This window comes from Dehalobacter sp. DCA (genome assembly GCF_000305775.1).
Taxonomy (GTDB): Bacteria; Bacillota; Desulfitobacteriia; order Desulfitobacteriales; family Syntrophobotulaceae; genus Dehalobacter; species Dehalobacter alkaniphilus.
Genome location: NC_018866.1, coordinates 2,411,028 through 2,526,370, shown reverse-complemented (window position 1 = coordinate 2,526,370; position 115,343 = coordinate 2,411,028). Strand labels below are relative to the sequence as shown.

The window sequence follows — 115,343 nt, the reverse complement described above, 5'->3', positions numbered from 1 at the left end:
CGCAGCGGATATCGATCTGTCAAAATACTTCGATACGATGAATCATGAACTGCTGATGAATATAATACGCAAAGAAGTAAAAGATAAGCGGATTATAGACCTCATCAAGAAGTTTCTGAAAAGCGGAGTCATGGAGAATGGAGTGAAAAGCAAGACGGAGGAAGGCAGCCCACAGGGAGGCCCGTTATCTCCGTTACTTTCGAATATCTACCTCAATGAATTCGACAAGGAAATGGAAAGACGGGGGCACAAGCATTTGCGATACGCGGATGACATTGCTGTCTACACCAAGAGCCGCAGAGCAGCAGAACGTGTATTAGAAAGCTGTAAGCAGTACCTTGAGAAGAAACTAAAGCTGAAAGTGAACTCGGAAAAGAGTAAAGCGGGATCACCGCTGAAGCTTAAGTTCCTTGGCTTTGCCTTGTACAGGACGGGCAAAGGTACGGGAATACGGGTGCATGAAAAGTCAATGAAGAAATTCAAGGAAAAGCTCAAAGGCATCACAAAACGGAATCGCGGAAGGGCCATTCAACAGATTCTGAAGGAACTGAAGCTATATACAACGGGGTGGCTTAATTATTACGCTATTGCCGGTATGAAGAGCAGAATTCAGGAACTGAACAGGTGGCTGAAACGACGGATACGGATGTATATCTGGAAGCAGTGGAAGAAACCAAAAACCCGAATCGGGAACTTGATAGCACTCGGCATGTCGGTTTACTGGGCACACAAGAATGGGTACACTGGCAAAGGCTACTGGAGAGTAGCCGGGAGCGGGATACTTAATCATACGTTGACTGACAAATACCTCGAATCCCTCGGCTATGATGACATAGCCAAGAAATACGAGGTACTGCACTTAAACTATTGAACCGCCGTACGCGGAACCGCACATACGGTGGTGTGAGAGGCCGGGGGCGAGACGCCCCCTCCTACTCGATGTGCGCCCGGCATGGGCAACAACTCGGCGGTGAGAGTCCGCTGCACGCTTGGTAGTAGGAAGTGCTAGCCGAACGGCAAGGGTGTCCATCGTGAGGTGGAATCTAAAGGAAGCCGTAAGCAAAGTCCTGAACCGACGAACAGAAACCGCATATAAGGCTGAATCAGGGTGGACGAGTTTGCTTAATAAAACAAAGTCCAATACTACCCGAACCCTGTACAGTAAATGCGGCGGTTACATGGGATGAAGGTTGTTGTTCTTACCCGGGGAGATCTCATACCACGCTCCCGACAAGAGGGACGCATTCGACGACCCACAGGAGCAAACCGCGCAGTGATGTGTAGCTGAGGCATGAGAAGTCAGCAGAAGCTATAGTACCGCGGAAACGCGGGAAGGGCTGAACAGTAGTAGTCTTTTGAAGAAGGAAGAAGGTGGACGATGTGAAGAAGGCAGAATACGAGGGAAACCTTGGCTGCCGCCCGGAAGATAGGGTGGAACCCGAAGACAACGGCGGAGCGCGGAGCATCGTTGAACGAGAAACCAAGGAAAAAGACGGTGCAGTCGACCTAATGAAAAGACTTCTGGACAGAGAAAACCTGAACAGGGCTTTCAAAAGGGTTAAGTCAAACGGTGGAGCAGCAGGAGTCGACGGAATGACCGTGGATGAAATGCTGCCCTGGCTCAGGAAACACAGAGAGGAGTTGCTACAGAGTTTAGGAAACGGGATGTACAGGCCTCAACCGGTTAGGAGAGTAGAGATACCCAAACCGGATGGAGGAGTACGAAAACTTGGTGTGCCAACGGTCATTGATCGGATGGTGCAACAGGCATTGGTGCAGATATTGCAACCAATCTTTGAACCGCTGTTTTCGGAGGCAAGCTACGGCTATCGACCGGGGCGCAGCGCACAGCAAGCCATGAAGGAAGCGAAAGAGTACTACGAACAGGGATATACCCGCGCAGCGGATATCGATCTGTCAAAATACTTCGATACGATGAATCATGAACTGCTGATGAATATAATACGCAAAGAAGTAAAAGATAAGCGGATTATAGACCTCATCAAGAAGTTTCTGAAAAGCGGAGTCATGGAGAATGGAGTGAAAAGCAAGACGGAGGAAGGCAGCCCACAGGGAGGCCCGTTATCTCCGTTACTTTCGAATATCTACCTCAATGAATTCGACAAGGAAATGGAAAGACGGGGGCACAAGCATTTGCGATACGCGGATGACATTGCTGTCTACACCAAGAGCCGCAGAGCAGCAGAACGTGTATTAGAAAGCTGTAAGCAGTACCTTGAGAAGAAACTAAAGCTGAAAGTGAACTCGGAAAAGAGTAAAGCGGGATCACCGCTGAAGCTTAAGTTCCTTGGCTTTGCCTTGTACAGGACGGGCAAAGGTACGGGAATACGGGTGCATGAAAAGTCAATGAAGAAATTCAAGGAAAAGCTCAAAGGCATCACAAAACGGAATCGCGGAAGGGCCATTCAACAGATTCTGAAGGAACTGAAGCTATATACAACGGGGTGGCTTAATTATTACGCTATTGCCGGTATGAAGAGCAGAATTCAGGAACTGAACAGGTGGCTGAAACGACGGATACGGATGTATATCTGGAAGCAGTGGAAGAAACCAAAAACCCGAATCGGGAACTTGATAGCACTCGGCATGTCGGTTTACTGGGCACACAAGAATGGGTACACTGGCAAAGGCTACTGGAGAGTAGCCGGGAGCGGGATACTTAATCATACGTTGACTGACAAATACCTCGAATCCCTCGGCTATGATGACATAGCCAAGAAATACGAGGTACTGCACTTAAACTATTGAACCGCCGTACGCGGAACCGCACATACGGTGGTGTGAGAGGCCGGGGGCGAGACGCCCCCTCCTACTCGATTATTAAATATCTTATTAGGTTTGTTTTTTTATACATTGGATTTGAAAAGTGATTATCCTCTGGAGTACTTTTACCAGTAATTTCAGAAGGAAATATTACTTGATTCAATCTATAATTTTTCTTGGAGTATTTTTGTCTTAATATTTTTAAATTGGAGGAAGAGAATGAAATTTCGAAAAAATTGGTTGAAATTTTTGCTGTCTATGGCACTGATCATCACAATCACAATTGCCGCAATACCTTTACAAGCTTATGCTGTTCAGGCAGTAGAAAGTAAAAGACTTGCTGGGGATAACAGGACGTTAACTGCGATTGAGATCTCGAAAGAAGGATGGCCTTCAGGTTCAAATGCCGTTATCCTGGTTCGTGATAACAATTTTCCGGACGCTTTAGCCGGCGCTGTACTGGCGGCAGCTTATGATGCTCCGATTCTTTTAACGAACAGCAAAGCCTTAACTCCCGATACAGCAACTGAACTGGAACGTCTCCAAGCGCAAACGGTCTTTATCCTTGGCGGTACCGGTGCTGTATCCACCGCCATTGAAGAAGGTCTGTCCGCTGATTATACGGTTCATCGTATCGCAGGCGATAATCGTTATGAGACTTCGGCGAACATCGCCAAGTATCTGCAAGAGAATCAAAAACTCCGCACAAATAAGGCTGTCATCGCATATGCCCAGAATTTCCCTGATGCTTTGGCGGTATCTTCCTGGGCAGCGCAAAACGGAGTACCCATTTTACTGACAGAAACAAATACGTTGCCTGATGCGACAGCTGATGTGTTAACAGATCTGCAAATATCCGATACGATTATTACCGGCGGGACCAGCGTCATCAGTGCGCAAGTGGAATCCGGACTTCCGAATCCAACCCGTTATGGCGGAAATAATCGATATGAAACAGCGATCAACTTGATCACAGGCCTTGGCCAAGCTACGGATACAATCTTTGTTGCTACAGGGACCAACTTTCCCGATGCCTTAGCAGGTTCCGCATTAGCAGCCAAGCAGGGGAAAGCTATTCTGCTTGTTGGCAACGGCATTGACCCTTCCGTACAAACCTTTTTAACAGGTAAAGTAGGGCAAATCAATAAAATCTATTCTGTCGGTGGTACCAGTGTTGTGAAACCGCTTGCGTTAAACCAGATATATTCTTGTATTATTCTGGAGCAGCCCGGGGAAGCATTTGCCAACGCTATGGATGCTATCAAAGTGATGGATCAGGATACAGCCGACCGGTATTTCAGCTATGATAATTTCAATGATTATGATGAGCCTGCCGATATAACGATCACAGATGAAGATATTGCCTTGCTTTTCGCAAAACTTGATTACAACATCGTATCTTCAGAAATTAACGGTGATACGGCGACCGTTACGGCAGAAATTAGCAATACCGATTTCGCGGCCGTCCTGGATGCTTATATCGATGCCGTTGTCCGATTTGGGGTTGAACAGGCGTTGCTGCCTGAAGCGGAACAATTGAGTGATGAAGAAGCAGAAAAAGTGATAATGCAACTATTATTTGACGCCATTGCAAATGAGGACCAGACAACAACGACCACAATTGAAGTGAATCTAGTGAAGAATAATAATAGCTGGACGATTAGCATGAATGATCAATTAGCGGATGCGATCATGGGCGGATTTATCAGTGCTTTTGAACGAATTTAATTGTCTTCTTATAAAAGCGGGCTGATCTCTCCGGTATAAAAAAGGTTCAGTCTATGCAGCGCCCGCGTACAGGCAATATATAAAAGGTTCTTATCATCAGCGCTGTGATAATGCTCCTGATCGGCCTCGCAGATCAGTACGGCGTCAAATTCCAGGCCTTTGGCTAGATAGACCGGGATCAGGAATACGCCGCTTAAATCAAATTGAACATCACCTTTTAGCAGCTGAATATCGCTTTGGTCCTTGAGCTGCTCATATAAGGCAAGGGCGTCGTATTCCGTTTTACAGATTAACCCGATTGATTGGTAACCCTTTTCCCGGCAGGTTTTAATTTCCGCAAGCAGGAGAGCAGTCAGAGCCGCCCGGTTCGGCGCCACAAACACGGCAGGCGCATCTCCCGATCTCCCAAAACTATGGAGCTTAACGCTTTGGTCAAGAAACCTGGCGCTGTACGCCAAGATCTCCCTGGTGGAGCGGAAGCTTTTGTCCAAAGTCACCAGCGTGGATTTAGGTCTAGCGAATATCTTGCCAATCTGTTCATAGCGTGCGGAATCTTCCTGCTTCCCTATGGTCTGATGAATATCGCCCAGGATCGTATAATGCGCTTTGGGAAACAGACCGTGGAGTATTTCAAAATGCAGGGGATCATAATCCTGGGCTTCATCGACCACAACTTGCTTGATATCACGGTAAGCGGTATATCCTTTGATATGGAGATGGAGAAAAGTAAGGGCCAGGGCGTCATCATAAAGTAAACCATCCTTTTGCAGGTTTTCCCTGGTGTAGTCCAAAATCTCTTCTATACAATCAGGCAGCTCCAGACCTTCGGCTAAATGATAAAAATAGCTTTTATCGCTGAACGGCTTCCGGTAAAGCTCCGGACAATCCAGCTCGGTAAAGCTTCGTATCTTCTTCAGCAAGGCGGCGCTTTCCAGAATGGATAACCGCCGGGTACCTTCTTCCACTTCGAATTCATGCTCGGGCTTGGCCTGAATGAACTTTTTTAACTTTTCCAGACGGCTCGGACGCAGCTCACGGACGATTTGCAGAATCGACGCTTCCAATTGCTTTAAACGCACACTCAGCAGGAATTCCTGACCGCCTCTCAGGATCTTAGTTTTCAGCAATTGCCGGTTGGCAACAATCTTTCCGTCATAATAAATATCAGCAAACGGCAGCCAGCGATAAGGCAAATCCTTAATGAAACGTCTCAAAATTTCAGCAAACAGGCCGGAACCTTTGAAGGCCATGCTGCTTTTGGCGATACTTCCGCCGTTTTGGCCGGGGGAGAGCAGGCTTTCCCAATATTGATTCCTGCTTTGGATAGAATCAGTCTGCAAAACCTTGCCGAATATTTCTTCAAAGACGAGCGATTGGACATTCTTTTCGCCCAGCTCAGGCAAGACATTGGCGATGTATTGTTCAAACAGGGTGTTGGGAGAAATAATCACAATCTCATTGGAAGCCAGCTTGGCCGCCAGCCCCTGGTACATCAGATAAGCCGCGCGGTGCAGCGCCACCGAAGTTTTGCCGCTTCCCGCAGCTCCCTGGACCATCAGTAAATCCATTTCCAGATCGCGGATCACCAGATCCTGGTCTTTCTGGATGGTTTCGACGATGGTTTTCATTTTAGGGGAAGCATTCCGGGAAAGCAGTTCGCGCAGGAATTCGTCAATGATTTGAATATCCGCATCGAAGAAATATTGCAGTTTGCCATCTTTGATCTCGTATTGGCGTTTTAAATGCACCTCTCCCGTTATTTTACCGCCCGGTGACTCATAGAACGCTTTCCCCGGACCAAAGCGGTAAAAAACACTGGCGATGGGAGATCTCCAGTCATAGACAACCATATCCCGGGTCAGGCCGTCCTGCAGCGAAGACCGCCCGATATAGACGGGCTCTAACAGCTCCTCACCCTCGAACTGAAAATCGATCCGAGCAAAGTAGGGGGAATAGAGCAATCTTTTTAAAGCCAGGATCTTAGCGGCATCCCGTTCATAATCCGACACCCGTTCCGACACCGGATTGGCGTACTGGCTCAACTCGACAAGCTCATGAAAATTATCCATATTCCAAAGGCCGGAGATGGAGCGGGAAGTATCTTCCCACATATCTAACTTCGCGGCAATAATGGCCTCTTTATTTTCTTCGCTCTTTTGCAGGGCGCAGTCTAATTGTTCCCGGGCAATAGCCAGCACCTGCTCCAGGCGTCTGATTTCAAAATCTTGATCAAGGCGGTCCCGTTCCAAAAGTTTATCCCCCTAAGTTTGGCTTAAGTATGATAAGTTCTATCTTACACAAAATATAGGATAATTATAAGAATGTTATTAGAGAAATATTTTTGGTATAATTAATGTAGGGAAAAAGAATGTTCAGTTTTATTTCTGGTCTTCTGTCTATACTCATCATGGTCTGCGAGCACCCCCGTGATTGACGATCCTGATAACGCCGGCGACAGCGTGAAATAAGAGAAATTGCAGGCCATATTGGACGCGGTCGCAGTGAGGAAAAATCCGTTTGGAGATGAAGAAGGGAACTATGATTATGTTAAAGGACCAAAAGAAATGTAAAATTAAGATCGTAAAGAACGGACCGTATCTTGTTTCTGGAAATGTGCCATTGTCGGAAAAAATAATCGTTCCAAATGGAAAGAAATATGAGCTGAAAGAAGGCCGCAAGCTTCCTCAGGCCGAGACGTATGCGTTATGCCGCTGCGGAAACTCAAAGAACCCGCCTTTTTGTGACGGTTCCCATGCAAAAATAGGTTTTGTCGGCACTGAAACAGCATCCAGAGCAAGGTATGAAGACAGGGCCGAATGGATGGAGGGCCCCGGCATCGATCTGATGGATGATAACCGGTGTGCCTATGCCCGATTCTGTCACCGAGACAAGGGAAGTGTGTGGGAACTTACAGAGCGGTCTTACAATGAGGAAAATATCAGGGAAGCAATTCGGGCTGCGAGCGATTGTCCAACCGGGAGACTGACAGCGGTAGAGAAAACGGGGGAGAGGACCGAACCTGAATACGATCCTTCCATTGCAATCGTTCAGGATTCTGAATTGGGTGTAAGCGCCGGGATTTTTGTCACGGGGAATATTCCGCTTGAATCAGCCGATGGTACTGAATATGAGCTTAGAAACCGCTATGCCCTTTGCCGCTGCGGAGAGTCAAGCCGGATACCCTTTTGTGATGCAAGTCATGTTCAGATAAAATACTCAGATCGAAACATTGTGAAATAGCCAAAAAATTGATAACTTATAGGAAAGCGTCACATGATTGGAGGGAGGAAGCATGCGTCATCTTCTTGATTTTGTCTATATTTATCTTTGTGTCGTCCTGGTCATATTCATAGGTTTGACCTTACTGCGGCTCTATTCTTTTATGGACCCTCTGCAGCTTATGGCAAAAGGGGACTATGCACAGGCAATTGAAAAAATGAAAAAGACGATGAACACCTCAGCTTACAAGCGTAACCCTAAATTAAAAAACCCCATGGTATATAATATTGCCAACTGTCATAACCGCGCTGGGGATTTGCACCGTTCCCTCGCCGTATTGGATGAAATCAAACTGGAAGACATCAAGGACAACAAACTTCTGTATTGTTATCACTGCCTTTATGCAATCAATTTGCTGCTGTTAGAACAAGAATTGGAAAACGCCGGCGAGATGCTGGATAAGGCTCGAGAACTTTATGATAACAATGAATTACAGCCCCTTCTGGCTTTGCGAGAAAGCTGCCGCGGAGATTTCCAAGCGGCACTGAAATACGTCCGAAACTACCAGCCGCCGCAAAGCAAAAAGAAAAAGACTGTCCTCAGTTTGAAAGAAACGACGCTGATCTATGATGCTTTTATTTTAGAAGTGGAAAACAATTACTTTATCGGTCTGACTTATCTGAAAGCCGGCAAGCAGGAATTGGCAGCGCCGTATTTGCAAAAAGCGGCAGCGTGGAAGATAAAGAATTATTATTCCGCTAAAGCGAGGGAAGCGTTGGGGGAGGAAGCATCATGACCTATGAAACCTTTAAACAACAACGGCAGAAATGAATGTTTTAACAAAAATTTACATATAACTATGTATTTTAACTTAACTATGGTATATAATATAAGCAAAGAGGAATCATGCAGCAAACATGATTCCTCACAACAGCCGCTTTAAGGGCGGTCGGTTAATGGATAACGGAAATGACCGTCAACCACTGTGAAGGGGCGGTCATTTCTTTTTATTAAACGAAAGTATCAAAACCACCAATGTTCCGAAGGATATCATCAGTGTTAATGTTTGATATACTTCCATGGCATCACCTCCTTTCCGGAGGGAATGCCGACCGCCCTGCACGCCATCTGTTGTAGGGTTATTATAGCATAAATTGCCAAAATAAACCATATAATAACAAAAAAGATGCTACGCATAACTTGCAGCATCTTTTTGCAATTTATTGTAAAAAAACAAAAGGAAATAGAAAAATAAAAGAGAATTAAACAAAATTGGGTATTTTAGCCAAGTAAAAATATAGAGCTATGAAATGTTTAAGAGTGCAGTTCAAAAACATCAAACCAATCAATTGATAGTGGGTTGAGATGAATGGAAGAGAAGAAAATAACGCAGGTTACTGCGGCGATCCTGCGGCAGGATGGGAAAATCTTGATATGCCAGCGAGACAACAGCGGCAGCTGCCCGTCGCTCTGGGAATTTCCGGGCGGGAAGCAGGAAGAAGGGGAGACTCTGGCTGAATGTCTAGTTCGGGAATGCCAGGAGGAACTGGGCGTGACGGTACGAGTGGGAGAGGTGTTTGCGGAGAGTTGGTATATGTATGGGGATAAAGAGATGCAGTTTACTTTCTTTGATTGTCGGATTATCGGAGGGAAACTGCAGAGAACGGTTCATCAGGATATCCGGTGGGTGAGGGCGGAGGAGTTGGGACGGTATACGTTTTGTCCGGCGGATGTGGAAGTGGCGGAGAGGTTGGGGAAGGGGCAAATATGATAAAGACTAGCCTTTAAAAGGAAGTAGGACTATGTCTATAATGGGGAGTAAAATCTTACATGCAATTATCCATAAAATTTTTCTTGTTGAATTTGTAAAAATTTGTGAAGAAATACGAAAAAATTTAAGGAAAGCGTGTGATAATTATCAAATTCAATATTGATATGGGTGAAGTTCTTCATTGGACATTTCTTACTATTCAAATGATTATTGTAAATATGCCTTGGTGGATATGGGTTTTGCCAATCATTGGGATTGCCATTAATATATGGGGAGTAAAACTTTCAAAAAAGTAGGCTTATATACGTCAAAAACAACAAATTTCACAATTGAAAAGTTATGCCCGCGCAAAAGGTCGGTCGGCAGTGAAAGTTCAAGATTTCCGAAGTCTACGAATGGATTCGGCCAGGAGCAGCGGCTGACACAGAAAATTTCTAATAGTGCAACACAAAATGAGGATTAATCTTGATAGAATCAGAAGAACTGGAGGTTCACGATATGTCCGTTATGGTACTTTTAGCGAGTAAAGATGGCTCAAAAGTGGCGACCGTGGCTTGCCTTAAGTGCGGCAGAATAAGCCGTCAAATCTTTAGGGATGAGTATAAAAGTTCGCCTATTGCTGAATTCCGCAGTTCACATACTTGCCCAGTTTGTGGACAGGAATAGTGAGGATTGTAGAGAATTATACAAATGTAGTTAATTTAGCCAAATGGAAATATCCTTCTGCCATAAACAGCATAGTGGGGTCTTTATTTTTAATTTTGGGAATACATTTTTTTTGTAGAGTGAATTAGATGTTGATTTACGGAATTTATATATGCATACTTTTAGCCCTTTGGATTAAGCAGGAAAACCTCTGGCAGGATTACGCCGAATACCTACTGCAAGAAAAGAACGCTCAGGCGGTCTCAGCTAAATACACGCTGGAATTCACCGGCGAAGAGTGGACATATGGGGAACTGTTTAAGTGATGATGGGCGAGGTGAATAACATGAAGGTTTTTAAGAAAGCGATAATCCCGGTATTAATCATGATCCTCTTGTTTTTGTCTGCTTGTTCACCTGCGCCTTCCCCTATATCGGAGAAGTATGATTCGGAAACAGCGCTTAAAAACGGGGATGGCGCTGATAGCGGCCCTGCGGGATACGCGCATCAGCAGGAGTTCTATACGAACCAGATTGTAAACGGTGAAACGAAGATTACGCCGGAGCTTATGCTGTTCTTTCAGGACTATTTTTCCAAGAACGGCAATGAGCTGAGACTCTTGCCGGAGTTTACCTTCGGCCAAGCGCCGGCATGGGACGACCTTACGCATTATATTATTTTCAATGCCGGTGAGGACTTTGTGGACGGTTCTATCAGCGAAGAGAATTTTGACCGCCAGGTGACGAGATTCTTCTGGCCGGTAATTGATACGCAAAAAGATGGAACAGAGCTTATTTATGAGGATGGCAAGTATACCATTAGATACGGTTCTGATGCGCACGGCTGGGCGATCTATGAATTGACCGGACTCAAAAACAAGGGCAAGACCGAACGAGGGCCGGATAAATGGGAGGCGACGATCAGAGGCTACTTTTTTCATGAACTGGACAGTGACCCTGCCGAGGAAGGTTATTCGAAAAACGGCAAAGCAGTTTGGACAGAAATGAAAAACGAAGAAAATAAGGGACTTACCTTTTGGCAGGTGCAAGACAGTTTGATATTAAAAAATCCGAGTTTGATTCTGGAATTGGGCTGCGAATGGAAGATTGAATTTGCGGTAAACGACCCGGAAGGAGAACTTTATTTCACTTATATGTCCTGCAGCAAAAGCCCCAAGAATAAGCAGGCGGCCTCTCAGCACGCGCCGTCGGATATCTATCTGTATTAACAGTTGCAGATTGGCGGTCTATTTCCTTTTATATATGTATTGCCGAACGTTGATCAGGTATATAAATAAGAACTAGTCAGTTTGTTGTGCAATAGCCCTTAACCCGTCATCAATCCTGTTGAAGCAGGTCGATGGCCCGTTTATATCCTGAAATCATCGCATAAGATATTCCTTCTCCAGTCATGAAATCGGTACAAAAAGCACAATCTCCAATGCATAGATCATTGACTTCGATCTCCAAATTGGGGGGGACCGCACCAATGATTCCACCTTTTGCAACCCTGTCATAAGACAAGATGTTAAAATTTTGTGCCACAAAACCTTTCATAAAAGTGCTATATTGGGCTTTTAAATTGACTGCCTTTTGATTGCTCCAAGAACCAATATTCCATAAGCGGTTTCCAAGCGGAAATGCCCAGGAGTACCCTGCAAATTGCTCCTCTGAATCAAATACAAAATAAAAGGCATCGTCCGACAAATCCGTATTGGCAACAACCCTGCTGGATATTCCAGCGGGTAAATATTTAAGGTTATGACTCCCTTTACCCATTTGGCGATGAATTTTATATCCAGTAGCAGCTCCTGCCGCAATAACAATATCCCGTCCCCAAGCATTACCCCAAAAATACCCGTCGTCTGTGTGACTGATTTCCATGCCATCTGCACCGAATCTGATTTCACATCCTGCCTTCACAGCTTGCTCCAGTAAAATATCGGCTAGCGTATCTCTGGATAACCCAATACCATATTCAGCACTTGCCTCGTTTTCCTGATCTTTTGACTTATGGATCGTGTTTGGATGTATCGCTATATTGTAGTGTACAGGATGACCGCCTGCTCGAATTAACAGTTCCGGTGAAATATTCAATGCTTCCAACACCTTGACACATCTGCTGGAGATTCCATCTCCGCATACCTTCCCGTGCAAATTAAGCTTCTTTTCTAGAATCAAGCATTTTTTATGAGCTAATGCCAAAGTCCTGCCACAAATCAGCCCTGCCGGCCCAGCTCCGATAATAATGATATCATATTTTTCAATAAACATTTTTTACCTCCGCTGGAATGGAATATAATATTAAATTCACCAAAATGATCCATTAACCTTCTTTACCCAGAATTTTAAACTGAGCAAGATTTCGTTCTTTCCTTGACAGCAATTATAATTTTAAGAAGAATTTATCAAGAAAACTGGCGATATATTAAGCGATATATTCGGCGATATAAATGGCAAGTCAAAAAGCAGAAGCCCGGTCAGCGACAAACCGGGCTTCTGCTTATACGGAAACGGATGATATTTTCGATTCCAATACAATATATGCCTTGTCCGGCTTAAATGTTACTCACGGCATAGGAATTCGGATCAATGATGACTAATTCGATCTTTTTGGCTTGGGCTCGGTTCACGGTATACATCGTTCCTCCAAGTTTCCCGTCGAACACCGCGATCAGCCGCCGCGAGTGGTCGACGATATAGCGATTCCGGTCCAGATAACAGCGCGGATAATACTTACGGCTGATATAGGTCTCGACATCACACCGGGATAAGAGGTCATAGAACCTGTCCCGGTCTTTCTGTGCCCAGTTTTCCGCCTGGGCTTCGCAAGCAAGGGTTGCTTCCAGGGTGATCTGAGGATAAACCGCGCGTAATGTTAGAACCGCTTCCGCGAAATAAGTATCCGAACCCAGAGCAAAGCCACAGATGAAGTGGGTGTAGCCGTCATGAATGGCTACTTCGACAGTGTCGTGGATTAAAGCTTTTAAACGCAGGCAGGCGGGATGCTTTTTATTGTTGGGGGAAGGGAGCTTAGATGGACGATAGCCGGTGAAGCCGCAGGTTTTTGGATGAATCATAAAGGACACCTCACAAAATTGTTCTAAATAAAGAAAAAAGCCCTTAGATAAGAACAAAATTACTCTCATTTGGCATGATTTTATCAGGAACTATGAACAAAAAATATAGATTTGCAGGAATATAACCCCTGAGGTAATTTAATGATGCCTAGGAGTAATCAGTTTGTGGTTTTGTGGTGGTTTACTAAGACTTACAAGAAAACTCGTTATTTCGTTTTTATTTTAATGGGAAAAATAAACAGGAACTGAAGGAAATAAGGAGAATTATATCTCATATGGTGAATTCAACCAAACTAGATAGAAAATGAAGTCGATAATTAGGAGAAAAGCATGGCCTCAATCTTTATCAATTTCTGATACCTATGGTTATTTATTATCCTTGTTTTTGTCTACCGATTATTTAGGCCTAGAGCCAGAGCACGACATCGGAAGATTCGCCAACGGGTCAGCGTTATATCCATCATTAAGCAAACGGCAGCAAGGTACTGCTATTTGTACTGGAATATAAAACGGATGCCACCGGGGCAGCACCGTATACGTTACTGGGGCTACCCGATTATGTCAAACATGAAGGCAGCCGCCGATGAATATTATCTGGCAGCTACATGAGCCGATACCAGCGAAGTTTATTAAGAAAACCAATAAATTAATTGTGGGTTGAGATGATGGACGAAATGATGGATCAGAAAATAGTAACGCAAGTCACCGCAGCCATCATAAGGCAGGATGATAAGATTTTAATTTGTCAGCGGGATAATACGGGAAGCTGTCCGATGCTTTGGGAGTTTCCGGGTGGGAAGCAGGAAGAAGGGGAAAGCTTGGAAGAATGTCTGGTTCGGGAATGTCAGGAGGAGCTGGGCGTGACGATACAGGTTGATGAGGTGTTTGCGGAGAGTCGGTATACTTATGGGGATAATGAGATGTGCTTTACTTTCTTTGAGAGCCGGATTATTGAGGGGGAGCTGGAAAGAATGGTTCACCGGAATATACGGTGGTTGAGGGCGGAGGAATTGGGACTATATACGTTTTGTCCGGTGGATGTTGAGGTGGTGGAGAGGTTGGGGAGCGATCATATTATAAATACTGAAAACAATTTCAATAGCGTACACGGTGTTAATTTCTAATATTTTTTGTATTGGGGCATTCGTGATAATTTTCAGACCAAAATTAACATGACTATAAAGCGGCTGCAGAAGAAATACGGTTATCCGTCGGATAAAACAACAAAAACTGTAGACAGTAATGGGACCGACGAATCTGATGTGTCAGAATGAGAATAAGTAAGGAAAGATAAACATTTATAAGATTTTAAAGCTTGGGGGTAGGCTATATGCGTAAACATTCAGAAGACTATCAACTTGTACATCAATATTTATGCAGAGATGAGGCAGCAGGTCAAAAATTATATTCAAAAACATTACCACTTTTAAAGAAATATGTGGTATCCCGGACTAAAGGAAGCGCCTTGGATAGCCATGATATAGACGATATCATTATGGAGTCTTTGAAAAGGAGTATAGAAAAATTAGAGCGCTATGATGGTTCATCGGAATTTGCCAGCTGGGTTATCGGTATTGCTAAGTTTGTTATTATGGAACAACTTAGGAAAAAAACCAAAAATACTTTGCTTGAAGACATGCCGGATGCCGAGTTTGACCATATTATTTCCTTATTTAGCGTAGATCCATTGTTTGTTATCCTCAACAAAGAAATTCATGATGCTATTATTGCAGCTATTAACCAACTCTCCCCCGAACATCAACAAATTATTCAATTAAGACTATTTAACAAAGTATCTTTTGAACAAATATCAGAAATATCCAAGAAGAGTGAGTCAGCAATATATTCATTGTATAGCCGGGCATTGAAATCACTAAGAAAAATTTTAAAAGAAAAGTTATAAGAGTGCGACGAATTGATAAGCTTCATGACATTAACTTACAGGGAGGTAATTCTGATGATTAGTTTAGATGAAGCTCTTGTCATTTACACTGATAAAATAACTTCAGGACAAGACATAGATTATAATTATTTTTACGAAAATTTGGCTCAAGATGATATTGAAGAATTTAAGGAATTATCTAAAATAATTAATATGACTATCTCCGTACCTTATACTCAAGAATTTGATGCTGTTTTTAAAAAAATTAATGACTATAAGGAACAGTTATATTCATTGCCCCAAGCTGCTGATTTTAGAAAAGACCGTAAGGATTCTGACGGAAACGATGATGCTCAGAGAATTATTGATGAGCTATTTAATGAGGAATTTAGTGATGAATAAATCCTTCTTTTATGAAAGAAGAAATCCTGAATGGTATGCGGATGATTTGCGTAAAGAACTAGGAATTAACGATAATTCAGCTCTAGATTTGGATAATGTTATCAATGCACTTGATATCCATTTGAAACAAGCCCCTATACAAGAAGGTATCTTAGGAGCTTGTAAAGTTAAGGGATTAAAAAAGCTTATTGTCATTTCTCCGGATATTTACAATAATAATCAAAAACGTTTTACTATCGCTCATGAAATCGGTCATTTGTTTATTCACCATGGAGTTCATTTCTGCCGGAAAGAAGATTTCAATATGGGGATAAATACCAAAACTAAGGAGAGAGAAGCAAATCAATTTGCCGCTCAACTTCTTTTGCCAAGGAATATTGTTCTAAACAAATTGAGGACAAGAGATATCTCCCTAGATATTGCGCAGGAACTATCCGAGCAGTATGAAATTTCGCTGACATCTGCAATTATCAGGATGATTGAATTAAGTGACGAAAATGTTGCGTTAATTAGCCAAAAAAATAATATAATTCAAAGGGTAGTGAAATCTCCTGAATGCAGGTCGATATTGAAAAACGGAAAGATCAGTAATAATACTTTATCCTACATTACGAATGTAGATAAAATGAGACAGGAGGGCTATGTTGACCCAAATGCCTGGTTTGAAGATAGTACTTATTCACAAGATACTCGCTGTTATGAGCAAACGTGGTATTTCTCAAAGTTAGACATGAAATTATCAATAGTTAGATTAGAGGATGATGATTACTAAACGGCAGCCGGACTTCGGTTGCCGTTTATATATTAAAGAAAGGAGGGTAAAGATATGAACCCAAAATCAACATCTAAAAGTATGGCATCAAAAGCGGCAAAAATATTAGCTAATCCAGAAGCATCAGATATTCAGAAGACTTTAGCAGGCAGCGTTCTTTCACAAATTGCCAAAGATAATCAAACAAGTTCCAAAATGGAAGACATTGCTTCGAAAGTTCTTCAGAGCAGTAAATACAATGATCTGACAAAATCACTTGCTGGAAGTGTCCTCTCTCAGGCAGAAAAGGAAAGATGAATGAATAGGAATTGATTGAAAGTAGAGGTAACCTTATGAGAGCTACGAAAATTAAAATGAAGACTGGATGTGGTACATCCAATAATTTACTCGAAATTGATTCCATCTATATTACGGGTAGTACTCAGGATGGATATTACACGAAAGCTGCAGTGCATGATTATGTTAAAGAGCACCCTGGAACTTTACAAGTAAATATTACCCCGTACCCTAATGTGGTACATGCTACAAGTGTTAATGGTGAAAAGTATGTAAAGTCAACGCCGGACTATACCACAAAAGACAATTTATTGAATCTTCCAAGAGAATAAGAAAAGCAGTTAGTAGCAAGCAGATTAATTTAAGCATTAATCTGCTTGCTTACTTACTCGCTGGAGGATTATTCAATAAAAGATCTTTACTAATTGGTACTTAACATTAACACAGAGGTTTTTGTAATCTTACTAATTTGGCGCTCTCGTCTTGAGGAAACATCAAGAACCTGATGATTCTGTTCCAGATATTTAGATACAGCATCGTACAGCTTGTGATAAAAACGAGTTGCAACATAATCTTTAAATGAACGGTTCTGCGTCATGGCCAGTCTCCACGATTTTCATTGAGAAATTTCTTCTTGGTTCCGTGTCATAACATATGGTAAGTAATGAAGTTCAGAGCGGGCAGCGTGTATTTAACTTCGAAGAAAATATTTGCGAACACGCAAATTTCGTTGTATGACCTTCCAAGAAGCTATATAATATGAGTAAACACACACAGTATCCGACTCTCCAGAGGTGAGGTGTCATTATGGCTATCAGTTATAACAAGCTTTGGAAGCTGCTAATCGATAAGGGTATGAATAAACAGGACCTTAAGCAAGCATCCGGGATCAGCACTACCTCTATGGCGAAACTTGGAAAATGTGAGAACATCACGACAGACGTCCTGCTGAAGATCTGCAGGGCTCTCGACTGCGATATTGCTGATATTATGGAGGTCGTGCCGGGTACAACAGTTATGAAGGCATCTGAGTAAGGCTCGTAGTACTGATTCTAATTGTCCAAAACGACTTCGGGAAAGGAGATTGATCCATGTGGTGCAGGGCTTGTAGCCGCGAAACAGAGACTGAAAAATGCGAGCTGTGCGGAACAGTAACTGAGCCGGATATTCCGCTCGAAATTTACTGGTGCGAGAACTGCAAGGCACCGATCATTAAGTTTGCCACTGATATCGATAAGGATATCTGCCCATCATGTAAACAGACAACCTCTTATCTATGCACGGACCTTCGCCCCGTTTTTCCCGAAGAGCGCCTACTTCTTGAGGTTTTGACAGGAAAGCCGCTCGCCTACATGGATAAAAGTGTTTGGGCATCAAACAATAGGTATTACATAGACGGGAAACCTCTGACGGTTTCATTGAAGGCATATAAGAATCAGACGGTCACTGATATTCAACGGCAGCTAGAGCAGTTCTCACAGCAGAACAGCTCCGTCTTTTTCGAGGATAACATAAAGACCTTCGTCAGTATCAACCGGCTCCGGCTGAGATTCATCATTGACGAGGCGCATACATTCATCAAACAGACTGTAAAGCCATACCCGCGTGAGTGCCTGGTGATATCGTTCTCGGGAGGCAAGGATTCTACAGTTACAGCTGACTTGACTATCAAGGCTCTCGGAGACCCTTCCCTCGTACATATCTTCGGAAATACGACGCTAGAGTTTCCGCTTACCGTAGAATACGCCGAGCGCTATCGTAAGGCGAATCCCAAAGCGATTTTCAAGACCGCGATCAATCGCGAGCAGGACTTTTTTAACATGTGCGAGGACATTGGACCTCCAGCAAGAATGCTCCGGTGGTGCTGCTCGATGTTCAAGACGGGACCCATCACCCGTGTCCTGAACAGCATGTACTGCGATAAGGATATACTCACGTTTTACGGTATCCGCAAGTGCGAGTCTGTCGCTCGCAGCAAGTATAACCGAGTTGAGGATAACGCTGAGTCAGTAAAAATCCAGAAGCAGAAGGTGGCGTCGTCCATCTTCCTCTGGAAAGACATCGACATTTGGCTCTATATATTCGGAGAAGAAATAGATTTCAACGCGGCCTACCGCCTCGGCTATGACCGCGTAGGTTGTTGGTGCTGCCCGAATAACAATGAGCGGGCACAGTTCCTATCTCAGATATACATGCCTGATCAATACAAGAAGTGGCATAACTTCCTCGTCAACTTTGCGAAGCGCATCGGAAAGCCTGATCCGGAAGAATACATCAACAGCGGAAAGTGGAAAGCTCGTCAAGGCGGTAACGGCCTTGAAGCCGCACAGGATGTTAAGATCCGTTACACAAACTGCACCACCGAGGACAACGCTAAGGTCTATCAGCTTAATAAACCGATAGACGACAGCTTCATTAGCCTGTTCGTTCCGTTCGGGCGAATAGCTCCTGAACTCGGACGAAAGCTCATCAACGAGACAATTGTTGTGGACATGAAGACTAATACGCCTATCCTTTCAATTCAGCCATTCGCTCAGGAAGGCTATGAGTATTCGGTAAAGGTCAAGACAATGAATGTGGCAAGGCACGATGACCTCCAGCGTATGGTGAGTTATCAAATAAGGAAATACAACGCCTGCCGGCGCTGCCTCAAGTGCGAGTCCCTCTGCCGGTTCGGTGCGATCTCAATAATTGGTGGCGTCTACCAGATAAACTTGCAGAAGTGTCAGCGGTGCAAAATGTGCGTAACCGCAAAGTACCTTGACGGCGGCTGTACGATGGGAAAGTATTTAAGGACGAAAGGATAAAAATATATGAAATTCCGCGCTCATGATACATTTTTTATCCGAAAGGGTTGGCTCTCTAAGGGAATGCGAAGTGTTCTCGCCTCCTCTGATGTATTTATCAGCAAGACAAATAACCCTATGGACGTACTTGGCATTGGCGCAAACATGGTCAAAGCCCTACGCTACTGGATGGTGGCAGTCGGGTTGACCGGAGAGGCTGACACAGGACCAAGAGTACAGACGCCCACTGATCTAGGCAGGATTATCCAAGCGAATGATCCGTACTTCGAAGAAACGGGGACATTGTGGTTGCTCCATTATATGCTCGTCCGCGATAAAGAAGCGACTGACACAGAGGCTACGGCGTGGTGGTATTTCTTCAATGAATTCAAAATGACTGAGTTCACGCGGGAGGACTTCCTCGCGCAGATAAGCAAGTTCCTTCGCAACAGCGATGAAGGCGAAAAGCCTATGAGGACAATTGAAGACGACTTCAACTGTATAATCAACACTTATGTTTCTCGCATGAAGTCAAATTCTGAAAAGGTCAAGCCCGAAAGCAATATTGATTGCCCCCTCGGAGAGCTCGGGCTTATCGATATTGTGGGAACGGAGAAAGGCGGAGGCAGACAAAAGATATATCGCAAGAGCGCACCGAAAAAGGACATGCTTCATCCTCTGATTCTGCTTGCCGTCCTCGTTGACCAGGCTCGCGGTGAGAAAGAAGTCCGCATATCCAGTATCCAGAATGATAACGGAAATGCAGGAAAAGCCTTTAACCTTGACATCATAAGCCTAACGTCACTTCTATATAAGATTGAAATACTCGGCCATATCAAGGTGAATAGGACGGCGGGGCTGGATGTTATAAATATACTGACTAACTGGAACTTCTACGATTGCGTGAGTGAATATTACAGAGAAATCAATGGATGATTAGGTCGCAAGGAGCTTAGCACATGAGAGAACTGATTGAAATATCCAAGGGGTTTCAAACCTCTGTCAATATCGCCTATGACCTGAATAATGACGATAAGGTTCGGGGATTTATTCCGACTATGTCGTCTCTTGACGTGATTGAGGACGTGCTGCTTTCTACAGTGCCGACTTCAACACAGAGAGCCAGGATACTTATCGGCGCATACGGCAGAGGGAAATCCCATATTATTTTGGTCTTACTGTCTATGCTCTTCCGGAAAGGTGAAGACACAGGTAAGGCTCTGTTCGGCGCGCTTCTTGAAAAGATGAAAGCAAGCAATCCCGATCTTTACAGATTTGCTATTGAGTACATAAACAGCGACCAGAAGATACTTCCAATCGTAGTGCGCGGCAGTAGTACGAGCCTCACGCAGTCTTTTCTAAGTGCCATCCAGCAAGCCCTCAGTGAAGAAGGCTTTTCTGACCTTATGCCCGAGACACATTTCAAAGCAGCGGTTAATCAGATTGAGAAATGGCGGGATGAGTATCACGATACATATAAAAAACTGAAAGCTACGCTCAGCAAATCCGTGAGCGATTTCATACTCGCCCTTAACGAATACGACGTGAATGCTTACGAAGAGTTTGCGCAGGTATATCCGACGTTGACATCTGGCAGCATGTTCAATCCCTTCCTGGGCTTTGATATTGTCGATCTTTATGAGAATATCACTGTCAAGCTGAAGGACAAGGGGTATTGCGGCGTCTATGTGATATACGATGAATTCAGCAAGTATCTTGAATCAAGCATCGCCTCAGCTACAAACAGCGACATTAAGCTCTTGCAGGATTTCGCTGAAAAGTGCAATCGCAGCGGCAATACGCAAATGCACCTCATGCTCATAAGCCATAAAGATATCGCCAACTACATCGATAGCAACCTTCCGAAAGATAAGGTGGACGGTTGGCGCGGTGTGTCCGGCCGATTTAAGCACGTTAATCTCCATAATAACTATTCACAGATGTATGAGATTATATCGGCGGTCATAAAAAAGAATCCAGCGTTGTGGGAGCCGTTTCTCCTAGCAAACCGATTACGTTTTGGTGACTTCAAGGATCGTTTCATCAAAAACGGACTGCTTGATAAGAACAATCAGGATGAGGTTACGACCGCAATTGAGGGCTGCTATCCTTTGCACCCGATTTCAACTTTCATCCTGCCACGCCTGTCTGAGAAGGTAGCGCAGAATGAACGCACTCTGTTTACTTTCTTGTCTGCGGATGAAAAGCATACGCTGTCAGACTTCATTGCTTCGGCTGGAGATTTTGAATTGCTCACGCCTGACTACATCTATGACTACTTTGAGCCTCTACTCAGAAAAGAGCCGTACACAAGCGAAGCTCACAAGATATATAAGCTGACGGCGAGCGTCCTTCGGAGAGTGGAAGGGAAACCGCTGCACGAAAAGATCATCAAGACCATCGCTCTTATTTATCTGGTAGAGCAGTTTGAGAAGTTGCCGCCTGTTGTAGACGTGATCGTTGACGCTTACCGCGATTCGTTTAGTTCCACAAAAGAGATCGATCTTACCCTCAAAGACTTAATCGACAATGATTGTGTGGTTTATCTCAAGCGGAGCAACAACTATCTTAAGATCAAGGAAACAAGCGGTGTTGACATACAGGAGGAAATCGCCAAGTATAAGGCTCAGCGGTTGTCGGTCACGACGGCTACAAAAATTCTCAATGAATCTGCCTTTGATAGCTATATGTACCCGACCGCCTATAACGATGCGAATAATATAATCCGTTATTTTGACTTTACTTTTATTGACAGTAAAGATTTTTGGGCTATCACAGATTGGGACAGAAAAATCTCTGGTAGCAATGCAGACGGTGTTATTTACGCTATTATTCCCGGAAGTGAGGATGAAATCGAGAAGCTGCGCCAAGCAATACTCTCAGATAATAATCCCCACGAGCGTATCGTCTTTATCCTTCCGAAAAAGTGGGTAGACATTACGAAGGATGCACTCGACTATGCGGCGGTCACATATCTCAAAAATGAAGCGGCAGAGTCGGGAGACGAAATATTGAATGATGAGTATGCCATATACGTTGAGGATTTATCGGATGTTGTAGGTAGCTTCATCAACAGCTATGCAAGGCCCGAAAAGGGTAGCGCATATTACTTCTATAATGCGAATCAGAACATCTTTCGGCGTAAGGCACAACTGTCAGGCTTGCTCTCGGATATCTGTGGGGCAGTGTTTAATCGAACACCCATCATCAACAATGAGTCGATCAATAAGAATGATCTTCCGACCGTTGCAATCAACAGTCGCACCAAAATACTAGCGGGCCTGCTTGCAAACGAACTTGCCCCCAATATTGGTCTTTCGGGTACAGGTCAGGATGTCTCCATTATGCGTAGCACCCTCATAAAAACAGGAGTGCTTGAAAACGCAGATACCGATCCTAGGATTCAGCTCCAGCCTGCAGATAACAGGATGACGGATCTGCTTACTCAGATTAGCACTTTTTTCACAGAGAATGCCGCAAGGCATGATGGGGTAAGCTTTCAGTCTCTATATGATACGCTTACGCTCCATAGAAACGGATTCGGATTGAAGTATGGTGTAATCCCTATATACATCGCCCTCGTACTTCATTTGTATAAGAACAACCTTGTGATCCTATATCGCGGCAACGAGGTTAAGATCACACCTGAGTTGCTCAATGATATTAATGAGTCACCGAGCGAATACTCTGTTATCCTCGAAAATTGGAATGAGGAAAAGGCGCAATACATGGCACAGTTAGAAGAAGTCTTCTCTGAATTTGTCACCGAGCGTGAGAAAGCCTATAACAGCTTTACCTATCTGTTTCTCGCCATGAACCGCTGGTATCTGTCCTTACCGAAGTTCGCCAAAGAATCAACGCAGAAGTATAGCGAAAACAATAAACCGGAAAAGATCGCGCAAGACCGGAGGAAGTTTTTAGGCAGCCTCAAACAGATGAACGTCAATCCGCGCGAATTCCTGTTTGAAAAGATTTTCGATACCTACGGATATAGGACATTCAACGTGAATGTTGTCGATAATATCAAAGCAACCAAGGACGAGTATGATGGCGCTGTTAAAAATCTGATTGTTTACTTGAACAACGCGGTCAAAACGTTGTTTGCAAGTGGAAAGTCAAACGGAAGTTTGGCGTCCACCATTAAGGATTGGTACGAAACCTTAAGCGAGAGAACGAGGCAGCACTTATTTTTCGGCAGCGAAAGTAAAATTCTTGAACTGATGGCGACGGTAACAAATGATGAGAACTCCTTCATACAGCGCCTTACTAAAGCAGTCACCTATTTGCGAATTGATGATTGGAATAGTGATACGGTAGATATTTTCCTGAGGGATTTGCAAGCATTCAAAGAAACTGTCGAGGGCTTTAATGCCCAAACTGATTCAGATAAGCAAAAAACATCATCGTATGAAATCATCTTTACAGATGCTGATGGTGTTGGGGTCGTAAAGCGATTTAACAAGACGGCCTACAGTGACCGTGCAAAGTTGCTCCTTAATGAAATCAAAACAGCTATTGAAGAAATGGGACAGTCGATCAGCGAGCATGAGAAACGCCAAGTATTGATTGATATTTTGGAGAGGTTGAGCAAATGAAAGAGATAGACATTCTAAGCTCTATACCTACTTCAAAAGTTGATTTTGTTTTAAATTCTTTTTTTTGGGATAATTTTGATGCAAAAATAAAGGCAGAGCTTCACGCAACGCAAGTTTGGCTTGAGGCGAAGTTCCTTGCTGCAGATGGCGATCTTAACTCTGAGATGAGCGATCTCCCTACCAATACAGGAGGAATTTATCTCTTTGTCGCAAAACCAAACTTAATTCCCAACTCACACTTTTATTTATTGTACGTGGGACGTGCGCATTATACTTATAACCAGAACCTTAGAAAAAGATGCAAGGAGTATATAAAAGAGCAGTCTAGGCCAAAGGTAAAAAGAATGATTGAAGGCTGGGGGCAATACCTATATGTTAGGTATTTACCATTAACTGATAATGACCTTATTGATTCCATAGAATCGGAGATCATTAATAAGGTATTACCGCCATTTAATGATATGATCCCAGATAAACAAATTCGGACAGCCGTCAAAGCATTCTCAGTGTAAGGGGGAAGGACTATGAAAATTCCTGCAATTAGGGCAAGGATTGGAGTATGGGTTTATTATATTTCGACTATGACATTTGAGCAAGTAAGGAAGTATGTTAAACCAGTTGATGATGAGCTTCATAAATCAACTGTCCTTCGAGAAATGCTTCAACGAAGTATTACCGATAACTATAAGAAAATAGCAACCTACATTGAGCAGCAGGAAGAGCGTTTTTTTAATTCATTAGTTTTAGCCGTATATGACGGTGATCCACAGTGGCATGAGATCCGTCTAGACTTTGGTGCCGATGAGGAATATTATGACATTGGATTGCTTGAATTGACTGGCGATGAAAAGATTTTTCCGGTTGATGGACAACACAGAGTAGAAGGCATAAAAGAGGTTTTAAAAAAGAGTGATAAGTTTGTATCAGAACGTATATCTGTCATTTTTATTGGTCACAAAAACGACGAAACAGGCATGCAACGTGCGAGGCGGTTATTCAGCACTTTAAACCGATATGCAAAACCTGTATCGAAGAGAGATATTATTGCTCTAGATGAAGATGATTGTGTTGCAATTGTCTCACGTAATCTACTAGAATCTTTTCCTCTATTTGAAAACGAAAGGATTCTTGATGCGAAAGGAAAAGCTATACCAGAGAGCAATACTAAAGCATTTACTTCGATAATTACTTTTTATGAAAGCAATTACGAACTGCTCAACCTCTTTCTGGCTAATGTTGAGGTAAAAGATCCTGATGGAAGAAAAGTAAAAGGTGGAACAAAGGCAAAAGAGTATATAAGATTTAGACCAAATGATGAACAACTATCTAAATTTGAAATCTTATGTAGAGAATTCTGGGATAGTCTAGTCAGCGAAATCGATGATATTAAGAGTTATATTAGTAATCCCGCAAATACAACTAATTTTAGAAATCGAAATGGAGGAAACCTTCTTTTTAGACCAGCTGCACTAATTCCATTCGTTAAATCCATTCTCGTTATCCATAAAAAAACAGAAAATAGCTTCGAGGACATAGCAAGGAAAATGAATAAAATTGAACTAAATATTAATTCTGCCCAATGGGGTGGTGTCCTGTGGGATAGAAAAAACCATAAGATGCTTGTGAATCATCATAAGGCTGTAGAGTTACTCCTAATTCATTATTATGATAAAAACCTGTTATTGCCAGATGAGCAAAAGAGACTTATCAGTGCTTACGCAAGTGCGGTTCAAATGACACAAGTAGAAGCCGCAAACCAACTTGAAATAGACATATAAAAATGAGGAGAATACTATGACCGCCTATTTTGATAATGCCGCAACGACTTTTCCTAAACCGGAAGAAGTTTATCAGTTCATGGATACTTTCTACCGTGAATGCGGCGTGAATGTCGGGCGTGGTCAGCATAAACTGGCAGCTAAGGCCGCGGCGCTCGTTGCCGAAACCCGCAGACTACTTCTCGACCTCAACCGCTGCCACAACAAAACGGTCATTTTCACACCTTCAGCGACAGAAGCATTAAACCTCATTCTGCGGAGTCTCATCTGCAAGGATAACCTCAACATATACGTATCTCCCTTCGAACATAACGCGGTTACAAGGGTTATCAACTATGCGGCGCAGACCTTCAAGTTCAATGTGATCACCCTTGCCTTTAATAAGGAGACCTATAATTATGACCTTGAGCAGATCAAGTATCAGTTCGCCGAGAACAGGCCGAACGTAGTCATAATAAGTCATGCAAGTAACGTTTGTGGTGTGATCGCTCCTATTGTTGAAATTTGCACTCAGTCAAAGAGATACGGCGCAACGAACGTTATCGATATGTGCCAGACAATGGGTCTCATTGATACCGACCTCAATAACAATAACATTGATTATGCAGTATTCGCCGCTCATAAAACGCTTTACGGACCTCTGGGTTTAGGCGGTTTCATAATGAACCCTGATTTCCGCCTGGAACCGCTGCTTTATGGTGGTACGGGAACAGATTCAGCAAACCCTTTACTTCCTGATGTTCTGCCTGACCGCTATGAATCCGGAAGCCCAAACATACAAGCAATCTCAGGTCTAAATGCGTCCTTAAAATGGATTGACCGTGTCAGAATAAATACGATTTTCGAGAAGGAAAATGAAAACCACAAGCGGTTGGTTGATTTGCTCTCAAGGTATAGTAACATTAAGATTGTATCACCGCTTGACCCTGCACTAGGCATTGGTGTCGTTTCAACGGTCTTTGAGGGATATAGTAGTGATAACATTGGGCAGATACTCAGCGAACGAGACATCGCTGTCCGTTCTGGGCTACATTGTGCTCCGGATGCTCACCGCTTCTTAGGGACTTTCCCCTCCGGAACGGTGAGATTCAGCGTCGGGTATTTTAATACTGACGAAGATTTCGTACAGCTTGAAGCTGCATTAGAGTATATCCTAGAGAATAGTTGAGGTAAGAGAAATGGATTTAACCAGATTCAAGAAGGTGCTGTCAACATATGCAACGGACGAGTTGAAAGCTCTTCTAGGAAATAATCTTGCTGACATGCTGATTGAATGGACACCAAATGATCAGTCGTTATTTAAGAAGACCACATTGGCAGATATGATTGCTACAATACATGGTGTAACGATTCTGAAGGACAAGTCTTTTCGGCAATTATTTCTCACTCGACTGGGAAAAAACGACATACTATCGTTTCGCGATGTAATGCCAAAGAAATATCAGGCATCAACTGATTTGAAGGAAATAGTCGAATTTGTCGCTGCTCGTTCATGGCGTAAAGACAATGTAAACGATCATTTGCTCTCATTGCTAGGAATTACAGAAGATATTTTTCAACAAGAGAATTCAGAAGAGGACGCAGTTGCGTGCATTTCAGCTCCGGAACGTTTCTTTGAGCTGCTAGATTACCAATTTGTGGTCAAACAACGCCTCCTTAATGAACTTATGTCTGATACCCCATTAGTCAGGATGCTGGTTCAAATGCCCACAGGAACCGGTAAAACAAAAACAGCGATGCACACGATTGTACACCATTTTAATATCAACCTTAATAAGCAAGGCTTGGTTATTTGGCTGGCTCACACAACAGAGCTGCTTTATCAAGCCTATGAGACATTCATTTCTGTTTGGCGGCATCTTGGTAAGGGCGATGTAAAGACATATAAGCTCTGGGGTAAATTTGATATTCCCGACGATGGAGAACCGCTTTCCGGCTTTCTTTTCTGCGGTTTTCAAAAGCTCATGTCTATAGCTGCTAGCAAACCGCAGGTATTTAATCGTCTTGTTGAGGATTGCCGTCTTGTTGTCGTAGATGAAGCGCATAAAGCAGCGGCTACAGAAACCAAAAAGCTGATTAACGGACTGATGATTCGAAAACCCAATATGTCCGACCGCTCATTAATCGGGCTGACGGCGACACCGGGCAGAAACATCTCCGACAACGAAGACATTCAGCGCTTAGTAAACATGTTCGAAGGCAGAATTATCGGCATCGACCCTGAAATTATTAACAGCATCAACCTTTCAAGGGTTAAGGCACTTAATGCCAAAAATGAAACAGATATAATCCGCCATTTTCAGTCTCGACAGATTTTAGCAAAGATACATCGCGAACGTATTACTTACCCTGAATCGCTAAGCGAACGAGAGTTAAGAAAGCTCAGAATTCAGGCTACCGCAAATGGATACGACGATTACTCAAAAAAGTTCATTGAAACGATAGGGCGGAATAAAAGCCGAAATTTATCGATCCTCGACAAACTGATACACTTGAATGAAGACAAAATTCCCACGATTGTATTTGCCTGTTCGGTTGAGCATGGGTCATTACTTTCGGCAGCGCTTACTCTGCAAGGCATCAATAATGCCTGTGTATTCGGAAACATGGATCCTGTTATGAGAAGACAGGCGATCCGACGCTTCAAGGATAGAGAAGACGGCCTTAATATCCTAATAAACTTTGAAGTGTTGACTACGGGGTTTGATGCCACGAATATTAAATGTGTTTTTATTACTAGACCAACACAATCCGTCGTCCTGTATAGTCAGATGATCGGACGCGGTCTCCGAGGACCGATGATGGGAGGCAACGAAACTTGCTTACTTGTCGATATTGAAGACAACCTCAAAAAGTATGACGAATCATCGGCGTTCAGGTTCTTTGAGAACTATTGGAATTACGACATAAAGAGCGAGCATAATCAGGAGGAGAAAGTATGAGCCAGTCGATTATAAACATAGAGCAATACGGAGATGCCCTCAGGAACACTGGATACAAGAACATCGAAAGCGCAGTATCCGAGATCATCGATAACTCTATCGAGGCTGAAGCAACAGATGTCTTTGTCATTGTAACTGATACCTTGCCATCATATGCGAGCAGGAGAATTGTAACAGAGATTGCATTCCTGGATAATGGAACAGGGATGGACAGAGAAACCCTAGACACATGTTTGCAGATTGGTTCAAGCACCCGCCGAGAAAGGCGGGGAATGGGAAGGTTCGGTGTCGGTTTGCCACAAGCCTCGCTTCATGTTTGCCCAAGGGTAGAGGTCTATTCGTGGCAAGGCGGAGTCGGAAACTGCCTGATGATATATCTTGACATTAACCTTATCCAACAAGGAATCCAAACCGAGTTTGACGAGCCGCAAGCGGTTGATATTCCTGATAAGTACTCCGACTACTTGCAATACTCCGATGATAATCATAAGCAGTTCGATTTTAGTCAAAGCGGTACGCTCGTCGTGTGGAAGGACTGCGATAACGTCAGTCCCGGAACTGTTATGCCGCTTTTCAAAAGGCTTGAGTTTGCTTTAGGGCAGAAGTTTAGGCACCTAATTCAGTCCGGGATACAGAGCATTTATTTGCGTCACACTCAAAATGAAACCATAGATAGACAGGTGATGCCGAACGATCCGCTCTTACTTATGAAGCCAAACCTTGTGTTGGGAAATTTTAATTCTCCTGGAACAATCAGAGAGCGTGATAATATTGCCTTTACGGAGCCTCTGTTTGAACCTTTTAAAAATGACGATTATCCTGATGGTATTATGAGAGTACCTGTTCGATATCAAGATCGTGACACGAAAGAAATCCGCCAATCCACAGTAACCCTCACATTTTCTGTTGTTCGCCGTGAGTTTTATGACATCACTGCAATAAAGAAAGATCCAGGTGCTACTGCCATGGGTGGGCATGTAAAAAAGCTCGAGGGCATTTCTGTGGTTCGTGCTGGTCGAGAGATCGACTTTGGTCAATTCGATTTTTACACCAATCGAAACAAGCCGGAACACCGATGGTGGGGATGTGAAATTTCATTTGAACCTGAACTCGACGAAGCTTTTGGTGTCTCTAATAATAAACAACACGTCGAGCTTATCGAACTCCCTGATGAGGAATACGAGGATGATGAGTTAAAGCCGCTCTGGCTACAGTTACGGAGATTTATAAGCGATACAATCAGTGCGATGTATAACAGAAATAAAGATATCCGCAAGTTGGCGCGTACTGCTCAGACTGAAACATCACAGGCAGAAGAAATAGTTAATGCGGCCGAGGAAGGGTCTACTGAACCATCGCACAGTCAAGAGGTGCGCGGAGGAAAGTCAGAGGAAGAAGTTCGCAATGACGCTCACGATTTTATAACTCATCAGACGGGTGAAGAACCGTCGGATGAGATTATCGACGTCTACTTGTCAAACAAAATCAATTTTATTTATAAGAACAACGGGCGCAACCATTTCTTTGACTATAATCTTGAAGGCTTAGGGACAGCGAGTTGTATCATCAATACAGCGCATGTGTTCTACACGAACTTTGTCCAACGTTTGGAAGATGATCCCGATTTCAAAACTGCCTTTGAGCTTTTTCTAGCATCATTGGTTATTACAATTGATCAAGCAAGCGAGAAAGACCGCGAGGCATTTGACGAGCTCATAACAACCTGGAATGAAAAACTCCGAAGGTACATAAATGAGCAAGTCGGAAACAAATCGTAGCGGGAGATATCTATGTATGAGATTATCTATCACGACAGAATAAAGACTGTTTTAGAACAAGAGTTTTCGAAGGTCAGTGATAACCTCCAGATCATATCCGCATATTGCAAGACTGCCGCGCTAGCATATGTTGATTCAAAAGTATCTTCGGCTCCGGTCACGAAACGTCTGATGGTACGGTTTCGTTTAGATGATATTCTGAGTGGAGCTACAGATTTAGACATCTATATTTATTGTAAGCAATACGGATGGGATCTGTACATACTGCTTGACCTACATGCGAAGACTTTTATCTTCGACCGGAAGAGATGGATTGTCGGCAGCGCAAATCTAACATCCAGAGGTATAGGTCTAGCTAAGGAAAGTAATCTGGAGATGGCTATGCTTGCTGAGGTTGACCCAGACGAGCTGGTTATGATAAATGCGATGTTCGACAAGTCAACGCTAATGACAGATAATCTCTACGAGCGGATGAAAAAGCAAGTTGAATGTGTGAATAACGGGCATTTGTCAATGAATGAGTGGGATGATGACATAGTCAATATGATTAGAGATGATATAACAACGCTCTTTACGCACGATTTCCCAAAGACAAAAACACCGTTTGAAATCAATGCTGACGATTATCTGATGCTTGGGCTGACAGTCGGCGATCATGATAAATCAGAAATAGTTAGGGCTCTTCAGTCCAGCCGAGGCTTCAAGTGGCTTATGTCAACACTTCGGGCAAGCAATAATCAGCAGCTATACTTCGGCGAATTGACAGCCAAACTCCATGACGCATTAATAAATGATCCGAAGCCGTATCGAAAAGAAGTTAAGCAATTACTTGCGAACTTACTGAACTGGATTTCATTACTCGGCTTCGACAACATTAAAATTGAGCGGCCTAATTATTCGCAGGTTGTTCGTCTATTATAACATCACATTGTAACTACAGCGCAGAGGATATTCCTGACGCTGCACAGTTTATTTTAAGATGCAGGAAGATAGAAGCCGGACTTAACTCAGGAATGAATTGAGAGAAGAATTGATTGAGGATCAAATTGTTACTAGTTTTTTTGGGGGGTTAACCCCTTAAAAAACTCCTCAAAGTCAACATCAAAAATCTCCTTGAATAAAATCAGGTCGCTGACATAGATGTTCCTAACCCCTTGCTCAATATGGGCATAATTTGCTCTTGACATGGAACGGCCTGATAATTGTAGCTTAGTTACCATATCCGTTTGAGAATAGCCGCGGCTTTTTCTCAAACGTTGTATATTTGCGCCAATATGGACATCTTGTAATATTTTTTGCACTGCGTGTCCCTCCTGCCGTGATACTATATAGTATCCATTTTTTATTGATTTTAGCAGGAAGAAAAAGTAAAATAGATACCAAGTGGTATCTTGTGAAAATTATTTGATAGCAAGTAACCGTAGTAAAGAAAATATTTGATTATTAAGGTGATACAAATTGGCGGATTACAAGAGGATGTATACGGAACTATTCAACAAAGTAACTGTTATCATTGAACAGCTGCAGGAGATTCAGCAGCAAACAGAACAAATGTACATAGAAAGCCCCGAACCAAAAATTTTTCTGATAAAGCGGGAAGATGATGTGATGAATTCAGAATGTAAAGAATAAGCGGCATACGAAATAGACAATGATATAATGTGCAACATATATCATCTTAATAATCCGTTTTATTGGACACCTCTCATTTTATTATTAATCTGGGAGGTGTTCTTTTATATCTAAAATAAAGGGCTGCTTTAAATCAGGATTTATAGAAATGGGAGGAATTATTGTATTATCTGCCCAATACAGCAAAAATACGGTTTATTGTTTACTGGAAAAAAGAAAACGCGGATTCTGAGATCAGAATTGCTTTGCCGGAGCTTTATTTTGAAAAGAAAGAATAATGTATGACTGTATTTTGCCTCATGGAATTAATTGGTTGACCAAGAACGTATGTTCTTCTATAATGGATATAGATTTACTGGCTTCTGCAAATCTGTGGATATCAAACTTTATTGCTATAGAGCGGAAGGAATAGAAGCTATGGGAAGAAAAAAGAAATTAATATTCGTAGTTCCGCCGCTGAGTACCTGACTTTTGTCGCGAGCGTTGGTGATGATCAAGACAGCGTTGAAATGCGTTATGAGGATGAGAATATCTGGCTCACACAATAGTTGATGGCTACTTTGTATGACGTAGAAACACACACGATTAACTACCATATCAAAAGGATCTTTGCTGACTCGGAGTTAGAAGAGAGTGCAGTTATTCGAAATTTTCGAATAACTGCTGCGGATGGAAAGACCTATGATACTAAGCATTATGCCTTACAGATGATTATTGCCCTTGGCTTTAAGGTCAACTCCGAAAGAGCTGTGCAATTTCGTAAATGGGTTAATCAAATCGCCAAAGATTATACAATTAAAGGCTGGGTAATGGATGATGAACGAATAAAGAATGGCTCTTTGACCGATAAATATTTAAGTAAACTCGGAAGGTAATCTAATATGAGACAGGAAAATAAAATTATTTTGTACATGACGGACAGCGGCAATGTGACGGTTTCGGTACGTTATGAGGACGAAAACTTCTGGATGACGCAAAAAGCAATTGCGGAGCTGTTTGAAGTTGGCGTCGCCGCTATTAGTAAACACATTAATAATATTTATGAAGATGAAGAATTAACTGCGGAAGCAACTGTTTCCAAAATGGAAATAGTTCAAGAAGAGGGCAGCCGAACTGTAAAGCGTACGGTGGAATTTTATAGTTTGGATATGATCATCGCTGTAGGATATCGTGTTAACTCAAAAAAGGCGACACGCTTCCGTCAATGGGCCACTAAAACGCTGCACGAGTATATCCAAAAGGGGTTTGTGCTGAATGACGATTTTTTGAAGAACGGCAAGCCTTTCGGCAAAGATTACTTTGATGAATTGCTGGAACGTATCCGCGAGATTCGAGCCAGTGAGCGAAGAGCGTACCAGAAGATTGCCGATGTGTTCGAACAATGCAGTTACGACTATGACAAAGACAGCAGTTCTACCCGGGAGTTCTATTCTTTTGTGCAGAACAAGCTCCATTATGCTATAACCGGAAAGACAGCTGCAGAATTAATTGCCGAGCGGGTCACGCTTGAGCATCCTACAATGGGACTGACTACATGGAAAGCAGCACCGGATGGAAAGATTATCAAGCGTGATGTGGGGGTTGCGAAAAACTATCTTAATGAAAAGGAACTTACGCGTCTTAACCGCATCTTGACCATGTTTATTGATTATGCAGAACTAATGGCTGAGGACGAAGTACCGATGAGCATGATGGACTGGCTGCGCGAAACGGATCATTTTTTACAGAGCAACCGACGAAAAGTCTTAAAAGATAAAGGGTCAATTTTCGCATGAGGATGCAGTAAAAAAAGCGGAAGACATTTACGGGCAGTTCCGCTTTCAGCAGGATAAGGACTACATCTCGCAATTCGATAAAGAAATGGCAAAGTACCTTAAGGGTAAAGACGGTAAGGACGAATGAACCATGATAGACAAGCAGCTTACGATGATGCTTGTTCCGTTATATTTTCAAGCTTAATCAACGAAACACTGGGAATATCCAGGGTCCCGCTTTGGTAACAAGTCATTTAAACGAATGATTTTACTGCCTTTACTTTCATAATAGCGCAGCATTTCGTCAATTTTCCTTTTATCATAACTGGTAATGCAATCTGATAGGACATTAACGCCATAATTTGCTTTGCATAAGTTGTAACAGGTTGATTTAACACAAGCAATAGCATCTGCTCCTGTTATGTAGAAATCACATATTTCATTTTTACTAATAAAGTCTGCAAATTCTTCACTGCTTAATGCGTTTCCTTTGTATTTTGTAAAAACATTTTTTGATACTATTTTCAAGTCTGAAGCTAATTCAGACCCATATGTATTGGTTTTAAAAGTCCTCGTACCGGCTGACAAATTTTCATGCCTTATATAAATAACATGAATATTATTATGGACTGCCCAATCAATCGCTTTATTGATATTGTCAATAATATCCTTATAATTTTTTGTTATGTCATTTTGAATATCAATGATTACTAAGGCTTTTTTCTGCATAGTGTCTCCTCCTGATAGGTAGATTGATTTGTTTGCTATTTTATTGTACCGTGTAATTGTTGACAACAGTGTGGCAACAATCCATAATGATAAAAAAAATTTTGAAGGCGGCTATCAGATGAAGGTTGACAGGCTTGTTAGCATTATTATGATACTCCTTGATAAAGAGCGTATAGGCGCACAGGAGTTAGCAGATATGTTTGAAGTTTCACCCCGCACAATCTACCGCGACATAGACACTATCAACCTGGCGGGTATTCCTGTTCGCGCAACATCGGGAGTGGGCGGCGGCTTTGAAATCATGCAGAAATACAAGATTGATAGAAAGGTTTTTTCGACTACCGACCTTTCCGCTATCTTGATGGGGCTTTCCAGTCTTTCCAACATGATACGAGGTGATGAACTGGTAAACGCCCTTGCGAAAGTCAAGAGTTTTATCCCCGCCGATAGAGCGAAAGACATTGAATTAAAAGCAAATCAAATATATATAGATTTAAGTCCGTGGATGGGCAACAGGAACATACAACCATATTTAGAAATTATCAAAACAGCTTTACAGGAAAGTAAGCTACTTTCGTTTGAATATGCAGACCGCTACGGAAATAAAACCGCACGAACAGCCGAGCCGTATCAGCTTGTATTGAAAAGTAGTCATTGGTATTGGCAAGGGTATTGCCATAAAAGAAATGATTTTCGCCTATTCAAACTATCCCGCACATCAAACCTACAAATACAAGAGGAATTTTTTACGCCACGAGATTATCAAAAACCGCAGTTGGATTTTACTGATATTTTGGCAACGATGCAAACAAAAATCAAAATTCGTATTCATAAATCTGTCATGGACAGGGTGCTTGATTATTGCACTTATGAACACTTTTCGCCAGACGGTGATGAGCATTACATTGTTAGTTTTCCTTTCGTAGAGAACGAATACTACTACAATATTCTTTTCAGTTTCGGGGATAAATGCGAGTGTTTAGAGCCGTTACATATCCGCACAGAAATGAAGCGTAGAATACATGCTATAGCTACCTTATACGAAAGCTAGAACAAGGAGTCTATTCTCATATTCACAATCAGAACAAATATACATAGAAAGCCCTAAAACGAAAATATTTCTCTTGCCATGCTGAGTAATGTGGTATAAAATACCACTAGAACATATGTTCGATATTTAATTGTCTCAGAGGAGGAAAGCTCATATGACTGAGATTGAAAAATATTCTGAAAAAACTTTTGAGTCCATCAAACATTTGACTACAGAGGGTATTGAGTTTTGGTATGCCAGAGAGTTAAAGGTTGTATTGGAATACCAACAATGGAGGAGTTTTACCGATGTAATAGAGCGTGCAAAGATCGCTTGCCAAAATAGCGGCTATCTTGTTGCAGACCATTTTGCGGAGATCCGCAAAATGGTTGATATCGGTTCAGGTGCTGAACGAGAGATAGAAGATATAATGCTTTCCCGTTATGCATGTTATTTAATTGTTCAAAATGGAGACTCTCGAAAAAAAGTGATTGCAATTGGACAAACCTATTTTGCCGTAAAGACACGTCAGCAAGAATTAATTGAGAACTATGATCAGTTGAATGAAGAACAGAAGCGTTTAGCAATCCGCAACGAGATGATTATCCATAATAAGTCTTTAGCTGAGGCGGCAAAAGAGGCCGGCGTTGTTGAAGCAAAGGATTATGCGGTTTTTCAAAATAAAGGGTACCAAGGGTTGTATGGCGGCTTTGGGGTGAAAGAAATCCATGAACGCAAAGGCTTAAAGAAGAGCCAAAAAATACTCGACCATATGGGAAGCACCGAATTAGCGGCAAATCTATTCCGAGCTACTCAAACAGATGAAAAACTGAGAAGAGAGAATATTAAAGTAAAAGATAAAGCCAATCAGACTCATTTTCAAGTAGGACAAAAGGTAAGGCAAACGATTAAAGAATTGGGAGGAACCATGCCGGAGGATTTGCCAACACCGGGGAAGAGCATTCAGCAAATTGAGAAAGAACATAAGAGTAGGTATAAGGAAATAGAATAAATGCTTTAAGGGAAGATAAAAATATTGATCATATTTATGTTTTGGCAATGACAAAAACCAAGGGGTGAATTCCGTGAAAATTTTTATTGGTGGACCCAGAGCCATTAAGGTTATTGATAAAAATGTTGATGAAGGGCTAAAAAAAATAATAAAACGAAATGAAACCGTTTTGGTTGGTGATGCCAATGGCATGGATCGAGCGATCCAGCAGTTTTTTTTCCAGCATCAATACAGGGATGTATTTGTCTATGCCAGTCAAGGTAAAGCCAGAAATAACGTAGGAGATTGGCCGATTCAAACAATTGAGGTCTCGGATAAGGTCAAAGGGTTCGACTTTTATGCAGCCAAAGATAAGACAATGGCCGAAAATGCCGATCATGGCTTTATGATATGGAATGGAAAAAGCAAAGGGACATTAAACAATATTATTAATCTCACGAAGCAAAACAAAAAAGTTTTACTCTATTATACTCCACACAAAAAAATTTATATGATCTATGAAATGGCAGAGGTTGAAAAATTGGCTGCTGCTTGTGGGGAAAATATACGTCGATTATTCTTAAGTCTGTCATCCCGAAAGAGCAAAGATATCACGGATAGAGCCTTGGAGCAAATGTCGCTCTATGATGGATAAGTTATTAAAAATCATTGAAAGTCGATGGTTTTATTTAATTTCCTACTCCAAATTGCGAAAATCATCCGTATTAAAAAAGTCCGATAGGGAGATGTTTAATCCGTCGCATAACTTTTTGATCGTCACGATACCCGGATTTTGGCTTTCATCATTCAGAATACTTTTTATTGTCGATTGTGGTACCCCGGCTCTATAGCTTAACGCATTTGGGTGTTATATCCCGCTCTCTACAAAGATCAACAATTCTATCACCGGAGAAAATAACCGAAGGGATTACTTTGTTGGGAGAAAATGGTTATTGTCGGAATTAGATACTAGGTTGCTAATACAAGCTGAATTTCATGGGATTAGTTAATCAAAAAGGCTCCCCAGCAAGTGATTTACGAAAAACAATGACTGTGGGGAGCTTTCATTCAGCTTATCGCTGTCGTGGTCAACGATAAGGTTTTCCATTATCCCAGCAAATAGTCGATAGTTATACCATAGAATTTCGCGAACATAATTTGTGAGGATTTTATGCGAATAGTGCATATAAATCAATTCTCCTTATTACATGAGGTATAATAGGGTTCGGTGATAAATTTTATATACAAAAGTATGTATTGAAGATCCTATGTTACTGTTATATCGCCAACATAATATCTTTATATTTTGTATGCTTAGTTAGTGATATGACACGAGAGAGGTGTATTTCTCATGCCGGATTACAAGGAAATGTATTTTCAACTTGCCGCTAAAGTAGCAAATGCTGTTGATATCCTTGTCGAAGCACTTCAGCATGGAGAAAACAATTATACCGAAGAAGAAACCCCGGTTATTTCGCTCAAAAATTCTAAACGAGAAAAGAAAGGGGGCGATCAAGCATAATGATCATTCAAACAACCATAAAGAATTTTTGAGGAGCGGGAAATGATGCAAGAAGGCAAACATCATCAAATGGATGATACGATCCGGCTAGTCAGGTGGTTATCCGAACATCCTAAAATCCAAAGCAGGCTGTGCGAAGGAGAATACGAATCCACACCCGAAGAATGTATCGAAATGATCGAAATGCTGGAGAAACATTCATTTTACGATATGATCTTCATTCTTTTGATGAAGAATCGCCACGATCCGGTGATCGATGAAGCCCTTACCAAGATGGTTACGGAAAAGATCGCAAATGAATGGGAGAGAATCGGAACGGAGCAAATGTGCCGGGATATTAAAGAACGGATCAGAAAGGAAATAAAGATAAATGAGGTTCCATAATAACAGGACCATACAAAAAAAGCCCCCTAAGGGTCTTTTTTTGTTCATCAGTTGTTAAAAAATCGAAACGGGGGATCATGGTTAAGTTAATTTATAGGAGTTCTTTATTTTTTCTTTTTTCTTAATAGAAACCAAGCTGCAATGGCAGCTACAACACCATAGCCGAGAACAGAAGAACCGGATTCATTTTGATCGCTATTTGTGTCTGTCATTTCTTGAGTTTTTTGTTCCGATGAAGCTTGTTCTTCAGTGACTGTTGAAACAGGCTCTGCTTTTTCGTCAACATTTAAAGTGATACTATTTGTTTTTCCGTTACTTGATTTAGCTGTTATGATCGCGGAACCAGGATTTGCTGCTGTAACGATACCATTTTCACTAACTATAGCAACATTGATATCACTTGATGACCAAGTAATAGATTTATTCTCTGCATCTGAAGGGTAAATAGTAGCACTTAATACAGTTTTGTTTCCAACTTCTAATACAGTGTTATCCATAGAATTGATCATTACAGAGCTAACGTCAACAGGTTCGGGGATTGTTGTTTTTTCTGGTGTTTCATATGGGCAGACTCCATTAGGATGTAAGTGAGGGCCGTAACCATGATGATAATGGTAATAACCTAATCCACTAGCATTTTTGTTATCTCTGTGTCCGCCGTTTGAATCAGTTCTTCCTGAATGGGCAAAAGTATTAGATGAAAATAACAACAAAATAATTACGATAGGTAATAGGATTCTTCCAATTGTTTTTATTTTTTCTCTTATCAACGCAACATCTCCCTAGTATAGTAAAGAATGAGCCTATTTGAGTGTTGAAAATTGTAAATTTCTATATAAAAAAGTCGAAACCCCTTAACAACATAAGAACCGTTATTCCTTCAAAAATAACAGTTCAAATTATGGATAAATATATGAAGTTGATTCAACTGCTAAAAATTCCGATTTTAGAAAATTACAAATATATTTTAACATAATTTACTAAATATTTGTGAAAAAATTTGGAAATTTAGAAAAACAGTTGTACGAGGGCGGCCTTGCGGCCGCCAATCCCTCGAAATGATGCCTTGAAACCAGCCATGCTCCCCGGACAGCTTATCTGGAGTATTTTATTCTTGTGGGGGATCGAAGAGATCGTCCGTGGTAGTATCTACCACTTTAATATCTCTCTTGCTTGCCAGATCCCCACTGGAAGTGGCAAAAATGTTTTTTGCCATGATGAGGTCCATGACCGTCCCGACTTGGGCAAGCGTAAGGCCTGCCTTTGGCTGGGGAAGGGTAATGGTAAACGCCTTACCACCTACGGTCGTAAATACCATTCTTAAAACTTTCTGGCTCGTTATTGCCATGCTCTGTCACCACCCTGGAATTATTTGCTCCGGTCGGTTTACTCATCGGCCAGCTCGAAAATATTCAGGCGGCGGATATCTGCCAATGGATAATCCACCAGGCTTGATAAAGCGACAGCCACATCGTATACGTCCTGATCAGCTGCCGTTGCTTTAACGCCGGTCAGGCTTTTTTGCTTGAGAACCGGGCCACCGCCGGCGGTAATCCCTATCTGATAACGGGTTGCCAGCACGGAATCCAACGTGTTTACCACTAAAGTCATAAGCTTACCTCTTTTCCTAGTTTCCTGCTTGTCCGAAGAACATGTCCTTTTTAGTATATGCCCATTGTTTTCCAGGGTTCAGGAAAGAGATTAATTTTTTTCAGGACTTTCCGGAGCTTTCGGAACTTTTGGAGCTGCCATGGTCGTTTTCTCGAAGCGCTTTAGCTTGTTCATCGCTTTAGACATCAACTGATTGGCATGGGTGATATATAATTTACAAGCATCCGGGTCCGCTGCGGCCATTTCTTTGATGGCGATAAAGAGATCATCGAGTCCTTTGGTTATCAGATCAAAGCGGGCGTCTGCCTGGCTCATGGAGAGGTTGAGCTTTAAGAGCTTGCTTTCGTATTCTATCTCGGCGATGCGCTTGGCTGCCGTATTTTCATTTTCCAGGACGTCAAGCTTCCGCTGCAGCTTCAAAACATTTCCCTGCTCGGCCCATACGGCTTGCAGGTTATCCGTGGCTTCTTTTTTCGCCAGATCGCGCTCATCTGATAATTTGGAGATTTTATCTTTTTGCTCAGCACAGACTTTCTGCAGGTCTTCGTCTTCTTTCCCGGCAAGCTCCTGGTTCCTCACAGATACTGCCTGCTGCAGCTGCCGACTGCTCATGCTGCCTGCATCATTCTCAACGATAAACTCATCCCGTTCCTCTACCGGGAGCCCAAGAAGGATGAGGGCCTGGGTGTAGGTCAAATTCGCAATCGATTGCGAATTTGAGCTGACGTCCATGTCTTGGGAAGCAAGCAGTTTAGGCCCGTATTCTTCAAAGAGCTGAATCATATAATTGGCCGATCTTTGAGAATAACTTACCGATTCCTCCAGCCACTTGCCCCACTCCCCATGGGGCAGCAGCGCTTTGGCTTCCTTCAGACGTTTTCCTACTTCGACGGCGCTGGCCAGCAGAATTTTATTGGTTTGTTGTTTAATCGTATTGATTTCAGCCGCGATGACAGGCGGCGTACGCTCTGTCAGCAAATCACTCATATTGATACCATCTTTCCTGTACTTTATTGGCATCATATGGGATAAGCCTGACAATCGTGACAAAAGGTTTATAACCTTAAAGGCAAAGAGTAAAATGAGGATTTAACTTGAGATTATTGATGTTATTAATGAATTAAAGAATTTAATGGAAATGTTTTTTAAGGAACTTGTAAAATTTGAACACTTATGGTAGACAAGTCATATAATAATATTGGGTCATAGAGGTCATTGGTAGTCGTATCGATAATAAGAAGGAATCCGGCTGCCTAGACAGCTGGATTCCTTCTTATTTCGAGTATGCGCATACAATTTATTCGGTTATTGAAAGGGTACGGAAATACTTTATCTTCAACCATAAACGGTGATACAGCAGCTCTTATTTGACGCCATTGCCAATGAGGACCAGACAACAACAGTTACAATTGAAGTGAATCTTGTGAAGAATAATAATAGCTGGACAATTACCATGGACGACGAATTCGCAGATGCGATCCTGGGTGGATTCATCAGTGCATTTGAAGATCTGCTGCAATAAAGAAAAAGCAGGATAAATAAACAAAATGGCGGCCATTTGGGCGCCATTTTGTTACAAACTCATTACTGCCAAAAATAATCAAATGTGAAAGTAATAGGAGTATTATGGTATAATATGGGAAGATCAATTCTTTTGTCACAAAACTCCCTTTAGCGGTTTCTAAAGAATGAAACTTCGCTCGTTTAATCTCCGTTTACATTGACGTGTTACGATGACAAAATGAGAATGATTTGATCCAATGGGCAATGTATCAAGGGGAAAAATGAGCGGAATTGGTGATAAATATGAGTAAAATAATGATTGTGGACGACGATCCGAATATTCGTGAGCTTGTACTGGCCCTGCTTCAGAATAACGGTTTTGAAGCCTGTGCAGCGGCAGACGGGCGTGACGCGCTGCAAAAGATGCTGAAAGATAAACCCGATCTGGCGATCATCGACATCATGATGCCGAACATGGACGGCTTTGAGCTTTGCCGTCATTTGCGGCGCTATTACGAAAACATGCCGGTCTTGATGCTGACGGCGAAAGGGGAACTGGCGAGTAAGGTGAAAGGCTTCGGACTTGGCGCTGATGATTATCTGACCAAGCCTTTTGAGGGCGATGAGCTGATCGTCCGGGTTCAGGCGCTGCTGCGGCGTTATAAAATTGACGCTTCCCAAGTGATTCAGATTGGCAATGTCCTGATCGACAAGAACAGCTACAGCATCACATTAAACGGCGGGCACGAGGATATTCCCATGAAAGAATTTGAACTGCTTTTCAAGCTGGCAAGCTTTCCCGGCAAAACATTTTCCCGCAATCAGTTGATTGAGGATATCTGGGGGGTTGATTTTGAGGGGAACGAACGGACCCTGGACGTCCATGTGAACCGCCTGCGCGACCGTTTCCCGGAGATACCGTCCGGCTTTAAGATCACGACCGTGCGCGGACTTGGCTACCGGCTGGAGGTGATTGGATGAAGCAGCCGAAACGGCCGAAACGCCCGCCGGCAGCGATTGCCTTAATCTCATTCATCCTTGCTTTTGGCTGCTTTTTTGCTGCAGGGTATGGCCTTGTGTCCCTGATTTACCGTTGGACCGGCACGCCGCCGCACTTCTGGGCGTCGCTTATTGCCAGCCTCACGGGGATGATTTTATTCATCGGTTCGGCCTCTATTTTCAGATGGATCGCGATCAGACGTACCCATGGCCTCGAGAAGCATCGCGCCACGCATAACCAATTGCTGAACGCCATGACCCGGATTGCCCAAGGCGATTTTGATGTTTTTATTGATACGCAGGATGAATTTTTTTACGATGATATTGCGGAGGGGATCAATAAAATTGCGAAAGAGCTTGGCTCGATGGAGCAGCTGCGGCAGGATTTCATCTCCAATATCTCCCATGAGATCCAATCACCGCTGACTTCCATCAGTGGATTTGCTGCCTTATTAAAAAACGACACGCTGACAGCCGCCCAGCGGAATCACTATCTGGGCATCATTGAAGCTGAAAGCAAACGGCTGTCCGCCTTAAGCGAAAACCTCCTGAAACTGTCGGTGCTGGAAACCGGCGGCGAGCCATTATCGTTGAATGAATACCGGCTCGACAAGCAGCTGGCGGATATCGCCCTGATGCTGGAACCACAGTGGCGCGCCAAGAATATCGCGCTGGAGGCGGACCTGGAAAAACTGACGATCCAAGGAGACGAAGGACTCTTGTCCCAGGTCTGGGTGAATCTGCTGCACAATGCCGTAAAGTTTACGCCGGAGGGCGGTGTGATCCGGGTTGTTTTAAAAGCGGATCAGACGGATGTGTGCTTCCGGATTGCCGATACCGGTATCGGGATCGCGCCGGAAGACCAGATCCATATATTTGAGCGGTTTTATAAAGTGGACAAGGCCCGTGAGCGCGCGCTTGGCGGCAACGGCCTCGGACTTTCGCTCGCTAAGAAGATCGTGGAACTGCATGGCGGGCATATTACGCCGGAAAGCGCGATCGGGAAAGGCACAACATTTACGATCACGCTGCCGCGTCATTTTTCCCACTGATTCTCGGTGAACTTCTATCTAGTAGAACCATTCCAAAGTAACGCTAACATTAAAGATTACACTAACCCCAGACCAGTCTTCGTAATGGATAGCCAGCGTCAAGCGGAGTACGGATTGCGAAGCGCGGCTGTTTCGACGGCCATGGAGGGCCTAGTGCAGCGATGCCATGGATGGCAAGGAGCTGCTCGTCAGGAGGACGCAATCAGCCGAAAAGCAGTATTGTGACACACAGACCTGCCCAAAGCTTAAACAATATTATATATGTTTGATGTTTGAACACTCAGTTTACATTTCGTTTAAATTCCATTTAACCTCCGTTTACTTTACAGCGGTAAACTGTCACCGTAGTAAAAAAACAGGAGGTTATTTTGATGGCTATGATTTATGTAGAAGAACTGGTCAAGCAGTATGATAAAGCGAAAACGCCAGCAGTGAAGGGCGTGAGCTTCGCGGTGAACGAGGGGGAATTTTTCGCCTTTCTTGGCCCGAACGGCGCCGGGAAGACAACCACCATCTCCATTCTGACCACCACGCTTTCCAAGACTTCCGGCATCGTCACGATCGCGGGCTATGACGTGGAGAAGGAGGCGAAGCAGGTGCGCGAGAAGGTCGGAATCATTTTTCAGCAGCCCAGCCTTGACTTGCAGCTCTCGGCGGAAGAAAATATCCGTTTTCACGCCTGTCTGTATGGGATGTTCAGCTACCGGCCGACTTTTCGCCTCATGCCCTCCGCATATAAAGACCGCGTCATGGAACTGGCTGAGATCGTCGGTATTCAGGATGCTTTGTTTAAGCCGGTCAAAAAGATGTCGGGCGGTATGCAGCGCAAGCTGGAAATTATCCGCAGCCTGATGCACACGCCGTCGGTGCTGTTTCTGGACGAACCGACGCAGGGACTGGACGCCGTAAGCCGCAGAAGCTTGTGGGAATACATCAACACTGTCCGCAAGGAACACGGCACCACAGTGTTCTTGACCACGCACTACATCGACGAGGCCGAGAACGTGGACAAAGTATGCATTGTTAATCAGGGACGGGTTGCTAGCTGCTGTTCGCCGGAAGAAATGAAAAAAAGCCTGGTCCGCCAGGAACTGATCCTGGACGCCGACGATCGGGAGGGCCTGACTGGAGAACTTTCGGAACTGGGTTTGTTCCATAAAAAGGACGCGCATATCATCGTCCCTTATCAGGACAAAACGGCGCAGGAAATTATCGCCCGGCTGAATACCAAGCTGACGCTGCTGAAAATCAATGAGCCGACGCTGGAAGACGCTTATGTGGAATATCTGAACAGGACGGGAGGTGCAGCAGCATGAGTGAGATTGCCATGAATGAAACTGCCTGGTCAAAAGAAAAAGAGAAATCACGATTCGGACGTGAAATCAACGCTGTGCTTACGATTGCCGCACGCGACATTACCATCGCGCTCCGGTCTCCCGGCTCCCTCATCATGAGCCTGATGATGCCGCTGATAATGATGGGGATGCTGGGCGGCAGCCTCGCCCAGAACATGGCGGGCGGACTTAGTTTTGATTACAATCAGTTTATGCTGGTCGGGATGCTGGTCAATATGCTCTTTATGGTCACGACTATGGGGATGACGTCGCTGGTCGAGGACCATACCACGGACTTTACTCAAGAAATGCTGGTCTCTCCCGTTTCCCGGTATGCGATCGTGATCGGTAAGATTTTCGGCTCTTCCTTTGGAGCAATCGTCAGTATGGCCGGCACCTTGATTGTCGGGCTGATCATGGGAATTACCCTAAGTCCCGGGCAGCTGCTGCTGATTCTGGCGCTGTCGCCGCTGATGTGCCTTTCGGGGGGCGCGCTGGCCATGATCATTATCGGGCTTGTCAAAAGCAGTAGGACGGCGAATATTGCCGTGATGCTTATCACCATGCCGCAGATGTTCCTTTCCGGCGCGATTATCCCGATCAACCACTCCAGTGGTGTCCTCTATGCCTTAAGCCATGCCATGCCGATGACCTACTGCCTTGACCTGGTACGGGCGGTGGTTTACGCAGGGACGCCGGAATACGGCAGCGTTGTCTTGTTTAATCCGGTGGTGAACTTTATCGCTATTGCAGTGTTGACGGTGGTTTGCCTGATCATCGGCACATTTTTCTTCGCATGCTCGGAGAAAAACAGGTAAAATCAGAGTTCCGTTTGATACTTGGAACCGGTCAGTCTCTATTTTTTATATGTAACAAAAATCCCGGACAAGGCATAGTATATGATAGGTTAAAAATATTTTTGGTTATAAGCAGAAACCCGGTTCACTTGGCCGGGCTTCTGCTTTTGTTATGCTTGGATTTCTTCTTTTTTTCTCTATTGACAAAAAATGGAGGATAAGTTAATATAATCACTGTATTAACTGTACTATATAAAATAATACAGTTGGAGGTAACGATGTTTCAATTGGATTATTTGGATCATAGGCCTTTATATGAACAGATTAAGGAGAAATTAAAAGCACTTATCATCAGCGGCGTCTTAAAACCCAATGAAAGGGTCCCGTCTGTTCGTGAAATGGCCCAGTCTCTCACCATAAACCCCAATACCATTCAGAAAGCTTACAAAGATCTGGAGCTGGAAGGATATATATACGCCATCCGTGCCAAAGGAAGCTTTGTTACACCCTTTGCTGACAAAGTCAATCAAGCAAGAAGGGGTGACTTGATGCTGGAGATAGACAAACTTATCTCAGAGCTTGCCTATATGAATATACCTAAAGAACAGCTTATTTCCAGGATCGAAGAAATATATTCAAAGAAGGAGGGCAAGAAAATTGATTGAGGTTAAAAATCTGACGAAGAATTTTGGCAAAAATAAAGTTTTGAATGAATTAAATATTAATGTCAGGAAAGCATCGGTATATGGCCTGCTTGGGCCGAATGGTGCCGGAAAAACTACGCTGATTAAGCATTTAACCGGATTATACCGCCAGGATCAAGGCACAGTGGCGATTGACCATCAGCCGGTCTATGAAAATCCTGAGGTTAAGGCCCGAATGGTCTACATACCTGACGATTTGTATTTCTTTTCTCAATACAGCATCGATGAAACAGCAAAGTTTTACGCAAAAATATATCCCCAATGGAATTGGAACAGGTACGAGCAATTAAAGCAGGTATTTCCTATCGACAGCAAGAGAAGGGTTGTCAAACTCTCGAAAGGGATGCAGAAACAGGTGGCCTTCTGGCTGGGGATTTGCGCAATGCCCAGCGTGATGGTCCTTGATGAACCCGTCGACGGTCTTGACCCTGTCATGCGAAAAAAGGTATGGAGTCTTGTACTTCAGGATGTCGCCGAAAGAGAGGTAACCGTATTGGTGTCATCCCACAATCTGAGAGAGCTGGAAGATGTTTGTGATCACGTCGGGATTCTTCACAATGGAAAAATCGTTGTGGAGAGAGAACTGGATGACATGAAATCGGATATCCACAAATTTCAGATCGCATTCTCTGATAGCATTCCGGAGGGATTCCTCGTAGATACACATATTTTGCACAAGACCCAGACAGGAAGCATACTGCTGCTCATCGCCAGAGGAGATAAGGACGAATTAATGCAAAAAGTAAAATCAGCCAATCCGGTTATTTTGGATGTACTTCCCCTGACGCTGGAAGAAATTTTTATTTATGAATTGGGAGGAATGGGCTATGACATTCAAAATATCCTTATTTAAAAAAGCGTTGATCTTAAGTGATTTTAAACGTTACTGGTGGCTAAGCGCCCTGTATGCACTGGCTCTTTTTATTGATATGCCTTTCAGGAACCTGATGGATACCCTGAAATTAGAAATTTTTGATGCACAATGGCTCCAAGATACTGTAGATAGGGCGTTAGGCCTTTCAGAGAGCGGGCTTCAGAATATTCTAATCTGTACGGTGCCGGTTTTATTGGCAGTGTTCATATTCAGATACTTGCAGGCAGACAAGTCATCCGTGATGATGCACAGTTTGCCATATAACAGGAGTTCTCAATATGCCAGCCATTGTTTTTCAGGCCTCGTTCTTTTACTGCTGCCTGCAGTGCTGAATTGTTTCATTCTCATACTGTTAAAATACGTTACGGTACTCGGAAGCTTTTATACGCTGCCTAAGATATTAATGTGGCTGGGATTACACGTGTTGTTCAGTGTCTTGTTTTACAGTGTAACTGTATTTGTTGGCATGCTCACCGGATCTTCCATCGCCCAAATCGTGTTTACTTATATCTTTCAGGTACTGCCGGTGGGAATTTATACGTTGATTACCTACAGCTTAGGGCAATTATTGTACGGATTCGCCAATACCTACTCGCTGGCTTTCGAGAATACTTATCCGATATTTTTGCTCTTGAATGGGATGCCGCAGGGAACAGTGTATACGGTGCATACTGTCGGATACTTTATTACATACCTCATAGCGGCAGTCATATTTTTTGGATTGGGATGGTTGGCTTACAAATACAGAAAACTCGAAACGGCCGGAGATATTATTGCCTTTCCCGCGTTATACCCGGTATTCAAATATGGGGTAACCTTCTGTTTGATGCTTATTGGAGGATCCTATTTCTGCAGTCTTGCCGGACAGTCTTTTCCCTTGCTGATTATTGGCTATTTTTTCGGTTCGGTCCTGGGGTACTTTGTTGCCGAAATTTTGATTCATAAATCTTTCAAGGTTTTGCATTTCTATAAGGGTTATCTGTACTATTCGGCTGTGATTCTGATACTTTTTGGAGCTATCTCTCTGGACGTTGGTGGTTTTGTTAACCGTGTACCAAACCCTGAAGAAGTAGACAAGGTTTATTTGGGGTATGACATGGGACTGTGGGTTTATTATGAAAAAGAAAAAAATCCGGAATACCTGGAATATTGGTACGGAAAACGTTACCTCGAAAATAACAATCCTTTGTTCTTTGAAAGCAAGGATAATATTGCAAGAATGACTGAGCTTCACAGATATTTGATAAAAGAAAGGAATAAGGCTGAAGGCCAACCCCGTTATCTTATTTATACGCTGAAAAATGGGGGCTATCTCATCAGGCAATACGAAGTTAATGAAGCCGATCAGAAGGATGCTGCTTTGTTAAAACCGATTTATGAATCCGGTGAGTATAAAAGCTTGATATTCCCGGCAATAAGCCTAAAGCCGGAGGATATAAAACTCATCACACTCAGCGATGGTCGCAGCGGCAAAAAGCCTGTAATTCTCACAGACAGCACGGATCTTAAGGAATTTACAGAAATTCTGAAAGATGAAATAAGTAAAATGTCCTATCAAGAAATGGCGTCAAAAAAGCAGGAACATATCAACATATCAGTCGTTAACAATGAAGATAAAACGACAAACATCATGCTTCAAAGCAGTTTTACTTCGCTCAAAAAGTGGCTTGAAGAAAAGGGATATTACGACCAATTTGCCCTGCTATTGGAGAACATCGAATCTGTTGAGCTGGAAAACTACGAAGAAAGGATGATAGCAAATAATGCAAGAAATTCAGACGAAGCAGTAATTCCCAAGAAGGTAGAAATTAAAGATCCTGAAGTGATTGAGGAATTATTAAATATTGATCCAAGTCCGGGTTACAATAGCAGCAATGTTGTCATTGTGCGCTTCAACATTCGAAATGGTACCAGTAATAGTTCATGGGAAAATCATGTCAATATGGATACGGATGTTTCGGAAGAATTAAAGGGATATCTCAGGGAGCTGGAAAATAATTAAATTCAGGTGAAAACCGCCGTCATTTTTGCTATACTATTGCTAGAAATTTACATTTGGCAGGATAACTTTGCCTTGTTTCAGCAGTAGAAAAAAGATTTGAGGTAAAAAATGACGCTTGCAAGTAAATCAGATAATCTTAACAGTTCAATCCGGCTGGAATGCATTGATATTTTCAGGGGGCTGACCATGGCGCTGATGCTGATGGTTAATAATCCGGGTAAAAATGAACCAATAAGAGACAGGCCATAGGATATATAGTGCCATAAGAAGCTCCTCTTAATATATTTGTCATAAAACTCCCCTCTGCGTTTCTAGAGAATGGAACCGCAAAGGGGGGATAGACGGAAATGGAGGTACTGGACTTGGCCGTGGAAGAAGATGACAAAAAAAATGAAATCCGTGACTCCGAAATTAAGGTCGAAGAAAAGCCGTTAACGCTTCTCATTGTGGAGGACGATGAGATCATCCGGATTGTGATTGAAAAATTTTCCTTGCGCAAGGGCTGGAAAGTTGTCTTGGCAGAGGACGGGTATGCTGCCCTCGATGCTTATCAAAAACAGGAATTTGATATCATCATAATGGATTGTCAGATGCCGGGATTAGATGGTTACCAAACAACGGAAGCAATCAGACAATTAGAGCGTCAGCGAGGCGCACACACACCCATTATCGCTATGACGGCTGATGCGTTAGAAGGGGTCAGGGAGACCTGTATTAACGCAGGAATGGATGATTATTTAACGAAGCCTGTCGAAACAAGTGCATTTTATGAAATGGTCGAGAGATGGGCAAAATAGGATCACAAGTAAAAAGAATAACGTCTAAATAAAAGAAAAATGTCATAAAAATGATATTTTTTTTTGCTATCATCCTATAAAAGCCACCTTGTTTTTCCCGAAATAGCATGGCGTTTAGAAAATAGCGTTGATACAAAGAAAAAGGAGATGGAAAGAATGTCTACAGCAATGAAAAGTTATATTGATTCAGTAACAGCCGAAATGAAGAATGGCAAAGCAGCCTTTCTCGTCATTGTTTTTACCATCGCTAGACTTATCTATGGGTTTGGCTGGCTTACCTCCGGGCTTCACAAGTTAACATGGCTTTCTGATGGAAACATCCATTCAGCGGGGCTGATCACGAAGCTTGTTGCGAATATTGCCGGACCTGAAGTTACAAGGTTTGATCCACTTTATATTAACAAAGCATTCGCCTGGATTGCCAACACTTTCTTCTTAGGTATGCCAGGAGTAACGGATACGCTCGTCGTTATATTTGAGATTACGATAGGTCTCTCCATGATTCTTGGATTTAGAATTTTCTGGTTCGCCTTCATTGCAATGTTTATGAATACGCAATTCATGGCCAGTGGATCGTTTAACAACTTTGGTTATATCTGGACAAACTTAGCGATGTTGAAATTCTCAAAATATGCGGAGCTTATCGGAATCGATGGATTTTTAAGGGCCAGAAAAGGTATGCACTTATTGCCAAATAGCGTTAACCACACAAGCTGCTAAATAATGTAGAGTACCCTGTAACCCCTAAAATTGTAATATAATCATAAAGGTCAGGCGTCTTCAGACGTTCTGGCCTTTATGATTTTTTCGCTGGAGGTACTGCCATTTGAGGAGGAAATGACGAGAAAACGTGGAATATGTTGAGATATATCTTAGGCGGTAAGACGCTTTGAGGAGTGTGCTTCTTGTGATGGTCCTAGATAAGAGTCATGAAGTTCGCACGTATATGACAAGAATTATGAGTATGACTGATTTGACACTGATGACGGAAGTCACGGATGAACAGCGGGAATATCTGATGGTCATAAAGTCATCGACAAAATCACTGCTGAAAGTATTCAATGAGATTGTGGATGAAGCAAAAATCCAGGCTGGCAAAGCCGGTTCGGAACAAGTTCCCTAGGGATGGCGTAGGAAATCAAATCTGTTATACGGCTGTATTGGCTATTGAGTGAGAAGGAGGTCGTCATCTTGAAAACAAAAATTCTGGTTGCAGAAGATGACACCAGTATCCGGCAATTCTTGCATATCTTATTAAGCCGCGAAGGATATGATGTAAAGGTTGTCGGAGACGGTACGGAAGTCAGCACGGAGTATCGGAATTACAAACCAGATCTGCTGTTGCTCGATATCATGATGCCCGGGATGGATGGATTTGAAGTTATCCGCAAAATACGGAAAGAAAGTAATCTGCCGATTATCATTTTGACGGCCAAGGAAGACAATGCAGATAAGATTTCCGGACTTATTTTAGGATGTGATGACTATATCACCAAACCGTTTGACAGTACGGAACTTATCTTACGTATTAAAGCGGTATTGCGCCGGGTTAAAGAACATGGACGATTGGAAAATATTCGAGATATCGTGGAACTTCCTGGCCTGACGATTAATAATACCAGCCGCACAACCATGGTAAGAAGCCAAGAGGTTGATCTGACCCCCAAGGAATATGCGCTTCTCTGGTTACTTGCCAACCGTCCTGATCAGGTCTTTACGAAAGACCTGATCCTTAACCAAATTTGGGAAACTGACTATTTTGGAAGTGATTCAGTCGTTGCATCACTGGTAAAACGTCTGCGGCAAAAGATTGAACCGGATGTTGCCAATCCCTATTACATCAAAACGGTACACGGAGTCGGATACAAACTGGGAGTGAAGCCCCTGTAAAGAACTCTTTTCATCAGATCTGGAGCATAGATTCTAAATAAAAGAGAAATGTCATAATAATGGCATTTTTTTTTGTTAGTATCCGTAAAAGAACATTTATCGAAGAAAGAAGGATTATTATCTATTATCATCTAATTAAGAATATTAAAATTAAATTATTGTTCGGAGCACCGTCCAAAAATATAGCGGAACCGAACCCTTCACTGAGGAAGTGTTTTATGGAAAATGCGAAAGAAAATCCGCTGAATTATATGATTAGCGCGATGATTGTCGTCGTTGGACTGTTTTTTATCAGAAAGTTCAATTACTTACTGTTCCATTCTTTAGTAGAATTATTCAGCATTGCCATCGCCGGAACCCTTTTTCTGATCATGTGGAATTCCAAAAAATATATGGAAAACAAAGTGCTGGTGTTTATTAGCATCGGCTACCTTTTCGTTGCGATGATCGATCTTTTGCACACGCTTTCGTACCAGGGGATGTCTATTTTTAAGGATTACGACTTCTATGCCAATCAGTTATGGATTGCGGCGCGATATATGGAAAGCCTAACCTTGCTGGTCGCATTCGCTTGGCCTGAAAAGGTTAATCAAATGATACACAGGGTCGGGACCCGGGGAATCATCATCATCTATTTCCTTATAACAGCGGTCCTTTTGGCATCTATCTTTGTATGGAAAATCTTCCCGATCTGTTTTATTGCCAACCAAGGACAAACAGAATTTAAGATTATCAGCGAATACATCGTTTGTTCTATCTTAGTAACCGGTATTTTGTTGCTTTGGAAGAACAGAAAAAATTTCGATGAAAAGACTTATAAATTGTTGATCGCTGCGATGGTCTTCACGATCTTTCAGGAACTGTCTTTTACTCTCTATATTGATAACTTTGGCATCCTGAATATGGTCGGACATTACTTTAAAATCATTTCCTTCTACCTCATGTACCGTGCCATCGTAAAGACCGGGATTGAAGACCCCTATAATTCAATCTTCCGTGAACTGACAATTAATGAAATCAAGCTTAAAGACGCAAAAAATGCGGCTGAAGCAGCCAACAACATGAAGAGCCGTTTCTTAGCAAATATGTCCCATGAAATCCGCACACCGCTCAATTCAATCATAGGGTTTACAAATATCCTGTATGAGGAGGAGAAGGCCGCTGAGAAACGGGAAAAACTTGAAATCATAAAAAATGCCGGCAGCCATCTTCTGAACCTGATCAATAATATTCTCGAGTTTTCTAAGATCGAAGCCGGTATGATCCAAATAGAACAAAAAAGGTTTTCCATACGCAAACTGCTGGAAAACCTGAAAAAAATGTTTATGATTCAAGCGCAGGAACGCCGCCTATCCTGGGAGGTGTATATTGATTCTTCTGTTCCTGAAATCATCGTAGGTGATGAACACCGGATCATGCAAGTTTTGGTCAATTTGACGGGGAACGCATTCAAATTCACCGAGTTTGGCGGCGTGAGTATCCGGGTTACCTACCAGAATGGGCAGCTGGAAATCATCGTTAAAGATACCGGCATCGGAATTCCAGAGGATAAACAAACCGTAATCTTCTCCGCTTTTGAGCAGGCCGATACTTCTTATGCAAGAAAATATGGGGGAACCGGCTTGGGACTGTCTATCACGCAAAACCTGCTGGACGTGATGGGGGGGAGCATTCGGTATGAAAGCACCGGTACGGGTTCTGAATTTATCGTATCCCTGCCGGCTGAAGCCGGGGAAATAGAATTACAGGATTATATCGAACCGGTCTTAGCGGGAACTGAACTAAATAGCAATGAGCGGATTATATTCCTGATTGTGGACAGCAGCAAACCGGTCGATATGGAAGTTGTTCTGAACATCGTGAAACGAGGTTCCTGCGATGGGGTCGCAATAAAAGTACTTCCTTTCGATGCTAAAACAAAAGACAGCATTATGATCGGTAGTGCTGACATTGTCCTACTGTATGAAAATACCGGAAGCAACACGATGAAGATGTTAGCCGATGATTTGGAACAGGATTTTCGGACAGCATTTGTCCCAGTCATCCGCCTGAAGAAAGGCAGGGCGGGTCGGATCAGTTACCAGGCGGACGCCAATGCCCTGAAATACGGAACGCCCAGTCAAGAAGACGACTTCTATTCATTTATCCGTCAAGTCATGCAAGGCAGGGAGGCCTTCGGTACAGCCATGGCGGAAAGATGGCTTAACAAAGCAGAAGAGGAGATGGGGACTCCTGAGATGCTGCTGGAGTGCCTGAATCATATTGTGATAAGAATAGAGGCCCTGGAGAATGCCCTTGTTGAGCAGGTGATCGAAAAGATTCAGTCCCTGACGCATTCCCTAAAAGGAAGCGCTGGGACACTGCAAATGACAGAGGTCTATCAGAAGTCCTCTGAAATAGAGGCGGAACTAAGAAAAAATCCACCCGATATGGAGAAGGTCAGGAAGAGATTCTCCGATGTGAAGGAAATATTAGGATTGATTCCGAAAGCGTATTTTGATATGAAACAGCTCCATATAGAAAAACAGAAACAGGCCTTAGGGAAATTACGGATCCTGGTGGTAGACGATAACGTGGAGAATCGGAAACTGATTGCTTATTTCTTTAACCGGATGAATCTTAATTATCAAGAAGCCGAAAACGGAGAGGCTGCACTGAAGTTGTTACATGAAGAAAGTTTTCATGTCGTGCTGTTAGATTCTCAGATGCCGGTGATGGATGGGATGACGATACTTAAATTGATCCGTGAGGATCCGGCGCTGAAAGGCCTTCACGTCATTATGCAAACGGCCACGACTTTCCGGGAAGATATCCGGGAGTTTTTCCGCGCAGGATGTGACGACTATATCTCTAAACCTATTCATTTCGGAGTTCTTCAGGGCAAACTTGAGAAGTTCATCACCTGGCACGAATCAAAGAAGATGCGGACAACTACGCCAAAGGACTTTCTATGAAAACCATGTAGTATGAAAACCTTGTGCAAAGAATAGATGCCAAATGGAAGAAAAATGTCATAATAATGACATTTTTTTTTGTTATCATTTTTAATATCCATAAAAGTAAGTTGAGAAATGAGGGCGGAAATATGCAAATACTTTATTCATTCAACAATGAAAAGGAATTAAAGATCATAAGGGCGATCATGAAAGGATTATATGGTAAAGATAACATGCAGCGCTTGGAAGGTAATGATGAATCAGTCCTTAGCAATAACCGAAGGTATGAAGATAGCAAGGTTGGAAGTGTAAAAGCATGATGATACCGGTAATAATGGGAAAGCCGCTCCATCTCTGGCTTGGTTTGCTATTATTCTTACTGATCGTTTTTCAGATTCTTGTTGCGAAAAGAATCGTCCCTATTCCTTTTCGATGGCACCGGATCATGGGATACATCATTCTTCTGGTAGCAATCATCCATGGTTCTATGGCAATAGGGCTCTATTGGGGAATATTCAGATTGTAAAAATTTATGGAAATGGAGGGCTTGTTTATGAAAAAGATACTCCTGTTTATTAGCATCATGCTGGTGATACTGACCATAACCATTACGGGGTGCAGTCCTGCTAAGAGCGGGCAGCCGTCTGACCAAGCGCCTGAAAAGAATTCGGTCCTTATTGAGAATAATCAATTCCAACCAGCCGAGATAACCATACAAAAGGGTGAAACCATTAATTGGATTAATAAGGATGCAATGGATCATACGGCTACAGGTAAGTCTTTCGACAGCGGACGCTTGAACAAGGGCCAATCGTATAAACAAACTTTCAGTGATGCAGGAAAATTTGATTACATCTGTACCTATCATCCATTCATGAAGGGGAAGATTATCGTTAACTAAAAAAAGTGCCAATTTATAAGATACCTATGCCGGAAAAAATGCAGCGTGATATTTGGAAACTGTGTGAGAAAAACAATTTATCGTATGAGTTAGTTTTAGCGATTTTCCAAGTAGATGGAAATAATGATGCGCAACCTCAGGACATTAATATCGTAATTGAAGAGCTGATTGATGATCGGGACTATTGGACCGGGCAAGGATATCCTGATGAGATGGTCTTTGATCTCATCATACTATCCAGACAAAGAGGAATTGAAAACAGCAAAATTCTCCTCAATGACAGCGGCTCTTATGAAAATGATGATTATGTTCAAAAAGTAGCTGCATATAAGTATGATCTCGACCAGTTACAATAACAGCAAAAACCTTTTTCATTCAACAGTACATAAGAGAAAGAAGGATTGAAACTATGAAAAAATGGATTTGTACTGTCTGTGGATACGTCCATGAGGGGGCTGAACCACCAGAAAAATGTCCCATGTGCGGTGCGCCAAAGGAGAAATTTCAATTACTTGCTGATCCTGGTCAAGATGCTCATGGCTTGAATAGCCTTCCGTTCACGAGATCGTCTACCTTTGATGATGAAGCAGATATTCTTATCGTGGGAAGCGGTGCGGCTGCATTTTCTGCAGCAATCACTGCAAGAAAGCAGGGAGCCAGTGTTATCATGCTGGAAAAAGCGTCTTCAATCGGTGGAACGACCATTCGGTCGGGGGGCGGTTATTGGACGCCAAACAATCGGTTTCAACGTGAACGGGGGATTGAAGATAAAAAAGAGGATGCACTTCGCTATATGGCACGATATTCCTATCCTCATCTGTACAACCCAAAGGATTTCAGGTTAGGGATCCCGCAGAACGCGTATGAACTGATCGAAGCAATGGTTGACAGAGCGTCGGAGACAGTAGAGTTTCTAGCTGAATGCGGTGCCCTGAGCAGCATTCAGGAAATCAACTGGACAGGTAAACCCCAGGTGGATTATATGGATCATCTTCCGGAAAACAAAGGAGTCCGGGGACGCGTTTTGTACGCAAAAAATCCCGAAGGCAAGATGAGTTACGGCTTTGAACTGATCAGACAACTGGAGGATTGGGCGAAAGCAAATGGGATAAAGATCATGACGGATCATCAGGTTATCCATATCCTGCAGAACGACCGGAAAGAAGTGGTTGGGCTGGAAGTTGTCAGGGGAGGAAAAGAAATCATCAGGTTCAGAGCGCGCAAGGCAGCTATTTTTGGCAGCGGAGGTTATTCCCACAACCCGGAACTCATGCTTCATTTCCAGCGGGGGCCTCACTTTGGCGGCTGCTCCGCACCGACGAATACCGGCGACTTCATTACGATGTCAGTGGAAATCGGTGCCAAGCTCGGTAATATGGCCGGTGCTTTCCGAGCAGAAAGTATATTGGAAAATGCCCTTGCCTATCCTGGAGGTTCGAATAACGTATTTTATATTCCCGGTGACAGTGTCATTGAAGTCAACCGTTATGGCAAACGCATCATGGATGAAAAAAGAAATTATACGGATCGGACCATGACCCACTTCGTTTGGGACCCTCAGCGTGCGGAATGGACAAACATGCTGGTGTTTATGATTTATGACCAGAGGACGGCTGAATTATGGCAGGGATTTCCGCCGTACCCGCTTCAAAGCAATGCGCTTCCTTCCTATATCATTTCAGGGTCTACGCTGGAGGAGCTCACGCGATCATTATCTCAGCGGTTGTCGGCATTAGCCGAACATACCGGGAGCTTTGGACTGGCCCCTGATTTTCTGGAAAACTTAAAAAATACGGTGACCCGTTTTAATGAATTTGCCAAAAACGGCAAAGATGAGGATTTCCATCGGGGAGAATACACGTATGACAGGGAATGGACAACATTTCCGCCGACGGTTCCCGGCGCCCCTTGGCCTCCGGAAGGAAGTCGGAATTATTGTATGTATCCGCTAAGTGATCATGGGCCGTACTATGCGGTTATCCTTGGAGCGGGGACACTGGATACCAATGGCGGACCCGTCATTGACAGTCGTGCCCAAGTCCTGGATGTTCGTGGGAATCCAATCCCAGGTCTTTATGGCGCGGGAAACTGCATTGCTTCACCGACAGCCAATGCCTATTGGGGTGCGGGAAGCACCATCGGCCCCGCAATGACTTTCGGCCATATTGCAGGGATCCATGCGGTGGCCGAACCGGTTAAAAATACTTGAAAGCCCTTTTAAACCCGTTGGATTATAGAGAAAGCTCCTTACATCTGAACTCAGTTCAGGAAACATAAAGAAGATAAAACAAAAAATAAAAAATAGGAGGAAATAACTATGTTATGGAAATGTTCTGTTTGTGGTTACGTTCATGAGGGAAGCGCGGCCCCCGATTTTTGTCCGAAATGTGGGGCGCCAAAGGAGAAATTCAACGTCTTATCTGAAGAAGATGCCAAAAAGATCCTGGATTCAGACCGGACCAATGACATCCACATGGAAATCATCAAATTAGCGATGAGAATAAAAGATTTAGCAAAAGAAGGCATTGAAATCAATCTTGACCCGCCATGCGTTGCTTTGTTTAAACAAGCTCATGACGAGGCCTGGGTCATCAAACAAAGAAGCAAAGCAGAAATCGCAGGCCATGTTGGACGAGGCAAGTGGTAAGTTTAATTTTTTGATTAATTGCGCCGTTCCAGGCGCATTTTTTAATATAAAAATCCACACCTATCAAGGCGTGGATTTACCGTCTCCTCACTGGCCGCCGCATGCCATTATAAATTACAGGCAGGTCAATGCATGGTGATGTAAGTATAATTATGATAAACTATCAAGTAGAAATATATGGAATGTAAGGTGCGCTGGCCATGTCTGAATTCAACAATAAGATTGCCTTAGCCAGATCGCTATGGGCAAACAAGCAAATCATCAGGGTCAAACCTTCAATCAATTGGTTCCTGATGAAATACATGGGGAAGTTCCGTTTGCTGAATGTCGGTGGGCAGCTGGTCCTTCATTCCCATTTGCCCCCGGTAAACAGCAAAGCCTTTACCCGCTTTATCAATGAGCACCTTCTGGCAAGGACGGAGGGGCCCTCCCATGCCCAAATTAGCCTGACCGATGCCTGTCCTCAGCATTGTGCCTATTGTTACAACAAGAACCGGAGCGGGGAGCTTCTCAATACGGCAGAAATCAAGCAGCTCATTCAGGATCTGAAGAAAATGGGTGTCTTCTGGCTGGGTTTTACCGGCGGGGAGCCACTTATGAACAAAGATCTCGTAGAGATCGTCCAAAGCGCCGGAGATGATTGCGCCGTTAAGCTGTTTACCACAGGCATGGGCATTACGCAAGAGCTGGCGGCGGAGCTGAAGCGGGCGGGTCTTTGCTATGTCTCGATCAGCCTGGACCACTGGCAGGAGGAAGAACATGACCGAATCAGAGGATGCCATGGGGCTTTCCGGGCAGCGCTTCAAGCGATCGAAATATTTAAAGGCACAGGCGCTCATGTCAGTGTATCGACGGTCATCTCCAGGGAGATGCTTCGGGAAAATCAGGTTGAGAAATTTCTGGCGTTCCTGATCGGCCTTGGGATCGATGAAGCATGGCTGAGTGAAACCAAGCCAACAGTGGAGGCTTTTTGGCATGAGGCCGCAGTCCTTACCGAAGAAGAACGTTTAAGCCTTGTGCACTTGCAGGATAAATACAATCGAGAGAGAAAAATCACGGTGAATTATCTTGGGCATTTTGAAGGAGGAGAGCATTTTGGCTGCAATGCAGGCCATAAAATGGTCTATATCGATGCCTTTGGCGAGGTTAGCCCGTGTGTGTTCATACCGATAACCTTCGGCAATGTCCGGGATAAATCGCTGCAAGCCGTTTTCTCGGAGATGAAAGCACATTTTCCGTCGGAAAGCTGCTGCTTTATGAACAAGAACTATGCGTTGCTGAAGAAATATAATAAAGGGCAATCGCCCCTTAGCAAAGAAGATACGTTGAAGATGATGAAGGAAGTCCGGTTCAGTCCGCTGTCCGAATTTTTCCGGCTGTATTATAAGGGGTAAGGCTATCGGAATAAAGCCGTGGAAGTGAAATGATTGGAGTGAAGCTATAGGGATGAAGCTATAGGGATCAAATCATTGGGATGAAGAGGTAGGAATGAAGTAATAGGGATAGGGTTATGGGGGTATAGGTTATGAGCTTGTATAAACTGTTTAGCTTGATTGCAGCAGGAATATTTGCCGTGGTAGGTCTGATTTTTCTGTTTTTCCCTGATGCGGCCCTGATATTCTTTAACCGTATTTCCGGTTATTTTGGACTGCCCGAAGCTCCATTAGAAGGCGTCGGGTTTTATCTGGCACTGGCAGTTGCTTATATGTATCTTGTTACTTTACTTGCCATCTTGATGTATCGAAATCCGGTGCAGCACATCTATCCGTTTTTATTGACCCATGCCAAACTGGCATCTTCCATCCTTTCTCTGTTTCTATTTTTCATTTACCGGCCCTACCTGATTTTTTTGGCCAACTTCGTTGTTGACGGGTTGATTGGCTTAGCGGCACTGTATTTTTACCTAAAAATTAGGAAAACCGGGCTTAGCGGTAATGCTTAGCGCCTTTTGCTAAGACTGAAAAAAACAGGGAGTTGCAATGCTTTTAAAAATCATCCAGTTTTGTCTGCCAGAATGGATCAAGAGGAAAAAACTGAAGGAATTGTTCCGCTTGACGGCGGATGCTTTCCAAAGTGAGCCGCCGGAGCTAAAGGGGCTTTCTTCGGCTGCGCTTCTCCCGCAATACGCTTTATTTACCAAGGAACAAGCGGAAAATCATTTACAGAGCGGACGCCCCGTTGAACAAGTCAAACAGCGGCTGTACCAAAATGCTTATCGATTCGGACGGAACTTGAGAAAAACCCTGCATATCGGAACCTGGGAAGAGGCTGTTACGGCCTTGAAGGTGATCTATCAGTTGATCGGCATTGATCTTCAATGTGACCAGCAGGGGGGAATCATCATCCGGCAGTGCTATTTCAGCAGTTATTATTCCGGGGAAGTCTGCAAACTGATTTCTGCGCTGGATGAAGGGCTGGCCGCAGGGCTTTCAGGCGGCGGCAGGCTGTGTTTCCAGCACAGGATCACGGAAGGCAATGAATGCTGTAAAGGATATTTTCAAAGGGAACTTTAGGTAAAAAAGTAAGGATGGTTCAACATGAAAAGGGTAATCGTCGTCGGCAGCGGTGCGGGAGGGGCTGCCGCGGCCAAGAAACTGCAGGGGAAATTTCAGGTGACAGTCCTGGAGGCAGGTCGGGAATTCAAGCCGTTTTCTATCAATTTATCTGTTCTGGAAAAGCTAAGAAAAACCGGACTGTTCTTCGATGAGAGGGAAATACAACTGCTGTTTCCGTCGATGAGCGTCAAGAAAACCCCGGACAGCATGGTGATGGTCAGCGGGAAGGGCTTAGGCGGGACGACCACGCTTTCAGCAGGAAATGCCCTGCGTATGGACAAAGGGCTTAAGGATCTTGGCATTGATCTGGATGATGAATTTGAAGAGCTTTACCGGGAGATCCCAGTCACCAATGACCATCGGCCCAAATGGCGGAATTCCACCAAAAAGCTGTTTGAAATATGCACGGAAATGGGCCTGAATCCTGTGCCTTTGCCCAAACTGGGTAATTATCAGCGCTGTACCGGCTGCGGGAGGTGTGTCCTGGGCTGCCGGTATCATGTAAAATGGGACAGCCGTCAATTTCTGAACGCTGCACAGGATTTGGGTGCGGAGCTCATCACAGGCTGTCAGGTAGTGAAGCTCGTTATGGAAAAGGGTCTCGTAAAAGGGGTTCAGGCCCAAAAAGGCTTCAACACCGTATTTTACCCGGCGGATCTTGTAATCCTGGCGGCAGGCGGATTTTCAACCCCCGTCATTCTTCAGAACTCGGGGATCGAATGCGAAAGCAGGCTGTTCGTTGATCCCGTTCTCTGCGTGGCTGCCCGGCAAAAGGGAAGTCTTCAGAACAAAGAGCTTTCGATGCCCTTTGCCGTACAGAGGGAGCATGCTATTTTATCCCCTTATTTTGATTATCTGAGCTTTTTCTTTCATCCTAGCTGGCGGTATCCTGCCCAGGATATCGTATCCCTGATGATCAAGCTGGCGGATTCAAGCGCCGGAACGGTTGATAACAAAAACATCAGGAAAACGCTGAGCGATATAGATCAGGAAAGATTGCGGGAGGAAGTTGGACTCTGCATAGAGATCCTTGCCAGGTACGGGATAAAAAAGGATACTATTTTCCTGGGAACGATCAATGCCGGACACCCCGGCGGCATGCTGCCGCTTACCGCAAACGAAGCCGGGACATTCCACAGTCCCAGGCTGCCCGAGAACCTGTATGTAGCTGATGCAACGCTGTTCCCCGAGCCTTTGGGGAATCCGCCGATTTTAACGATCATGGCGATGGCGAAGAGGGTCAGTAAAATCATCATTGACAAAAATGGCCTGTAAAACAGGCCATTTTTGATATCAATTCCATTCCATTCCATTCCATTCAATTTACATTCAATTCACTTTTTCCAAACTTCACACCCATCAAACGGGTTGGCTGTTCCTAAATTCAAATGTCCGTTGATGGATTTGAATAAAAGCCTTGCACCATAATTATGCTTATTTCCGAGACCGTTTAAGGTAATCGGAACCCAATGGATCCCATCCTTGGACTTATACAAGTCGAATCCTTCAAATGGATAGAGGGCGTCGCCTACAGCGAGCAGCACGCTAAGCACGATTTTAAGAAGTTCCTCAAATAACTTTGGCAGGTTTAATAATGAAGGAATGATAGCGGGGACAAGTGGTTTAAGGAGTACAGACCAGTCAAATGTGCCTAAGAAGAACTCACCATTGTATTCTTCCAGCTGCCAGCAGTATAAATTAAAGGGATTTCCCAAACCTGAGGGTTTATGGCTTAAAGCTTTGCCGCGTGTTCCCGTGGTTGGGTTGGTAGGCTTTTTCGGCTTACCCCCGATGACCAGCTGCCAATGATCCTGCGCATCAATTCGAACGACATCAAACGGTTTGAAGGCCGAGAGATTCATAGGCTGCTCTGCAAGCAGGGGGAACATGATGGCCCCGACATATAAATAATCTCTAAATATTCCTAGGGTTAAGGGAATAATATTAAGCGCATCACCGGCACCCTTGTCGATGACCAATTTCCATTCATTCATTTTCGGTTCGGCGCCTTCCGTTTTCCAAAGTTCAAATCCTTCCGCCAGATTCGTGGTAGCGGCATAGAGATGACCTTTAAAGCTCGCCATCATCATGACTTGCCCGCTTGGGTTTTTCCCTTGGATAAATAAGGGGTTGCTTGGATCTGCTGTAACCGGTTCCCATCTGCCATTTGGAAATAGAATGTCAGGTGGGATATATTCGTAAATTACAGCGGGTTGAATTGGAGAGGCCTCATCGACAGCGGACATATAGAGTTTTCCGTTGGTATGAATCACCATCGCCCTCGTTGAAGTACCTTTAAGGTTATCATTCGGTATCTCAAGCCAGTTCAATCCATCTGTCGAACGAAATGTCCTTACCTTACCCTGACAATACCCTCCCACATAAAGCGCTGTTTGACCGTTGGCATCCGTATAACGGATCATATACCGGAAACCCTGAATGATATTGGAATCATCCGGGGCTTTAAAGACCTTCTGCCAACCGGCATGGGGAAGTGCCTTGTTATAACGCCAGATTTCTGCCCGGTTATCGACAATCTTAGGTGTCAGCTCCCTCGGGATTTTGAAATCCCCGAGTATTCCAGTATTTTGGACAGCCAGGAGAATGTTATAGAGAATATTTCTTCCCGTTCCTACATAGAGATAGTCTCCCAGCTCAGCCATTGACCAGGCATAGTTGTTTTGCATGGCATTATTGGGATCTGTATCAAAACCGTTTAGGGGAGTTATTTTTTGGAAACCATATTTATTAAACACTTAATCACCCTCCCGAAAATTAGGACAGACTTTTCCTGGTACATCATATGAACATTGTCCACTTCTGACACAGAAATTTTTTTTGTTAATTCAAAACTGAACATCAACATCAGAGGTTGAAATATAAAAGGAGAGTATCAATTTACGGCGAATTTAATACGACATAAACCATATCCTGTAATTTCTGATAAAAAAACGGAAGAGGTAGGATGAGCATGTATTGGATGAAAAAAATGAAATATGGATTGGTTTGCCTTGCACTAATCCTTCTATTGGTGTCAGGCTGCGCCGCGAAACCTGGGTCTGCCACAGGTCCTGCTGGTGCTGCTGAAACATCTCCGGCAACTGAAAACACCGGCAGCCAAGGGGATACTGCGACGGGATCACAGGAGAGCGGAGCTTCGAGTAAGAATAGGGCAGCCATCTCGGATGAAAAAAGCGACAGTATGCACAAAGGCGGGTTCTTTGCCAAGAACGGCAACATCCTGATTTATTATGCCGAGCCGCAGGACGGGATTTATAGGGTCGATACCGCAAAGAATACAGTACAGCGACTGGTAAAGACCGACTCCGTGCAAAAGCTCTACTTTGACGGCACCTATGTCTACTATATGCCCTACTATTATCGGGGACGGGGTATTTATCGGGTGGACCTTGAGGGAAACACTGAAAAGATCTGTGCGAATTCTTCGCTGCAATTATGGCTGACAGATGATAAGATCTATTTTACCGATCAGATCGGTTTTGACGACATCAACCAGACCCCGCGCGGGAATTTATGTACAATGAATAAAGACGGCACCAACATCCAGATTTTGATCAGGAATGTCGGCAATTATTTTTCCATCCAGGACGAATGGATTTATTATACCCACATGAGTAACAGGGACCTTTACAGGGCGGCATTGGACGGGAGCCGCAGTGAATTGCTGGCCGAAGGGCGCACCTATATTACCGCTGCCGACAATGACTATTTGATTTATACTGATTACGAAGACGGTGAAGCGCAGCATTTACTGAATGCCCGGACCGGTGAAAATGTCATCCTGGGACAGTTTGGAGGAGGCAGCCGTTATAACGGCCAATTTTATATTGTGACCGAAGAGCGGGGTTCGGACGGTATTCCTTCTTCCGCAGGCTGGTCAGTCTTTCAGGTCGATCAAGAGACAGGTAAAGCCGTGAAACGTGCTTTCCTGGAAATGAATCGGTTTGGACTCGACGGCATGAGCTATGTGTATGGTGATTGGCTCTATTTTTACACGACGGATGGCGGGCCCACCGGTCAAAGGGGGACGTATCGGGTTAAGCTGCCTTGCGATGATTATGAAGCGGAGTATCTCGTCGACGGCTATCTTTTTTATTTGGACGGCTTTGGCTATTACATTGAGGGAGACGGGAATAGCCAGCCCGTTACTTTTGCCCGGCTCAATCTGCAAACCGGGGAGGTCACCCGATTCTGATGGGGGGAACTAAAAATAAAGGCTATAAAGCCTTTACCTTGTTATCAATGATTTTAATTTGGGCACTGTTTTCCGTCAAATCGTCCCGTATCTCTTGTATTGCTTGCCAGGACATATCTTGCTTTTCACTGACTTTATCAACTTTGTTCTCAAGTTTTTCAACTTTGTTCTCAAGTCTATCTATTTTGTCACTTAGCGTTTTATTTTCTACTCGCAAAGCTTTTTCCATTGAATTTAATTTATCCAGGATTATATCCGATTTATCCATAGGCTCCCCCTCCTGACCTTTAGCAATATCATATCACTTTCCAGTTGTTTGGACAAGAATAGTTATTTCCATAAATATTCATTTTCTGCAGTCAGATCGTCATGGCTATTGTCTTCGCATATCGAGGCAATAGCCTAATTTAGGTTTTACTCATTTCGTGTCTTTCAGTTTTTCTTATCCAACTTGTGATTCGCAGGTAGTTTTGATGTCATCAATGGATAACTCTGTGGCAGGCTTGTCACGTAGTCTTTAATAAAATAACTGAAATTTACCATTTGAGAGTATATAATAGCGTGATTTTACCAAAATAAAAAAACCGGCATCACAGCCGTGTTGACAAGGTTGGATTGTTATAAAATTATACCATTTCGTCCATATACGCTATTATTTCGTTTATATATAATGAGCACATATAGCGAAGTAATAGGTTAAATTCTTAAATAATCTGTGAGACTGGGGGGGACTTGCTATCAAAATAATTATTCTAGGCGGGTTTTTGGGTTCAGGGAAAACCAGCGTCCTCTTGCAGTTGGCACATTATCTTGTAGACAGTTCTGAAAGAATAAAAGAAACAACTGTTGCAATTATAGAAAATGAAATTGGTCAGGTTGGGATTGACGATAAAGTATTACGAAGAAATGGTTATGAAGTAAGAGATATTTTCTCAGGTTGTATCTGTTGTAGTTTAAACAACGATCTCATCACAGGCATTCAAGACATCAAGAGTAAAAATGATCCCGAATGGCTAATCATTGAGGCAACAGGCGTTGCATATCCAGGCGGTATCTCAGATTCAATTTACAATAATCTTAGGATGACAGCCCGAATCGTAACAATAGTTGATGCTAGCCGCTGGCAACGAATCCGCATTCCTTTAGAGAGATTAATTGAAGGACAACTGAGTAATGCGCAGATCATTCTTATCAATAAAACAGATCTTGTGGATGAAGAAACACTGAATATAATTGAAAATGACGTTCGAAACCTAAATGACAAAGCTGCTTTATACCGCATCAATGGGGTGAGAGAAATCGATGAGACAATATTGCAGGTGATAAGAAATGGTTAAGTTTTTCAGCAGTGCACAATTGTCTAAACGGCGAAAATATCAAATTAAAACGACAATACACGAAGGCGCATTTGCAGTTTCAGGTGAAAATACGCTTCAGCAAAAAGATGTGAATACGATAAAAAACATCATCGAAATTGAAATCAAAGCGCTAAATTCCTGGGTTTTGGACAACGGCGGTATTATCGGACATGTAAAAGGATTTCTTTCTGCCAACAATCATTCGGTGATGATTTCTTCAACAGGGGATGAAGTATACTGCCACACCAACGAATCAGCAGGTTCGGTAAATGAAGATGTACAAGTCAGTTTAGTGTTGATCGTTTTTAATGTTTCACAATTAGGACTGGAAGAACAACTGATCGCAATATTTGATCGATTTGAGGATTATTAAGAAAGCACGTGAGGGATTGGAGATGACACAAAAAGAAAATGACAGAAAATTTAAACTATACAGATGAAGAAGGCGTCCAATTTGTGATGTCAATCATAAAACGCTTTAGTTATGAAGAAAAGGACTTTGTTGTAGCAATTGAGCGAGATAAACATCATCATGAAGGAAAAGATTGCAGTTGTCATGAAAAAGGCCATACACACACTGAAAGTGAAGATTCTGAAGAAGAAGCTCTTTATGTATTTGAATGGAGTGAGGGTCCTGAAGGCGGAAAATTGGTTTCTGTAAACGATGGAACGCTTCAGCAGCTTAATTCAATTCTTAATGAATTATTTTAAGAAGTGGTTTAAGAAGTATTAGAAGAAGTAGATAGGAGAATCTCAAATATGATAATCATTGGTGAAAAAATTAATGGTGCGATTCCTTCTGTAGCGAAAGCAATCGCTGAAAAAGATGCAGGCTTTATTCGCAACCTAGCGAAAGCTCAGGCCGAGGCAGGAGCAAACTTCATTGATGTGTGTGCATCAGTGGAAAACAACCTTGAACTTGAAACCATGAAGTGGCTGATCGACTTAGTCCAAGAGGTTACGGATACGCCCATAGCAATAGACAGTCCTCATGCCCACATCTGCGTTGAAGCCATGAAGTTCTGCAAAAAGCCTGGTATTATCAATTCGGTCTCCGGCGAAGGGGATAAGATCGAAGTCGTGTTCCCCGTCATCGCTGATACTCAATGGGAGTGTGTGGCCCTCTTATGCGATGACACCGGAATTCCTAAGACATCCGAAAAGCGGATGGAAGTGTTTGGGGAGATCATGAAAAAAGCTAAAGCGTATAATATTGCCCCATCACGCTTGCACATTGATCCGTTGGTAGAAATGCTCTGTACGTCTGAAGACGGCATTAATATGGTGGTTGACGTTATCAAAGACATCAAAGCTCAGTATCCAGCCATCCATGTAACAGGGGGCTTAAGCAATATTTCATTCAATCTTCCTGCTAGAAAACTGGTCAATCAAGCATTCATCGTACTGGCAATGAATGCAGGAATGGACAGTGGAATCATTGCACCAACAAACCAAGATCTGATGGGGATGATCTATGCGACAGAAGCACTCTTAGGGAAAGACGATTACTGCATGGAATACATTGGAGCTTATCGAGACGAATTATTTGGTCAAAAAAAATAATTCTCGAATAAAATCAACGATATGAGGAGGACGAAAGTAATGTCTAAGATGGAAGAAGTAAAAGCAATGTTAGAGGCAGGAAAAGCAAAACTCGTTCCAGGATTGGTACAGGAAGCGTTGGATGAAGGAAACGATGCGCAAAGTATTCTCAAAGCAATGATTGAATCCATGGGAGTCGTTGGTGACAAATTCTCTGCTGGAGAAGTATTCATCCCTGAAATGTTGATGGCTGCTAAAGGCATGGCCAAGGGTGTTGTCGTGCTAAAACCTCTTCTCGCTGGTGGGAGTACCGCTTACTTGGGAACCTGCATTATTGGAACGGTTGAAGGTGATTTACATGATATCGGCAAAAACTTGGTGGCCATGATGATCGAAAGTGCTGGATTTGAGGTAGTCGACCTCGGCGTAGATGTCTCGGCTGCTAAGTTTATCGAAGCTATTAAAGCAAATAACAACGTCACCTTAGTCGCCTTATCGGGACTTCTAACAACCACTATGCCGGCCTTGAAAACTTCCGTTGAAGCGATTAAAGCTAGCGGATTGACAGGCTTCAAGGTCATCGTCGGTGGTGCACCTATCACACCAGAATTCGCAGCTACGACTGGGGCCGATGGCTTTGCCCCTGATGCAGGCAGTGCTGCTGTAAAAGCGGCTGAACTAGTTGGCTAAGATAAATGATCAGTATAACCTTGTATCCTATAAAAAAATTGGAGATTGTAAGACTTATATAAACTCTAAAGATTATTGATGAAAGGATGAGGTTTAAATGAATCAGAGAGAAAATTTTCAAGTAATGTTGGATGGAGGAAAGCCTGAATTTATTCCGAGTTATGTTGAGTTATACAATTTAGGCTTAATGGGAACAAATAATACTGATATGCCCTGGCAAGGGGGCGTTGATCCATTCGGTGTTAATTGGATAGCAACTAAAGAGGGTACTATTCCAGAGCCTAACAAATTTTTGTTTGATGATATTGCAGATTGGGAAAAATATGTTCACTTCCCGGACATCGATACGTTAGGCATTGAACACGTAGCTCAAATTGAATTGCCTAACTTTAATCGAGAAGAACAAATTGTGAATGTCTTTAGTGTATGTGGTTTATTTGAAAGACTGGCTGCCTTTATGGGTTTTGAAAACGCACTTTGTTCATTGATTGAAGACCCAGAGTCATGTCAAGAATTCTTTGAAGCGTTTGCCGACTACAAAATTGCATGTCACAACCGTTTTATTGATGTGTATCAGCCTGATGTGATTACCTACTTTGATGATTTAGCAACTGCGAATGGGCTATTTATGTCTCCTACTGTGTATCGTAATGTGATTAAACCTTCTCATAAAAGAATAGTTGAAGCAGTCACTTCAAGAGGTGTAATTTTTGCACAGCATACATGCGGAAAATGTCAAGAAATTATTGAAGATTATGTTGAATTGGGTGCAAGAATTTGGAATGCTGCGCAGATCAGCAATGATCTCGAAGGTATTCTGGAAAAATATAAAGGACGTCTTATTGTAGAGGGTGGGTGGGACACATCAGGTCCAGTCAGTTATATTAATGCTTCGACGGAAGCTGTAATTGCTGAGGCAGAAAGATGCGCAAAGGAATATGGACAGAAAGGTAATTATATCTTTACGCCGGTACTTATCAACGAAAATGGTAACTCCTTGATTGTAGGAGATCCACGTTTAGCACCGATGGCAGAAGCATGGCATAAGATAGATAAACTATAGGCGAATAAGATATAATTAAATTGTAAATTGGATTTTGTTATATAATAAGAGTATCAAAGTAGTGATTAGAACAGAAACTAAACCATAAAAAAATCGAGAAACCTCCTGGATGATGGAAAAATATCAATCGGGAGGTTTTTAATAAAAAAGGGGTGCTTGGCCCTCAATTGATGTCTGTCTTTTCTATCGTATTGTACATACATGAATTAATACATTGTTCACACAGAAGTTGTTTGATTTATAGCCATATTTATTTCAGCAAAACGATGATATACTCATATTGAATGAGTAAAATGTTTGTTTTACAGGTGAAGAGAATGAGCGATCAAACAAATAATCTTCAAACAAGTATATTCCGAACAAGTCAAAACAGAATCATTGACTTTGTGGATATCGGAACCTTGAAAGAAATATTGGACTCATTTACAACGACGACCAGTTTGATGGCCGATATTGTTGATGTTGAGGGCATATCTATTTTCCCAAGAAGCGGTATTAAAAAATGCTGTAGATTCTGCCGTATTATATATGGACTGAAAGATGGAAACAATAGATGCCAGAGTGCCTATAAAAGGGCAGGGAAACAGGCAGCCATGTTTGGTGAACCATACATTTTCCGCTGTCCGTCAGGTCTGATTGAATGGGCAGCACCGATCATACTGAACGGAGAGCATGTGGGAACGATTATCTGTGGTCAAGTGCTGATGTGGAAGCCGGAAGAGTTCTTTTGGATTGAACTCAGAGAAATGAACAAGTCGCTTACCACAGACTTTCAGGATCTATTTGATGCAGTGCGCGAACTTCCAATTATATCTGGTCATCAGGTTCAGGCGGCAGCTTATCTGCTCTATGTGGTTGCCAATTATATTATGAAAGCTGGGTGGGAGAATTATGAACAGATTAAGGAATTCGCCAGCCAGCAGTCAATGTATTATGCCGAAATTGAAAACAGAAAAATCCTGGAAAAACAGCTCGGCAGCAGTTCAGGCGGTTCGCTGGTTGACGAAAACGAAATAATGGTAGAGTTGTACAAAAACGAAAAATCAGCAAAAGCCTATCTTCAGGCTGTCATATTTGGGCTGAGGTATGAATCACACAACAATTTATCAGTGGTACGTGCCAAAATGACCGAATTGCTGGTAATTCTGTTACGGGTTACAAACCAGATGGGCTTGGAAATGTCAAAGTTTCTGGATATCAACAACAACTATATCGGTAAGATTTATGAAACAAATTCTGTTGAAAACCTCTGTGTTCTTGCTTCAATAGCTGTGGACGCGTACTTAGAACGCATCAAGGAAACACAAAATAAACCCTTAAACGCAAATATAAAAATGATGATCGAATATATTGAAAATGAATATATGAAAAATCTTTCATTGAAAGCTATCTCAGATTCAGTTTGCCTGAGCCCTGGTTACGCCAGTAGAATGTTTAAAAACCATATAGGCATGTCAATTATTGATTATGTATTAAAGGTTCGCATCGAGAAAGCGAAAAAACTTCTTTTGAATCCCCACTATCAAATTCAGAATATTGCTGAAAAAGTCGGCTTTTCGGACTCAGGTTATTTTACGAAGGTGTTCAAGACATCTGAGGGGATTACTCCAACCCAATTCCGAAAATGCCATAAAAGGTAAGGGGGCAGAAATGGAAAAAGTATTAGTTGAACTACAGGAAGCCATTGAAAAAGGCCAGACCCAGACAGCGATGGATAAGACAAAAGAAGCCCTCAATAACGGACTTCGAACAGATAAAATTATTGACACTGCTATCAACCCGGCGTTTAAAGATCTTGGATTAAGAATGTTTAATGGGGAAATTTATGTGACAGATGTGCTGATGTCTTCCAGAGCGGCACATGCGTCGATGTATGTGATGGAACCGATAATATCACGACACAGTGGTTCGAAAAAGGGGATTGTGGCAATTGGCACAGTTGCAGGAGATTTACATGATATCGGAAAGTCCTTAATCGTTATGGTGCTTCAGGGCAGCGGGTACACGGTTATCGACTTGGGCATTGATGTCACGGTGAAATCATTTATCGAGGCTGTCAGAAGGTATAAACCGGACGTTCTGGCGTTGTCTTCGCTTTTGACTACAACGCTGCCGGAATTAGGCTATATCATTAACGCATTAACCGAACAGGGGCTGCGTTCACAGGTTAAAGTCATCGTCGGTGGTGCACCGGTAACGACTAAATATGCAGCTAGTATAAAAGCTGATGCCTATGCAGCTAATTTATTTGAAGCGAGCGAAGCGGTAGATGATTTAGTCAACAACCGAATCGGAAGATTCCTTGTATAGCAATTTTAATAGTTCTCGCTGATAGTATGATATGAGACATTATTAATGGCTGCTTTAAGGGCGGTCGGCATTGACACTTTTTCATAATAGCCTCCGTATCTGTGGTATAATTTTATTATAATACAAATAAATGGAAAAGTCAGAGGAAAACTATGTCGATGCGCGATAAGTTCTACGACCAATTCAAACCGGTCCACCGTGTCATTGGGATAGTATTGATCCCCATCATCCTGGATCTGGCGAACTATCTGCTCTATCAGAAAATTTTCCGGACAGAATACCTGCCTGCTCATAATCTGCTAAACCTGAAGATCGGGTTTGTATCGGCACCGCCGAGTGTGCGGTTTATCCTTGAGGACTTTCCGTCTCTTCTCTTTCAGGCTAACAATGACAGCGTGTCCGGAATCGTAAACCAGTTGACCCTGTTTAATGTCTTGCTGCTTCTCAGTGCGACGCTGATCCTTAGTTTCCTTCACAGCGGCTATTTGGGTGTATTGGCCGAGTCCGGGCGCAGGCCCATGGGCTGGAAGGACTTCTTTGTGCTTGGTAATCAGTTCTGGTTGCGGTTTTTAGTCTTACAAGTCCTGGGCCTTTGGCCGCTGATCCTGATGTTGATTAACCCCGAACTGGTTTTTCTGGGGTTTATTAACGTCGTGTTTGTTTACGTCCAGTATGCGATTGTCGTCGATGAAGGGTCGATCAAAGAGAATTTTCAACGGGGAATTGGTTTTCTTCTGCAAAATTTGAAGCTGACCCTGATCATGGCCATCTACTTCGGCCTGGTCTTCTCTTTTCTGGGAATTCTCATTCATGTCCTTGCGGGTCTGGGAAGGACAGGAATCATCATCGCCATTGTATTGACCGCTTACCTGGGAGCAGTGGTCAATAAAACCGTGCTGGAAATCTATCGGGAGAAAAGCCGGGGGGAGCAAGTGAATCCGGAAATTGAGAATACGGGTAATCTTGATAGCGACAATCTTTGACCAGCGTTCTAGGCTTCAAAAATTTTACAATTAATATGTATTTTATATCGGATTTGTTATATACTATAAGAAAAGAGGAACCATGCTCTATACATGATTCCTCACAACAGCCGCTTTGAGGGCGGTTGGCATTAGTAAACGGAATAGACCGTTATACATTTGCAGGTTGGCGGTCTATTTCCTTTTATGAAATGATAGTATCAAAACGACCAAAGTCGCAAAGGAAACCATCAACATCAAAGCTTGAAATACTTCCATGGGCATCACCTCCTTTCCGGAGGAAATGCCGACCGCCCTGCACGCCATCTGTTGCAGGGCTATTATAACATATATTTACAAAATATTCCATATATTTAGAGATGGCCAAGTTCGCTCCGATCGACCCGGATGTGCATGCAGCGTATAAGCAGCGTATAAAAACAGTGAATGATTTTTTAATCAAAGCGATGTAGGAGAGAATGTAGTTTTTTTCGATATACCTTCTATTTTCGGACAACCAATAGGATGTCTACATAAGATAGTATTGGGAGACGAAAACAGAATGTAGGAGATGATTATATGTATCTTTCCGGTCTAGCATTTCTCCCTTTTCTGGTCAAGAATATTATACGAAAACCTGTAGTCGCACCGATTAATAATACGGTGGGGATAGTACCGCCCATATTAGCAGGAACGCGTCATTGGCCGCCAAGCCATAGGCCGCCTGCTTATCATCATCCGCCATGTCATCCACCTGTAAGACGGAGACGTGGTTGCTGCTGCTAGATTTTTTAAGGAAGCCCGAGGGAGAATTTCCTCGGGTGTTTTAATATAGCGATGGCGCGGGTAACCATATGAATTTTATAGCCATGATCTTACGCAGGAGATGATGTGTCTTCAAAAATTTTACAATTAGTATGTTAGTATGTGATTTAACTTAAGTATGGTATATACTATAAGCAAAGAGGAACCATGCTGATACCTGATTCCTCATAACAGCCGCTTTAGGGCGGTCTATTTCTTTTTAGTGAAGGATATTGTTGATTAGGAGAATCCTATGGAAACAAATGATATTTTTGAACAGGTGGCAAGCCGATAAATCCCAAAATAACATTCTGTTGATGAAAGGGATAACGATATGAGCGGCAAAGAAGAAGAGATACTGCGCCGGCTATTCGAGCTGCGGGATCTGAAATACAAAGAGTTTGCGTGCAAACTCATGCCGACGGTGAACCCGGAAAATGTGATCGGCGTCCGCACGCCGGATCTGCGGAAGCTCGCCAGGGAGTTTTCTAAAACGCCGGAGGCTTCGGAGTTTCTGAATATCCTGCCGCACGCGTATCATGAAGAAAATAACCTGCACGGCTTCCTGATTGAAACGATCAGGGATTATGATACTGCTATTGCTGCCGTTGACGAGTTTCTGCCGTACATAGACAACTGGGCAACTTGTGACCTCATTTCACCGAAGATATTCAAAAAGCACCTGCCCGAACTCTACGAAAAAATCAAAGTATGGCTGGTATCCGGCCGGACCTATACGGTACGATTCGGGATCGGAATGCTGATGCGCTTCTATCTCGATGACGATTTCCAGCCGGAGATGCTTGAGCTTGTGGCGGTTATCCGGTCGGACGAATACTATGTCAACATGATGATCGCCTGGTATTTCGCAACGGCATTGGCCAAGCAGTACGAAGCGGTCTTGCCGTACATACAGGAACAGCGTTTGGAGAAGTGGACGCACAACAAAGCCATCCAGAAAGCGATTGAGAGTTACCGGATCGGCGACGAAACAAAGGCATACCTGCGGACGCTGAAAACGCAAGTCTCTATGTATCCATGTGCCGGGCGGTCGAGTCACTGCTCTTTATAGTACGCCGTTTTTGAGGAAAGCCTTAGCCCTATGGTGTACAATCAATTTTCGGATGAAATACAGGATGATGATAAACCCCGTAATCTCCGGCACATAAGATGCCGGATCGGTCATTAGACTGGTCAAATCTGCTTGAAGCCATGACCCTTCTGTTGGCGCATAAAATTTCATGCCGTAAAGCGGCCAATAAAATGTCTCCGGAATCATCCACATGGCGTCAAATACGTCATGGAAAAGACAGCTTCCGGTCAACACCAACCAACCACTTTTTTGATATCTATGCCAACGATAGTATCCAATCCCCAATAAGAGAAAGATAAACAATAACGTGTGTGCAAATACTCTACCGGTATGGAAGGTTTCGGCAAACAAAAAACGGCCGATAGGTTTATCAATCAAGTCGGGCAAAATGGACCCGACAAAGACTACTCTGTAATCAATTTTGATGTTTCCTAAGGATTTTTCGACTGCTTTTGCAGCTAATCCTGTCAATCCTAAATGTCCGAAGAAAATCATATCTTGCTCCCAGATTGCAAATCACAGTTTATCGCTGGTATGGTCAGCGGTGAGGCTTCTTATTGTCGGTTACATCCTAATCGCCCGATATATTGTACCACGAAATAAAGGATCATTACCAAAATGGTATGTGTTACGGGCGCGACGCCCTGCAAAAAATGCTGAACGATAACCCGGGAAAAAAGAAAATGAGTGCTCAAAGGGATCAGTATTGAGGTGAATGGTAAAGGAAAGGGCAAGAATAATCATGTTGTCAGCAGGGTGTCTATCCGCTACTGAAGAGCTTTTTCCTTGTTGCTATGGTGTTCTTCTATCCTCTGCTTTAGCTCTTCAACCGTTATGCCTTTTTTTTCAGCTATTTCCTTAAGTTTCGCTTCATCCATTTTTCCGTGGCCTTTGCAGCATTTTCCCTCCGCCATCCGCTTTTTCAGTTCTTCGACCGTAATACCTTTTTTCTGGGCGATCTCCTTGAGCTTTGCCTCTAATCGAACTTTAGCTTCTTCCTTAGAAATTCCCTTTTCTTGCGATATTTTGTCGATCATTTTGTCATAGCAGGACGGGGATTGTACGTTCGGGCTATTCTGCTCCGTAGCAGCAATTGCCATGAAAGAATAATACCTCTACTTCAAAAAACGCTTGATTAGTTTGAACTTTTCATCTGTATAAGGGTGATATCTCATGGACAGATCAAGCCAAGTGGACTTTTTGACAATGCTGCGATAATGCGTGAAAGTATCAAAGCTGAGTTTGCCATGATATTGACCCATGCCGGAATATCCCACACCGCCGAAGCCCATGTGCGGTGTGGCTAGATGGATGATCGTATCGTTGATACAGCCGCCGCCAAAGGAACAGGTTTCCAGGATTTTATCCTCCATCGCTTTGCTTGAGGTGAACAAATAGAGCGCCAGAGGCTTGGGATGGCTCCGGATATATTCAATAACCGTTTCGATATCTGTATAGGTCATCACGGGTAAAATGGGACCGAAGATTTCTTCCTGCATGATGGGAGATTCGGGTCCAACGTCGATCAATACGGTTGGTTCAATAAAACGCCTTGGCTCGACATATCCGCCGCCTATGGCCTTGGTTGCGCCGTCCATCAGCCCGACAAGGCGCTTAAAATGCTTTTCATTTACAATCACCGGCATGTCGGACATATCTGCCGAAGGGAAAAAATTTTTTAGGGCATTGGCGTATTCGGTTAGAAAGCAATCCCTGACGGACTCATGGATCATCAGATAATCTGGTTCGACACAGGTTTGCCCGGCATTAAGCACTTTGCCGAAGGCGATACGCTTTGCTGCCAGATGCAAATTGGCTGTCTCGGTCACAATAACAGGGCTTTTTCCTCCCAGCTCCAGCGTCACAGGTGTGAGGTTTTTGGATGCGGCCTCCATGACGGTTTTCCCTACGGCCACGCTTCCGGTGAAAAAGATGTAGTCGAATTTTTCATCCAGCAGCGCCTGATTTTCATTTCTGCCGCCCTCGATGACTGTGATATACTCAGGGTCAAAAATATCGGAAATTATTTTAGCTAAAATGCGGCTGGTATTGGGAGTATAAGCGGAAGGCTTGAGGACCGCACAGTTCCCGCCGGATATTGCACCGATTAACGGTTCAAGGCAAAGATGTATCGGGTAATTCCACGGTGCTATAATCAGCACTACGCCATAAGGCTCTGGTGATAGGAAGCTTTTGGCGTGGAACTGGGAGAGGGGCGTTCTGACCTTGCGTTCTCTTGACCATCCGGGCAGATGACGAATATGGAATCTGATTTCATCCAATACAATACCGATTTCCGTCATATAGGTTTCGAAGGGTGGCTTATTGAAGTCCTGCATCATTGCAGTACATAAACCATCCTCATTTTCGCGCAAGGCACGTTGCAATTTTCGGAGTGCCGAGATTCTGAATTCTACAGGGCGAGTCTTGCCGCTGAAAAAATAGCGGTGTTGGTTTTCGGTGATTTCATGTATTTCCATTGAACTACTCCTTTCTCGGAAGAAAGCGAGATCATTCTCGCTTTATAAAAATGTGAGAGAAGAACATTAGCTAATAATAAGTTGACATAGTAGCTAATATTTTTTATAATTATACCTAAATTAGTAAATTCAGGATGAAGGTGATCCTATGCGTATTAATACCACAGATATGCAAAATGCTTTTGGAAAATATCTTTCTCTGGTAGAGAAGGAAGATATTATTATTACAAAGAACGGCAAGAGTGTTGCCAAACTCATCCGCTATAACGAACCGGACTATTTTCTTGTCCATGAAGAGGCAAAAAAATATCAACCTACCAAAAAGGTAAGCTATGAAGAATACATGGAGCTGGTGGAGTCCTCTGATCAAAGGTATGAACTGATCGACGGTGAGATCTATCTGTTAGCGTCGCCATCATTCACCCATCAGGTAGTCGTTAACGAAATTTCAGGTTGTTTTTATAACTATTTTAAGGGAAAACCTTGCCGTTCCTTAACCGCACCCTTGGATGTCCGGCTATTTGGTTATGCGACGAAGTTCGAAGAAGATCCGAATGTGGTTCAGCCGGATGTCGTCGTGATCTGTGATGAAGACAAGGTGAATGAGAAGAACAAGTATGAAGGTATACCGACACTGGCGGTCGAAGTCTTGTCGCCATCTACCAAAGCCAAAGATCTGGTAGCAAAATTAAATCTCTATATGAAAAGTGGCGTTTTAGAATACTGGGTTGTAAACCTGGAAAACAAAAGTATTCTTCAATATTCTTTTTCTGAAGAAAGAGACATCAATTACCCGCAAAGCTACCAACAGGGTGATACGATCCAATCGACTGTCTTTCCAGGTTTGGAGATACTGTTACCTGATATATTTTCTGAGATTTAGCTGCCGGAAAAATTAGTAATAAGTAGGTGTTTATATTAATGGATGGAAATAACCGTGCAAATATTAAGCCCGGTACACATGTTTTAATCGTACAAAAACAAGATCAGCGAACAGAAAAATTGACCGAAGGAATCGTTAAAGATATTCTAACCAATTCATCGAATCATCCTCATGGAATTAAAGTCCGGCTAAGTAATGGCATTGTAGGTCGAGTAAAGCAAATCATTCCTTAGGATCACTTATTTTATTTTTTTATGAAAGAGACTCAAGAACCCTTTAGGAATCGGACTTTCAAAATGCATGATTTCATTGGTTACCGGATGCTTGAAAGCCAGGATGTGAGCATGAAGTCCTAACCGGTTGATGCTGCTCTTTACTCCTCCATATTTTATATCCCCGATAACACTGTGCCCGATGTCCTGCATATGAATACGTATTTGATTTTTGCGGCCGGTCTCCAGTTTTACCTCTAATAAAGAATAGGAATTGTTTTTTTCCAATACCTTGTAATGGGTCACGGCTTTTTGCCCACCATTGGGAGTCTTGCTGGAGTACATTCGAAGCGCTTTATTTTCTGTTAACCAAGAGGTAATGATCCCTTGATCGTCGGTTAGGGGACCATGAACAACCACGGCATAACTTCTTTCCAGAACAACTTCCTTCCAGGCGTTTTGGAGCTTTTCCTTTATCTCTTCGCTTTTGGCAAACATCATGACCCCGGAGGTTTCTTTATCCAGCCGATGTACAATAAAAACCCGACTCTGATTATCTCTTTTTTTGATATGTGTACTTAAAACGTTATAAGCTGTTAATTCCTTTTCTCTGTCGGTCGCGATCGAAAGCATTCCGGCAGGTTTTTCTATGATGATAAGATATTCATCTTCAAAGAAAATCTTTAGCCCCAGGGGCTTGAGCTCTCTTCTTTCTTGATAGACTTTGCTCCGATTAATGATAACCTTTTGACCTGCAACCAACGGATAGTTAAACAAAGTTGTTACCTCGCCGTCTACAGAAATCTGGCGATGGGCGAGAAGTGACTTGATAGAGTTTCTCCCTTTTTGTGGCAACTGAGCGATAAGGAATTTTAACAATTCATTTTCTTTATCAACGATAAGGGAAGTTTGTTTCTCAGGACGATGTTTGGAATTTGCTTTTTTCATCTGTTAACCCCTTCATGATCATATTATTTTGAGTAAGCGAGGATATTTCCAAAAGATAATTGCCATTATGTATAAAAAAACTCTGGTATTTAGTATTAGCTATTATTGAATAAATAGCAATAGGCGAGATCTCCTATCAGCCACTTGGCCTCCTATATATTTAGATTATTAAGATTTGTCAGGATGAAAAAACATTTAATTTTAACCTCAAAATTCTTGCATTTAATCTTGTTGTGGTATAAAATACCAATAGAACATATGTTCTAAGAGAGGCAAAAAGCCGGAGGTATACATCAGGTAGTAGATGACGGCCTATCAAACCTCTGACAGGCAGCTCTTTTTTCGTCCGGTTATTTTTATTGAGGGTTATAGCGCCGACAAAAATCTGACATGGAAAGACGGTGAAACGATGAAGATCAACCGGCTTTTGGAAATGATTATTCTTTTATTGAATAAAGGGACCATCACTGCCGGTGAACTCTCCGACCGGTTCCAGGTATCTGTGCGGACGATTTACCGGGATGTTGATATTCTATCCACGTCCGGAGTTCCGGTGGTGATGACCAGAGGCAACGGCGGGGGAATATCGCTGCTGGAGGAGTATTCTCTGAGCAAGGTCATGATCAGTGAGCAGGAGAGGGACGGTTTGCTGCTTGCTTTGCAGACCCTGCAAGCTACCAGATATCCGCAAAGTGAGGATATCCTGACAAAACTTGGAGCAGTGTTTAAGGAGCCCTCCCGCAAAGATCGGATCGAGATCGATTTCTCATATTGGAGCAGCACGCCCAATGAAAAGAATAAATTCAACGATATTAAAGAAGCGATTTGGCAGCACAGGGTAATTTCCTTTGATTACGTAAATTCCAATGGCCTAAAAAGCAGCCGTTCGGCTGAGCCGGAGAGGCTGCTGTACAAAGGCCATACCTGGTATTTAATTGCTTACTGCCGTAAGCGGGAAGAGCACCGCATTTTTCGTCTGACCAGAGTTAAAAACGTTACGGTCTTGGAAGAAACATTTACCCCGAGGCTTTGTCCGGAATGGGAAGAAGAGGCAAGCGGCCTACCGGATTCTGTCCATCTTAAACTAAAGTTTCAGCCTAGGATCTTAAACCGGATTTACGATGATTTTGCCGAAGAACTCATTACGAAAAATGAGGACGGCACTTTGGTCGTCGAGGTGGACTTTCCGGAAGATGAGTGGGTCTATGGCTATATCCTTTCTTTTGGCAGCTATGTTGAAGTATTGGAGCCTGTACATATCCGGCGTATCGTGACCGAACGGTTAAAACAGGCTCTAGAAAAATACGAAGCTCCTCAAATATGACATCCTATTGTCAATACATTCCAGTAAGATAGAGGTAGTGAAAACTTAGAGATAGTGAAAACTTAATGGAACAAAAATATTTGAAAGGGAGAAAAGTGTCATGTTTCAAATTGAACTTTCGGAGCGTAAAGCTCAACCTGCTCTGATGGTCAGGACGAAAACGGCCGTGGCCGAACTGCCGAAAGTGATTGGCGAAAGCTATGGGAAGATCATGGGGTATCTGAATGAACTGGGTGTCCAGCCGGTCGATGCTCCATATACCGCCTACTACAACCTGGATATGGAGAACTTGGATGTAGAAATGGGGTTCCCCGTTGCTAAGCTTTTCCCGGATAAGGAGGACATTCATCCTCGGGAGATTCCAGCCGGCAAATTTGTCAGCTGCATTTACAAAGGACCCTATAGCGGGATGCAGCAGCCTTATAACGAAATGTTCCGCTGGATCGAAGAAAATGGCTGCAAACCGGCAGGCGAGTATTACGAATATTACTATAATGCCCCCAGCGATGTTCCGGAGAGTGAACTTCTGACCAAAATTGTAATGCCGGTTATTCAAAAATAAAATCCTGGATTTGTAAAACCTCCTTACAATTTTTTGTTTGGAGGTTTTACATCTATTTCTAAAAGAGGAAAACATATCAACTAGTGGTGAAAGGAACGAATATAGTACAATTCTCTTATGGAAACATCATGATTTGGCAAGAAATAAAACAAAAGAGGAAAGCAGATTGTACATAAAATTATTACGGTATCTTCGGTTCGGTGGATTGCTTATGCTTTGTTTTCTTTTTTTCACCGGATGGATGACAAGCGCAGCGAATGCAGATACGACTCAAATCGATCGAATCTATGGTTCAGACCGTTATGCCACAGCGGCAGCCATTTCTCAGAAAGGATGGGAATCGTCGGAGTATGCTGTCTTGGCCCGCGGCGATGACTTTGCAGACGCTCTCTGCGCGGGACCACTGGCGGCGAAGTATCATGCTCCGATCCTACTGACTGAGTCTCAATCCCTGAATGCTGATGCACGGAGTGAGATTCAACGGCTTGGTGTCAAGCGCGTATTTATTACAGGCGGGACTTCGAGCATCTCTGCGGAGATTGAGACAACGTTGCGTGAAGCCGGTGTGATCGAGATTGTTCGTCTCGCCGGTAAAGACCGTTATGAGACCTCGGTAAAGATTGCCGAAGCGTTAAACAGCAATAAGATGATTCTGGCGACAGGGAAGAATTATCCGGATGCACTCTCCATTGCGGTGGTGGCAGCTCAAGCGGAAATACCGATCTTACTCGCCGGTAAAGACAGGCTGCCGCAAAGCGTTAAGGAATATGTGCAAAGACAGACCACTCAGCAAGCCTATATTGTTGGAGGTACAGGCGTAATCAGCGAGGGGGTAGCCCAACAAGTGCCGGGAGCTTTCCGGTTAGCTGGTTCTGACCGTTATGCCACCAATGTAGCAGTTTTAGAGCACTTTTCCGGCCAATTGGACCTTTCCCGCTTGTTTGTCGCGGTGGGTGAGGGGCCCAAAGGAACAGAGTTCGCCGATGCTTTAACCGGTGCTGTACTGGCGGCTAAGTCATCATCCCCGCTTATTCTCGTGCGTGACACCCTGCCGGAGGTTACGCAAAAATATCTCAAAGGGAAGATCACACCTTTTACGGTTGTGACGGGACTTGGAGGAGAGAATGCAGTTAGATCTTCGGTACTGCAGCGGATCATTAATTTAGCCAATACCAACGATGGCAAACTTTCAGTATCTCCGGCGAGTACAATCGCGGGAGCCACCAAGAATATTTACCTGGTCTATCTTCCTGGGGAGAACATGAACAACGGAACCGTGGAGTTCTTCCTTCCGGATAGGTACTTGGCAATAGCCGGACAGGATAAAATCACGATAAACGGAACCATGAATTCATTGACCTCTGAACAGATTTCCGATGCTGGACGAAGGGTCAAGATATCGGGACTGAACGTTACGACCGGTCAAAAAATAATCCTGACACTCAATGACAAAAGCGTTCAGGACGTTGGCAACTACAGTTTTAAGGTGATCGCGGATGCAGATGGCTCAGGGATTCTCAGACCAAGCTCAGGAAGTCTTACGGAGTCAAGGACGCTTCCGGTTCGTTTCCCGAGTCTTAAAGTGGGGATACAGCTGCTCTCTTACAACCGGCCGACTACGCCTTTATCCCCAAAAGGATTTGTCATTCATTCCACAGCGGATCCTGGGGCCACCGCGCAGAAAATAGTTCAATATTTTAATTACCCCAACCGTTATTCCTCTACCCATTATGTTGCGGATTGGACTGAAACCGTGCAAATGATTCAGGAAGACGAGATGGCCTGGCATGCTGCTCAAACAGCCAACCAAAGGTACCTTTCCGTAGAAATGTGTGAACCGGAAGGGAATCAGCCCGAGCAATTTAAAAAAGTCTGGGATCAGACCGTTCTTTTGGTTGCAGATGCTTGTATCCGATATGGTTGGGACCCCCAAGAAGATATCTTCAGTCATATGGATATCTCTTATGCCTATCGGGAAACAGATCATATTGATCCAATCCCGTTCCTTAAAAAATATAACAAGACCTGGCAGGATTTATTGAAGGCAATTCAAGCGAAGATGGTTGAACTGCAAACGAATTAATCCTATTCCGAGAGAGCTGCAGCATCCTTTAACGTGTCAATAATATGGATTTGCTGAGGACAGACGTCTTCACAGTTGCTGCAGGCAATACACGCGGAAGGCTTTGTGCTGCCCAGCATCAAGGCAATTTGATAAGTCCTTTTGGCACCTTGTAAATCACCGAAGATCATATTCCGGTTCAAGGCATCTAAAAAAACCGGTATGTGAATTTGCTGCGGGCATCCTTTAACGCAATACGCACACGAGGTACAAGGAATAGAGGGAATCGCACGGAGAGCCTCCCGTGCCCGTACGATCACGGCCGTTTCTTCCGGACTCAAAGGCCGGAAATCCTCCATATAGAAAAGATTGTCTTTCATCTGCTGGGTGGTAGACATCCCGCTTAGCACAGTGATGACCTTGTCCAAAGAAGCGGCAAAGCGAATGGCCCAAGATGCCAAAGAGGCCTTAGGATCGGCTTCTTCAAATATTTTCCGGACACTGTCGGCTGGGTTGGCCAGTACGCCGCCCTTGACAGGCTCCATGACAATGATCGGTTTGTTATGCTTAAGTGCCACTTCATAGCATTGGCGCGACTGGACGGATTCGCTCTCCCAATCGGCATAGTTGATCTGGAGTTGAACAAATTCTGTCTCCGGGTGTTCAGTCAGGATGCGATCGAGTAAATCAGCCTTGTCATGGTAGGAAAAACCAATATGACGGGCAAGTCCCTTCTCTTTCAGCTCCAGCATATAATCCCAGATACCGAAGTCGTCAAAGACCTTCTTGCGGCTTTCACTCACATTATGCATCAGATAGTAATCAAAATATCCGGCTCCTGTGCGCCTAAGCGAGGTATGGAGCATCTCTTTGGCCTCTGCGGCAGTGGCAGCCGCCCAGGCCGGAAGCTTAGTAGCAAGCTGAAAGCTTTCGCGGGGATAGCGGTCAACAAGGGCTGTTTTTATGGCCTCTTCCGATTTCCCGTTGATGTAGCCGTACGCCGTATCAAAGTAAGTGAAACCCTTGGTCATGAACAGATCAACCATTTCTTTGGTCTGCTCAAGGTCAATTTCTTTTTCGATCATCGGAAGCCTCATCAGTCCAAAACCGAGCTTCCGTATATTTTTGCCTAAATAGTCCATGATTTATCTCCTGCCATCGTTTAGTGTGATATCATTTCTCAATGGATTAAGTCTGAAATTAATTGTAGTTGGCTGCAAACAGGCTGTCAAATTTACCTTTTAAAAAGGCAGCAACAAATGTAAAATGGTGAATATGAACAATCGTAAGGAGGCCTATATATGAAAAAGAAATATATTATCTTCATGATTATGGCAATCTTAATTTCATTCACATTGACAGGATGTATACCGGGAGATGGTACGTATACATCTGAAAGACCGGCAGGGTTTTTATGGGGCGTTTGGCATGGGTGGATTGCGCCGATTTCACTGATTGTCGGGTTATTTAAGGACAATATCAGAATCTATGAGACTATAAATACAGGCTGGTGGTATGATTTTGGCTTTTATATTGCTGTAATCAGTGGCTTCGGTGGGGCGTCCTTATCCCGAAAGAAAAAGAAAGAGAAAAAGGAGTAATAGCTGGAAAGAACCAGCAATTTCTTAATTTCTCTTGACTTTCCCCCGTAGTGGAGGGTTTATACTGCTTGCAGGGAGGTGAGGTCGTGTATAAAATCAGTGAGTTCTCCAAGATCACCAATATAACAGTTAAGGCCTTGCGGTATTATGATGACCAAGATATTTTGAAACCGTCTTACCGTGCGGAAAATTCCTATCGCTATTATGATAACCATGATTTTAGCCGGGCAAGGCTGATTGTTTTATTGCGTGATCTAAGTTTTTCTATTTCAGAAATTAAGGACATCCTAGCCCATTGTGAAAGTCCGGATGATCTATCCTACTATTTAGCTGAAAAACAAGATATGCTCGCGGAACAGATTAGGAAAGAGAAAGAGCTGATTAAAAAGATGAACCTCTACCTTGAACCCAAAGAAATGGAGGCAGGGAGTATGAACTACAACATTGAAACGAAAGAATTTGAGGAAATGACAGTCGCCGCAATCCGGTATAAAGGCAGGTACAGTGACGTCGGGAAGTACATTGGGATCATTTATAAAGAAGCAAGAGGAAAGACTTTCGGAGAACCATTTTGCTGCTATTACGATGAGGATTTCAAAGAAGAAGCGGATATCGAGCTTTGCGTTCCGGTCAAAGGACCGGTGGCCGGACCGAATATATGCTGCAAAAAGTTACCGAAGATCAAAGCAATCTGCACAACGCATGTCGGCAGTTATGAAAATTTGAGTTTCGCCTATAAAGCTGTGCTAGATTATGCCAGCGAGCATAGCCTGGAGTATAAGCTGCCTTCCAGGGAGATTTATCATAAAGGTCCCGGGATGATTTTCAGGGGGAACCCCAATAAGTATGTTACGGAAATTGTCATGCCCATCGAATAGGAAGAGTAGAGATAGCTGAATTTACTTGTCAAAAACGTGATAGAGGAAGATCCGTAAACCTCCCGAGCAATTATCTCGGGAGGTTTATCGTCTAAAATATGGATTTTTTGAAGGAAAGTGCAGAAATTTAGCGAATTATTCTAAAAGTTTATATTAACAGAAAAGGAAATAGTTCCGTTTTTAAATACGAAAGGTTTTGCATAGAATAACATCTAGAGATACAAAATCATATCCAATCTTAATTTATGATCAATGTTGAAAAACAGTAGGAGGAGAGTATGAATAAAAAACGCTGGATTTCTATCGCGGTTATCGTTGTTTTGCTGGTGATATACGTACAGACAGATGTTATTTCCGGAGGAACAAACATGGGAAAATTGGAAAAATCCCTGTTGCCTTCGGAGCCCTCATTCACCACGGGGACTTATCAGGAAGGAACCGGTAAAACGATTGCTCTGATCAACGTCAACGGAACCATTCAGTCGGGGACTGATTCATTGTCATCCACCGATACCTATAATCACCAGATATTTTTACAGGAAATCGAAGATGCCTTTACCAATCCTGAGATTCAGGCGGTTGTCCTGGCAGTTGATTCGCCCGGCGGCGGTGTGTATGAAAGTGATGAGATTTATCAGAAATTAATCAGTTTAAAAGAAAGATACCCCAAACCTTTGGTTGTTTCCATGGGTACATTGGCAGCCTCAGGTGGTTACTTTATTTCGATGCCTGCGGATGAAATTTTGGCGACTCGGGATACGCTGACCGGATCCATCGGCGTCATTATGAGCACGTATAATTACAGTGAGCTGGCAAAAAAATTGGGTGTTGAGGAAATTGTTTTCAAAAGCGGTAAAAACAAAGACATCATGAATCCGATGCGTGAAGCGACGGAGGAAGAAAAGCAGATCATGCAGGGAATCATTGATGAGTATTATGGCTATTTTGTCGATGCAGTGGCTAAAGGAAGAAAAATGGACCGTCAGGCTGTCATCAAAGTTGCGGATGGAAGGGTTTATACAGCGACGCAGGCCAAATCGCTGGGCCTCATTGATCAGATCGGCGATCTGGATGGAGCGATTGCCGAAGCAGCAAAAATGATTAACGAAAGTGATCCCACCGTTATCCAATATCAAAATGAAACGCTGTTTAATTTGAATCGGCTCTTCTCCATGGTGTCGCCCCAACTTGATTTCTTGGGGATCAAACAGAATTTGCAGGACAGCGCGGCCCCTACCGTGATGTACCTGTATCGCTAAAGGAGCGTGATTCAGCCATGGATATTGATAATATGACAAACAGCGGTGATCAGACAGTGGAAAGTTCAAATACAGTGGAAAGTGTCAATGTTGTAGATTTAAGAATCGTTGGTTTTTGGACCCGATTCTGGGCCTTTATCATTGATCTGGCAGTCATTGCGATGAGCAGTCAGATATTTTTCCGGGTCATATGGCCGGCAGGTCTTGAAACGACAACCATCAAATCATTTTTTCTAATCAATGCACTCTTTCCAGGCATCTGGGGAAGTATATATTTCGTTTTGCTGACGATGTATTTCGGACAAACACTCGGGAAAATGATCATGGGAATAAAAGTTGTAAGCAAAGATGGCAGCCCGCTCAGTTGGTCTGCAGTCACCATGCGGGAAGTCGTCGGGAGAACACTGGCACAGCTGCTCGGCACCTATCTGGGTTATTTGATTTGCGCGTTTCATCCCCGGAAACAGGCCTTGACTGATATCATCGGCGATACCTATGTTGTTTATGCAGGGGATAAAAAGAGGGGCAAATGGGTTCAGATCCCGGTAGCACTGAGTGCCAATGCGGAATGATCAATTCTATGCGACCCGCCCAATATTTGATAACGAACTGGAACCTGCCACGTTGGCAAGAGAGAATATCACGGATGAAGCAATGTTTTCCTACGTGGAAGTAAGCGACTGCACGCTCGATCATGTTGAAGCGGATCGTATCACGTTTAAACAAGTCGTCTTCCAAAAAGTCATGTTTACTGAAGCAATCTTCCGGTATGCCGACCTGATGAATGTCCGGTTCCAGAATTGTGATTTATCCAATGCTGATTTTAGTGAAGCCCTCCTGCATCGGGTCGAATTTATTGACTGTAAGCTGATAGGGATTAACTTGAGTGAAGCCACGCTGCGGGATGTGACCTTTGAAAACTGCAATAGCCAATATGCTTTTTTCAGTTATGCGAATTGTAAGCAGGTATCCTTTCTGCAATGCCAGTTCGCTTCCGCGGATTTTAAAAACTGTGCATTTACGAAAGTCGAGTTTCCGGATTCCAATCTCCGGCAGGCGCAATTCAATTTCACCAAGTTGAAAGGCATCGACTTCACCAGCTGTGATATTGAAGGGCTGGGTGTCAACCCTGCCGACGTGAACGGAGCTGTCGTCAATGCGATGCAGGCTGTTTCTCTGGCTGGTTTGCTCGGACTTGTTATCAAATAAGCAGAACGAAGACTATAGGCTTAGACGTTCAATGCGGATTGGAGGAAAACAAAGATGAACTTCATTGGCAATCTGATTTGGTTGATATTCGGCGGCATTATCGGAGCAATTCTGTGGTTTGTGGCGGGCTTGGTTTTATGTGTCACAATCGTCGGCATTCCTTTTGGCCTGCAGTGTTTTAAAATATCCCTGCTCGTTTTGTGGCCATTCGGCAAAGAAGTTATTCTTGGCGGCTTTGGGGTGGGGGGATTACTTTTAAATATTCTCTGGCTGATTTTTCTGGGATGGGAGCTGGCCGTACATCATTTAATTATCGGCCTTATTTTCTGCATCACCATCGTCGGCATTCCGTTTGGGCTCCAGCATTTTAAGTTTGCCCAGCTGGCTTTGATTCCCTTTGGGGCAAAAATCGCGGACAAATAAATCATTTCCATTGGTATCCTGATTGGGTTTGTTGAATAAAAGAACGTCTTTTTAGGCGTTCTTTTTAATAGTGCTACCTTAAATACGGCAAGACATATTAATGACATTCTTCAGCAAATAAAACTTCAAACATAAAATTATCTTAGAAAAAGTACAAAAGGAAATACTACTACCATAGAAGGTTTTGCAGAATACAAAACGCAGTTTTCATTTTGAAAAAATACGATAGAATATTAGTTATTATCATATGGCAATTATGTTATACTTAATCAATCAAAATACTTATCATATTACGAAAATATTTATTACTTTTCAGAATAGTGATTAGAAAAACGCCACCTGACTTTCATGAGGTGTCAGAGAGATTTGTAATGGTACTAAATTACCAGGATGGAGGAAAAGTATGGAATATAGTTTTGAAAAAGAGGGGTTAAGGTCTATTCCAGATACTTTCTATCCAGTTGAAAAACTGAAAGATTTTACTCATATGGGGACAGTAAAAACCTATGCCAAAGGCAGTACGATTGTCTTTCCGGACGACGAGAATTATATGCTGATTTATGTGCTTTCTGGAAGGATAAGCGTTAGCGTGCTAGCGGATGAGGAAAAGGAGAAATTGATCTATTATACCGGTGAAAATGGAATTATTTGTGCTCGTATGTATCATATGGATAACGATAATATTTATATAGTTGCAACACAAAAAAGTAAAGTGTGTTATTTTTCTGAGGAGCAACTCAGTACAATATTTAGTCAAGATAACGCAATCATTTTTGAAATTATAAAAAGTTTTATTTCAAAGGTGCGTTTTTGTACGAAACAAAATTTGGAATTGACTTATTACAATCCAACCAATAGAATTTTAAGATTGCTGCATGAAGTTTATTTGAGTAACGGCATATTAGTAGGAGATTCTTATGAAATCTGTATAAATTTATCCTTGAAATTTATTTCGCAAATAACAGGAGCACATTATGTTACTGTCTGCAGAGTCTTAGGGTATTTAAAGAAACAAAAAATTGTGGAAAAAATAAAAAACAAAATTATTATTTATGATCCGGATAAATTACAAGAATTAAGCAATGATAACTTTTTTTATAGGAATATTTATTAAAAGAAGTTTAGCAATTTGTCCTACATACAATTACTCAAACCCTTGCCTCCTGATCTCATTACTGTGATTGAAAAAACATGACAACGGCAAATGGCAGTTACATTACCTTTGTCTTTGTCGGAGGAATACGAGAACTGGAACGTGATGTCTCAGTTCTCTTTTTTATGCGCCATAAATGGCTCTTAACTGGGCGGTAAATGGGGGCGCCTTTTATTTTGTAAAAAACACTGACTTTATCAGGAGAAGCCAACTAATGATTGCTATACGTTATAAATTTACAAAAAATTATTATTTATAATGAACTCACAGTTATTAAATAAAAGAATAACTGAATTATCAGAAGGGAGGTGAAGATGATGGCTACATTTTTAATCTTTCTCGCAGGCGTATTATTTTTGGCCGGAATTCTTTTTATTAAACCTCGTGCCAAACGGGAACAAATGTGGAAGACAGTTCTTAACTGGGGCTTGTATGTTATTTGGTACGCCATTACTTGGATGGGAATATCCTTTATTTACATCAATGCGTCCGTAGGACATGTTAAAGCAACAAGTACTGCAATATTCCTGTTTTTGGGAATATCCGTCGTACTTGCTATTGTTCTGGCACGTTTGTTGGGATTCATCACTGTAGGAAAAACAAAAAAAATCAGTACTGAACAGGCTTAAAAAGAGGTGAAAAAGAAATGGATAACGAACAAGGGAAAAAGTTTCAGATCAACCGAAGAAGTTTTTTAAGAGCTGGCGCTGCAGCCACAGTCCTAGGGGTCGTTGGTGCACTGAAAGCCCCTGCCAAGATAGCAAAAGCGACGGATGGTAATATTCTGTATATTGACCCAAACAAGGTTGCAAGTTCAAGTGGCAGTAACGGTTTGCAGTATACTCCGGCACCGAAGGGACAATGGTCTAAACTGCATCCAGTGCATGATCTGGGCAGTGCTAAAATAAACTATGTGGAAAATAACAACGAGTGGTTGGGAACTACTCAAATAGTTGGAAAGATTAAAAATTTCAATGAGGCGGATAGTGGGTGGTTCCTGGATGCAAGAGGTATACTCGGGGACAAGGCACAACGGGCGTTCGCGTACTTAACGACAAGGTATCCGTTGATTAATGCCCTTAACTTTGGGTCATTTTTCGTTGCTTCGGACGATGCTGTTTATGGGAAGCCTATCCTGCAGAAGTTGGAGATTCCCGATCCTGAGCAGATGTCGCAACATATTAAAGATCTTGCCTATTTTCTGCGGGTAGATGATGTGGGTATTGGTAAGATGCCGGAATATGCATACTACTCTGACCATATCATAGACGTTTTAGGTTTGTATTCAAAACCTGTAGAACAATGTACCCGTCCGGTGGAGAAGAGTGAATACCTACCTTACGTAATCACGTTTATTATTGACCAAGGTATGGAGACTATGTTAGCCAGCACTGGGTTTGACTCAATAAGTGGTTCGATGTCCTACAAGTGTTATCACTCAAACGCATGTACTTCCGTCGTCCTGGCTGCATACATCCGGAACCTTGGTTATAATGCCAGGGCATGCCATGCTATGAATTCCTATCTTCCATTCCCGCCTGCTCTTATTGCATCAGGGTTGGGAGAGTTATCCCGTACCGGTGACAGTTCAATTCATCCCAAGTGGGGATTCCGTCATAAAGCTTCTGCCGTTCTTACGGATTTGCCGCTTGCTCCCGATAAGCCAATTGATTTTGGGTTGCTGGATTTCTGCAGAGTATGTAAAAAGTGTGCAGATAACTGTCCGGCCCAAGCAATCTCACAAGATGCTGATCCTGTGGAATATAACGGATACTTGCGCTGGAACAGCGATATGAGAAAGTGCGCTGCCTTCCGGGCGGAAAATGAAGAAGGTAATTGCTGTGGAGTATGCATGAAGGTCTGCCCTTGGAACTCCAAGGAGGATTCCTGGTTCCATCAGGCCGGAACTTGGATTGGTAGCCACGGTGAATCATCAGCGAAATTACTTAAATCGATTGACGATATGTTTGGCTATGGCACAGAACAGCTCTTACAATATAAATGGTGGCTAGAGTGGCCGGAAATGAACAAAATTCCACCTAAATTGCCATTCTAGAATCCTAACTGGGAGACAAGATTTAATTGAAATGATAGATTAATGGGGCGTGTTGTAAAACGTTTATTGAAAAACGTAGTGCGACACGCTTCTTTCGTCCGCATGAATTCGTTAAATATTCTGGTGGGAAAACAAAAAATGTGCGGCACCGGCTTTCAACCCAGGTCATTTTCATTGCGACGAAGTATATCAGACTTATAATTGGGCTTGTAACATCGTCTGATAGTCTCTTAACTTCTGGATATCTTTGATATAGTAATACCCGTTGGTCTGCTCGATTAACATTAATTCTTTTAACTTTTTAATATTCCTTAATGTCGTTATTCGATTTATACCAAGAAGATTGCTGATAAACTGCTGGCTGATTTTAATATTTAACTTGATTTTTGTGTCTTCTTCAACTCCGAAATTTTCGGCTAATGTTAAAAAAAGGTTGCACATCCCCCATTCTGTATCGTGATAGAGCAATTCATCAATATGATTCATATTGGAATAAAATTTCTTTGTAAGGGATTGCAAGAGAAAAAGCGTTACATTTAAGTCTTTTGCCAATAAATCCAAAAGTACTTCTTTTTTCAAAAAGATGAGCGTGGTATCCACAGTTGTTTTAAAATAACAAAAGACCGGAACATCAAAAAGGACATTAGATTCTAAGAAAATACTGCTCTTCTCAAGAATGCACATGATCCGTTCATTTCCTTTGGGAGAGAATTCCGAAGCAATGACTCTGCCTTCTTTGACAAAATAAAATCCTTCCATGATATCTCCAGGAGAGGCAATAACTGTATTTTTTTTGAAGAATAACTCCTTGCCGTTTTCAATCAGCGTTTTAGAAAAATTATCAAGCTTGTAAATTCTTGAGAATTCTTCAACGGGTGAGTATTTCATAAAAATCAGACTCCCCAATAGTTTAATAGTACTTTCCTGCCTATATTAAATATTATCACACATTAATTATACTTTTATTAAAACAAATACAAATGTAGTCTAGACTACATTTGTAGCGTGGATGACCTTGCCTACGTTTGGTAGACACGGAGAAACCCTAAATAATTATTGTTTTCATTGAATTACGCAATCATGCTGCATCATGCACCTTTAATGGCGCTATGTAATCGTTGGAAGAATGAATGCGATTGCGATTGTAAAAGAGCTCAATGTACTCAAATACTGCTGATCTTGCTTCATCTCTGGTCTTGAAATGCATGTCATTAAGCCATTCTGTTTTCAACTTACCCCAGAATGATTCCATTGGGGCATTGTCATAACAGTTGCCTTTGCGGCTCATGCTGCAAACAAAGTTCTTTTCCTGGATTAGTTTCTGGTAGTTATGACTGGCATACTGTACACCACGATCTGAATGTAAAATGAGACCTTCTTTAGGTTTTTTGCGACCGATGGCATTCCTTAGAGCCGATATCACGAGTGACGTTTTCATACGGCTATCCATTGACCAACCGACAATTGAACGGTCGTAAAGATCCAGAATCCCTGCCAGATAGAGCCAGCCCTCATCCGTAGCAATGTACGTGATGTCTGAAACCCATTTTTCATTGCGACGGGATGCAGTGAACTCACGGTTAAGTATATTTTCAGCAACTGGCAAGTTGTGACGTGAGTTTGTGGTTGCTTTGTATTTCTTAATCACCTTTGAACGAAGGCCGTTCTCCCGCATCACTTTGGCAACTGTTGTCTTGCAGGCCAATTGCTCTTGAGGCAGCTCTTTGGTTATTCTGGTCGCACCATAGATGCGCTTGTATTTGTAAAAGAGGCTTGTAACGGTTTTCAGCAGCGCAGCTTTTCTTTCGGCTCTGGCGCTGGGCGGTCTTTTTAGAAAAGCGTAATAACCGCTCCTTGATACGTTTAAGGCCTGACACATCTTCGCAATCCGAAATACGGAGCGATGTTCATAAATAAATTTGAACTTCTTTATTTCTGATTTTTCGCGAAGTAGGCCGCCGCTTTTTTTAGGATTGCGTTTTCCTCTTTAAGATCAAGTAATTCTTTGCGGAGCTTTATGATCTCCTCATCCTCGGGACGCAGTTTGCCCTTGCCTGGGAAGGACTCGTCTCCATGTTGCTTATATTGTCTGACCCAGTCGCGCACTGTTGTGTAATGCACGCCTAGCTCTGTTGCCATTTCTCTGATCGTTGTTTCCTTGTTTATGATCCTCTTGACAACCAACTCTTTGTACTCTTTGTCGTAAGCCATTTTGAATACCTCCGTTATTTTGATTATAGGGGTATTCTCTGTGTCTATCAAACGTGATCTAGGTCAGGACTTCTACTATTAATTTTGAGAAGTGATAGTTTATTCATAGAAATATTTTAGGGAGGAGATGTACTATGGATTTGGGTAACGAAAAAACTAAAAGCACAACGCAAGAAAGTACAAAACAAGAAAAGGCCTTGTCCCAAAAATTTAGCAGACGGGGTTTCTTAAAAACCTCAATCGGAATAGGGGCCGGGGCTGCAGGTGCAGCTTTGTTGGGTTACGACGGCAGCATAGCCAATGCTGCAGAGGTCGTACAGCATGATACAATGCCGGTAGAAATTTCCAGTGATTACCAGCGTTATGATCAGAAAAAAGGTGTTATTTTTCGCGCTATGATGGGAGATCCTGCAGTCAAGACTTCATTTGAGACGTATTTCGGAAAGCATATGCAAACGATACCGATAAACACCGGCGAGGGCTATGGCAGACTTGAAGAAGCGATGGTAGCGGGCGCCTGGGGTGTAGAAGACGGTCTCAATGGTTATCATGCACCGGGTTTTGCCAGTCAGGGACTCTATGAATGGAAGCCCTCACAAGTTAGTGGCAAAGTGAATCCTAATCAATATAAATTTGAGAGCCCAGAAGCAGCAAGTGAAGCTGTCAAAAGGGCTGCAAAATTCTTTGGTGCAAGCCTGGTTGGGATTACTCCGTATGACGAAAGATGGGTATTTTCAAAAGTATTTGATATGCAAAAGCTGGACAGCGTTCCGAATGTGTTCCCGTTTCAACCTACTAATGCAATTATACTGGCACTAGAAATGGATTACCAAGCTTTTGAAGCTGCTCCCACTTCTCTTGAACTAGCTGCTACCGGAAATATTTATTCCAATATGGGTGTTCTGGTCAATAAGCTCTCTCATTTTATTAGAAGTTTGGGTTACCAAACCATACCTTGCGGCAATGATACTGCTTTAAGTGTTCCTATGGCGATTCAAGCGGGACTGGGAGAACTCAGCAGGATAGGTATTCTTATCACTCCGGAATTTGGACCGAGACAGCGTTTATGCAAAATATTTACCGATTTGCCTTTGGCGGTTGACAAGCCGATTACTTTTGGGGTTAAAGAATTTTGCATGAACTGCAAGAAATGTACAGATGCTTGTCCTTCTCAAGCAATATCCCATGACAAAGAACCAAGTTTTGTAGCGGCAACACCTTCCACCAATGCTGGTGTGAAAAGATGGGCTCTCAATGCTGATAAATGTTTGAAACAGTGGGGAGAGGCCGGAACTGACTGCGGAGTCTGTATTAAAGTATGTCCTTACAACAAACCGAATGAATGGCATCATGACTTCGTGAAATTGGGGACGAGAACACCTGCAAGACCCGTCCTTAGGTTCTTTGACGATTTGTTTGGATATGGAAAAGCAACGGTTACCGAAGCAATAAAAGAATTTTGGAAAAAATAAAAATGTATTAGTGAGAAAAGGAGAGATAATATGGCTATCTTTTGGTTGATCCTGGGCGCACTCATCGCATCATCATTTTGGTTTGTCTATATCAAATTCCAGGCTGCAGGCAAAATGTCCGTAGCACGCTGGATTTTAACGTCCATATCCGTAATCTGGGGAGCATTTACGCTGGCTTGGATCGTTAGCAGCATTGCCGAAGGTGAGATGCAGGCTGCCGGTATGGGATTACTGGTATTCGGAGCAATTCTTCTTGTCTTAGTAATCGTAACGGTACGGTTAAATTCCTTTATACCAAAAAAGAAAGCCAATAAAGTAGAGGCCGCATAATTTTAGTCAGGTAGATCTTTATCAGGAGCAAGAAATGAAAAACACAGCAAATAAAATGATTGTATTTGCAGCAGCAGTTGTATTCCTCCTAACGTTAGGTTTGAGTTGGACTCATACAGATAATGATATGATACCTTTTATGAATCAAGTTTTTCCGGAAGCGCAATCTTTTCAAAAGATTGCGTCTTCCCCTGTTATTTATGAAGGAAGAATCCAAGGGAAAAACGGTGAGGAAGAAAAAATAGGCTACGTCGTAATCGAGCAAGCAGTTGCTTATGGCGGTCCGATTAAAATGGTCACCGGAATCGATCTTAAAGGAAAAATTGTAGGGACGGTTATTGCCGCCCATAAGGATACGCCATCCTTTATCGATAAGGTCATTGAACAGAAATACCTGGAGAAATTCATCGGCAAAGATATCACGGATCCCTTGTCCATTAACAAGGATATCGACCGGATATCGGGCGCAACCTTTTCTACAAGGGGGATAGCCAAAGCGGTTTCCCAGGGAAGTCATGCCGTAGCCAGGAGCGAGTTCGGGCTGAATGTTAAGGATGAAGTGGAACCGTCTAAGTTCGGATCCAAGGAAATTGCCGTCATAGCGTTGGTCATCCTGATGGTGATTGGCGTGGCATTCAAACAAAAAAAATTACGCTGGCTTGTCCTTTTAGGAAGTTTAGTCATCATTGGTTTCCAATATAATACGCCCATTTCGCTTGCAAATATTACCGGACTTCTCATGGGGAATTTCCCGTCTGTTCGTGAAAACCTCGTTTGGTATATCCTCTTAATCGGAATCCCGGTGATCACCTTTATCTTAGGAAAGAATGTTTACTGCTTCTGGCTTTGTCCGTTTGGCGCTTTGCAGGAAATAACTGCAAAAGTAGGCGGCGGTAAATTCAAATGCTGCAATAAAAGGATCGAAGCAAAAGCGGCTAAAATAAGATATATACTCATCTACCTGGCACTGATAGGGGCATTTCTAACAAAGACACCGAGTTTTGCCGGTTATGAACCATTTGCTACTTTATTTGGACGGCAGGGATTCGGTATCCAGTGGCTTATTTTGCCGGTCGTGATTTTTAGTTCTTTCTTCATCAGCAGGTTCTGGTGCAGGTTCTTCTGTCCAGGCTTGATACTCAATGAGATCATTTTACGTCCCAGGAAATATATTATGGGGATTTTAGAAAAAGGAATCTTTAAAAAAGCAAAATTGAAAAAGGTTCCGGGAATAGAAGGAATCAAAGGGATAGGAATCGAAGCAAGATCTGCAAATGAATTGAATAACATCGAGGTAAAAGAATGAACAGCAAATTAAGCATGAGGGATATAGTATTTATCTTATTAATATCTGCGGTCGCTATCATGATTGTAATAAGTGAATGGCAGGCTTATCACGCTATCTCTTAAACAAATATCTCAACTTCTCTATGACCTTGGCATTCAGCCTTGGTCATTTTTACGTTGGCGAATTTCAGGATATCCAGATAAAGGGTATAACGTATCAAAAGCCAAGGTCGTTAGTTGTCTGGACTACTAGTAGATCTCTGTCTTCTGCTATATTCTGAATGTTAGGCGGGATTCTTAAAAACGTTCTGAGCCTTTGCCTCCGGAAGATATTGGTGTAATTAATTGTGAATAGATTAATGGACAGAACGGGCGGTATTGCAATCGAAAACCGTCTTTTTTAACTCTATGTAAAACAAATGGACCTTATAGGGCAAAAGATTATTTTTATTTTTGTAAAAAATATTGAAAGAGTGTAATATTAATTTTAAAAGTAGAGATAGCTAAAAATAATAAAACTGATCTAAGATAGAGACTCTCCAATTTGATTTTCTGAAAATTGGTCTTAGGGGGTGAATTAATTTTGAAAGAAATGTTTTCTAGCATCCTCAGATCACAAAGAGTGTCGAAGACTTTAATTGAAGCGGGAGAGAAAGAATTTTACAAAAAAAATACAACGATAGCTTCGCCAGGCGAAATCATTGACAAATTTTATTATATTTTAAAGGGAAGGGTATTATGTATAGAATACTCTCCTGAAGGTAACGAAAAAATAGAATTCATTCTTGAAGATGGAAGTATTTTCCTAGAGTCTAATCTGCTTTTCGATGTTCCGGCTTTTACATACTTCAAAGCAGTTGAAGATTCTTATATAATTCATCTATCCAAAAATAAACTTATGGAATTAATATTAAATAATCTGGATATATCATTATTTATTATGGAATCATTGACAAAGAAATTTTTTTCAAGCATGTCTCGAATAGAAGAATTACTCTTTCATGATGTTGAATGGAGAATATGCAATCTCTTTATATCAATGGCCAAATCTTATGGTATTGAAACAGAGAACATGATTAAATTGGGGGCTGCTGAACAGGATGTTATTTTCTCAATAAGCTAACCTGATCAGCCCGAAATTCTCTCTAATAAAATTGAGTATAAGAATCCGGAGCCTGCGCTCCAGGTTCATTACCAACAGCTGCATGGCGATAACAGTCTCACTGGTTTCTTTGAGACGTGCCATGATACGTCCGAGCCCATAAAACCGCTTACCTTCTCCGAATTTTCCTTCAACAGCGTTTCGTATTCCAGCATCCAGCCGTTCTTGTTTCTTTTGTTCTCTTAATAGTTCCTGATCTTTGGCTGGTCTGCCGAGCGGTGGACCGCTCAATCGAATGCCCAGTTTCTTGCAGTAGTTAAGGTTATCTCTGTTCCGGTAGATCTTGTCTGCCATCACGGCTTCTGGATAAAAACCATACCTTTGGTAGTAGTTTTCAACCGATTGCATGAGTGTCTTGCTTTCATTGAAAGCGTCAAAGCTCAAGCTCTCCATATAACTGAATCCGTTCACAACACTGATGGCAAGCTTAGCTCCAAATTCTACATCTGCGTTTGACTTGCCTCGTACTATGGGTCTGACAAAAGGCATATGCAGGCTGACGATGCGATCTTCTACCGAATGTTTACCCTGTTTGTACATTTCCAGCTGTTGCCAGTAGATTTCTTGACTGACGAGCAGATTGCGGTATTGGCGTTTAGTTAAGAGAGTCAGCGAACTTTTTTCAGCAAGAGTCTTAATGTTTTTCAGATCCCGTCGAATATATCGCAGCTGTCCTCCGATTCCTTTGCGGATCATCTTAGCAGTCTTATGTTTCTTTTTATCAATGTTCAGATAGCTTTTGCGTGCATTGCGACGGTAGGATCTGGGTTTCTTGAGAATCCCGGCATGCGGTGCATGCAGTACATCAATGATTTCTTCCAAAGCCTGCCGGGTTGTGTTCAAAAGCCAGATATCTGTAGGATAGTGAATATCCGCAGGGGTGCAGGTTGCATCCAGGATCAGCTTGCCTGAGTTCTTGGTTTCTGAAGGTTCTTCATTCGTTTTCTCTTCTTGTCCTGTATCATCAGAGTCTTCACCATCAGAAGGAGGGGTGTCGTCTGAGCCATCTGAGTCATCTGGGTCATCTGGGTTTTCTGGATATTCATGTTCTCCGGCTAGTCTGCTAGTAATCTCGTTGATTTCGTTGATAATATCCTTGTCCAAACGTTTGCGGAAATGGGTCATGAGTGAATGATTGAATGGCGGTTTATCTACAAATGCACTTAGGCCAATGAAATATTGCATGTACGGATTTTCTGTGATCTCTTCGACCGTGTCACGGTCAGATAATGATTTCACATTTTGAATGATCAGAGATCCGAGTGCCAAACGCACCGAATAGGCTTTTTGTCCGCGACTGACAGGAAAACTTCTGGCATACTTCTTCTCAACTTCGGCCCAGGGGATCATTAATGCGAGCTTACACCATTTATTGTCCGGGTTTAAGTTCCCGCCAAAAGGCAGAAAGAATTCGTGCGGAAATGTAATCTGCTGTTCGGTAGGTTTGTACATGAAAACACGCTCCCAAGTGCAAGGTTTTTTAACATAATATTTATGTTTACATGTACTATTTTACCAAAAGTCGGGGTTAAAACCCAGTGTTTATGCTGATTTTACCGTTATTCAGCAGCCCCTAAATTGAATTTCAAAATCAGTCACCAATTTATTGGCCATTTACTCGGGATCAATAGGATCACCAGCATCAAAATTATCAAAAAGCTTAAAGGTATGAATTATATTGAGCAAATTGACGGCTACTACTATATTAAGGATTTAAACGGACTAGAACAGTACCAGGCAAGACAAAAGATTAAATAATTTTCTTATTAAATACGATTTTTCAGATATACGAACTAGTAATTTGGGCTTACTACGGTAATCCAGACTACTGGTTCTCTTTTTTTCTCCATGGTATTTTGAATTAAATAAGAAAAAAGGAGGCAAAAACATGACTTTGGTCAAACAGGATTCTGATGGAAAAAAGTTAAGACTGAGTAGGCGGAACTTCTTGAAAAAATCTATAGGAATGGGGGTTGGGGCAGCCGGTGCGGCTTTGTTAGGTTACGAGCTTCCTGGTGTAAACAGCGTAGCGAATGCTGCAGGCATTGAACAACATGATACAATGCCGATGGAGATTTCGAGTGATTACAAACGTTATAATCAAAAGAATACTGTGTTTATGAGAGCTTTTAGTGGGGATCAAATTGTTCAAGCAGACTTTTTTAAGTATGTCGGGAAAAAAACCGGTGAAATCCCTCAAGAAGGCGGAGAGGGCTGGGGTCAGCTTGAATATGCTATGGATGATGCAGCTTGGTCCGTTGAGGATGATGTCAATGGCTATCATGCTCCTGGATTCGCGAATTTAGGATTATATAACTGGGAAGGAAAAGTAAGTCCTAATGCTTACAAATTTCAAACGCCTGAACTTGCAAGCCAAGCGGTAAAGAAGGCAGCCACCTTTTTTGGAGCAGATTTAGTAGGAATCGCACCCTATGATGATAGATGGGTCTACACGGATGTTATCACTGACCCGAAGACGGCGACTTTAAAACCAAATGTCTTCCCGTTTGAACCGACAAACGTAATCGTAATGGCTTTTGAAATGAATTATGAAAGTTTTCAAGCTGCTCCGGCCCTGCTTGAAGGTGCTTCTGCCGGCAATATCTACTCCAATATGGGTGTAACGGCTCATAAGGTGGCAACTTTCTTGAGAAGATTAGGTTATCGGGCCATACCTTGCGGCAATGATACAGCATTAAGTGTTCCCTTGGGCGTTCACGCAGGATTAGGAGAACTTAGCAGAATTGGGATCCTCATTACGCCTAAATATGGACCAAGAGTCAGATTGTGCAAGATCTTTACCAATTTGCCGTTAGCTGTTGATAAACCGATTACTTTCGGGGTTGCAGAATTTTGTAAAACCTGCAGGAAGTGCGCCGACGCTTGTCCTTCGCAAGCGATATCGCATGACAAAGAACCAAGTTTTAAAACTATAACGGTATCCACAAGTGGCGGTGTAAAAAAATGGGCTTTAGATGCCGAAAAATGCTTGTCCCAATGGGCACAAGTTGGAACTGACTGTGGAATCTGCGTTAAAGTATGTCCATATAACAAACTTGATGAATGGCACCATGATTTCGTGAAGCTGGGAACAAGAACGCCAGCCCGTCCAATCCTAAGGTTCTTTGATGATCTGTTTGGATACGGAAAAGTGAGTGCTTCAGATGCGACAAAGAACTTCTGGAATAAGTAAAAATATTTTAGAAAAGAGGAGAGAATGATGATCATATTCTGGTTAATTCTGGGTGCACTCATGGTATCATCCCTATGGTTTGTCTATATCAAGTTCCAGGCTGCAGGCAAAATGTCCGTAACTCGCTGGGTTTTGACTTCCATATCTGTACTGTGGGGAGCCTTTACCCTGGCCTGGATTGTCAGCAGCATTGCTGAAGGTGAGATGCAGGCTGCCGGTATGGGACTGTTAATCTTCGGAGCCATTCTTATTGGACTAATTATCCTTACAGTGCGGTTAAATTCTTTAATATCCTCAAAAAAGAAAGCCAATAAAGTAGAGGCCGCATGACATCAGGGTAAGGCAGACCTTTTGACAGGAGCAAAAAATGAGAAAATTATGAAAAAATTTTTAAGTAATATTATTGTTTTTGCAGCAACAGTTATATTCCTCCTAACGTTGGGTTTCAGTTGGACTCATACTGATCGTGATATCATACCTTTTATGAATCAAGTTTTTCCGGAAGCGCAATCTTTTCAAAAGATTGCGTCTTCCCCTGTTATTTACGAAGGAATAACGAAAGATCAAAACGGCAAAGAAGAAAAAATAGGCTACGTCGTAATCGAGCAAGCGGTTGCTTATGGCGGCCCGATCAAAATGGTCACCGGAATTGACCTGCAAGGAAAGATTGTAGGAACGGTTATTGCCGCCCATAAGGATACGCCATCCTTTATCGATAAGGTCATCGACCAGAAATACCTGGAGAAATTCATCGGCAAAGACATCACGGACCCCTTGTCCATTGACAAGGATATTGACCGTATTTCCGGCGCCACATTTTCTTCCCGCGGGATTGCCAAAGCTATTTCCCAGGGAAGCCATGCCGTAGCCAGGGGCGAGTTCGGGCTGGATGTGAAGGATGAAGTAGAGCCGTTTAAGTTCGGGGCAAAGGAAATTGCAGTCATCGCTTTGGTCATCCTGGCGGTAATTGGTGTCGCATTCAAAAAAAGAAAACTGCGCTGGATTGCCCTGATAGGCAGCTTGGTCTTCATTGGCTTTCAATACAATACATCGATTTCCCTTGCCAACATTGCCGCATTATTAATGGGGAATCTCCCGTCCATCCGTGAAAACCTCGTTTGGTATATCCTCTTAATCGGAATCCCTATTATCACCTTCATATTAGGAAAGAATGTTTACTGTTTCTGGCTTTGCCCGTTTGGCGCTTTGCAGGAAATAACTGCAAAAGTAGGCGGCGGTAAATTCAAATGCTGCAATAAAAGGATCGAAGCAAAAGCGGCTAAAATAAGATATATACTCATCTACCTGGCACTGATAGGGGCATTTCTGACAAAGACACCGAGTTTTGCCGGTTACGAGCCATTCGCCACTTTGTTTGGCCTGCAGGGATTCGGTATCCAGTGGCTTATTTTGCCGGTCGTGATTTTTAGTTCTTTCTTTATCAGCAGGTTCTGGTGCAGGTTTTTCTGTCCAGGCTTGATACTCAATGAGATCATTTTACGTCCCAGGAAATATATTATGGGGATTTTAGAAAAAGGAATCTTTAAAAAAGCAAAATTGAAAAAGGTTCGGGGAATAGAAGGAATCAAAGGGATAGGAATCGAAGCAAGATCTGCAAATGAATTGAATAACATCGAGGTAAAAGAATGAACAGCAAATTAAGCATGAGGGATATAGTATTTATCTTATTGATATCTGCGGTCGCTATCATGATTGTAATAAGTGAATGGCAGGCTTATCATGCTGTTTCTTAACAAATATTTTGATTTATGTTTGTAATAATATGAAACATCGCATATAAGCAATAATCCAAAAAGTAAGTTTATTAATAATATAAAATTCACTATAGCCCTGGCTTTCAGCCTTGGTTATTTTTTCATTGGCGACTTTTACGGGGGATGGACAGTATCAGCTACCATTTAAGTCGTAATTTTGGCCTGATGGTTTTTTAGCCGTTGCAAATCTTTAATAAAATAATAGCCGTTTGTTTGCTCGATTAAATTCATTTCTTTTAATTTATTGATCACCTTTATGGCCGTACCTCTATTGACACCCAGCATGTCACTAATAAACTGCTGACTGATTTTAATATTCAGCTTTATTTTATTTTCTATTTCTATTCCAAAATTATCGGCAAATGTTAATAATAGGCGGCATAGTCTCCATTCTGAGTCATGAACCAGCAGTTCAGTAAAAAAATAACCACTTGCTAAAAATTTGCAGGTAATCGATTGTAATATTGATAGCGTTACATCAAAGTCGGTTTGTAACAAATTCAAAAAGTTTTCTTTCCTAAAAAAAAGTAAATGCGAAGGCTCCATGATCTTGAAATAACCATCACTAGGAATACTGAAAATTGCGTTGGCTTCCAAAAAGATACTTCCCTTGTCTATAAGGCCACATATATATTCATTACCATTTGTAGAGTATACACAAGATTTAACCAGTCCATCTTTTAGATAATAAAATCCATCGGGGACATCTCCGGCAGAAACAAGTATCTTATTTTTGGCAAAGAAAACTTCTTCTCCTACGTCCAATAATTTTTGAGAGATATTAGAAAGTTTGATGATTTGTGTAAAATTATCTTTTCTAATTTCTTTCATAAATGGCACACTCACCTTCGATAGATTTCCCTGAAATTCATCTAGGGTATAAAGCATCATAATTTCGTTGTTAGAGGATATTTCTTTAATATGATCCTGCAATATCATTTTGACAATATTTAGTGTACACCAATTTTTTGTCAGAGACCAGCCTAATTTTTTCTATTACGCTTGATTCTCCCTTTAAATATTGAAACAACTAATTCTATTTTGTCCTAAAATTTAATTAATGTTGTATAGTGAACATCTGTTAAATAGAGATCTATTCATTATATTTTATTTTATCTATGATATTTGTAGTTCAAATATTTTAAGGAGGAGATAAGGTATGATTCCTGAAAATGCCAAAGAGAAAAAAACTCAGAAGAAAAAAACCTTTTCCAAAGAATTTAGCAGACGCGGTTTTTTGAAGACCTCTCTAGGAGTAGGGGTCGGAGCAGCAGGTGCCGCATTGTTCGGTTCTGAACTGCTGGGAAGTAATAGCATCGCAAATGCACAAGTTGTCGAGCATGATGACATGCCGGTGGAAATCTCCAGTGACTACAAACGGTATAGCATGGCTTCTCAGGCTCCGATTGGTGCTGTCTCTGCAGAATATGCCGGAAAAAGGTTTGGGACAATACCTCAAGAAGGAGGAGAGGGCTGGGGACAGCTTGAGTTCGCCTTTGATCATGCCTGCTGGTCGATTGAAGAGGATATCAATAAGGGTCTGGGCGCTCCGGGTTTTCAATCACAAGGGTTATTTACTTGGGAAGGCGAAGTAAACCCCAACAAGTACCAATTTGAAAGCCCCGAAGCTGCGAGCGCGATCATCAAAAGAGTAACAAAATTCTGGGGATCATGTAAGGTCGGGATTGGCCCTTATGATGAACGGTGGCTCTTTTCTGAAGTTCTCGATCTCGCAACGGGTAAACCTGTTCCAAATAAGTTACCGTTTACGCCTACAAATGTTATTGTGGCGCTTTTTGAAATGGATTATGACTGCTATCAGACTGCCCCAGCTTTGCCCCAAGGGGCTGCTTCCGGCAATGAATACTCCGATGCGGGTGTTCTCCTCCATAAGTTGGCTAAATTTATCAGGACATTAGGCTACCAGGCCATACCTTGTTCCAATGATACGGCTTTAAGTATTCCCTTGGCTATTCAGGCCGGCCTAGGGGAGATCAGCAGAATCGGTATTATGGTCACTAAGGAATATGGGCCGAGAGTGCGGATATATAAATTGTTCACGGATATGCCATTGGCTATTGATAAACCGGTTACCTTTGGAGCGATGGAATTCTGCAAAACCTGCATGAAATGTGCTGACGCTTGCCCGTCACAAGCAATATCCCATGATGTAGAACCAAGTTTTAAAACATCTGCCATAACGAATCCGGGAGTCAAAAAATGGGCTCAAGATGGCGTGAAGTGTATGACACAATGGTCAAAAGTCGGTACTGACTGTGGTATTTGTATTAAGGCCTGCCCTTACAACAAACGCCAGGAATGGCATCACGACTTAGTAAGGTTGGGCACAGAAACACCTGCAAAACCCGTTCTGAGGTTCTTTGACGATTTGTTCGGTTATGGTAAGATTTCTGTTCCGGATGCAATAAAGGAATTCTGGAATAAATAAGAAAAGAGGAGAGGTAATATGATTATTTTCTGGTTAATCTTGGGAGCACTCATGGCATCATCCTTATGGTTTGTCTATATCAAGTTCCAGGCTGCAGGTAAAATGTCCGTAGCCCGCTGGATTTTAACAGTAATATCCGTGATCTGGGGAGCATTTCTCCTGGCTTGGATCGTCTACAGCATTGCCGAAGGTGAGATGCAGGCTGCAGGCATGGGGCTGTTAATCTTCGGAGCGATCCTTCTTGTCTTAGTTATCGTTACGGTACGGTTAAATTCTTTGATACCCTCCAAAAAGAAAGCTGATAAAGTAGAGGCCGCATAATTTCAGTCAGGCAGACCTTTAACAGGAGCAAGAAATGAAAAACTCAGCAAATAAAATCATTGTGTTTGCAGCAGCAGTTATATTCCTCATAACGTTAGGTTTCGGTTGGACTCATACAGATAACAATATCATACCGTTTATGAATCAAGTTTTTTCGGAAGCGCAATCTTTTCAAAAGATTGCGTCTTCCCCTCTTATTTATGAAGCAAATAAACAGAGCAAAGATGGTAAGGAAGAAAAAATAGGCTACGTCGTAATCGAGCAAGCGGTTGCTTATGGCGGTCCGATCAAGATGGTTACCGGAATTAACCTGCAAGGAAAAATTGTCGGGACGGTTATCGCTGCACACAAGGATACACCATCATTTATCGATAATATTCTAGATCAGAAATATTTGGAAAGATTTATCGGAAAAGACATCACAGATCCTTTATCCATTAACAAGGATATCGACCGGATATCGGGCGCAACCTTTTCTACAAGGGGGATAGCCAAAGCGGTTTCCCAGGGAAGCCATGCCGTAGCCAGGAGCGAGTTCGGGCTGAATGTTAAGGATGAAGTGGAGCCGTTTAAGTTCGGATCCAAGGAAATTGCCGTCATAGCGTTGGTCATCCTGATGGTGATTGGCGTGGCATTCAAACAAAAAAAATTACGCTGGCTTGTCCTTTTAGGAAGTTTAGTCATCATTGGTTTCCAATATAATACGCCCATTTCGCTTGCAAATATTACCGGACTTCTCATGGGGAATTTCCCGTCTATTCGTGAAAACCTCGTTTGGTATATCCTCTTAATCGGAATCCCGGTGATCACCTTTATCTTAGGAAAGAATGTTTACTGCTTCTGGCTTTGTCCGTTTGGCGCTTTGCAGGAAATCACGGCCAAAGTAGGCGGCGGTAAATTCAAATGCTGTAATAAAGCAGTCGAAGCCAAAGCGGCTAAAATAAGGTATGCATTGATCTACTTAGCACTCATAGGGGCATTCCTGACAAAATCACCGAGTTTTGCCGGGTATGAGCCATTTGCCACTTTATTTGGCCGGCAGGGGTTCGGCATTCAGTGGCTTATCTTGCCGGTCGTGATTTTTAGTTCCTTCTTTATCAGCAGATTCTGGTGCAGGTTTTTCTGTCCGGGGCTCATACTCAATGAGATCATTTTGCGCCCCAGGAAATATATCATGGGGATTTTGGAAAAAGAAATTCTAGAAAAAGCCAAATTGAAAAAGGTTCAGGGGACCGAAGGAATCGAATTAATATCAGCAAAAGAATTAAATAACATCGGGGTAGAAGAATGAAAAGAAAATTAAGCATGGGAGATTTAGTATTTATACTATTAATTTCGGCGGTCGCCATCATGATTGTAATAAGTGAAGTTCAGTCTTACCATGTTATTTCTTAACAAATATTTCTACTTATGGTGTATAATTATAAACCGTCTATTTATTATTTGCGATCCAGCGGAATCTTAAAAACAGCAGAAAAAAGGCTCGAAGTATTTGCAAACATCATGAAAAGAGTTAAAGAATTCAATATTGCTCCGTCCCGTTTACACATGGATCCACTAAAAGCGGATCCATGACGTCAGCCACAGACACAAAGAAAGGGGCTGTATCACAACTTAGCCCCAAGCGAAAGACGTCAATTTAAAAAAATGGCGTCTTTTCTTTTTGGGGTAGTGCAGACTCGCACAGTCCACCGCTCCCCCGTTCTCGCAGCTAAAAACAGAAACCCTCGCTAACATGCCAAAACCCCGCTGTTTACTGCAAGTTAACCGTTGGCATGTTTTAACGCTGCGGATTTCTGTTTTTTAACGCTGCTGCCACTAACGTCCGCTTGTGAATCTGTGCAAGTCTGCAATATTTGAAGAAATCAGCAGATATAGGGAGATATTTTGACGTGAATGTGGTATAATGTCTATGGATATAAATATTGCCATATTTGGAGGTATTTGAATGTCTAAGAAAGGGCAGAAAGTACATACCAAGAAAGTATTTAAACCTTATGTGCAGGAACAACAAACACTGCCGTTAAGCATCGACAGCCTGATTCCTCAAAACCATGTCGTCCGAGTTGTGAATCGTGCTATCGATCGCATGAATCTCGAACCCTTGTTTGCCAAATATCCTGGAGGCGGCCGTTCCAGCTTTCACCCTGTCATGATGACCAAGTTATTGGTTTATGCGTATACGGACAGGGTTTTTTCATGCCGCCGGATAGCAAAAGCGGCCCGTGAAAATATTATGTATATGTGGCTGTGCGGCGGCAATCAGCCGGATTTCATGTCAGTTAACCGCTTCCGGAGTGAACGGATGAAAGAGGTTATTCTAGAAGTATTTGCTGAAGTTATTGAACTCTTAGTCAAAGAAAAATACATCAAGCTGGAAAATTATTTTTTAGACGGGACAAAAATTGAGGCCAATGCCAATAAATACAGTTGGGTATGGGGCAAATCCACGAAGCGCTATAAAGAAGCGTTAAGGGAGAAATGCCGGGAATTATTTAAAGAAATCGATCAGATCAATGAAGAAGAAAATGCGGAATACGGCGACAGTGATTTAGAAGAGCTAGGCAATGGCAAGCCCATTGACTCAGAGGCTATTGAAGAAGCCGTAAGGAAAATTGACGAGAGACTGGCTAAGAAATCGGAAGAAGAGACAGTAGATGCTGAAACCAAAAAGTTAAAGAAAACAAGAAACACCCTTACGAAAGATTATCTGCCAAGAATGCAGAAATATGAACAGCAAGAACTGATCCTGGAAGAAAGAAACAGTTACTCCAAGACAGATCACGATGCCACCTTTATGCGAATGAAAGAAGACCATATGAAAAACGGTCAGTTAAAGCCAGGTTACAATGTCCAGATCGGGACGGAGAACCAGTTTGTGGTCGGTTACAGTGTTCATCAGAGACCGGGCGATACCAGCTGTATGAAGGATCACCTGGAAGAATTAAAAACGCTCCTGCATGGGGAATTACCAAAGAATATTATTGCCGATGCCGGCTATGGCAGCGAAGAAAATTACGACTATCTGCAGGAGAAAAAGCTTGTGTCTTATGTCAAATATAATACCTTCCACAAAGAAGCCAGTAAGAAATGGAAAGAAGACATAACGAAACCACAGAACTTCACCTATGACCATGAAAATGATGAATATATCTGCGGTTATGGGAGAACACTCATTTTCTTATACGAGCGGCACCAAAAAAGTGACAATGGCTATAGGAGTTTGATCCGAATCTATGAATGCCTGAATTGTTCCGGGTGTCCTCATCGGAACCAGTGCGTGAAGTCATCCGATCCATACGCTAACAGAAGAATATATGTCAATCGCAAACTGAATGCCTATAAAGAACAGGCCCGCAGGAATTTGTGTTCAGAAGAAGGTTTGCGCATGAGGAGCTTGAGGCCGGTCGAGGTTGAAAGCGTCTTTGGAGACATTAAAGGGAATCACGGTATGCGAAGATTCCTGTTAAAAGGGCTAGAAAAGGTTAAAATTGAGTGGGGATTACATTGCATCGCTCATAATATGAGAAAAATGGCGTTGATCACTGGATAGGAAACTAAATTTTAAAAAAATTCACCATAAAAAGTGAGGGGGCGCAACCGAAACCTAAAGTTTCGTTACGCCCCCTTGCTATTTTAGAACAAAAAGGGAGCTGTTGCCAACGAATTTATAGTTCGTAGGCAACGGTTTTTTAAAAATTCAAGAGAGACTGCTAAATACAATATTGATTTTCCAGTATATATTCTCTAAATACAAGAGAGCGCCAAATTATAAGCGCTTAGCACTTACAATACGGTCGGTAAATAACCCCATCCTTTTCTGAGTGCTACAGACCTGATCAGGGGAAATATTAAAAGTGTAAAACTTGAGGTTTTAGTTATATATTAAATTAAAATATCAAAAATGATTGTATAATAAATTTAAGTATAATGTAAAATATATTAATGTAAAATATATGCATTAACTTTGTATTGCTTTTTAACTGCGATATTTTGGTTAATGTGTTCTTTCTGCTAGATTCAATTGTTATATTTTTTATTATTTTTTGGTGTAGAATTAGTTGTGGGACGTACGTTTGTTTTTTACAAAAGGACTTAACGGGTGGCAAAATAAATCTGGGGATGGTAATGGTGGTAAATAATTGGAAGGAGGAAGCGTATGCAATACGATTATGGAAGATGCGAGGGGGCAAGGGCTATTCCTGACACTTTCTATCCGATTGAAAAACTGAGGGAATTCACGCATATAGGAGTAGTAAAAACCTATGCTAAGGACAGTAATGTGATCTTGCCGGGAGGCAAGGATTATATGCTGGTTTATGTGCTTTCCGGAAGGATAAGTTTGAACCTGATGACGGAAGACGGCAGGGAAAGAGTGATTTATTTTTCCGGAGAAAATGGAATTTTGGGTCGTTTGTATAAGATGGAAAATGATAATGATGCTTATGCAGTTGCCATAGAAGATTCTAAAGTATGTCTTTTTTTCGAAGAGCACCTCAGAATTATTTTCCGTCAAGATGAAGACATGATCTTTGAAGTGCTTAGAAATTGTCTTTCCAAAGTAAGTTATTATATGAGACAAACGATAGAAAGAGACTTTTACAATCCAACGATTAGAATCTTAAGATTGCTGCATGGACTTTATCTTACCAATGGAATATCGGTAGGAGATTCTTACGAAATACGTATGGACTTATCATTGCAATTTATTTCTGAGATAACAGGAGCACATTATGTTACAGTCTCAAAAGTATTAAAGTATTTAAAGGAACAAAAAATTATTGAAAAGAAGAAAGACAAAATAATTATTCATGATCTGGAAAGGCTTAAAGAATTGACCCATGAGAAGCATATTTATAAATATATTTATTAGAATTAAGTTTAACAATTTATTCAGACAGATTATTTTTTGAATTCCATTTCATTAGAGAAATGGAGTATTTTTTTGTATTATTGTAAATTACCTGTGTCTCTATTAGCAGGCTATGAGAACTGAAAGATATATTTTTTTCAGTTCTCATAGCCTATTGAATTTTCCAGTCAACAGTTCAGCGAAAATATTTTGTAGATGTATAGTTTTTAGTTATACAACTAAACTTCACTCAAAATTATTAAATACAATGTACCTATAGTCATAAAAATGGCTGAAGTACAAAAGGGAGGTGAAAATGATGGGTACATTCTTAATTTTTTTAGCAGGCGTATTATGCTTAGCGGGTATTTTATTTATTAAACCTCGTGCGAAACGTGAACAAATGTGGAAAACAGTAGTAAATTGGGCCTTGTTTGTTACCTGGTATGGGATTACCTGGATGGGAATTTCCTTTGTCTACATTAACGCATCGGTTGGACATGTCAAAGCCACAAGCACAGCGATATTTCTGTTTCTGGGGATATCTGTGGTTCTTGCCGTTGTTCAGGCCCGCCTGCTGGGATTCATTGGTGTAAAAAAAGCGGGGAATACAGGTGAATTACAAGCCTGATAGGATGTGAGAATACGGTGATTAATGAACAAGAGAAAAAGTTTCAGTTAGGCCGCAGGGATTTTCTCAAAGCTGGTGCCGGAGCTGCAGCCCTGGGAGTAGCGACGGCCCTGAAAGCACCTACCATAGTGGCGGGAGCGGTTGGCGAGAGCATGAAGTATACGCCTGCGGCAAAGGGACAGTGGTCCAAACTGCATCCTGTGCATGACATGGGCAGCGCAACAATACATTTTGTAGAACATAACGACCAGTGGTTGGGAACCTCAAAGATAATAGGCCCAATCAAAAATCCGAGTGAATACGATGGCGGATTTGAACAGATTGCCGCGGGAAAAGTCAGTCAAAGGGGCCAATTGGGGCTTTATAACATGAATACGAAGGATCCTTTTGGTGGTGCAATTATAATGGGAGCCGGGATGGTAGCAGGTTTCCTGGAAGGTATTCCTGCCCCAAAGAAAATGGAGATCCCTGATCCTGAACAAATGTCACAACACATCAAGGATGTTGCCTACTTTTTGCGGGCTGATGACGTAGGTATAGGCAGGATGCCCTCGTATGCCTATTATAGTACCAAATGTATCTATCCGCCTTTTCCGGGGAGACAGTATGTGGAATTTCCCAGGGAACAATTAGTTAGGCCGGTTACCGAACGCCTGCCGTATGCGATCGTGGTCATGATTGACCAGCATTTGGAGACAATGCTCGCTTCGACGGGTTATGACGCAATTAGCATCTCCCAGTCCTTCAGAGGCTATCATGCGACAGGGGTTATTGCTGCTATTATGGCCCAATATATCCGGAATCTGGGATATAACGCCAGGGCTAATTATGCTGTGGATTATAACGGTGTCATGCCGCCTGTTATTATCGCCGCAGGGTTGGGAGAACTATCCCGTACAGGCGATTGCGCGATTCACCCCCGGTTAGGATTCCGCCATAAAGTTGCTGCGGTCACTACGGATTTGCCGCTTGCACCGGATAAGCCAATTGATTTTGGGTTACTCGACTTCTGCCGCATATGCAAGAAATGTGCGGAAAATTGTCCTGCCGGAGCTATCAACATTGATAGTGATATGGGTCAGTATAACGGCTATTTGCGTTGGAACAATGACACGAACAAATGTGCCGAATTTCGGGCTAGTAATGAGGACGGGGTATGCTGCGGACGATGCATGAAGGTCTGTCCCTGGAATTCCAAAGAGGAATCCTGGTTCCATCAAGCTGGTACCTGGATTGGAAGCAAAAGTGAAACATCATCAAAATTATTAAAATCGATTGATGATATGTTCGGGTATGGAACAGAAACCATCGATAAATATAAATGGTGGCTGGAATGGCCGGAACTGTATAAGCTTCCACCTGTAAGCATTCTGACTGAACCTTTGCCGCCGGATCCCATTTTTTCAGCATTAGGGAAAAATAAACCGTAACAATCCGAAAGTTAAAACAATAAGCTGATTGGATGTGAATAAAACGGTGATTAATAAACACGACAGGAAGTTCCAGCTAAGCCGCAGGAATTTTCTCAAAGCCGGTGCCACAGCCATAGCCTTGGGCGTAGTTGGAGTGGTCAAAACTCCTTCTAAGGCGGCAAATGCGGCGGGAGGAAGTCTGGGGTATACTGCTGCAGCGAAAGGACAATGGTCCAAATTGCATCCGGTACATGACCTCGGCAGTGCCAGCATACGTTATGTAGAAAGCAATGATCAGTGGCTGGGTACCTCAAAAATAGTTGGGAAAATCAAAAATGTCAGTGAAGCAGATAATGGATTTAATCGTGCTACCAGGGGGTTGCTCCCAGATCCCCGGATACAGCTGGCGTCTTTAGCGCTTCCTACCCATCCTTTTCCATTGGCACAGCTGATGACGGTTGTTTTAGTAGGGCCAGACCCTGTAGTTGAAGGACCGGCCGCCCCGAAAAAATTACCGATACCTGATCCTGAGCAGATGTCACAACATATTAAAGATACTGCCTATTTTTTGCGCGCCGACGATGTCGCTATCGGAAAAATGCCTGAGTTCGGATATTATTCTGAGAAGGTTGTTGACCCGGCGGGGCTATTGAACAAACCGGTGTCGGAGTGTGTTAAACCGGTAACAGAACGGCTGCCCTATGTCATCGCCGTGATGGTTGACCAACACTTGGAAACCATGCTGGCGTCGACCGGATATGATGGGATTAGCGGCTCGCAGTCACTAAGGGGTTATCATGCGGTCGCAAACATTGCTGTCATTTTGGCAAGCTATATCCGTGCCCTTGGATATAATGCCCGGGCGAGTCATTTTGTCAATTATGCTGTAGTAATGCCGACGGTTCTCATATCTGCAGGCTTAGGGGAAATGTCCCGGGCCGGTGACTGCACAATTCATCCCCGTTTAGGATTCAGGCATAAAGCAGCTGCTGTGACCACTGATTTACCACTGGCACCTGATAAACCAATTGATTTTGGGATCCAGGAGTTTTGCAGGGTATGTAAAAAATGTGCGGAAAACTGCCCGACCCAATCAATTTCGACTGATACGGATCAGACCGAGTACAACGGATATATACGATGGAACCTCAATAGTGATACATGTACGCAACTTAGAATAATTAACGAAAATGGTCAAGGCTGTGGACGGTGTATGAAGGTTTGCCCATGGAACTCCAAAGAGGACTCCTGGTTCCACCAGGCGGGAACGTGGGTAGGCAGTCAAAACGAATCTTCTTCAAAATTGCTGAAAGCAATTGACGATATGTTCGGGTACGGAACGGAACAGATAGAGAAATATAAATGGTGGCTGGAGTGGCCCGAATTGTATAAGTATACACCCCCCGACCTTTCAGGACCTGTCTTTAAACATTAAGTCGCCGGATGCGGGAAGTTAGAAATTTGTCAGTTAATAGGTACTATTAGCGGCTGCTGGCAACAAATTTTAATATTTGTTGCCAGCAGTTTATCAAAAATATAAAAATAGTTCTGATATATTTTGCATGTATGGATATATGAGATACCATTACGAGGCAAAACTGTAGGATCCAACCGGTATCAAAGAGGAATTTAAAGGAGGATGATTCAAAGTGGTGGATTTGAAAGTCCTGACTCAAGCGATGTCCGATTTGGACGAAGACGTGTTAAAAAAGGCTATTGATGAAGCGCTAAGCAAAGACGACAACGCCGCCGAAGCTCAAGAAGTTGTTAAAGCCTGTCAGCAAGGTATGACGCTCGTGGGTGAGCGTTATGATTCGGGTGAGTACTTTATCGGGGACTTGGTCTTCGCCGGGGAAGTGTTGCAAAATGTAATGGACAAGCTGAAGCCGGCTTTAAGTGCAGAATCCTCAGCAAAAGGCGGAAAAATTGTCCTGGCCACAGTTTTTGGAGATCTTCATGATATCGGCAAAAATATTTTCAGATCCATGGTTGAAGCCGCAGGTTTCGAGGTGATCGACCTGGGGATCAATGTTCCGGTTAACCAGGTCGTGGACAAGGTAAAAGAGGTTAACCCTGATA

Annotated in this window: 117 protein-coding genes and 3 pseudogenes (2 of these 120 cut by a window edge); 99 read left to right on the top strand and 21 right to left on the bottom strand. The window is 42.7% G+C overall.

The window, feature by feature from the left end:
• The 4 genes from ltrA (DHBDCA_RS12175) to DHBDCA_RS12165 form a co-directional block, all read left to right on the top strand.
• Nucleotides 1-871, top strand: partial view of a group II intron reverse transcriptase/maturase gene (gene ltrA, locus DHBDCA_RS12175; RefSeq protein ID WP_015042619.1) — the 3' portion only. Its footprint begins 527 nt before the window's first position; only the last 871 of its 1,398 coding nucleotides appear in the window; its start codon lies beyond the left edge, outside the window; its stop codon occupies nt 869-871.
• A 160-nt stretch (nt 872-1,031) separates the two neighbouring features.
• Nucleotides 1,032-1,187, top strand: a complete 156-nt coding sequence (locus DHBDCA_RS15510; RefSeq protein WP_021315529.1) for a hypothetical protein — start codon at nt 1,032-1,034, stop codon at nt 1,185-1,187.
• A gap of 184 nt (nt 1,188-1,371) precedes the next feature.
• The gene (gene ltrA, locus DHBDCA_RS12170; RefSeq protein ID WP_015042619.1) at nt 1,372-2,769 is read left to right on the top strand and encodes a group II intron reverse transcriptase/maturase; all 1,398 of its coding nucleotides are present in this window, start codon (nt 1,372-1,374) and stop codon (nt 2,767-2,769) included.
• A 234-nt stretch (nt 2,770-3,003) separates the two neighbouring features.
• The gene (locus DHBDCA_RS12165) at nt 3,004-4,512 is read left to right on the top strand and encodes a cell wall-binding repeat-containing protein (RefSeq protein WP_015044520.1); all 1,509 of its coding nucleotides are present in this window, start codon (nt 3,004-3,006) and stop codon (nt 4,510-4,512) included.
• Nucleotides 4,513-4,520: 8 nt separating this feature from the next.
• Here DHBDCA_RS12165 and DHBDCA_RS12160 read toward each other — a convergent pair whose 3' ends face one another.
• The gene (locus DHBDCA_RS12160; RefSeq protein ID WP_015044519.1) at nt 4,521-6,761 is read right to left on the bottom strand and encodes a HelD family protein; all 2,241 of its coding nucleotides are present in this window, start codon (nt 6,759-6,761) and stop codon (nt 4,521-4,523) included.
• 289 nt (nt 6,762-7,050) lie between these two features.
• On the opposite strand from DHBDCA_RS12160, the gene DHBDCA_RS12155 reads away from it, so the two are divergent.
• From DHBDCA_RS12155 to DHBDCA_RS12140, 5 genes are all read left to right on the top strand, one after another.
• Nucleotides 7,051-7,752 (top strand): CDGSH iron-sulfur domain-containing protein, encoded by a 702-nt coding sequence (locus DHBDCA_RS12155; protein WP_242824909.1) that lies wholly within the window; start codon nt 7,051-7,053, stop codon nt 7,750-7,752.
• A gap of 52 nt (nt 7,753-7,804) precedes the next feature.
• Nucleotides 7,805-8,527: a hypothetical protein gene (locus DHBDCA_RS12150; RefSeq protein ID WP_015044517.1), complete on the top strand. Its 723-nt coding sequence runs from the start codon at nt 7,805-7,807 to the stop codon at nt 8,525-8,527.
• A 573-nt stretch (nt 8,528-9,100) separates the two neighbouring features.
• Entirely contained in the window at nt 9,101-9,502 is a 402-nt protein-coding gene (gene mutT / locus DHBDCA_RS12145; protein WP_015044516.1) for an 8-oxo-dGTP diphosphatase MutT, read from the top strand.
• 794 nt (nt 9,503-10,296) lie between these two features.
• Nucleotides 10,297-10,473, top strand: coding sequence for a hypothetical protein (locus DHBDCA_RS15505; RefSeq protein WP_015044514.1), 177 nt, complete (start codon nt 10,297-10,299; stop codon nt 10,471-10,473).
• A 20-nt stretch (nt 10,474-10,493) separates the two neighbouring features.
• Nucleotides 10,494-11,375 carry a hypothetical protein gene (locus DHBDCA_RS12140; protein WP_015044513.1) on the top strand — a complete coding sequence of 294 codons (882 nt, stop codon included), beginning with the start codon at nt 10,494-10,496 and terminating at the stop codon, nt 11,373-11,375.
• A 109-nt stretch (nt 11,376-11,484) separates the two neighbouring features.
• Here the strand turns inward: DHBDCA_RS12140 and DHBDCA_RS12135 are convergent, their stop codons facing one another.
• Nucleotides 11,485-12,420 (bottom strand): FAD-dependent monooxygenase, encoded by a 936-nt coding sequence (locus DHBDCA_RS12135; protein ID WP_015044512.1) that lies wholly within the window; start codon nt 12,418-12,420, stop codon nt 11,485-11,487.
• Nucleotides 12,421-12,704: 284 nt separating this feature from the next.
• Nucleotides 12,705-13,283 carry an SLOG family protein gene (locus tag DHBDCA_RS12130; protein ID WP_242824908.1) on the bottom strand — a complete coding sequence of 193 codons (579 nt, stop codon included), beginning with the start codon at nt 13,281-13,283 and terminating at the stop codon, nt 12,705-12,707.
• Nucleotides 13,284-13,636: 353 nt separating this feature from the next.
• On the opposite strand from DHBDCA_RS12130, the pseudogene DHBDCA_RS15835 reads away from it, so the two are divergent.
• The 17 genes and pseudogenes from DHBDCA_RS15835 to DHBDCA_RS12050 form a co-directional block, all read left to right on the top strand.
• Nucleotides 13,637-13,887: pseudogene (locus DHBDCA_RS15835) on the top strand (DUF3427 domain-containing protein); the annotation flags it as partial.
• Nucleotide 13,888: 1 nt separating this feature from the next.
• Complete coding sequence (locus tag DHBDCA_RS12125) at nt 13,889-14,350, top strand: (deoxy)nucleoside triphosphate pyrophosphohydrolase (RefSeq protein WP_015045380.1); 462 nt, start codon at nt 13,889-13,891, stop codon at nt 14,348-14,350.
• 206 nt (nt 14,351-14,556) lie between these two features.
• Nucleotides 14,557-15,129, top strand: a complete 573-nt coding sequence (locus DHBDCA_RS12120) for an RNA polymerase sigma factor (RefSeq protein ID WP_242824907.1) — start codon at nt 14,557-14,559, stop codon at nt 15,127-15,129.
• 54 nt (nt 15,130-15,183) lie between these two features.
• On the top strand, nt 15,184-15,510 hold the full coding sequence (locus DHBDCA_RS12115) for a hypothetical protein (RefSeq protein WP_015044506.1): 327 nt from the start codon (nt 15,184-15,186) through the stop codon (nt 15,508-15,510).
• Nucleotides 15,503-16,282, top strand: coding sequence for an ImmA/IrrE family metallo-endopeptidase (locus tag DHBDCA_RS12110; protein ID WP_015044505.1), 780 nt, complete (start codon nt 15,503-15,505; stop codon nt 16,280-16,282). The genes DHBDCA_RS12115 and DHBDCA_RS12110 overlap by 8 nt, the downstream gene beginning before the upstream one ends.
• A gap of 54 nt (nt 16,283-16,336) precedes the next feature.
• Complete coding sequence (locus tag DHBDCA_RS12105) at nt 16,337-16,579, top strand: hypothetical protein (protein ID WP_015044504.1); 243 nt, start codon at nt 16,337-16,339, stop codon at nt 16,577-16,579.
• A gap of 35 nt (nt 16,580-16,614) precedes the next feature.
• A complete protein-coding gene (locus DHBDCA_RS12100; protein ID WP_034378069.1) occupies nt 16,615-16,890 on the top strand; it encodes a DUF3892 domain-containing protein in 276 nt (91 codons plus the stop codon).
• 475 nt (nt 16,891-17,365) lie between these two features.
• Nucleotides 17,366-17,593: a helix-turn-helix domain-containing protein gene (locus DHBDCA_RS12095; protein WP_015044503.1), complete on the top strand. Its 228-nt coding sequence runs from the start codon at nt 17,366-17,368 to the stop codon at nt 17,591-17,593.
• A 56-nt stretch (nt 17,594-17,649) separates the two neighbouring features.
• The gene (locus DHBDCA_RS12090) at nt 17,650-19,365 is read left to right on the top strand and encodes a phosphoadenosine phosphosulfate reductase domain-containing protein (protein WP_015044502.1); all 1,716 of its coding nucleotides are present in this window, start codon (nt 17,650-17,652) and stop codon (nt 19,363-19,365) included.
• Nucleotides 19,366-19,371: 6 nt separating this feature from the next.
• A complete protein-coding gene (locus tag DHBDCA_RS12085; protein WP_015044501.1) occupies nt 19,372-20,280 on the top strand; it encodes a DUF4007 family protein in 909 nt (302 codons plus the stop codon).
• Between the two features lie 23 nt (nt 20,281-20,303).
• On the top strand, nt 20,304-23,939 hold the full coding sequence (locus DHBDCA_RS12080) for a hypothetical protein (protein ID WP_015044500.1): 3,636 nt from the start codon (nt 20,304-20,306) through the stop codon (nt 23,937-23,939).
• Nucleotides 23,936-24,451 carry a hypothetical protein gene (locus DHBDCA_RS12075; protein WP_034378071.1) on the top strand — a complete coding sequence of 172 codons (516 nt, stop codon included), beginning with the start codon at nt 23,936-23,938 and terminating at the stop codon, nt 24,449-24,451. Before DHBDCA_RS12080 ends, DHBDCA_RS12075 begins: the two co-directional genes overlap by 4 nt.
• 12 nt (nt 24,452-24,463) lie before the next feature.
• Complete coding sequence (locus DHBDCA_RS12070; RefSeq protein ID WP_015044498.1) at nt 24,464-25,717, top strand: DNA sulfur modification protein DndB; 1,254 nt, start codon at nt 24,464-24,466, stop codon at nt 25,715-25,717.
• A gap of 16 nt (nt 25,718-25,733) precedes the next feature.
• Nucleotides 25,734-26,885 carry an aminotransferase class V-fold PLP-dependent enzyme gene (locus DHBDCA_RS12065; protein WP_015044497.1) on the top strand — a complete coding sequence of 384 codons (1,152 nt, stop codon included), beginning with the start codon at nt 25,734-25,736 and terminating at the stop codon, nt 26,883-26,885.
• 10 nt (nt 26,886-26,895) lie between these two features.
• Nucleotides 26,896-28,659 carry a DEAD/DEAH box helicase gene (locus tag DHBDCA_RS12060; protein WP_015044496.1) on the top strand — a complete coding sequence of 588 codons (1,764 nt, stop codon included), beginning with the start codon at nt 26,896-26,898 and terminating at the stop codon, nt 28,657-28,659.
• Nucleotides 28,656-30,437 carry an ATP-binding protein gene (locus DHBDCA_RS12055; RefSeq protein WP_015044495.1) on the top strand — a complete coding sequence of 594 codons (1,782 nt, stop codon included), beginning with the start codon at nt 28,656-28,658 and terminating at the stop codon, nt 30,435-30,437. Before DHBDCA_RS12060 ends, DHBDCA_RS12055 begins: the two co-directional genes overlap by 4 nt.
• A 12-nt stretch (nt 30,438-30,449) precedes the next feature.
• The gene (locus DHBDCA_RS12050; protein WP_015044494.1) at nt 30,450-31,358 is read left to right on the top strand and encodes a phospholipase D-like domain-containing protein; all 909 of its coding nucleotides are present in this window, start codon (nt 30,450-30,452) and stop codon (nt 31,356-31,358) included.
• A 131-nt stretch (nt 31,359-31,489) separates the two neighbouring features.
• Here DHBDCA_RS12050 and DHBDCA_RS12045 read toward each other — a convergent pair whose 3' ends face one another.
• Complete coding sequence (locus tag DHBDCA_RS12045; RefSeq protein ID WP_015045379.1) at nt 31,490-31,738, bottom strand: helix-turn-helix domain-containing protein; 249 nt, start codon at nt 31,736-31,738, stop codon at nt 31,490-31,492.
• 157 nt (nt 31,739-31,895) lie between these two features.
• Here DHBDCA_RS12045 and DHBDCA_RS15500 point away from each other — a divergent pair, with 157 nt between their 5' ends.
• The 3 genes and pseudogenes from DHBDCA_RS15500 to rhuM (DHBDCA_RS12035) all read left to right on the top strand — a co-directional run bounded on the left by DHBDCA_RS15500 (nt 31,896) and on the right by rhuM (DHBDCA_RS12035) (nt 33,844).
• On the top strand, nt 31,896-32,069 hold the full coding sequence (locus DHBDCA_RS15500) for a hypothetical protein (protein ID WP_015044492.1): 174 nt from the start codon (nt 31,896-31,898) through the stop codon (nt 32,067-32,069).
• 434 nt (nt 32,070-32,503) lie between these two features.
• A pseudogene (rhuM, locus tag DHBDCA_RS12040) lies at nt 32,504-32,923 on the top strand (RhuM family protein); the annotation flags it as partial.
• A 27-nt stretch (nt 32,924-32,950) separates the two neighbouring features.
• On the top strand, nt 32,951-33,844 hold the full coding sequence (rhuM, locus tag DHBDCA_RS12035) for a RhuM family protein (RefSeq protein ID WP_015044489.1): 894 nt from the start codon (nt 32,951-32,953) through the stop codon (nt 33,842-33,844).
• 180 nt (nt 33,845-34,024) lie between these two features.
• Here the strand turns inward: rhuM (DHBDCA_RS12035) and DHBDCA_RS12030 are convergent, their stop codons facing one another.
• Nucleotides 34,025-34,552, bottom strand: a complete 528-nt coding sequence (locus tag DHBDCA_RS12030) for a cysteine hydrolase family protein (protein ID WP_015044488.1) — start codon at nt 34,550-34,552, stop codon at nt 34,025-34,027.
• Between the two features lie 118 nt (nt 34,553-34,670).
• Between DHBDCA_RS12030 and DHBDCA_RS12025 the strand changes: the two genes are divergently transcribed.
• From DHBDCA_RS12025 to DHBDCA_RS12015, 3 genes are all read left to right on the top strand, one after another.
• Complete coding sequence (locus tag DHBDCA_RS12025) at nt 34,671-35,603, top strand: helix-turn-helix transcriptional regulator (RefSeq protein WP_015044487.1); 933 nt, start codon at nt 34,671-34,673, stop codon at nt 35,601-35,603.
• 154 nt (nt 35,604-35,757) lie between these two features.
• On the top strand, nt 35,758-36,594 hold the full coding sequence (gene dinD / locus DHBDCA_RS12020; protein ID WP_015044486.1) for a DNA damage-inducible protein D: 837 nt from the start codon (nt 35,758-35,760) through the stop codon (nt 36,592-36,594).
• Nucleotides 36,595-36,667: 73 nt separating this feature from the next.
• Nucleotides 36,668-37,228: a hypothetical protein gene (locus DHBDCA_RS12015; protein ID WP_015044485.1), complete on the top strand. Its 561-nt coding sequence runs from the start codon at nt 36,668-36,670 to the stop codon at nt 37,226-37,228.
• Nucleotides 37,229-37,270: 42 nt separating this feature from the next.
• Here the strand turns inward: DHBDCA_RS12015 and DHBDCA_RS15960 are convergent, their stop codons facing one another.
• Nucleotides 37,271-37,384 (bottom strand): hypothetical protein, encoded by a 114-nt coding sequence (locus tag DHBDCA_RS15960; RefSeq protein ID WP_343205477.1) that lies wholly within the window; start codon nt 37,382-37,384, stop codon nt 37,271-37,273.
• A 540-nt stretch (nt 37,385-37,924) separates the two neighbouring features.
• Here DHBDCA_RS15960 and DHBDCA_RS15495 point away from each other — a divergent pair.
• A complete protein-coding gene (locus DHBDCA_RS15495) occupies nt 37,925-38,095 on the top strand; it encodes a hypothetical protein (RefSeq protein WP_015044484.1) in 171 nt (56 codons plus the stop codon).
• Between the two features lie 42 nt (nt 38,096-38,137).
• A complete protein-coding gene (locus DHBDCA_RS12005) occupies nt 38,138-38,479 on the top strand; it encodes a hypothetical protein (RefSeq protein ID WP_015044483.1) in 342 nt (113 codons plus the stop codon).
• Between the two features lie 104 nt (nt 38,480-38,583).
• Here DHBDCA_RS12005 and DHBDCA_RS12000 read toward each other — a convergent pair whose 3' ends face one another.
• The 4 genes from DHBDCA_RS12000 to DHBDCA_RS11985 form a co-directional block, all read right to left on the bottom strand.
• Nucleotides 38,584-39,249 (bottom strand): Ig-like domain-containing protein, encoded by a 666-nt coding sequence (locus DHBDCA_RS12000; RefSeq protein WP_015044482.1) that lies wholly within the window; start codon nt 39,247-39,249, stop codon nt 38,584-38,586.
• Nucleotides 39,250-39,587: 338 nt separating this feature from the next.
• The gene (locus DHBDCA_RS11995) at nt 39,588-39,827 is read right to left on the bottom strand and encodes a DUF2922 domain-containing protein (RefSeq protein ID WP_015044481.1); all 240 of its coding nucleotides are present in this window, start codon (nt 39,825-39,827) and stop codon (nt 39,588-39,590) included.
• A gap of 38 nt (nt 39,828-39,865) precedes the next feature.
• A complete protein-coding gene (locus DHBDCA_RS11990) occupies nt 39,866-40,090 on the bottom strand; it encodes a DUF1659 domain-containing protein (RefSeq protein WP_015044480.1) in 225 nt (74 codons plus the stop codon).
• Between the two features lie 90 nt (nt 40,091-40,180).
• Complete coding sequence (locus tag DHBDCA_RS11985; RefSeq protein WP_015044479.1) at nt 40,181-41,077, bottom strand: DUF3102 domain-containing protein; 897 nt, start codon at nt 41,075-41,077, stop codon at nt 40,181-40,183.
• A gap of 819 nt (nt 41,078-41,896) precedes the next feature.
• Between DHBDCA_RS11985 and DHBDCA_RS11975 the strand changes: the two genes are divergently transcribed.
• The 22 genes from DHBDCA_RS11975 (at nt 41,897) to DHBDCA_RS11870 (ending at nt 62,356) form a co-directional block, all read left to right on the top strand.
• The gene (locus tag DHBDCA_RS11975; protein WP_034379249.1) at nt 41,897-42,574 is read left to right on the top strand and encodes a response regulator transcription factor; all 678 of its coding nucleotides are present in this window, start codon (nt 41,897-41,899) and stop codon (nt 42,572-42,574) included.
• Nucleotides 42,571-43,644: an ATP-binding protein gene (locus DHBDCA_RS11970; protein WP_015044476.1), complete on the top strand. Its 1,074-nt coding sequence runs from the start codon at nt 42,571-42,573 to the stop codon at nt 43,642-43,644. Before DHBDCA_RS11975 ends, DHBDCA_RS11970 begins: the two co-directional genes overlap by 4 nt.
• 371 nt (nt 43,645-44,015) lie before the next feature.
• Nucleotides 44,016-44,960: an ATP-binding cassette domain-containing protein gene (locus DHBDCA_RS11965; RefSeq protein ID WP_015044475.1), complete on the top strand. Its 945-nt coding sequence runs from the start codon at nt 44,016-44,018 to the stop codon at nt 44,958-44,960.
• Nucleotides 44,961-44,971: 11 nt separating this feature from the next.
• The gene (locus DHBDCA_RS11960) at nt 44,972-45,796 is read left to right on the top strand and encodes an ABC transporter permease (protein ID WP_034379254.1); all 825 of its coding nucleotides are present in this window, start codon (nt 44,972-44,974) and stop codon (nt 45,794-45,796) included.
• Between the two features lie 257 nt (nt 45,797-46,053).
• Nucleotides 46,054-46,440 (top strand): GntR family transcriptional regulator, encoded by a 387-nt coding sequence (locus tag DHBDCA_RS11955; protein WP_015044473.1) that lies wholly within the window; start codon nt 46,054-46,056, stop codon nt 46,438-46,440.
• On the top strand, nt 46,433-47,332 hold the full coding sequence (locus tag DHBDCA_RS11950; protein WP_015044472.1) for an ABC transporter ATP-binding protein: 900 nt from the start codon (nt 46,433-46,435) through the stop codon (nt 47,330-47,332). Before DHBDCA_RS11955 ends, DHBDCA_RS11950 begins: the two co-directional genes overlap by 8 nt.
• Nucleotides 47,307-49,355 carry a DUF6449 domain-containing protein gene (locus DHBDCA_RS11945; RefSeq protein ID WP_015044471.1) on the top strand — a complete coding sequence of 683 codons (2,049 nt, stop codon included), beginning with the start codon at nt 47,307-47,309 and terminating at the stop codon, nt 49,353-49,355. The genes DHBDCA_RS11950 and DHBDCA_RS11945 overlap by 26 nt, the downstream gene beginning before the upstream one ends.
• Before the next feature lie 108 nt (nt 49,356-49,463).
• Complete coding sequence (locus DHBDCA_RS15490; protein WP_015044470.1) at nt 49,464-49,604, top strand: hypothetical protein; 141 nt, start codon at nt 49,464-49,466, stop codon at nt 49,602-49,604.
• Nucleotides 49,605-49,702: 98 nt separating this feature from the next.
• Nucleotides 49,703-50,152, top strand: a complete 450-nt coding sequence (locus DHBDCA_RS11940; protein ID WP_015044469.1) for a response regulator — start codon at nt 49,703-49,705, stop codon at nt 50,150-50,152.
• A gap of 156 nt (nt 50,153-50,308) precedes the next feature.
• Nucleotides 50,309-50,872, top strand: a complete 564-nt coding sequence (locus tag DHBDCA_RS11935) for a hypothetical protein (protein WP_015044468.1) — start codon at nt 50,309-50,311, stop codon at nt 50,870-50,872.
• Nucleotides 50,873-51,062: 190 nt separating this feature from the next.
• Nucleotides 51,063-51,275 carry a sensor histidine kinase gene (locus tag DHBDCA_RS11930; protein WP_081580538.1) on the top strand — a complete coding sequence of 71 codons (213 nt, stop codon included), beginning with the start codon at nt 51,063-51,065 and terminating at the stop codon, nt 51,273-51,275.
• Between the two features lie 68 nt (nt 51,276-51,343).
• Nucleotides 51,344-52,042, top strand: coding sequence for a response regulator transcription factor (locus DHBDCA_RS11925; RefSeq protein WP_015044466.1), 699 nt, complete (start codon nt 51,344-51,346; stop codon nt 52,040-52,042).
• 218 nt (nt 52,043-52,260) lie between these two features.
• The gene (locus tag DHBDCA_RS11920; RefSeq protein ID WP_015044465.1) at nt 52,261-54,996 is read left to right on the top strand and encodes an MASE3 domain-containing protein; all 2,736 of its coding nucleotides are present in this window, start codon (nt 52,261-52,263) and stop codon (nt 54,994-54,996) included.
• 298 nt (nt 54,997-55,294) lie between these two features.
• A complete protein-coding gene (locus DHBDCA_RS11910; RefSeq protein ID WP_015044463.1) occupies nt 55,295-55,504 on the top strand; it encodes a hypothetical protein in 210 nt (69 codons plus the stop codon).
• Between the two features lie 27 nt (nt 55,505-55,531).
• Nucleotides 55,532-55,879, top strand: coding sequence for a cupredoxin domain-containing protein (locus tag DHBDCA_RS11905; RefSeq protein WP_015044462.1), 348 nt, complete (start codon nt 55,532-55,534; stop codon nt 55,877-55,879).
• A gap of 26 nt (nt 55,880-55,905) precedes the next feature.
• The gene (locus tag DHBDCA_RS11900; protein WP_015044461.1) at nt 55,906-56,235 is read left to right on the top strand and encodes a hypothetical protein; all 330 of its coding nucleotides are present in this window, start codon (nt 55,906-55,908) and stop codon (nt 56,233-56,235) included.
• Nucleotides 56,236-56,288: 53 nt separating this feature from the next.
• Nucleotides 56,289-58,088 (top strand): FAD-dependent oxidoreductase, encoded by a 1,800-nt coding sequence (locus DHBDCA_RS11895; protein ID WP_015044460.1) that lies wholly within the window; start codon nt 56,289-56,291, stop codon nt 58,086-58,088.
• Nucleotides 58,089-58,196: 108 nt separating this feature from the next.
• A complete protein-coding gene (locus tag DHBDCA_RS11890; RefSeq protein WP_015044459.1) occupies nt 58,197-58,526 on the top strand; it encodes a rubredoxin-like domain-containing protein in 330 nt (109 codons plus the stop codon).
• A 200-nt stretch (nt 58,527-58,726) separates the two neighbouring features.
• A complete protein-coding gene (locus tag DHBDCA_RS11885; protein WP_015044458.1) occupies nt 58,727-59,920 on the top strand; it encodes a radical SAM/SPASM domain-containing protein in 1,194 nt (397 codons plus the stop codon).
• A gap of 131 nt (nt 59,921-60,051) precedes the next feature.
• On the top strand, nt 60,052-60,468 hold the full coding sequence (locus DHBDCA_RS11880; RefSeq protein WP_015044457.1) for a hypothetical protein: 417 nt from the start codon (nt 60,052-60,054) through the stop codon (nt 60,466-60,468).
• 37 nt (nt 60,469-60,505) lie between these two features.
• Complete coding sequence (locus tag DHBDCA_RS11875; RefSeq protein ID WP_015044456.1) at nt 60,506-61,039, top strand: hypothetical protein; 534 nt, start codon at nt 60,506-60,508, stop codon at nt 61,037-61,039.
• A gap of 24 nt (nt 61,040-61,063) precedes the next feature.
• Nucleotides 61,064-62,356, top strand: a complete 1,293-nt coding sequence (locus DHBDCA_RS11870; RefSeq protein WP_015044455.1) for a GMC family oxidoreductase N-terminal domain-containing protein — start codon at nt 61,064-61,066, stop codon at nt 62,354-62,356.
• Nucleotides 62,357-62,415: 59 nt separating this feature from the next.
• Here DHBDCA_RS11870 and DHBDCA_RS11865 read toward each other — a convergent pair whose 3' ends face one another.
• Nucleotides 62,416-63,837, bottom strand: a complete 1,422-nt coding sequence (locus DHBDCA_RS11865; RefSeq protein WP_015044454.1) for a hypothetical protein — start codon at nt 63,835-63,837, stop codon at nt 62,416-62,418.
• 215 nt (nt 63,838-64,052) lie between these two features.
• Between DHBDCA_RS11865 and DHBDCA_RS11860 the strand changes: the two genes are divergently transcribed.
• The gene (locus DHBDCA_RS11860; RefSeq protein ID WP_242824906.1) at nt 64,053-65,297 is read left to right on the top strand and encodes a DUF5050 domain-containing protein; all 1,245 of its coding nucleotides are present in this window, start codon (nt 64,053-64,055) and stop codon (nt 65,295-65,297) included.
• Nucleotides 65,298-65,319: 22 nt separating this feature from the next.
• Here DHBDCA_RS11860 and DHBDCA_RS11855 read toward each other — a convergent pair whose 3' ends face one another.
• Nucleotides 65,320-65,565, bottom strand: a complete 246-nt coding sequence (locus DHBDCA_RS11855; RefSeq protein WP_015044452.1) for a hypothetical protein — start codon at nt 65,563-65,565, stop codon at nt 65,320-65,322.
• A gap of 469 nt (nt 65,566-66,034) precedes the next feature.
• Between DHBDCA_RS11855 and DHBDCA_RS11850 the strand changes: the two genes are divergently transcribed.
• The 10 genes from DHBDCA_RS11850 (at nt 66,035) to DHBDCA_RS11805 (ending at nt 75,098) form a co-directional block, all read left to right on the top strand.
• A complete protein-coding gene (locus DHBDCA_RS11850; protein WP_034379144.1) occupies nt 66,035-66,634 on the top strand; it encodes a GTP-binding protein in 600 nt (199 codons plus the stop codon).
• Nucleotides 66,627-67,028: a hypothetical protein gene (locus DHBDCA_RS11845; RefSeq protein ID WP_015044450.1), complete on the top strand. Its 402-nt coding sequence runs from the start codon at nt 66,627-66,629 to the stop codon at nt 67,026-67,028. The genes DHBDCA_RS11850 and DHBDCA_RS11845 overlap by 8 nt, the downstream gene beginning before the upstream one ends.
• A 38-nt stretch (nt 67,029-67,066) precedes the next feature.
• The gene (locus tag DHBDCA_RS11840) at nt 67,067-67,366 is read left to right on the top strand and encodes a DUF1292 domain-containing protein (RefSeq protein WP_015044449.1); all 300 of its coding nucleotides are present in this window, start codon (nt 67,067-67,069) and stop codon (nt 67,364-67,366) included.
• A gap of 48 nt (nt 67,367-67,414) precedes the next feature.
• On the top strand, nt 67,415-68,218 hold the full coding sequence (locus tag DHBDCA_RS11835; protein ID WP_015044448.1) for a methyltetrahydrofolate cobalamin methyltransferase: 804 nt from the start codon (nt 67,415-67,417) through the stop codon (nt 68,216-68,218).
• 39 nt (nt 68,219-68,257) lie between these two features.
• Nucleotides 68,258-68,887: a cobalamin-dependent protein gene (locus DHBDCA_RS11830; protein WP_015044447.1), complete on the top strand. Its 630-nt coding sequence runs from the start codon at nt 68,258-68,260 to the stop codon at nt 68,885-68,887.
• A 97-nt stretch (nt 68,888-68,984) separates the two neighbouring features.
• The gene (locus DHBDCA_RS11825) at nt 68,985-69,950 is read left to right on the top strand and encodes a uroporphyrinogen decarboxylase family protein (protein WP_015044446.1); all 966 of its coding nucleotides are present in this window, start codon (nt 68,985-68,987) and stop codon (nt 69,948-69,950) included.
• Nucleotides 69,951-70,267: 317 nt separating this feature from the next.
• Nucleotides 70,268-71,590 (top strand): PocR ligand-binding domain-containing protein, encoded by a 1,323-nt coding sequence (locus DHBDCA_RS11820; RefSeq protein ID WP_015044445.1) that lies wholly within the window; start codon nt 70,268-70,270, stop codon nt 71,588-71,590.
• Nucleotides 71,591-71,600: 10 nt separating this feature from the next.
• Complete coding sequence (locus tag DHBDCA_RS11815; protein ID WP_015044444.1) at nt 71,601-72,260, top strand: cobalamin B12-binding domain-containing protein; 660 nt, start codon at nt 71,601-71,603, stop codon at nt 72,258-72,260.
• Between the two features lie 152 nt (nt 72,261-72,412).
• The gene (locus DHBDCA_RS11810; protein ID WP_242824905.1) at nt 72,413-73,243 is read left to right on the top strand and encodes a hypothetical protein; all 831 of its coding nucleotides are present in this window, start codon (nt 72,413-72,415) and stop codon (nt 73,241-73,243) included.
• Nucleotides 73,244-74,360: 1,117 nt separating this feature from the next.
• Entirely contained in the window at nt 74,361-75,098 is a 738-nt protein-coding gene (locus DHBDCA_RS11805) for a DNA alkylation repair protein (RefSeq protein WP_015044442.1), read from the top strand.
• On the opposite strand, the gene DHBDCA_RS11800 is transcribed toward DHBDCA_RS11805, so the two are convergent.
• The 3 genes from DHBDCA_RS11800 to DHBDCA_RS11790 all read right to left on the bottom strand — a co-directional run bounded on the left by DHBDCA_RS11800 (nt 75,093) and on the right by DHBDCA_RS11790 (nt 77,599).
• Nucleotides 75,093-75,614, bottom strand: coding sequence for a metal-dependent hydrolase (locus tag DHBDCA_RS11800; RefSeq protein WP_015044441.1), 522 nt, complete (start codon nt 75,612-75,614; stop codon nt 75,093-75,095). The two genes, DHBDCA_RS11805 and DHBDCA_RS11800, sit on opposite strands and share 6 nt — an antisense overlap.
• 272 nt (nt 75,615-75,886) lie before the next feature.
• Nucleotides 75,887-76,219, bottom strand: coding sequence for a hypothetical protein (locus tag DHBDCA_RS11795; protein ID WP_015044439.1), 333 nt, complete (start codon nt 76,217-76,219; stop codon nt 75,887-75,889).
• A gap of 15 nt (nt 76,220-76,234) precedes the next feature.
• On the bottom strand, nt 76,235-77,599 hold the full coding sequence (locus DHBDCA_RS11790) for an aldehyde dehydrogenase (RefSeq protein WP_015044438.1): 1,365 nt from the start codon (nt 77,597-77,599) through the stop codon (nt 76,235-76,237).
• A gap of 148 nt (nt 77,600-77,747) precedes the next feature.
• Between DHBDCA_RS11790 and DHBDCA_RS11785 the strand changes: the two genes are divergently transcribed.
• Together DHBDCA_RS11785 and DHBDCA_RS11780 are read left to right on the top strand one after the other, a co-directional pair.
• On the top strand, nt 77,748-78,482 hold the full coding sequence (locus DHBDCA_RS11785) for a type II toxin-antitoxin system prevent-host-death family antitoxin (protein ID WP_015044437.1): 735 nt from the start codon (nt 77,748-77,750) through the stop codon (nt 78,480-78,482).
• Nucleotides 78,483-78,520: 38 nt separating this feature from the next.
• Entirely contained in the window at nt 78,521-78,715 is a 195-nt protein-coding gene (locus DHBDCA_RS11780) for a YwbE family protein (protein ID WP_015045375.1), read from the top strand.
• Nucleotides 78,716-78,721: 6 nt separating this feature from the next.
• On the opposite strand, the gene DHBDCA_RS11775 is transcribed toward DHBDCA_RS11780, so the two are convergent.
• Nucleotides 78,722-79,642, bottom strand: coding sequence for an RluA family pseudouridine synthase (locus tag DHBDCA_RS11775; RefSeq protein ID WP_015044436.1), 921 nt, complete (start codon nt 79,640-79,642; stop codon nt 78,722-78,724).
• 304 nt (nt 79,643-79,946) lie between these two features.
• On the opposite strand from DHBDCA_RS11775, the gene DHBDCA_RS11770 reads away from it, so the two are divergent.
• The 3 genes from DHBDCA_RS11770 to DHBDCA_RS11760 all read left to right on the top strand — a co-directional run bounded on the left by DHBDCA_RS11770 (nt 79,947) and on the right by DHBDCA_RS11760 (nt 83,611).
• On the top strand, nt 79,947-80,966 hold the full coding sequence (locus tag DHBDCA_RS11770; RefSeq protein WP_015044435.1) for a helix-turn-helix transcriptional regulator: 1,020 nt from the start codon (nt 79,947-79,949) through the stop codon (nt 80,964-80,966).
• A gap of 100 nt (nt 80,967-81,066) precedes the next feature.
• Nucleotides 81,067-81,528, top strand: coding sequence for a GyrI-like domain-containing protein (locus DHBDCA_RS11765; RefSeq protein ID WP_015044433.1), 462 nt, complete (start codon nt 81,067-81,069; stop codon nt 81,526-81,528).
• Between the two features lie 211 nt (nt 81,529-81,739).
• Complete coding sequence (locus tag DHBDCA_RS11760) at nt 81,740-83,611, top strand: cell wall-binding repeat-containing protein (RefSeq protein ID WP_015044432.1); 1,872 nt, start codon at nt 81,740-81,742, stop codon at nt 83,609-83,611.
• 2 nt (nt 83,612-83,613) lie between these two features.
• Here the strand turns inward: DHBDCA_RS11760 and DHBDCA_RS11755 are convergent, their stop codons facing one another.
• Entirely contained in the window at nt 83,614-84,732 is a 1,119-nt protein-coding gene (locus DHBDCA_RS11755; protein WP_015044431.1) for an aldo/keto reductase, read from the bottom strand.
• A gap of 159 nt (nt 84,733-84,891) precedes the next feature.
• Here DHBDCA_RS11755 and DHBDCA_RS11750 point away from each other — a divergent pair, with 159 nt between their 5' ends.
• From DHBDCA_RS11750 to DHBDCA_RS11710, 9 genes are all read left to right on the top strand, one after another.
• Nucleotides 84,892-85,191 (top strand): hypothetical protein, encoded by a 300-nt coding sequence (locus DHBDCA_RS11750; protein ID WP_015044430.1) that lies wholly within the window; start codon nt 84,892-84,894, stop codon nt 85,189-85,191.
• 86 nt (nt 85,192-85,277) lie between these two features.
• Nucleotides 85,278-86,069 (top strand): MerR family transcriptional regulator, encoded by a 792-nt coding sequence (locus tag DHBDCA_RS11745; RefSeq protein ID WP_015045374.1) that lies wholly within the window; start codon nt 85,278-85,280, stop codon nt 86,067-86,069.
• Between the two features lie 278 nt (nt 86,070-86,347).
• A complete protein-coding gene (gene sppA / locus DHBDCA_RS11740) occupies nt 86,348-87,328 on the top strand; it encodes a signal peptide peptidase SppA (protein WP_015044428.1) in 981 nt (326 codons plus the stop codon).
• A 17-nt stretch (nt 87,329-87,345) separates the two neighbouring features.
• A complete protein-coding gene (locus DHBDCA_RS11735) occupies nt 87,346-87,900 on the top strand; it encodes an RDD family protein (protein WP_015044427.1) in 555 nt (184 codons plus the stop codon).
• A complete protein-coding gene (locus tag DHBDCA_RS11730; RefSeq protein ID WP_015045373.1) occupies nt 87,890-88,537 on the top strand; it encodes a pentapeptide repeat-containing protein in 648 nt (215 codons plus the stop codon). The genes DHBDCA_RS11735 and DHBDCA_RS11730 overlap by 11 nt, the downstream gene beginning before the upstream one ends.
• Before the next feature lie 54 nt (nt 88,538-88,591).
• A complete protein-coding gene (locus tag DHBDCA_RS11725; RefSeq protein WP_015044425.1) occupies nt 88,592-88,960 on the top strand; it encodes a YccF domain-containing protein in 369 nt (122 codons plus the stop codon).
• A 403-nt stretch (nt 88,961-89,363) separates the two neighbouring features.
• Nucleotides 89,364-90,074: a Crp/Fnr family transcriptional regulator gene (locus DHBDCA_RS11720; protein WP_015044424.1), complete on the top strand. Its 711-nt coding sequence runs from the start codon at nt 89,364-89,366 to the stop codon at nt 90,072-90,074.
• A gap of 356 nt (nt 90,075-90,430) precedes the next feature.
• Nucleotides 90,431-90,742, top strand: coding sequence for a dehalogenase (locus tag DHBDCA_RS11715; RefSeq protein ID WP_193352156.1), 312 nt, complete (start codon nt 90,431-90,433; stop codon nt 90,740-90,742).
• Nucleotides 90,743-90,759: 17 nt separating this feature from the next.
• A complete protein-coding gene (locus DHBDCA_RS11710) occupies nt 90,760-92,169 on the top strand; it encodes a reductive dehalogenase (RefSeq protein ID WP_015044421.1) in 1,410 nt (469 codons plus the stop codon).
• A 195-nt stretch (nt 92,170-92,364) separates the two neighbouring features.
• Here the strand turns inward: DHBDCA_RS11710 and DHBDCA_RS11705 are convergent, their stop codons facing one another.
• Together DHBDCA_RS11705 and DHBDCA_RS11700 are read right to left on the bottom strand one after the other, a co-directional pair.
• Complete coding sequence (locus tag DHBDCA_RS11705; protein WP_015044420.1) at nt 92,365-93,057, bottom strand: Crp/Fnr family transcriptional regulator; 693 nt, start codon at nt 93,055-93,057, stop codon at nt 92,365-92,367.
• Between the two features lie 190 nt (nt 93,058-93,247).
• A protein-coding gene (locus DHBDCA_RS11700) for an IS3 family transposase (protein ID WP_256364946.1) occupies nt 93,248-94,380 on the bottom strand; the annotation gives its coding sequence in 2 pieces (ribosomal slippage) (nt 93,248-94,128 and nt 94,128-94,380; 1,134 coding nt in all).
• Nucleotides 94,381-94,514: 134 nt separating this feature from the next.
• Between DHBDCA_RS11700 and DHBDCA_RS11690 the strand changes: the two genes are divergently transcribed.
• The 4 genes from DHBDCA_RS11690 to DHBDCA_RS11675 all read left to right on the top strand — a co-directional run bounded on the left by DHBDCA_RS11690 (nt 94,515) and on the right by DHBDCA_RS11675 (nt 98,592).
• Nucleotides 94,515-95,852: a reductive dehalogenase gene (locus DHBDCA_RS11690; protein WP_015044418.1), complete on the top strand. Its 1,338-nt coding sequence runs from the start codon at nt 94,515-94,517 to the stop codon at nt 95,850-95,852.
• Between the two features lie 30 nt (nt 95,853-95,882).
• On the top strand, nt 95,883-96,182 hold the full coding sequence (locus DHBDCA_RS11685; RefSeq protein WP_015044417.1) for a hypothetical protein: 300 nt from the start codon (nt 95,883-95,885) through the stop codon (nt 96,180-96,182).
• Between the two features lie 34 nt (nt 96,183-96,216).
• On the top strand, nt 96,217-97,488 hold the full coding sequence (locus tag DHBDCA_RS11680; RefSeq protein ID WP_015044416.1) for a 4Fe-4S binding protein: 1,272 nt from the start codon (nt 96,217-96,219) through the stop codon (nt 97,486-97,488).
• Between the two features lie 573 nt (nt 97,489-98,061).
• Nucleotides 98,062-98,592, top strand: coding sequence for a Crp/Fnr family transcriptional regulator (locus tag DHBDCA_RS11675; RefSeq protein WP_242825023.1), 531 nt, complete (start codon nt 98,062-98,064; stop codon nt 98,590-98,592).
• Here DHBDCA_RS11675 and DHBDCA_RS11670 read toward each other — a convergent pair.
• Entirely contained in the window at nt 98,581-100,083 is a 1,503-nt protein-coding gene (locus tag DHBDCA_RS11670) for an IS5 family transposase (protein WP_015043754.1), read from the bottom strand. The two genes, DHBDCA_RS11675 and DHBDCA_RS11670, sit on opposite strands and share 12 nt — an antisense overlap.
• 126 nt (nt 100,084-100,209) lie before the next feature.
• On the opposite strand from DHBDCA_RS11670, the gene DHBDCA_RS11665 reads away from it, so the two are divergent.
• The 4 genes from DHBDCA_RS11665 to DHBDCA_RS11650 all read left to right on the top strand — a co-directional run bounded on the left by DHBDCA_RS11665 (nt 100,210) and on the right by DHBDCA_RS11650 (nt 103,474).
• Entirely contained in the window at nt 100,210-100,389 is a 180-nt protein-coding gene (locus DHBDCA_RS11665; protein ID WP_015044414.1) for a helix-turn-helix domain-containing protein, read from the top strand.
• A gap of 130 nt (nt 100,390-100,519) precedes the next feature.
• On the top strand, nt 100,520-101,824 hold the full coding sequence (locus tag DHBDCA_RS11660) for a reductive dehalogenase (RefSeq protein ID WP_015044413.1): 1,305 nt from the start codon (nt 100,520-100,522) through the stop codon (nt 101,822-101,824).
• Between the two features lie 27 nt (nt 101,825-101,851).
• A complete protein-coding gene (locus DHBDCA_RS11655) occupies nt 101,852-102,154 on the top strand; it encodes a hypothetical protein (protein WP_015044412.1) in 303 nt (100 codons plus the stop codon).
• Between the two features lie 48 nt (nt 102,155-102,202).
• Nucleotides 102,203-103,474: an FMN-binding protein gene (locus tag DHBDCA_RS11650; protein WP_015045371.1), complete on the top strand. Its 1,272-nt coding sequence runs from the start codon at nt 102,203-102,205 to the stop codon at nt 103,472-103,474.
• A gap of 269 nt (nt 103,475-103,743) precedes the next feature.
• On the opposite strand, the gene DHBDCA_RS11645 is transcribed toward DHBDCA_RS11650, so the two are convergent.
• On the bottom strand, nt 103,744-104,430 hold the full coding sequence (locus DHBDCA_RS11645; RefSeq protein WP_041225795.1) for a Crp/Fnr family transcriptional regulator: 687 nt from the start codon (nt 104,428-104,430) through the stop codon (nt 103,744-103,746).
• Nucleotides 104,431-104,758: 328 nt separating this feature from the next.
• Between DHBDCA_RS11645 and DHBDCA_RS11640 the strand changes: the two genes are divergently transcribed.
• The 10 genes and pseudogenes from DHBDCA_RS11640 to DHBDCA_RS11600 all read left to right on the top strand — a co-directional run.
• Nucleotides 104,759-106,048, top strand: a complete 1,290-nt coding sequence (locus tag DHBDCA_RS11640; protein ID WP_015044409.1) for a reductive dehalogenase — start codon at nt 104,759-104,761, stop codon at nt 106,046-106,048.
• Between the two features lie 18 nt (nt 106,049-106,066).
• Complete coding sequence (locus DHBDCA_RS11635; protein WP_015044408.1) at nt 106,067-106,369, top strand: hypothetical protein; 303 nt, start codon at nt 106,067-106,069, stop codon at nt 106,367-106,369.
• Between the two features lie 34 nt (nt 106,370-106,403).
• Nucleotides 106,404-107,660, top strand: a complete 1,257-nt coding sequence (locus tag DHBDCA_RS11630; RefSeq protein WP_015044407.1) for a 4Fe-4S binding protein — start codon at nt 106,404-106,406, stop codon at nt 107,658-107,660.
• A 161-nt stretch (nt 107,661-107,821) separates the two neighbouring features.
• Nucleotides 107,822-107,929, top strand: a pseudogene (locus DHBDCA_RS15830) (5-methyltetrahydrofolate--homocysteine methyltransferase); the annotation flags it as partial.
• Nucleotides 107,930-108,317: 388 nt separating this feature from the next.
• Entirely contained in the window at nt 108,318-109,922 is a 1,605-nt protein-coding gene (locus DHBDCA_RS11625) for an IS1182 family transposase (RefSeq protein WP_015042568.1), read from the top strand.
• A 606-nt stretch (nt 109,923-110,528) separates the two neighbouring features.
• Nucleotides 110,529-111,242, top strand: coding sequence for a Crp/Fnr family transcriptional regulator (locus tag DHBDCA_RS11620; RefSeq protein WP_015044405.1), 714 nt, complete (start codon nt 110,529-110,531; stop codon nt 111,240-111,242).
• 295 nt (nt 111,243-111,537) lie between these two features.
• Nucleotides 111,538-111,852 carry a hypothetical protein gene (locus tag DHBDCA_RS11615; RefSeq protein ID WP_015044404.1) on the top strand — a complete coding sequence of 105 codons (315 nt, stop codon included), beginning with the start codon at nt 111,538-111,540 and terminating at the stop codon, nt 111,850-111,852.
• A gap of 17 nt (nt 111,853-111,869) precedes the next feature.
• Nucleotides 111,870-113,282: a reductive dehalogenase gene (locus DHBDCA_RS11610; RefSeq protein WP_015044403.1), complete on the top strand. Its 1,413-nt coding sequence runs from the start codon at nt 111,870-111,872 to the stop codon at nt 113,280-113,282.
• A 46-nt stretch (nt 113,283-113,328) separates the two neighbouring features.
• Nucleotides 113,329-114,699: a reductive dehalogenase gene (locus DHBDCA_RS11605; protein ID WP_034378475.1), complete on the top strand. Its 1,371-nt coding sequence runs from the start codon at nt 113,329-113,331 to the stop codon at nt 114,697-114,699.
• A 214-nt stretch (nt 114,700-114,913) separates the two neighbouring features.
• Nucleotides 114,914-115,343, top strand: partial view of a cobalamin B12-binding domain-containing protein gene (locus DHBDCA_RS11600; protein ID WP_015044401.1) — the 5' portion only. It continues 209 nt past the right edge of the window; only the first 430 of its 639 coding nucleotides appear in the window; its start codon is at nt 114,914-114,916; its stop codon lies beyond the right edge, outside the window.

Bases quoted from the DNA above. Each gene is read 5' to 3' on its own strand.
- DHBDCA_RS12165 (WP_015044520.1), top strand. From the start codon at position 3,004: ATGAAATTTCGAAAAAATTGGTTGAAATTTTTGCTGTCTATGGCACTG.
- DHBDCA_RS12155 (WP_242824909.1), top strand. From the start codon at position 7,051: ATGATTATGTTAAAGGACCAAAAGAAATGTAAAATTAAGATCGTAAAG.
- DHBDCA_RS12150 (WP_015044517.1), top strand. From the start codon at position 7,805: ATGCGTCATCTTCTTGATTTTGTCTATATTTATCTTTGTGTCGTCCTG.
- mutT (WP_015044516.1), top strand. From the start codon at position 9,101: ATGGAAGAGAAGAAAATAACGCAGGTTACTGCGGCGATCCTGCGGCAG.
- DHBDCA_RS15505 (WP_015044514.1), top strand. From the start codon at position 10,297: ATGTTGATTTACGGAATTTATATATGCATACTTTTAGCCCTTTGGATT.
- DHBDCA_RS12140 (WP_015044513.1), top strand. From the start codon at position 10,494: ATGAAGGTTTTTAAGAAAGCGATAATCCCGGTATTAATCATGATCCTC.
- DHBDCA_RS12135 (WP_015044512.1), bottom strand. From the start codon at position 12,420: ATGTTTATTGAAAAATATGATATCATTATTATCGGAGCTGGGCCGGCA.
- DHBDCA_RS12125 (WP_015045380.1), top strand. From the start codon at position 13,889: ATGATGGACGAAATGATGGATCAGAAAATAGTAACGCAAGTCACCGCA.
- DHBDCA_RS12120 (WP_242824907.1), top strand. From the start codon at position 14,557: ATGCGTAAACATTCAGAAGACTATCAACTTGTACATCAATATTTATGC.
- DHBDCA_RS12115 (WP_015044506.1), top strand. From the start codon at position 15,184: ATGATTAGTTTAGATGAAGCTCTTGTCATTTACACTGATAAAATAACT.
- DHBDCA_RS12110 (WP_015044505.1), top strand. From the start codon at position 15,503: ATGAATAAATCCTTCTTTTATGAAAGAAGAAATCCTGAATGGTATGCG.
- DHBDCA_RS12105 (WP_015044504.1), top strand. From the start codon at position 16,337: ATGAACCCAAAATCAACATCTAAAAGTATGGCATCAAAAGCGGCAAAA.
- DHBDCA_RS12100 (WP_034378069.1), top strand. From the start codon at position 16,615: ATGAGAGCTACGAAAATTAAAATGAAGACTGGATGTGGTACATCCAAT.
- DHBDCA_RS12095 (WP_015044503.1), top strand. From the start codon at position 17,366: ATGGCTATCAGTTATAACAAGCTTTGGAAGCTGCTAATCGATAAGGGT.
- DHBDCA_RS12090 (WP_015044502.1), top strand. From the start codon at position 17,650: ATGTGGTGCAGGGCTTGTAGCCGCGAAACAGAGACTGAAAAATGCGAG.
- DHBDCA_RS12085 (WP_015044501.1), top strand. From the start codon at position 19,372: ATGAAATTCCGCGCTCATGATACATTTTTTATCCGAAAGGGTTGGCTC.
- DHBDCA_RS12080 (WP_015044500.1), top strand. From the start codon at position 20,304: ATGAGAGAACTGATTGAAATATCCAAGGGGTTTCAAACCTCTGTCAAT.
- DHBDCA_RS12075 (WP_034378071.1), top strand. From the start codon at position 23,936: ATGAAAGAGATAGACATTCTAAGCTCTATACCTACTTCAAAAGTTGAT.
- DHBDCA_RS12070 (WP_015044498.1), top strand. From the start codon at position 24,464: ATGAAAATTCCTGCAATTAGGGCAAGGATTGGAGTATGGGTTTATTAT.
- DHBDCA_RS12065 (WP_015044497.1), top strand. From the start codon at position 25,734: ATGACCGCCTATTTTGATAATGCCGCAACGACTTTTCCTAAACCGGAA.
- DHBDCA_RS12060 (WP_015044496.1), top strand. From the start codon at position 26,896: ATGGATTTAACCAGATTCAAGAAGGTGCTGTCAACATATGCAACGGAC.
- DHBDCA_RS12055 (WP_015044495.1), top strand. From the start codon at position 28,656: ATGAGCCAGTCGATTATAAACATAGAGCAATACGGAGATGCCCTCAGG.
- DHBDCA_RS12050 (WP_015044494.1), top strand. From the start codon at position 30,450: ATGTATGAGATTATCTATCACGACAGAATAAAGACTGTTTTAGAACAA.
- rhuM (WP_015044489.1), top strand. From the start codon at position 32,951: ATGAGACAGGAAAATAAAATTATTTTGTACATGACGGACAGCGGCAAT.
- DHBDCA_RS12030 (WP_015044488.1), bottom strand. From the start codon at position 34,552: ATGCAGAAAAAAGCCTTAGTAATCATTGATATTCAAAATGACATAACA.
- DHBDCA_RS12025 (WP_015044487.1), top strand. From the start codon at position 34,671: ATGAAGGTTGACAGGCTTGTTAGCATTATTATGATACTCCTTGATAAA.
- dinD (WP_015044486.1), top strand. From the start codon at position 35,758: ATGACTGAGATTGAAAAATATTCTGAAAAAACTTTTGAGTCCATCAAA.
- DHBDCA_RS15495 (WP_015044484.1), top strand. From the start codon at position 37,925: ATGCCGGATTACAAGGAAATGTATTTTCAACTTGCCGCTAAAGTAGCA.
- DHBDCA_RS12005 (WP_015044483.1), top strand. From the start codon at position 38,138: ATGATGCAAGAAGGCAAACATCATCAAATGGATGATACGATCCGGCTA.
- DHBDCA_RS11995 (WP_015044481.1), bottom strand. From the start codon at position 39,827: ATGGCAATAACGAGCCAGAAAGTTTTAAGAATGGTATTTACGACCGTA.
- DHBDCA_RS11990 (WP_015044480.1), bottom strand. From the start codon at position 40,090: ATGACTTTAGTGGTAAACACGTTGGATTCCGTGCTGGCAACCCGTTAT.
- DHBDCA_RS11985 (WP_015044479.1), bottom strand. From the start codon at position 41,077: ATGAGTGATTTGCTGACAGAGCGTACGCCGCCTGTCATCGCGGCTGAA.
- DHBDCA_RS11975 (WP_034379249.1), top strand. From the start codon at position 41,897: ATGAGTAAAATAATGATTGTGGACGACGATCCGAATATTCGTGAGCTT.
- DHBDCA_RS11970 (WP_015044476.1), top strand. From the start codon at position 42,571: ATGAAGCAGCCGAAACGGCCGAAACGCCCGCCGGCAGCGATTGCCTTA.
- DHBDCA_RS11965 (WP_015044475.1), top strand. From the start codon at position 44,016: ATGGCTATGATTTATGTAGAAGAACTGGTCAAGCAGTATGATAAAGCG.
- DHBDCA_RS11960 (WP_034379254.1), top strand. From the start codon at position 44,972: ATGAATGAAACTGCCTGGTCAAAAGAAAAAGAGAAATCACGATTCGGA.
- DHBDCA_RS11955 (WP_015044473.1), top strand. From the start codon at position 46,054: ATGTTTCAATTGGATTATTTGGATCATAGGCCTTTATATGAACAGATT.
- DHBDCA_RS11945 (WP_015044471.1), top strand. From the start codon at position 47,307: ATGACATTCAAAATATCCTTATTTAAAAAAGCGTTGATCTTAAGTGAT.
- DHBDCA_RS15490 (WP_015044470.1), top strand. From the start codon at position 49,464: ATGACGCTTGCAAGTAAATCAGATAATCTTAACAGTTCAATCCGGCTG.
- DHBDCA_RS11940 (WP_015044469.1), top strand. From the start codon at position 49,703: ATGGAGGTACTGGACTTGGCCGTGGAAGAAGATGACAAAAAAAATGAA.
- DHBDCA_RS11935 (WP_015044468.1), top strand. From the start codon at position 50,309: ATGTCTACAGCAATGAAAAGTTATATTGATTCAGTAACAGCCGAAATG.
- DHBDCA_RS11930 (WP_081580538.1), top strand. From the start codon at position 51,063: ATGGTCCTAGATAAGAGTCATGAAGTTCGCACGTATATGACAAGAATT.
- DHBDCA_RS11920 (WP_015044465.1), top strand. From the start codon at position 52,261: ATGGAAAATGCGAAAGAAAATCCGCTGAATTATATGATTAGCGCGATG.
- DHBDCA_RS11910 (WP_015044463.1), top strand. From the start codon at position 55,295: ATGATGATACCGGTAATAATGGGAAAGCCGCTCCATCTCTGGCTTGGT.
- DHBDCA_RS11905 (WP_015044462.1), top strand. From the start codon at position 55,532: ATGAAAAAGATACTCCTGTTTATTAGCATCATGCTGGTGATACTGACC.
- DHBDCA_RS11900 (WP_015044461.1), top strand. From the start codon at position 55,906: ATGCCGGAAAAAATGCAGCGTGATATTTGGAAACTGTGTGAGAAAAAC.
- DHBDCA_RS11895 (WP_015044460.1), top strand. From the start codon at position 56,289: ATGAAAAAATGGATTTGTACTGTCTGTGGATACGTCCATGAGGGGGCT.
- DHBDCA_RS11890 (WP_015044459.1), top strand. From the start codon at position 58,197: ATGTTATGGAAATGTTCTGTTTGTGGTTACGTTCATGAGGGAAGCGCG.
- DHBDCA_RS11885 (WP_015044458.1), top strand. From the start codon at position 58,727: ATGTCTGAATTCAACAATAAGATTGCCTTAGCCAGATCGCTATGGGCA.
- DHBDCA_RS11880 (WP_015044457.1), top strand. From the start codon at position 60,052: ATGAGCTTGTATAAACTGTTTAGCTTGATTGCAGCAGGAATATTTGCC.
- DHBDCA_RS11875 (WP_015044456.1), top strand. From the start codon at position 60,506: ATGCTTTTAAAAATCATCCAGTTTTGTCTGCCAGAATGGATCAAGAGG.
- DHBDCA_RS11870 (WP_015044455.1), top strand. From the start codon at position 61,064: ATGAAAAGGGTAATCGTCGTCGGCAGCGGTGCGGGAGGGGCTGCCGCG.
- DHBDCA_RS11860 (WP_242824906.1), top strand. From the start codon at position 64,053: ATGTATTGGATGAAAAAAATGAAATATGGATTGGTTTGCCTTGCACTA.
- DHBDCA_RS11855 (WP_015044452.1), bottom strand. From the start codon at position 65,565: ATGGATAAATCGGATATAATCCTGGATAAATTAAATTCAATGGAAAAA.
- DHBDCA_RS11845 (WP_015044450.1), top strand. From the start codon at position 66,627: ATGGTTAAGTTTTTCAGCAGTGCACAATTGTCTAAACGGCGAAAATAT.
- DHBDCA_RS11840 (WP_015044449.1), top strand. From the start codon at position 67,067: ATGACAGAAAATTTAAACTATACAGATGAAGAAGGCGTCCAATTTGTG.
- DHBDCA_RS11835 (WP_015044448.1), top strand. From the start codon at position 67,415: ATGATAATCATTGGTGAAAAAATTAATGGTGCGATTCCTTCTGTAGCG.
- DHBDCA_RS11830 (WP_015044447.1), top strand. From the start codon at position 68,258: ATGTCTAAGATGGAAGAAGTAAAAGCAATGTTAGAGGCAGGAAAAGCA.
- DHBDCA_RS11825 (WP_015044446.1), top strand. From the start codon at position 68,985: ATGAATCAGAGAGAAAATTTTCAAGTAATGTTGGATGGAGGAAAGCCT.
- DHBDCA_RS11820 (WP_015044445.1), top strand. From the start codon at position 70,268: ATGAGCGATCAAACAAATAATCTTCAAACAAGTATATTCCGAACAAGT.
- DHBDCA_RS11815 (WP_015044444.1), top strand. From the start codon at position 71,601: ATGGAAAAAGTATTAGTTGAACTACAGGAAGCCATTGAAAAAGGCCAG.
- DHBDCA_RS11810 (WP_242824905.1), top strand. From the start codon at position 72,413: ATGTCGATGCGCGATAAGTTCTACGACCAATTCAAACCGGTCCACCGT.
- DHBDCA_RS11805 (WP_015044442.1), top strand. From the start codon at position 74,361: ATGAGCGGCAAAGAAGAAGAGATACTGCGCCGGCTATTCGAGCTGCGG.
- DHBDCA_RS11800 (WP_015044441.1), bottom strand. From the start codon at position 75,614: ATGATTTTCTTCGGACATTTAGGATTGACAGGATTAGCTGCAAAAGCA.
- DHBDCA_RS11795 (WP_015044439.1), bottom strand. From the start codon at position 76,219: ATGGCAATTGCTGCTACGGAGCAGAATAGCCCGAACGTACAATCCCCG.
- DHBDCA_RS11790 (WP_015044438.1), bottom strand. From the start codon at position 77,599: ATGGAAATACATGAAATCACCGAAAACCAACACCGCTATTTTTTCAGC.
- DHBDCA_RS11785 (WP_015044437.1), top strand. From the start codon at position 77,748: ATGCGTATTAATACCACAGATATGCAAAATGCTTTTGGAAAATATCTT.
- DHBDCA_RS11780 (WP_015045375.1), top strand. From the start codon at position 78,521: ATGGATGGAAATAACCGTGCAAATATTAAGCCCGGTACACATGTTTTA.
- DHBDCA_RS11775 (WP_015044436.1), bottom strand. From the start codon at position 79,642: ATGAAAAAAGCAAATTCCAAACATCGTCCTGAGAAACAAACTTCCCTT.
- DHBDCA_RS11770 (WP_015044435.1), top strand. From the start codon at position 79,947: ATGACGGCCTATCAAACCTCTGACAGGCAGCTCTTTTTTCGTCCGGTT.
- DHBDCA_RS11765 (WP_015044433.1), top strand. From the start codon at position 81,067: ATGTTTCAAATTGAACTTTCGGAGCGTAAAGCTCAACCTGCTCTGATG.
- DHBDCA_RS11760 (WP_015044432.1), top strand. From the start codon at position 81,740: ATGCTTTGTTTTCTTTTTTTCACCGGATGGATGACAAGCGCAGCGAAT.
- DHBDCA_RS11755 (WP_015044431.1), bottom strand. From the start codon at position 84,732: ATGGACTATTTAGGCAAAAATATACGGAAGCTCGGTTTTGGACTGATG.
- DHBDCA_RS11750 (WP_015044430.1), top strand. From the start codon at position 84,892: ATGAAAAAGAAATATATTATCTTCATGATTATGGCAATCTTAATTTCA.
- sppA (WP_015044428.1), top strand. From the start codon at position 86,348: ATGAATAAAAAACGCTGGATTTCTATCGCGGTTATCGTTGTTTTGCTG.
- DHBDCA_RS11735 (WP_015044427.1), top strand. From the start codon at position 87,346: ATGGATATTGATAATATGACAAACAGCGGTGATCAGACAGTGGAAAGT.
- DHBDCA_RS11730 (WP_015045373.1), top strand. From the start codon at position 87,890: ATGCGGAATGATCAATTCTATGCGACCCGCCCAATATTTGATAACGAA.
- DHBDCA_RS11725 (WP_015044425.1), top strand. From the start codon at position 88,592: ATGAACTTCATTGGCAATCTGATTTGGTTGATATTCGGCGGCATTATC.
- DHBDCA_RS11720 (WP_015044424.1), top strand. From the start codon at position 89,364: ATGGAATATAGTTTTGAAAAAGAGGGGTTAAGGTCTATTCCAGATACT.
- DHBDCA_RS11715 (WP_193352156.1), top strand. From the start codon at position 90,431: ATGGCTACATTTTTAATCTTTCTCGCAGGCGTATTATTTTTGGCCGGA.
- DHBDCA_RS11710 (WP_015044421.1), top strand. From the start codon at position 90,760: ATGGATAACGAACAAGGGAAAAAGTTTCAGATCAACCGAAGAAGTTTT.
- DHBDCA_RS11705 (WP_015044420.1), bottom strand. From the start codon at position 93,057: ATGAAATACTCACCCGTTGAAGAATTCTCAAGAATTTACAAGCTTGAT.
- DHBDCA_RS11690 (WP_015044418.1), top strand. From the start codon at position 94,515: ATGGATTTGGGTAACGAAAAAACTAAAAGCACAACGCAAGAAAGTACA.
- DHBDCA_RS11685 (WP_015044417.1), top strand. From the start codon at position 95,883: ATGGCTATCTTTTGGTTGATCCTGGGCGCACTCATCGCATCATCATTT.
- DHBDCA_RS11680 (WP_015044416.1), top strand. From the start codon at position 96,217: ATGAAAAACACAGCAAATAAAATGATTGTATTTGCAGCAGCAGTTGTA.
- DHBDCA_RS11675 (WP_242825023.1), top strand. From the start codon at position 98,062: ATGTTTTCTAGCATCCTCAGATCACAAAGAGTGTCGAAGACTTTAATT.
- DHBDCA_RS11670 (WP_015043754.1), bottom strand. From the start codon at position 100,083: ATGTACAAACCTACCGAACAGCAGATTACATTTCCGCACGAATTCTTT.
- DHBDCA_RS11660 (WP_015044413.1), top strand. From the start codon at position 100,520: ATGACTTTGGTCAAACAGGATTCTGATGGAAAAAAGTTAAGACTGAGT.
- DHBDCA_RS11655 (WP_015044412.1), top strand. From the start codon at position 101,852: ATGATCATATTCTGGTTAATTCTGGGTGCACTCATGGTATCATCCCTA.
- DHBDCA_RS11650 (WP_015045371.1), top strand. From the start codon at position 102,203: ATGAAAAAATTTTTAAGTAATATTATTGTTTTTGCAGCAACAGTTATA.
- DHBDCA_RS11645 (WP_041225795.1), bottom strand. From the start codon at position 104,430: ATGAAAGAAATTAGAAAAGATAATTTTACACAAATCATCAAACTTTCT.
- DHBDCA_RS11640 (WP_015044409.1), top strand. From the start codon at position 104,759: ATGATTCCTGAAAATGCCAAAGAGAAAAAAACTCAGAAGAAAAAAACC.
- DHBDCA_RS11635 (WP_015044408.1), top strand. From the start codon at position 106,067: ATGATTATTTTCTGGTTAATCTTGGGAGCACTCATGGCATCATCCTTA.
- DHBDCA_RS11630 (WP_015044407.1), top strand. From the start codon at position 106,404: ATGAAAAACTCAGCAAATAAAATCATTGTGTTTGCAGCAGCAGTTATA.
- DHBDCA_RS11625 (WP_015042568.1), top strand. From the start codon at position 108,318: ATGTCTAAGAAAGGGCAGAAAGTACATACCAAGAAAGTATTTAAACCT.
- DHBDCA_RS11620 (WP_015044405.1), top strand. From the start codon at position 110,529: ATGCAATACGATTATGGAAGATGCGAGGGGGCAAGGGCTATTCCTGAC.
- DHBDCA_RS11615 (WP_015044404.1), top strand. From the start codon at position 111,538: ATGATGGGTACATTCTTAATTTTTTTAGCAGGCGTATTATGCTTAGCG.